This is a genomic window from Bordetella genomosp. 10, from assembly GCF_002261225.1.
Lineage (GTDB): Bacteria > Pseudomonadota > Gammaproteobacteria > Burkholderiales > Burkholderiaceae_B > Bordetella_C.
The window spans coordinates 570,551-684,514 of sequence record NZ_NEVM01000002.1 but is presented as its reverse complement, the minus strand read 5'-3'; the positions used below and the strand labels follow the sequence as shown (position 1 = coordinate 684,514).

General features: G+C 68.4%; 101 protein-coding genes and 1 pseudogene (2 of these 102 only partly in view). 59 read left to right on the top strand and 43 right to left on the bottom strand.

Annotated elements, in window-relative coordinates:
- On the top strand, window positions 1–631 hold the 3' portion of the coding sequence (locus CAL29_RS12450; RefSeq protein ID WP_256977413.1) for a siderophore-interacting protein. The gene continues 113 nt to the left of window position 1, outside the view; the window shows 631 of its 744 coding nt (coding positions 114–744); its start codon lies beyond the left edge, outside the window; its stop codon occupies window positions 629–631.
- Between the two features lie 13 nt (window positions 632–644).
- On the opposite strand, the gene CAL29_RS12445 is transcribed toward CAL29_RS12450, so the two are convergent.
- The 4 genes from CAL29_RS12445 to CAL29_RS12430 all read right to left on the bottom strand — a co-directional run bounded on the left by CAL29_RS12445 (window position 645) and on the right by CAL29_RS12430 (window position 4,696).
- Window positions 645–1,802, bottom strand: coding sequence for an alpha-hydroxy acid oxidase (locus CAL29_RS12445; RefSeq protein ID WP_094853333.1), 1,158 nt, complete (start codon window positions 1,800–1,802; stop codon window positions 645–647).
- Window positions 1,803–1,823: 21 nt separating this feature from the next.
- On the bottom strand, window positions 1,824–2,627 hold the full coding sequence (locus CAL29_RS12440; protein ID WP_179283998.1) for an alpha/beta fold hydrolase: 804 nt from the start codon (window positions 2,625–2,627) through the stop codon (window positions 1,824–1,826).
- 55 nt (window positions 2,628–2,682) lie between these two features.
- On the bottom strand, window positions 2,683–3,678 hold the full coding sequence (locus CAL29_RS12435) for a Bug family tripartite tricarboxylate transporter substrate binding protein (protein WP_094853331.1): 996 nt from the start codon (window positions 3,676–3,678) through the stop codon (window positions 2,683–2,685).
- A gap of 148 nt (window positions 3,679–3,826) precedes the next feature.
- Window positions 3,827–4,696 carry a LysR family transcriptional regulator gene (locus CAL29_RS12430; RefSeq protein WP_094853330.1) on the bottom strand — a complete coding sequence of 290 codons (870 nt, stop codon included), beginning with the start codon at window positions 4,694–4,696 and terminating at the stop codon, window positions 3,827–3,829.
- A gap of 170 nt (window positions 4,697–4,866) precedes the next feature.
- On the opposite strand from CAL29_RS12430, the gene CAL29_RS12425 reads away from it, so the two are divergent.
- On the top strand, window positions 4,867–5,814 hold the full coding sequence (locus CAL29_RS12425) for a dihydrodipicolinate synthase family protein (protein ID WP_094853329.1): 948 nt from the start codon (window positions 4,867–4,869) through the stop codon (window positions 5,812–5,814).
- A gap of 65 nt (window positions 5,815–5,879) precedes the next feature.
- On the opposite strand, the gene CAL29_RS12420 is transcribed toward CAL29_RS12425, so the two are convergent.
- Window positions 5,880–7,073 (bottom strand): MFS transporter, encoded by a 1,194-nt coding sequence (locus tag CAL29_RS12420; RefSeq protein WP_256977412.1) that lies wholly within the window; start codon window positions 7,071–7,073, stop codon window positions 5,880–5,882.
- A 211-nt stretch (window positions 7,074–7,284) separates the two neighbouring features.
- Here CAL29_RS12420 and CAL29_RS12415 point away from each other — a divergent pair, with 211 nt between their 5' ends.
- A complete protein-coding gene (locus CAL29_RS12415) occupies window positions 7,285–8,274 on the top strand; it encodes a Bug family tripartite tricarboxylate transporter substrate binding protein (protein WP_094853328.1) in 990 nt (329 codons plus the stop codon).
- Window positions 8,275–8,309: 35 nt separating this feature from the next.
- Window positions 8,310–9,689 carry an MmgE/PrpD family protein gene (locus CAL29_RS12410; RefSeq protein WP_094853327.1) on the top strand — a complete coding sequence of 460 codons (1,380 nt, stop codon included), beginning with the start codon at window positions 8,310–8,312 and terminating at the stop codon, window positions 9,687–9,689.
- A 16-nt stretch (window positions 9,690–9,705) separates the two neighbouring features.
- Here CAL29_RS12410 and CAL29_RS12405 read toward each other — a convergent pair whose 3' ends face one another.
- Window positions 9,706–10,920, bottom strand: a complete 1,215-nt coding sequence (locus CAL29_RS12405) for an MFS transporter (RefSeq protein WP_094853326.1) — start codon at window positions 10,918–10,920, stop codon at window positions 9,706–9,708.
- A 176-nt stretch (window positions 10,921–11,096) separates the two neighbouring features.
- On the opposite strand from CAL29_RS12405, the gene CAL29_RS12400 reads away from it, so the two are divergent.
- A complete protein-coding gene (locus CAL29_RS12400) occupies window positions 11,097–12,023 on the top strand; it encodes an AraC family transcriptional regulator (protein WP_094853325.1) in 927 nt (308 codons plus the stop codon).
- Here CAL29_RS12400 and CAL29_RS12395 read toward each other — a convergent pair.
- Both CAL29_RS12395 and CAL29_RS12390 read right to left on the bottom strand, forming a co-directional pair.
- Window positions 11,974–12,225, bottom strand: coding sequence for a hypothetical protein (locus tag CAL29_RS12395; RefSeq protein WP_094853324.1), 252 nt, complete (start codon window positions 12,223–12,225; stop codon window positions 11,974–11,976). The two genes, CAL29_RS12400 and CAL29_RS12395, sit on opposite strands and share 50 nt — an antisense overlap.
- A gap of 97 nt (window positions 12,226–12,322) precedes the next feature.
- Window positions 12,323–12,970: an IclR family transcriptional regulator gene (locus tag CAL29_RS12390; RefSeq protein ID WP_094853323.1), complete on the bottom strand. Its 648-nt coding sequence runs from the start codon at window positions 12,968–12,970 to the stop codon at window positions 12,323–12,325.
- A 111-nt stretch (window positions 12,971–13,081) separates the two neighbouring features.
- Here CAL29_RS12390 and CAL29_RS12385 point away from each other — a divergent pair, with 111 nt between their 5' ends.
- From CAL29_RS12385 to CAL29_RS12360, 6 genes are all read left to right on the top strand, one after another.
- Window positions 13,082–15,133, top strand: a complete 2,052-nt coding sequence (locus CAL29_RS12385) for a hydantoinase/oxoprolinase family protein (protein ID WP_094853322.1) — start codon at window positions 13,082–13,084, stop codon at window positions 15,131–15,133.
- The gene (locus CAL29_RS12380; protein WP_094853321.1) at window positions 15,130–17,136 is read left to right on the top strand and encodes a hydantoinase B/oxoprolinase family protein; all 2,007 of its coding nucleotides are present in this window, start codon (window positions 15,130–15,132) and stop codon (window positions 17,134–17,136) included. Before CAL29_RS12385 ends, CAL29_RS12380 begins: the two co-directional genes overlap by 4 nt.
- Before the next feature lie 127 nt (window positions 17,137–17,263).
- On the top strand, window positions 17,264–18,598 hold the full coding sequence (locus CAL29_RS12375) for an NAD(P)/FAD-dependent oxidoreductase (protein WP_094853320.1): 1,335 nt from the start codon (window positions 17,264–17,266) through the stop codon (window positions 18,596–18,598).
- Between the two features lie 140 nt (window positions 18,599–18,738).
- A complete protein-coding gene (locus CAL29_RS12370) occupies window positions 18,739–19,749 on the top strand; it encodes a Bug family tripartite tricarboxylate transporter substrate binding protein (protein ID WP_094853319.1) in 1,011 nt (336 codons plus the stop codon).
- A gap of 138 nt (window positions 19,750–19,887) precedes the next feature.
- Complete coding sequence (locus CAL29_RS12365; RefSeq protein ID WP_256977410.1) at window positions 19,888–20,577, top strand: GntR family transcriptional regulator; 690 nt, start codon at window positions 19,888–19,890, stop codon at window positions 20,575–20,577.
- Window positions 20,578–20,718: 141 nt separating this feature from the next.
- Window positions 20,719–21,516, top strand: a complete 798-nt coding sequence (locus tag CAL29_RS12360) for a phytanoyl-CoA dioxygenase family protein (RefSeq protein WP_094853318.1) — start codon at window positions 20,719–20,721, stop codon at window positions 21,514–21,516.
- 95 nt (window positions 21,517–21,611) lie between these two features.
- Here CAL29_RS12360 and CAL29_RS12355 read toward each other — a convergent pair whose 3' ends face one another.
- A complete protein-coding gene (locus tag CAL29_RS12355; protein WP_256977409.1) occupies window positions 21,612–22,523 on the bottom strand; it encodes an IclR family transcriptional regulator in 912 nt (303 codons plus the stop codon).
- A gap of 209 nt (window positions 22,524–22,732) precedes the next feature.
- Between CAL29_RS12355 and CAL29_RS12350 the strand changes: the two genes are divergently transcribed.
- The 8 genes from CAL29_RS12350 (at window position 22,733) to CAL29_RS12315 (ending at window position 33,055) form a co-directional block, all read left to right on the top strand.
- Window positions 22,733–23,530, top strand: a complete 798-nt coding sequence (locus CAL29_RS12350; RefSeq protein ID WP_094853317.1) for an SDR family NAD(P)-dependent oxidoreductase — start codon at window positions 22,733–22,735, stop codon at window positions 23,528–23,530.
- A gap of 42 nt (window positions 23,531–23,572) precedes the next feature.
- Complete coding sequence (locus CAL29_RS12345; protein WP_094853316.1) at window positions 23,573–24,583, top strand: TRAP transporter substrate-binding protein; 1,011 nt, start codon at window positions 23,573–23,575, stop codon at window positions 24,581–24,583.
- 33 nt (window positions 24,584–24,616) lie between these two features.
- A complete protein-coding gene (locus tag CAL29_RS12340) occupies window positions 24,617–25,777 on the top strand; it encodes an acetyl-CoA acetyltransferase (protein WP_094853315.1) in 1,161 nt (386 codons plus the stop codon).
- Window positions 25,774–27,363: an acyl-CoA synthetase gene (locus CAL29_RS12335; protein WP_094853314.1), complete on the top strand. Its 1,590-nt coding sequence runs from the start codon at window positions 25,774–25,776 to the stop codon at window positions 27,361–27,363. Before CAL29_RS12340 ends, CAL29_RS12335 begins: the two co-directional genes overlap by 4 nt.
- A complete protein-coding gene (locus CAL29_RS12330) occupies window positions 27,363–29,234 on the top strand; it encodes a TRAP transporter large permease (protein WP_094853313.1) in 1,872 nt (623 codons plus the stop codon). Before CAL29_RS12335 ends, CAL29_RS12330 begins: the two co-directional genes overlap by 1 nt.
- Window positions 29,235–29,312: 78 nt before the next feature.
- The gene (gene dld, locus CAL29_RS12325; protein WP_094853312.1) at window positions 29,313–31,124 is read left to right on the top strand and encodes a D-lactate dehydrogenase; all 1,812 of its coding nucleotides are present in this window, start codon (window positions 29,313–29,315) and stop codon (window positions 31,122–31,124) included.
- A 141-nt stretch (window positions 31,125–31,265) separates the two neighbouring features.
- On the top strand, window positions 31,266–32,087 hold the full coding sequence (locus tag CAL29_RS12320) for a sulfite exporter TauE/SafE family protein (RefSeq protein WP_094853311.1): 822 nt from the start codon (window positions 31,266–31,268) through the stop codon (window positions 32,085–32,087).
- A 122-nt stretch (window positions 32,088–32,209) separates the two neighbouring features.
- Window positions 32,210–33,055, top strand: coding sequence for a helix-turn-helix transcriptional regulator (locus CAL29_RS12315; protein WP_094853310.1), 846 nt, complete (start codon window positions 32,210–32,212; stop codon window positions 33,053–33,055).
- Here CAL29_RS12315 and CAL29_RS12310 read toward each other — a convergent pair.
- Complete coding sequence (locus CAL29_RS12310; RefSeq protein ID WP_094853309.1) at window positions 33,015–33,914, bottom strand: LysR substrate-binding domain-containing protein; 900 nt, start codon at window positions 33,912–33,914, stop codon at window positions 33,015–33,017. The two genes, CAL29_RS12315 and CAL29_RS12310, sit on opposite strands and share 41 nt — an antisense overlap.
- A 102-nt stretch (window positions 33,915–34,016) precedes the next feature.
- Between CAL29_RS12310 and CAL29_RS12305 the strand changes: the two genes are divergently transcribed.
- The 4 genes from CAL29_RS12305 to CAL29_RS12290 all read left to right on the top strand — a co-directional run bounded on the left by CAL29_RS12305 (window position 34,017) and on the right by CAL29_RS12290 (window position 40,047).
- Window positions 34,017–37,187 carry an FAD-binding and (Fe-S)-binding domain-containing protein gene (locus CAL29_RS12305; protein ID WP_256977406.1) on the top strand — a complete coding sequence of 1,057 codons (3,171 nt, stop codon included), beginning with the start codon at window positions 34,017–34,019 and terminating at the stop codon, window positions 37,185–37,187.
- A gap of 153 nt (window positions 37,188–37,340) precedes the next feature.
- Window positions 37,341–38,003 (top strand): DUF924 family protein, encoded by a 663-nt coding sequence (locus CAL29_RS12300; RefSeq protein ID WP_094853308.1) that lies wholly within the window; start codon window positions 37,341–37,343, stop codon window positions 38,001–38,003.
- 172 nt (window positions 38,004–38,175) lie between these two features.
- Entirely contained in the window at window positions 38,176–39,081 is a 906-nt protein-coding gene (locus tag CAL29_RS12295; protein WP_094853307.1) for an amidohydrolase family protein, read from the top strand.
- 87 nt (window positions 39,082–39,168) lie between these two features.
- Window positions 39,169–40,047, top strand: a complete 879-nt coding sequence (locus tag CAL29_RS12290) for an isocitrate lyase/PEP mutase family protein (protein WP_094853306.1) — start codon at window positions 39,169–39,171, stop codon at window positions 40,045–40,047.
- 22 nt (window positions 40,048–40,069) lie between these two features.
- Here CAL29_RS12290 and CAL29_RS12285 read toward each other — a convergent pair whose 3' ends face one another.
- Window positions 40,070–41,023 (bottom strand): LysR family transcriptional regulator, encoded by a 954-nt coding sequence (locus CAL29_RS12285; RefSeq protein WP_179283997.1) that lies wholly within the window; start codon window positions 41,021–41,023, stop codon window positions 40,070–40,072.
- A 7-nt stretch (window positions 41,024–41,030) separates the two neighbouring features.
- Complete coding sequence (locus tag CAL29_RS12280; protein WP_094853304.1) at window positions 41,031–41,498, bottom strand: MarR family winged helix-turn-helix transcriptional regulator; 468 nt, start codon at window positions 41,496–41,498, stop codon at window positions 41,031–41,033.
- Window positions 41,499–41,752: 254 nt separating this feature from the next.
- Between CAL29_RS12280 and CAL29_RS12275 the strand changes: the two genes are divergently transcribed.
- The 3 genes from CAL29_RS12275 to CAL29_RS12265 all read left to right on the top strand — a co-directional run bounded on the left by CAL29_RS12275 (window position 41,753) and on the right by CAL29_RS12265 (window position 44,853).
- Window positions 41,753–43,063 carry an MATE family efflux transporter gene (locus tag CAL29_RS12275; protein WP_094854041.1) on the top strand — a complete coding sequence of 437 codons (1,311 nt, stop codon included), beginning with the start codon at window positions 41,753–41,755 and terminating at the stop codon, window positions 43,061–43,063.
- An 85-nt stretch (window positions 43,064–43,148) separates the two neighbouring features.
- Window positions 43,149–43,913: an SDR family NAD(P)-dependent oxidoreductase gene (locus CAL29_RS12270; protein ID WP_094853303.1), complete on the top strand. Its 765-nt coding sequence runs from the start codon at window positions 43,149–43,151 to the stop codon at window positions 43,911–43,913.
- A 91-nt stretch (window positions 43,914–44,004) separates the two neighbouring features.
- Complete coding sequence (locus CAL29_RS12265; protein ID WP_094853302.1) at window positions 44,005–44,853, top strand: nitroreductase family protein; 849 nt, start codon at window positions 44,005–44,007, stop codon at window positions 44,851–44,853.
- A gap of 58 nt (window positions 44,854–44,911) precedes the next feature.
- On the opposite strand, the gene CAL29_RS12260 is transcribed toward CAL29_RS12265, so the two are convergent.
- Entirely contained in the window at window positions 44,912–46,126 is a 1,215-nt protein-coding gene (locus CAL29_RS12260) for an MFS transporter (RefSeq protein WP_094853301.1), read from the bottom strand.
- A gap of 128 nt (window positions 46,127–46,254) precedes the next feature.
- Window positions 46,255–47,163 carry a LysR substrate-binding domain-containing protein gene (locus tag CAL29_RS12255; RefSeq protein ID WP_094853300.1) on the bottom strand — a complete coding sequence of 303 codons (909 nt, stop codon included), beginning with the start codon at window positions 47,161–47,163 and terminating at the stop codon, window positions 46,255–46,257.
- Between the two features lie 124 nt (window positions 47,164–47,287).
- Between CAL29_RS12255 and CAL29_RS12250 the strand changes: the two genes are divergently transcribed.
- The 4 genes from CAL29_RS12250 (at window position 47,288) to CAL29_RS12235 (ending at window position 52,502) form a co-directional block, all read left to right on the top strand.
- Entirely contained in the window at window positions 47,288–48,181 is an 894-nt protein-coding gene (locus CAL29_RS12250) for an aldo/keto reductase family oxidoreductase (RefSeq protein WP_094853299.1), read from the top strand.
- Window positions 48,182–48,338: 157 nt separating this feature from the next.
- Window positions 48,339–48,863, top strand: coding sequence for a sigma-70 family RNA polymerase sigma factor (locus CAL29_RS12245; RefSeq protein ID WP_094853298.1), 525 nt, complete (start codon window positions 48,339–48,341; stop codon window positions 48,861–48,863).
- Window positions 48,864–48,865: 2 nt separating this feature from the next.
- On the top strand, window positions 48,866–49,876 hold the full coding sequence (locus tag CAL29_RS12240) for a FecR domain-containing protein (protein ID WP_094853297.1): 1,011 nt from the start codon (window positions 48,866–48,868) through the stop codon (window positions 49,874–49,876).
- A gap of 163 nt (window positions 49,877–50,039) precedes the next feature.
- Window positions 50,040–52,502: a TonB-dependent receptor gene (locus CAL29_RS12235; RefSeq protein WP_256977404.1), complete on the top strand. Its 2,463-nt coding sequence runs from the start codon at window positions 50,040–50,042 to the stop codon at window positions 52,500–52,502.
- 68 nt (window positions 52,503–52,570) lie between these two features.
- On the opposite strand, the gene CAL29_RS12230 is transcribed toward CAL29_RS12235, so the two are convergent.
- Complete coding sequence (locus CAL29_RS12230) at window positions 52,571–53,284, bottom strand: MgtC/SapB family protein (RefSeq protein ID WP_218831844.1); 714 nt, start codon at window positions 53,282–53,284, stop codon at window positions 52,571–52,573.
- Between the two features lie 223 nt (window positions 53,285–53,507).
- Here CAL29_RS12230 and CAL29_RS12225 point away from each other — a divergent pair, with 223 nt between their 5' ends.
- Window positions 53,508–54,401 (top strand): SDR family oxidoreductase, encoded by an 894-nt coding sequence (locus tag CAL29_RS12225; protein ID WP_094853296.1) that lies wholly within the window; start codon window positions 53,508–53,510, stop codon window positions 54,399–54,401.
- A gap of 39 nt (window positions 54,402–54,440) precedes the next feature.
- On the opposite strand, the gene CAL29_RS12220 is transcribed toward CAL29_RS12225, so the two are convergent.
- Window positions 54,441–55,604 carry an acyl-CoA dehydrogenase family protein gene (locus CAL29_RS12220; protein WP_094853295.1) on the bottom strand — a complete coding sequence of 388 codons (1,164 nt, stop codon included), beginning with the start codon at window positions 55,602–55,604 and terminating at the stop codon, window positions 54,441–54,443.
- 221 nt (window positions 55,605–55,825) lie between these two features.
- Entirely contained in the window at window positions 55,826–57,511 is a 1,686-nt protein-coding gene (locus tag CAL29_RS12215; RefSeq protein ID WP_094853294.1) for a thiamine pyrophosphate-binding protein, read from the bottom strand.
- Window positions 57,512–57,884: 373 nt separating this feature from the next.
- Between CAL29_RS12215 and CAL29_RS12210 the strand changes: the two genes are divergently transcribed.
- Complete coding sequence (locus CAL29_RS12210; RefSeq protein WP_256977403.1) at window positions 57,885–58,586, top strand: IclR family transcriptional regulator; 702 nt, start codon at window positions 57,885–57,887, stop codon at window positions 58,584–58,586.
- 147 nt (window positions 58,587–58,733) lie between these two features.
- Here the strand turns inward: CAL29_RS12210 and CAL29_RS12205 are convergent, their stop codons facing one another.
- The 6 genes from CAL29_RS12205 to CAL29_RS12180 form a co-directional block, all read right to left on the bottom strand.
- On the bottom strand, window positions 58,734–59,369 hold the full coding sequence (locus CAL29_RS12205; RefSeq protein WP_094854038.1) for a glutathione S-transferase: 636 nt from the start codon (window positions 59,367–59,369) through the stop codon (window positions 58,734–58,736).
- Between the two features lie 183 nt (window positions 59,370–59,552).
- A complete protein-coding gene (locus CAL29_RS12200) occupies window positions 59,553–60,800 on the bottom strand; it encodes an arabinose transporter (protein ID WP_094854037.1) in 1,248 nt (415 codons plus the stop codon).
- A 381-nt stretch (window positions 60,801–61,181) separates the two neighbouring features.
- Complete coding sequence (locus tag CAL29_RS12195) at window positions 61,182–62,030, bottom strand: DUF817 domain-containing protein (RefSeq protein ID WP_094853293.1); 849 nt, start codon at window positions 62,028–62,030, stop codon at window positions 61,182–61,184.
- An 87-nt stretch (window positions 62,031–62,117) separates the two neighbouring features.
- Entirely contained in the window at window positions 62,118–62,816 is a 699-nt protein-coding gene (locus CAL29_RS12190) for a glutamine amidotransferase (protein ID WP_094853292.1), read from the bottom strand.
- Between the two features lie 62 nt (window positions 62,817–62,878).
- The gene (pdxK, locus tag CAL29_RS12185) at window positions 62,879–63,757 is read right to left on the bottom strand and encodes a pyridoxine/pyridoxal/pyridoxamine kinase (RefSeq protein WP_094853291.1); all 879 of its coding nucleotides are present in this window, start codon (window positions 63,755–63,757) and stop codon (window positions 62,879–62,881) included.
- The gene (locus CAL29_RS12180) at window positions 63,757–64,572 is read right to left on the bottom strand and encodes a YggS family pyridoxal phosphate-dependent enzyme (protein WP_256977401.1); all 816 of its coding nucleotides are present in this window, start codon (window positions 64,570–64,572) and stop codon (window positions 63,757–63,759) included. Before CAL29_RS12180 ends, pdxK begins: the two co-directional genes overlap by 1 nt.
- 205 nt (window positions 64,573–64,777) lie before the next feature.
- Between CAL29_RS12180 and CAL29_RS12175 the strand changes: the two genes are divergently transcribed.
- Complete coding sequence (locus tag CAL29_RS12175; protein WP_094854036.1) at window positions 64,778–66,256, top strand: hypothetical protein; 1,479 nt, start codon at window positions 64,778–64,780, stop codon at window positions 66,254–66,256.
- On the opposite strand, the pseudogene CAL29_RS12170 reads toward CAL29_RS12175, so the two are convergent.
- Window positions 66,219–67,658 (bottom strand): annotated as a pseudogene (locus CAL29_RS12170) (MFS transporter); the annotation flags it as partial. The gene CAL29_RS12175 and the pseudogene CAL29_RS12170 overlap by 38 nt on opposite strands.
- 98 nt (window positions 67,659–67,756) lie before the next feature.
- On the opposite strand from CAL29_RS12170, the gene CAL29_RS12165 reads away from it, so the two are divergent.
- Together CAL29_RS12165 and tam are read left to right on the top strand one after the other, a co-directional pair.
- On the top strand, window positions 67,757–68,632 hold the full coding sequence (locus tag CAL29_RS12165) for a LysR family transcriptional regulator (protein ID WP_094853289.1): 876 nt from the start codon (window positions 67,757–67,759) through the stop codon (window positions 68,630–68,632).
- Between the two features lie 86 nt (window positions 68,633–68,718).
- Window positions 68,719–69,480 carry a trans-aconitate 2-methyltransferase gene (tam, locus tag CAL29_RS12160; RefSeq protein ID WP_094853288.1) on the top strand — a complete coding sequence of 254 codons (762 nt, stop codon included), beginning with the start codon at window positions 68,719–68,721 and terminating at the stop codon, window positions 69,478–69,480.
- Here the strand turns inward: tam and CAL29_RS12155 are convergent.
- The 6 genes from CAL29_RS12155 to CAL29_RS12130 form a co-directional block, all read right to left on the bottom strand.
- Complete coding sequence (locus CAL29_RS12155) at window positions 69,461–70,759, bottom strand: acyl-CoA thioesterase/bile acid-CoA:amino acid N-acyltransferase family protein (RefSeq protein WP_094853287.1); 1,299 nt, start codon at window positions 70,757–70,759, stop codon at window positions 69,461–69,463. The genes tam and CAL29_RS12155 overlap by 20 nt on opposite strands.
- Before the next feature lie 16 nt (window positions 70,760–70,775).
- Window positions 70,776–71,762: a Bug family tripartite tricarboxylate transporter substrate binding protein gene (locus CAL29_RS12150; RefSeq protein WP_094853286.1), complete on the bottom strand. Its 987-nt coding sequence runs from the start codon at window positions 71,760–71,762 to the stop codon at window positions 70,776–70,778.
- Window positions 71,763–71,859: 97 nt separating this feature from the next.
- Window positions 71,860–72,771, bottom strand: a complete 912-nt coding sequence (locus CAL29_RS12145; protein WP_094853285.1) for a dihydrodipicolinate synthase family protein — start codon at window positions 72,769–72,771, stop codon at window positions 71,860–71,862.
- 125 nt (window positions 72,772–72,896) lie between these two features.
- On the bottom strand, window positions 72,897–75,638 hold the full coding sequence (locus CAL29_RS12140) for an AAA domain-containing protein (protein WP_094853284.1): 2,742 nt from the start codon (window positions 75,636–75,638) through the stop codon (window positions 72,897–72,899).
- Window positions 75,639–75,743: 105 nt separating this feature from the next.
- Window positions 75,744–76,196: a DOPA 4,5-dioxygenase family protein gene (locus CAL29_RS12135; protein WP_256977400.1), complete on the bottom strand. Its 453-nt coding sequence runs from the start codon at window positions 76,194–76,196 to the stop codon at window positions 75,744–75,746.
- 89 nt (window positions 76,197–76,285) lie between these two features.
- Entirely contained in the window at window positions 76,286–77,077 is a 792-nt protein-coding gene (locus CAL29_RS12130) for an IclR family transcriptional regulator (RefSeq protein ID WP_179283996.1), read from the bottom strand.
- A 241-nt stretch (window positions 77,078–77,318) separates the two neighbouring features.
- Here CAL29_RS12130 and CAL29_RS12125 point away from each other — a divergent pair, with 241 nt between their 5' ends.
- From CAL29_RS12125 to CAL29_RS12105, 5 genes are all read left to right on the top strand, one after another.
- Window positions 77,319–78,089 (top strand): SDR family NAD(P)-dependent oxidoreductase, encoded by a 771-nt coding sequence (locus CAL29_RS12125; RefSeq protein ID WP_094853282.1) that lies wholly within the window; start codon window positions 77,319–77,321, stop codon window positions 78,087–78,089.
- A 5-nt stretch (window positions 78,090–78,094) separates the two neighbouring features.
- On the top strand, window positions 78,095–79,495 hold the full coding sequence (locus tag CAL29_RS12120; protein ID WP_094853281.1) for an MmgE/PrpD family protein: 1,401 nt from the start codon (window positions 78,095–78,097) through the stop codon (window positions 79,493–79,495).
- 51 nt (window positions 79,496–79,546) lie between these two features.
- On the top strand, window positions 79,547–80,521 hold the full coding sequence (locus CAL29_RS12115; RefSeq protein WP_094853280.1) for a Bug family tripartite tricarboxylate transporter substrate binding protein: 975 nt from the start codon (window positions 79,547–79,549) through the stop codon (window positions 80,519–80,521).
- A gap of 29 nt (window positions 80,522–80,550) precedes the next feature.
- Window positions 80,551–81,231 (top strand): DUF4286 family protein, encoded by a 681-nt coding sequence (locus tag CAL29_RS12110; protein ID WP_143277659.1) that lies wholly within the window; start codon window positions 80,551–80,553, stop codon window positions 81,229–81,231.
- Window positions 81,232–81,352: 121 nt separating this feature from the next.
- Complete coding sequence (locus tag CAL29_RS12105; protein WP_094853278.1) at window positions 81,353–82,348, top strand: Bug family tripartite tricarboxylate transporter substrate binding protein; 996 nt, start codon at window positions 81,353–81,355, stop codon at window positions 82,346–82,348.
- Between the two features lie 20 nt (window positions 82,349–82,368).
- Here the strand turns inward: CAL29_RS12105 and CAL29_RS12100 are convergent, their stop codons facing one another.
- From CAL29_RS12100 to CAL29_RS12070, 7 genes are all read right to left on the bottom strand, one after another.
- On the bottom strand, window positions 82,369–83,115 hold the full coding sequence (locus CAL29_RS12100) for a glucose 1-dehydrogenase (protein ID WP_094853277.1): 747 nt from the start codon (window positions 83,113–83,115) through the stop codon (window positions 82,369–82,371).
- Window positions 83,116–83,206: 91 nt separating this feature from the next.
- Entirely contained in the window at window positions 83,207–83,632 is a 426-nt protein-coding gene (locus tag CAL29_RS12095) for an Rrf2 family transcriptional regulator (RefSeq protein WP_094853276.1), read from the bottom strand.
- A 78-nt stretch (window positions 83,633–83,710) separates the two neighbouring features.
- Entirely contained in the window at window positions 83,711–85,582 is a 1,872-nt protein-coding gene (locus CAL29_RS12090) for a family 2A encapsulin nanocompartment cargo protein cysteine desulfurase (protein WP_094853275.1), read from the bottom strand.
- Window positions 85,583–85,590: 8 nt separating this feature from the next.
- Window positions 85,591–86,523: a family 2A encapsulin nanocompartment shell protein gene (locus tag CAL29_RS12085; protein ID WP_094853274.1), complete on the bottom strand. Its 933-nt coding sequence runs from the start codon at window positions 86,521–86,523 to the stop codon at window positions 85,591–85,593.
- Window positions 86,524–86,610: 87 nt separating this feature from the next.
- Window positions 86,611–86,844 carry a helix-turn-helix domain-containing protein gene (locus tag CAL29_RS12080; RefSeq protein ID WP_094853273.1) on the bottom strand — a complete coding sequence of 78 codons (234 nt, stop codon included), beginning with the start codon at window positions 86,842–86,844 and terminating at the stop codon, window positions 86,611–86,613.
- Window positions 86,841–87,776 carry a serine O-acetyltransferase EpsC gene (gene epsC / locus CAL29_RS12075; protein ID WP_094853272.1) on the bottom strand — a complete coding sequence of 312 codons (936 nt, stop codon included), beginning with the start codon at window positions 87,774–87,776 and terminating at the stop codon, window positions 86,841–86,843. Before epsC ends, CAL29_RS12080 begins: the two co-directional genes overlap by 4 nt.
- Before the next feature lies 1 nt (window position 87,777).
- Window positions 87,778–88,275, bottom strand: coding sequence for a rhodanese-like domain-containing protein (locus CAL29_RS12070; RefSeq protein WP_094853271.1), 498 nt, complete (start codon window positions 88,273–88,275; stop codon window positions 87,778–87,780).
- Between the two features lie 400 nt (window positions 88,276–88,675).
- On the opposite strand from CAL29_RS12070, the gene CAL29_RS12065 reads away from it, so the two are divergent.
- From CAL29_RS12065 to allE, 7 genes are all read left to right on the top strand, one after another.
- Entirely contained in the window at window positions 88,676–89,281 is a 606-nt protein-coding gene (locus CAL29_RS12065) for an HdeD family acid-resistance protein (protein ID WP_218831843.1), read from the top strand.
- 141 nt (window positions 89,282–89,422) lie between these two features.
- A complete protein-coding gene (locus tag CAL29_RS12060) occupies window positions 89,423–90,988 on the top strand; it encodes an ABC transporter substrate-binding protein (RefSeq protein ID WP_094853269.1) in 1,566 nt (521 codons plus the stop codon).
- Window positions 90,989–91,013: 25 nt separating this feature from the next.
- On the top strand, window positions 91,014–91,931 hold the full coding sequence (locus CAL29_RS12055; RefSeq protein ID WP_094853268.1) for an ABC transporter permease: 918 nt from the start codon (window positions 91,014–91,016) through the stop codon (window positions 91,929–91,931).
- Window position 91,932: 1 nt separating this feature from the next.
- Window positions 91,933–92,841: an ABC transporter permease gene (locus tag CAL29_RS12050; protein WP_094853267.1), complete on the top strand. Its 909-nt coding sequence runs from the start codon at window positions 91,933–91,935 to the stop codon at window positions 92,839–92,841.
- A gap of 2 nt (window positions 92,842–92,843) precedes the next feature.
- Window positions 92,844–94,889: a dipeptide ABC transporter ATP-binding protein gene (locus CAL29_RS12045; RefSeq protein ID WP_094853266.1), complete on the top strand. Its 2,046-nt coding sequence runs from the start codon at window positions 92,844–92,846 to the stop codon at window positions 94,887–94,889.
- 8 nt (window positions 94,890–94,897) lie between these two features.
- Window positions 94,898–95,947, top strand: a complete 1,050-nt coding sequence (gene alc / locus CAL29_RS12040) for an allantoicase (protein ID WP_094853265.1) — start codon at window positions 94,898–94,900, stop codon at window positions 95,945–95,947.
- A gap of 51 nt (window positions 95,948–95,998) precedes the next feature.
- A complete protein-coding gene (gene allE, locus CAL29_RS12035) occupies window positions 95,999–96,772 on the top strand; it encodes a (S)-ureidoglycine aminohydrolase (RefSeq protein ID WP_094853264.1) in 774 nt (257 codons plus the stop codon).
- A 9-nt stretch (window positions 96,773–96,781) separates the two neighbouring features.
- On the opposite strand, the gene CAL29_RS31305 is transcribed toward allE, so the two are convergent.
- The gene (locus tag CAL29_RS31305; protein ID WP_179283995.1) at window positions 96,782–97,579 is read right to left on the bottom strand and encodes a FadR/GntR family transcriptional regulator; all 798 of its coding nucleotides are present in this window, start codon (window positions 97,577–97,579) and stop codon (window positions 96,782–96,784) included.
- Between the two features lie 54 nt (window positions 97,580–97,633).
- On the opposite strand from CAL29_RS31305, the gene CAL29_RS12025 reads away from it, so the two are divergent.
- Window positions 97,634–98,146 carry an ureidoglycolate lyase gene (locus tag CAL29_RS12025; protein WP_094853263.1) on the top strand — a complete coding sequence of 171 codons (513 nt, stop codon included), beginning with the start codon at window positions 97,634–97,636 and terminating at the stop codon, window positions 98,144–98,146.
- A gap of 12 nt (window positions 98,147–98,158) precedes the next feature.
- Window positions 98,159–98,941: a transporter substrate-binding domain-containing protein gene (locus CAL29_RS12020; RefSeq protein ID WP_094853262.1), complete on the top strand. Its 783-nt coding sequence runs from the start codon at window positions 98,159–98,161 to the stop codon at window positions 98,939–98,941.
- A gap of 120 nt (window positions 98,942–99,061) precedes the next feature.
- Here the strand turns inward: CAL29_RS12020 and CAL29_RS12015 are convergent, their stop codons facing one another.
- Window positions 99,062–100,402 (bottom strand): type II toxin-antitoxin system HipA family toxin, encoded by a 1,341-nt coding sequence (locus CAL29_RS12015; RefSeq protein WP_094853261.1) that lies wholly within the window; start codon window positions 100,400–100,402, stop codon window positions 99,062–99,064.
- Window position 100,403: 1 nt separating this feature from the next.
- Window positions 100,404–100,664, bottom strand: coding sequence for a helix-turn-helix domain-containing protein (locus CAL29_RS12010; protein ID WP_094853260.1), 261 nt, complete (start codon window positions 100,662–100,664; stop codon window positions 100,404–100,406).
- 287 nt (window positions 100,665–100,951) lie between these two features.
- On the opposite strand from CAL29_RS12010, the gene CAL29_RS12005 reads away from it, so the two are divergent.
- Window positions 100,952–101,221 (top strand): hypothetical protein, encoded by a 270-nt coding sequence (locus CAL29_RS12005; RefSeq protein ID WP_094853259.1) that lies wholly within the window; start codon window positions 100,952–100,954, stop codon window positions 101,219–101,221.
- 24 nt (window positions 101,222–101,245) lie between these two features.
- Here CAL29_RS12005 and CAL29_RS12000 read toward each other — a convergent pair whose 3' ends face one another.
- Complete coding sequence (locus CAL29_RS12000; RefSeq protein ID WP_094853258.1) at window positions 101,246–102,211, bottom strand: Bug family tripartite tricarboxylate transporter substrate binding protein; 966 nt, start codon at window positions 102,209–102,211, stop codon at window positions 101,246–101,248.
- A gap of 67 nt (window positions 102,212–102,278) precedes the next feature.
- Window positions 102,279–103,607 (bottom strand): MmgE/PrpD family protein, encoded by a 1,329-nt coding sequence (locus tag CAL29_RS11995; protein ID WP_094853257.1) that lies wholly within the window; start codon window positions 103,605–103,607, stop codon window positions 102,279–102,281.
- A 377-nt stretch (window positions 103,608–103,984) separates the two neighbouring features.
- On the opposite strand from CAL29_RS11995, the gene CAL29_RS11990 reads away from it, so the two are divergent.
- The 9 genes from CAL29_RS11990 to CAL29_RS11950 all read left to right on the top strand — a co-directional run bounded on the left by CAL29_RS11990 (window position 103,985) and on the right by CAL29_RS11950 (window position 113,097).
- On the top strand, window positions 103,985–105,148 hold the full coding sequence (locus CAL29_RS11990) for a CaiB/BaiF CoA transferase family protein (protein WP_094853256.1): 1,164 nt from the start codon (window positions 103,985–103,987) through the stop codon (window positions 105,146–105,148).
- Window positions 105,149–105,204: 56 nt separating this feature from the next.
- Window positions 105,205–105,630, top strand: a complete 426-nt coding sequence (locus tag CAL29_RS11985; RefSeq protein ID WP_094853255.1) for a carboxymuconolactone decarboxylase family protein — start codon at window positions 105,205–105,207, stop codon at window positions 105,628–105,630.
- A gap of 90 nt (window positions 105,631–105,720) precedes the next feature.
- Window positions 105,721–106,518 carry an enoyl-CoA hydratase-related protein gene (locus tag CAL29_RS11980; RefSeq protein WP_094853254.1) on the top strand — a complete coding sequence of 266 codons (798 nt, stop codon included), beginning with the start codon at window positions 105,721–105,723 and terminating at the stop codon, window positions 106,516–106,518.
- A gap of 1 nt (window position 106,519) precedes the next feature.
- Entirely contained in the window at window positions 106,520–107,470 is a 951-nt protein-coding gene (locus CAL29_RS11975) for a hydroxymethylglutaryl-CoA lyase (protein WP_094853253.1), read from the top strand.
- Window positions 107,467–108,654 carry an acyl-CoA dehydrogenase family protein gene (locus CAL29_RS11970; RefSeq protein ID WP_256977398.1) on the top strand — a complete coding sequence of 396 codons (1,188 nt, stop codon included), beginning with the start codon at window positions 107,467–107,469 and terminating at the stop codon, window positions 108,652–108,654. Before CAL29_RS11975 ends, CAL29_RS11970 begins: the two co-directional genes overlap by 4 nt.
- A gap of 41 nt (window positions 108,655–108,695) precedes the next feature.
- Window positions 108,696–109,550 carry an alpha/beta fold hydrolase gene (locus CAL29_RS11965; protein WP_179283994.1) on the top strand — a complete coding sequence of 285 codons (855 nt, stop codon included), beginning with the start codon at window positions 108,696–108,698 and terminating at the stop codon, window positions 109,548–109,550.
- Between the two features lie 70 nt (window positions 109,551–109,620).
- On the top strand, window positions 109,621–110,751 hold the full coding sequence (locus CAL29_RS11960) for a tripartite tricarboxylate transporter substrate binding protein (RefSeq protein WP_179283993.1): 1,131 nt from the start codon (window positions 109,621–109,623) through the stop codon (window positions 110,749–110,751).
- 67 nt (window positions 110,752–110,818) lie between these two features.
- Window positions 110,819–111,604 (top strand): alpha/beta fold hydrolase, encoded by a 786-nt coding sequence (locus CAL29_RS11955; RefSeq protein ID WP_179283992.1) that lies wholly within the window; start codon window positions 110,819–110,821, stop codon window positions 111,602–111,604.
- A complete protein-coding gene (locus tag CAL29_RS11950) occupies window positions 111,601–113,097 on the top strand; it encodes an MmgE/PrpD family protein (protein ID WP_094853249.1) in 1,497 nt (498 codons plus the stop codon). The genes CAL29_RS11955 and CAL29_RS11950 overlap by 4 nt, the downstream gene beginning before the upstream one ends.
- A gap of 65 nt (window positions 113,098–113,162) precedes the next feature.
- Here CAL29_RS11950 and CAL29_RS11945 read toward each other — a convergent pair whose 3' ends face one another.
- On the bottom strand, window positions 113,163–113,964 hold the 3' portion of the coding sequence (locus CAL29_RS11945; RefSeq protein WP_179283991.1) for a LysR family transcriptional regulator. 110 nt of this gene lie beyond the right edge of the window; 802 of the gene's 912 nt are visible here — the last part of the coding sequence; its start codon lies off the right edge, out of view; the stop codon is at window positions 113,163–113,165.

The following is a 113,964-nucleotide window of genomic DNA, read 5'->3' as shown; positions in this document are numbered from 1 at the left end:
CCTTGCGGATTTCACCAGCCTGGCCCCGGACGATCACGTCAAGCTCTTCTTCACCGAAGGCGGCCAGGTCGAACGGCGCGACTACACGCCGCGCCGCCACGACGCCCAGGCGCAGACCCTGACCATCGACTTCGCCTTGCACGATGCCGGTCCCGCCACGCGCTGGGCCTTGCGCGCCAAGGTTGGGGACACCCTGGATTTCGGCGGACCGCGCGGGTCCATGGTGGTGGAATGGTCCTACGACTGGTGGCTGCTGATCGGCGACGAAACCGCCCTGCCCGCCATCGGCCGCCGCGTCGAGGAAGCGCCGGCCGGCACGCGCATCCTTACCGTGGGGATCGTGCCGGGGCCGGAGGACGAACAGCGTTTCGATACGCGCGCCGACCACAGCGCGCTATGGGTGCATCGTCCGCCCGCCCAGGCCGACGACCCGGCGCCGGTCATGCAGGCGCTGAAATCGCTGGCGCTACCCGCGGGCGAAGGCTACGTCTGGGCCGCCGCCGAAGCGGGCGTGGCCAAGGCCATCCGTGCCTACCTGCGTGAAGAGATCGATCATCCGCGCGCCTGGACCAAGCTGGTCGGCTACTGGAAGAAGGGCCAGGCGGACGCCCACGAGAAATTCGACGATTGAACCGGCGCCAAGGTCACGACGCCGGCCGTAGGCAGTCGGGCCCGATGTCGGCGACCCGTCCTACTCCCATCATTACCATATCCCGGTCCACTTCGGCGGCCAGCAGGTCGACGGCGCGTTCGACGCCGGCCCGGCCCCCCGTCGCGGCGGCATAGGCGAAGGGGCGGCCGACGAAGACGAAGGCGGCGCCCAGGGCATAGGCCTTGAGCACGTCCGTCCCCCGGCGCACGCCGCCGTCCAGCATCACGGGCAAGCCCGGACAGGCGCGCAGGATCTCGGGCAGCATGTCCAAAGGGGCGGCGGCATCGTCGAGCTGGCGCCCGCCATGGTTGGAGACGATGATGCCGTCCGCGCCGGCGTCGCGCGCCAGCACGGCGTCGCGCGGATCGAGCACGCCCTTGACGACCAGCGTATGCGGCCACGCCGCGCGGATCCGCGCCAGGTGGTCCCAGCCGTAATTGCCGCGGTCGGCGAAGCTGCGCTCGACGTTGCGCGCGATGATGGCCACGCCGCGGGTCGCATAGTTGTTCTCGAAATGCGGCATGCCGTGCCGCAGCAAGGTGCGCAGGAAGGTGCCCACCGTCCAGGCGGGATGGGCCAGGCCCTGCCACGCCAGGGCCAGCGACGGCGCCAGCGGGCTCGTGAAGCCGCTGCGCGCGTAGGCCTCCTTGTTGGGATAGGCCGGCGTATCGACGGTGACGACCAGGGTGCGGAATCCGGCTTTCAGGATGCGCGCGAGCAGCGCGTCCATCCGGGCGCGGTCGCCCGGCACATAGGCCTGGAACCAGGCGGCGGGATTGACGCGCGCCACCGTTTCCATGGGGATCAGGGACGACGCGCTCATCACCATGGGAATGCCGCGCCGGGCCGCCACCTCGGCCAGCACGCAATCGCCGCGATAGGTGTAGAGCGCGCTCAGCCCGACCGGCGCCAGGCCAAACGGCTGCGCGTAGCGCACGCCGAAGAGCGCCACCGCCGGGCTGCGCGCGGTCGCGTCCACCAGCACGCGCGTGACCAGGCGATGCTTGCGAAAGGCCGCGCGATTGCCGTCATGCGCGTGCCGGTCCTCGGCGGCGGCATGGATATAGCCGAAGATCGGCCGGGGCAGGCGGCGCCGCGCCTGCGCCTCGAAATCGTCCAGGTTCAGGCACGCGGCGAGTCGTCGGCCCATGAGCGTCCCGCTTCCCTCGCATCAAGCCAGCTTCTGCAGGAATGCCAGCGTGGCCGGCGCGCAGATATCGGGATGCGACGCCGCCGGATGGTAGCAATCCAGATCCAGCAGCAGGATTTCCGCATGCGGCATCCCCTGCTGCACGACCTCGGGGGGCACCTGCCCGGCGGCCGCGTTGGTCTGCGCCGACAGCTTGGTCATGATCACCAGGGCGGGACATGCGACGGCCGGCATGTCGTCGCCGGCCCGCGTCGTTCCCACCCAGCGCAGGTAGGCGCGCGCGGTGGTGATGGAGGTGGCGCCCATCAGGTCCGTCCACCAGTCGATGGCGCTCGGCGGCGCATCCTTGCCCAGGCGCGCCGGCATGGTCTTGCGGGCCCAGGCCCGCATGCCGTGCTCTTCCATGAAGGGCTGCCAGTCGGCCCCGCCGGGCGCGACCATGGGCGGGCACGCCAAGGTGATCGAGCGCACCAGGTCCGGGCGCGTGGCCGCCAGCCGCAGGGTGCTGATGCAGCCGCTCTTGAACCCCACGACATGCACCGGCTCCCCCGCCAACCGGCCGATCACGCGCACCATGTCGTCCACGTACAGGTCCGTGGTGAACCTGAATTCGCTGTCCACGGGCGCCGTCCTGCCGAAGCCGCGCAGGTCATAGGTCACGACGCGGTATTTGCGCGAGAGATAAGGCACCCAGGCCCGGAAGGCCTGCGTGCTTTCCGTGAAGCCGTGGACGAAGAGGACCGTCTGCGGACGCGTCCATGGGTCCGTGGCGTCGTGTATCTCGTAATAAGGCTTGAAATCGGGGTCAAGATCCAGGAATGGCATGAACGGAACTCCAAGAGTGTCGAATCGAAAATTCAGGACGCGGGGCATGAAAAAGTTATTGCGGCGTATATCCCACCGCCCCCAGCGTCCGCTTGATCATGGCGATGTCGCGCACGACCGCCTGTTGCAACTGCTCGGGCGGGCCGCCCAGCACGGGGACGCCCAGGGACTGGAACTGCGCCGCGACCTTGGGATCCTTCAAGGCCTGGTTCAAGGCGCGGTTGAGCGTATCGATGACCGGCCTGGGCGTGCCCTTCGGCGCGAACAGGCCGTTCCATCCCGTGACGTCATAACCTTTCAGCCCCGCCTGCGCGACCGTGGGGACGTCCGGCAGCATTTCCAGCCGCCCGGCCGAGGACACCGCCAAGGCCCGCACCTTGCCGCTGCGTATCTGCGGCAGCGCGGCGGGCGGCGAGGTGAAGGCCACCTGCAGATCGTTGCGCATCAGGGCCGTGAGCATTTCCGGCTCGCTCTTGTAGGGCACGGCCTCCATCTTGATGCCCGCCTGCGACGCGAACACCAGCGTGCAGATATCGCCCTGGCTGCCCGCGCCCACCGATCCGTAGTTGAGCCGGTTGCGCGATGCGCGCGCCTTCTTCAGCAGGTCGGCGACGGTATGGATATCGCTGTCCTTGTTGACCAGCAGGATCTCCGCCACCTGGCCCACCTGCCCGATCGGCGCGAAATCGGCCGCCGTGTCGTAGGGCAGGGATTTGATCGTGCTGGGATTGGCCACATGCGTCGGAAACGCGAACAGCAGGGTGTAGCCGTCCGGCGCGGACTGCGCCACCAATTGGGAACCGATGACGCCGCTGGCGCCCGCCTTGTTTTCCACGACGACGGGCTGCCCCAGCAGGCTTCCCATATGCTGGCCCACCAGGCGGGCGAGCACGTCCGTGATGCCGCCCGCCCCCGTCGGCACGATCAGCCGGATGGGATGGTCGGGATAGGCCGCATGCGCCGCGCCGCCGCATGCGGCCAGGCCGACCGCGATCGCGGCCAGCGCGCGCGATAGGTGCTTCCGTATCAGGTGCTTCCGTATCGAAGTCATCGCCTGTCTCCCGTGCTTTTTTGCAGATTCTAGGAAACGGCTTTGCGGCGAAGGGAAGATTATTTGATATTCAGGCTAAAACTTTTATGCGGAGATGGCGGCGCCGGCATGCCGCCCTGGCCGAGGCGGGGCGGCGCGGGACGATGCGTCAAACGGGCAAATGCCGCGTCTCTTCCAGCAGGGTCTTCACCATCCCCGCGCTCACGCCGTTGGCGTCCCAGAACACGCCCATCCTGCGCATCGGCGCGGCTTCCGGCAGGACCATGCGCGCCAGGCCCAGGCTTTCCAGCCATCCGGGCGACCAATCCGGCACCAGCGAAATTCCCACGCCGTCCCGCACCAGATAAGCGATGGTCACCAGCGTATCGATCTCCAATCGCTCCTGCGGCCGTATCCCGTGGCGCCGCAGATACGTCTCCACCGCCTGCCCGCCGCGCAGGGTGCGGTCGAAACGCAGGAAGGGCTGCGTCGCCAGCAGGTGATCGGGATCCGCGCCCTTCATGGACGGCGGCGCGATCAGGACCAGCCGCTCCTCCTTCAGCAGCATCCATTTGAACCCCTTGGGCGAGGCATGCACCGGTTCGGCCATGATGGCGGCGTCGATATCGCGCGAGACGACCCGGTTGTAGAGATACGTCGACGCCCCGGACTCCACGTATATCCTCAGCGTGGGATGCAGGCGGTACAGGCGCTTGAGCAATTGCGGCGTCAATTCCGCCAGGGTGGACGTCGCCACGCCCAGGCGCAGCTCGCCCAGTTGTTCGTCGTTGTTGGCGATGGCCTGTATGGACCGCGCATCCTTCAACATCGCGCGCACCCGGTCCATGATGCGCACGCCCGCCTCCGTCGGCCGCGCCACCCGGCCCGCGCGGGTCAGCAGGGACGTGCCGATCTCCTCCTCCAGCGTCCTGATGCGCGCCGCCAGCGCCGCGGGCGTCAGGTTCAGGTATCGCGCCGCCTCCGCGAAAGATCCGTGGTCACAGATGGCCACAAAACTCTGCAGGTAGCGTGTGTCCATGGCTAGTCTCGATCGTTAATATTTTTAATGTTTGAATATTAGCGGAGCGATGCCACGCCCCCGCCCGGACGCGGAATAATGGCGCGATCGCCCCGCGGCCAGGCCCGGCCAGCATCCAGGACCGCAACATCCACGAACGCAGCATTCACGACAAGACCAGGAGACCCGCAATGTCCGCAACCGCCGCCCGCGCGCTCACCGGCGTATTCTCGCCCGTCCTGACGCCTTTCGACACCCAAGGCGCGATATCCCCCCAGCGCTTCGTCAAACATTGCCGCTGGCTGGTGGACCAGGGCGTGGGCCTGTCGGTGTTCGGCACGAATTCCGAAGCCAATTCCCTGTCGGTGCGGGAAAAACAGGATTTGCTGCAGGCGCTATTGGAATCCGGCATCCCGGGCGACGTGCTGATGCCCGGCACCGGCCTGTGCAATCTGCCGGAAACCGTCGCGCTGACGTCCCATGCGGTGCAAGCCGGCTGCGCCGGCGTGCTGATGCTGCCGCCCTTCTACTACAAGGGCGTCAGCGACGAAGGCCTGTTCCGCTTTTTCTCGACCGTCATCGATCGCGTCGGCGACGACCGGCTGCGCCTGTACGTCTATCACATCCCGCCGGTCAGCCAGGTGCCGCTGTCCGCCAAGCTGATCGAGCGGCTGATCGCGCGCCATGGCCGGATCATTGCCGGCATCAAGGACAGTTCGGGCGACTGGAACAACACCCAGCTCATGCTGAAGCATTTCCAAGGCCCGGATTTCAGCGTCTTCGCCGGCAGCGAGACCTTCCTGCTGGCGAATATGCGGGGCGGCGGCGCGGGGTGCATCACGGCCACGGGCAATGTCAATCCCGGCGCCATCAACCGCCTCTACCGCACGTGGAATGAAGACGCCCGGGCGGCCGACGCGCAACAGGCCGCATTGGACAAGACCCGCGCCATCTTCCAGTCCATGCCCATCATTCCCGCGATGAAGCGGACCCTGGCCGACCATTCGGGCGACGCCGCCTGGGCGACCGTGCGGCCCCCGCTGGTGGAACTGGACGAGGCCCAGGCCGCCGCCTTGTCCTCAGCCTTGCGGGCGGACGGGTTTACCGTCCCGAATGCCAGGACGCTGGCGGTGGATTAAAGAATTGAAAGATTGAAGGCAAGGGACTGGATCCCGGCGCGGCGCGGCGCCGAACGGCAGCGGCCTCACGCCAGGCGGCAGACCCGCCGTATCCCCGCCAGCGCGATCCATCCCATCGTCAACGCCACCAGCGCCAGGGCGATGCGCAGCGACGTCGCGTGGGTGATGCCGCCGATCAGCGGCGGCCCCAGCAGCATGCCGACGTAGGCGAAACGCGCCACGCCGGCGACGCCGGCCGCCGGGCTCATGCCGGGCAGTTTCGCGCCCGCCAGGAAGAAGAAAGGCATCAGGTTGGCCACGCCCAGGCCCATCAAGGTGAAGCCCACCAGGCTGGGCGCCGGCCACGGCGCGGCGATGACCATGGTCATCCCCAGGCATCCCAGCCAGGCGCTGACGGTCATCAGGCCCTCGTCGCTGAAGCGGCGCCGCAGCAGGTCCGCGCTGAAGCGGCCCACCGCCATGCCGGTGGCGAAGGTCGCGTAGCCGTAGCCGCTTTGCGCCGTCGGCGCGCCGGCCACGTCGCGCATATAGACGGCGGCCCAGTCGTACATGGCGCCTTCGCACACCAGGCCGAGAAAGGCCACGATCCCGAGGATCCACAGCACGCGCGGAATCCCGCCGCCGGCGGCGGCCTCGCCCTGCGCCGCATGCGACTCGGCGTCGGTCAACAAATAGGACGACGCCAGCAGCGCGGCGAGCACCGTTGTCCCGGCAATCGCGAAGCCATGGACCTGCAGCGATACGCCCGCCCCCATCAGCAATCCCCCCAGCCCCGCGCCGGCCATGCCGCCCAGGCTGAACATGCCGTGCAGCGTGGACATGACGGGCTTGCCCAGCCGCGCCTCCACGGTGGCCGCCTGCACGTTCATGGCGACGTCGAAGGCCGCCATGCCCATGCCGAACAGGACGAGGATGACCAGCAGCAAGGGGAAGTACCCCGCCCACGGGATGATCACCAGCATGATCGAGTAGGCCAGGCCGCTGAGCGCCAGCACGCGCGCGCTGCCGGCCCGTCCCACCCAGCGGCCGACGCCGTTCATCGCCAGGATGGCGCCGGCCGACACGGCGAGCATCGCCAGCGACAGGACGGCATCGGAAACCTGGAAATCGGCCTTGAGCACCGGGATCCACACGCCCCAGGTGGCGAAGGTCGCGCCGTTGACGAAGAACTGGATCATGGTGGCCCAGGTCGCCCGGCGGACGGCCTGGGTGTCGGGACGCGCCGGCGGCGCGGGCAAGGCGTTTTCACTGCTTTTCATGAAATGGGAAACGGAAGCTGAGACTGCGACCTCCCGATGATGTCATAGAAGCGCGCCTCCCCCGGGCCCGCCCCTCTTTTTTGAAAATTGTATTTCGTATACGATCAGACAATTCAACAAGCATTCCCGGCTGAAGACCGCGCAAACCGGCGCAGCCGGAGAAGCACCCCCTGAAACGCTCCGCCCCCCACGGAGCCCGAGGAGACAACCCATGCACAAGCCCCATCCACCGGCGCGCAGGCTGCCGCGCGCCCTCTGCGCCCTCGCCTTGCTGGCCACCGCCCCGCTGGCCCAGGCGCAAGCCGCCTATCCGGACCACAAGGTCCGCGTCATCGCACCGCAAGGCGCGGGGGGCGGCGTCGACATCATGGCGCGCTCCCTGGCCGAGGAATTGAGCAAGCGCCTGGGACAGACCTTCTACGTGGACAACCAGGGCGGCGCCGGCGGGACGATAGGCGCCACCGACACGGCGCGCGCCAAGCCGGACGGCTATACCCTGATGGTGGCCTACGTGGCTACCCACGGCACCAACCCCGCCGTGCGCAAGACGCCCTACGACCCGGTCAAGAGCTTCACGCCCGTCGCCATGATCGGCGGCACCGCCAACGTGCTGATCGCCAGCACCGCCCTGCCGGCGAAGACGCTGCCGGAATTCGTCGCCTACGCGAAAGCGCATGGCGACACGCTGAGCTACGGCACCTCCGGCAACGGCACGCTCAACCACCTGGCGATGGAGGAATTCAAGTCCGAAGCGGGCTTCAAGGACTTGTCGGTGCCCTATAAAAGCATGGCCGAGGCGCAGACCGACATGATCGGCGGCCGCGTGCAGTCGGTGTTCCCGGGCGTCGCCGCGGGCCTGGCCGTCATCAAGTCCGGCAAGGCCCGGCCCCTGGCGGTGACGGGAGACAAGCGCAATCCCGTCATCCCGGACGTGCCCACCTTCGCCGAACAGGGCTACCCGAAGATGCAGGCCCTGACCTGGTACGGCGTGGTCGGCCCGGCCGGCATGCCCGCGGCCGTCACCGCCAAGTTGAACCAGACCGTCAACGACATCCTGAAGTCCGACGGCTTCCGGGAGCGCCTGCGCAACCTGGGCGTGGATCCCATGCCGATGACGCCGCGCCAGTTCGGCGACTACATCGCCCACGACATCGAGACGTGGAAGCGCGTGGCCCGCGAGAACCACATTTCGCTGGATTGAAGCCGTCCGTCTTTTCCCCGAGCAGGAAACCCATCATGTCCGATACGCATTCCCTACCCGCAGTCTCCATCTCGCAACGCCTCGCCCAGGGCATCGTCGACGCGCGGCCCGAGCAGTCGCCCGACGCCCGCGCCACCGGCCGCCGCATGCTGCTGGATATCGCCGGCATCGCCATCGCCGCGCGCGCCCAGCCCTATGTGCACGCCTGCCTGGAGGCCCTGGACCAGAACGGTCCCTGCACGGTCTTCGGCCACGCGCGGCGCCTGGGCGCGGAAGGCGCCGCCTTCGTCAACGGCACCGCGGCGCATGGCGAGGATTTCGACGACACCTACGAAGGCGGCCCCGTGCACGCCGGCGTGGTCATCGTGCCGGCCCTGCTGGCCACGGCCGAGCGCCACGGCCTGAGCGGCGCCGATTTCCTGCGCGGCCTGGCCGTCGGCGCGGAAGTCATGTGCCGCCTGTGCGCCGTCGCGCCGACCAAGGTCCACAAGGCGGGCTTTCATCCGACCGCGATATTCGGCGTCTTCGGCGCGGTGGCGGGCATCGGCGCGGCCCTGCGCCTGGGCGCGCAGCCGCTGACCGACGCCTTCGGCATCGCCGGCAGCCTGTCCTCCGGCATCATCGAGTATCTGGCCGACGGCTCCTGGACCAAGCGCCTGCACCCCGGCTGGGCCGCGCAATCCGGCTACCGCGCGGTGCGGCTGGCCATGGTCGGCTTCAAGGGCCCGCGCACGGTCTTCGAGGGCAGCCACGGCGTCTTCCACGGTTTCGCCAATACCCTGGACGGCGACTTCGAGGCCATGCTGGACGGCTTCGGCGAAAAATGGATCTGGCCCGGCATCGCGTTCAAGCCCTATGCCTGCGGCACCATGTGCCATCCCTACATCGATTGCGCCCGCGAATTCGGCAAGCTGGGCCTGGACCCGGCCGCCATCGCCGCCATCGAATGCGAGGCCGCCGAGGGCGTGCTGCACCGCCTGTGGGAGCCCCTGGCGCTGAAGCAGTCGCCGCCCAATGGCTATGCCGCCAAGTTCAGCGTGCCCTACGCCGTCGCGGTGGCCATCCTGCGCGGCGACGCGGGCCTGGGCGAATACGACGACGAAATCGTCAAGGATCCGGCCATCGTCGCCCTGGCGCGCAAGGTGACCTACGTGGTCGATCCCGCCAATCCCTACCCCAGGCAGTTCACTGGACACGTGAAGGTCACCCTGACCGACGGCAAGGTGCATGAATTCCGCCAGGGATATTTCAAGGGCGGCGTCGATCATCCGCTCGGCGACGACGAGCTGACGCGCAAGTTCCAGGCGAACTGCGCCTACGGCGGCCTGGCGCCCGCCGAAAGCCAGGCCCTGCTGGCGCACATCGACGCCGCCTTCGACAGCGCGAAAGTGGACTTCTCGCCGTTCGCGCGCTGACGCGGGCCGCGCCGCCTCAGGCCAGGCGCTTTTCGCCCGCCGGGACGTCGCCGATCTGGCGCGCCCGGCCGGCGAGCGCGCCGAAGGCCGCCATCGCCAGCGACAGGACCACGCCTATCGCCAGTGGAACGGTCCAGCCGCCCGCCAGGTCGTGCAGCTTGCCGGTCAAGGCCGGCCCGCAAGCGGCCAGGGTGTAGCCCACGCACTGCGCCATGCCGGACAGGGCCGCCGCCTGGCGCGCGTTCGAGGCGCGCAGGCCCATGAAGATCAGCGCCAGCAAGATGCCGCCGCCGGAGCCGAAGCCGTACAGCAAGGCCCACACGGTGGCGCCCGCGGGCACGAACAGCAGGCCCAGCAGGCCGACGCCCATCATCAACGCCATGGCGGCCGCCACGCGGGTCTGGTCCTTCATGCGGCCCACCAGCGGGGCCAGGACGATGCCGGGCACGGCGGACGCGAACTGCATGCCGCCATGCACCGCCCCCGCCTCGGCCGGTGTGTAGCCGGCATCGGCCAGGATGGCCGGCAGCCAGCTTATCAGCACGTAATAGAGCAGCGAATTGATGCCCATGAACAGCGTCACCTGCCAGGCCAGCGCCGAATGCCAGACCGGGCCGCCATGCGGCGGCGCCGCCGTGCCGCGGGCCGGCCCGGTATGCGCGCCGAGCTGGCTGGTCCAGGCCGCCACGGCGGCCAGCGGGAAGACGATGACGGCGAGCAGCGCCCCCTGCCAGCCCCAGGCCGCCGCCAACGGCACCACGCCGGCCGAGACCAGCGCGGCGATGCCGCCCATGGTCAGCGCGCACGCGCCCATGACGGCGGGCACCCGCGCCGGGAAGTCCCGCTTGACCAGGCTGGGCAGCAGCACGTTGCCCATGGCGATGCCGGAACCGCTGATCGCGGTGCCCAGGTAGAGGCACCACAGCGGGCCGGCCGAACGCACCAGCAGGCCGCCGGCCACCAGCCACATGGCCCCGAACAGGGTGCGCTCCAGGCCGTATTCGCGGGCCAGCAAGGCGGCGAACGGGGAGACGAAGCCGAAGGCCAGCAGCGGCAGCGTGGTCAGCATGCCGGCCTGGGCGGGCGACAGGGCGTAGTGGGCCTGCAGCACGCCGAGGATGGGCGCCAGGCCGGTGACGGGCGCGCGCAGATTGCTGGCGATCAGCAACAAACCAGCAATCAGGAGCGCGGGCCGGGCGAGTGAGCGATGCGAAGTATCAGGGGTTGTCATAGCGTCTACATCATTTGGGATATCACCATGCCAGGCCTCTCGGGCCGGCACGGGTAGCGCGGTCCGTAACCTTAACGCCGGCCGGCGCGTCATGAATTCAGCTAAGATGCCAAGAAATCGCTGAATCCTGCCATTGCGCCGCGTCCGCCTTTCCCCGCGGCGCGCCTTTTCCCGCCATGCCGCCACGCCCCCGGCCCGTCCCGCGTCTCGCCCTCGCCACCGCGGCGTCCTCCGAGGGCGTGCTGCTGGGGCCCCTGAAGATCTTCGAGGAAAGCCCGCGGCTGGGTCCGGTCTTCGGCGTGCGCGTGCGGGCGGCGGATCATCGCGCCGAGGTGCCGACCCATCGCCACCCGCAGGGGCAACTGGTGGTGGCCTTGCGCGGGGGCGTGGTCTGCGAAGTCCCCGACGGGGTCTGGATGGTGCCGCCGGCATGCGCGGTGTGGGTGCCCAGCGAACTCCCGCACAGCATCCGCGCCACGGCCAACGCGCGCATGGGCTACCTGTTCGTCCAACCCGGCGCCGCCGACCTGCCCGGCCATTGCTGCACCCTGGCCATTTCGCCGCTGGCGCGCGAGCTGGTGCTGCGCCTGGCGGACCTGCCTTCCGAATACGAAGCGGACAGCGCCACCGGCCGCCTGGCCGTGGTGCTGCTGGAAGAATTGGCGCGCATGCCGCGGGAACGACTGCGCCTGCCCACCTCCGCCGAACCGCGCCTGCGGCGCATCGCGAAAATGTTGTCGGAAGATCCCGCCGACCGCCGCACGCTGGCGGAGTGGGCCAAGGTGGTGGCCACCAGCGAACGGACGCTGGCCCGCCTGGTCAGGCAGGAAACCGGCCTGACCTTCGGCCGCTGGCGCCAGCAATTGCACCTGATCGTGGCCCTGCACCAGTTGTCGGCGGGCCAGTCCGTGCAGCGCGTGGCCGAAGCCCTGGGCTACGACTCGGTCACGGCGTTCATCAGCATGTTCAAGAAATCGCTGGGCAAGCCGCCCGGCAAGTATTTCGCGGGCATCGCCCGGCGCGACGACGTGGATGAGGACGAGGACGCGGCGCCTATCCCGCCTGCACCCGCACCAACTGGTCGACACGCACCACGCGGCTGACTTCCTGCACCGCCTGGGCCACGGCATCGTCCATGCTGGGGGCCTCGCGATCGAAGGCCAGCGCCACGAGGTCGCCCCGCTGCCATGCCAGCACGACGTCTTCACAGCCGTTGTATTTCAACAGGCGCAGCAACTCGTCGGTGAGGTTGTCGAGGCGTGAAGCGTCCTGCAGGTTGTAGATGAGCTTGAACTGATAAGACATGTTTTCCGGCTTCCGCGACGAGGTTAGAAAGAACCGTCCCGGCGCGTCGCGGTGGCGAGCGCGCCGACAGCTCAGTAACCCCCTGCCGGTTTACGTTTCAGACCGCACCGAGATGCATTAATCGCAGTATCCGGTCGCGCTCGTCGCGCATCATCGGCAGCAATTCGGCCTCGATGCGGGCGGCGTCGTAATCGTCGTCATTGACCGACAGGCCCAGCGACAGGGCGCGCGTCTCGCTGGTGAACAAGGGGATGCCCACGGTCGTCACGCGGCGGTCCGGATACGTGGCGACCGCCCAGCGCTCCGGCGGCAGGCCCAGCGCCGAACATAGCGCGCTGCCCGGCGGCAGCGCATTGCCGACCCGCAGGTTGACGACGAGGATCTTGCGGCGTTCCGACGCCGAACTGGCCCGCGCGATGATCACGGCCTCGTCCTTGGCCCGCTCGCCGATGTTGACCATGCCGTCGCAGCGATCGGCCAGCGCCTGCAGCGAAGACTGGATGATATCGTCGACGCCGGTGTTGGCCAGGGCCGCGAAGCCGATCTCCAGCAGTTGCGGCGTCAACGACCAGCGCGTCCCCTCCTTGCGCACGTAGCCCTCCCCCAGCAGCGTGTTCAGCAGCCGCAGCACCGTGGCGTGCGGCAGATCCACCGCTTGCGAGAGCGCCGTCAGGGATTGCCCGGGGCCGCTACGAAAAGCCCGCAAGATGGCTAGACACCTCTGGACCGACCTATTATCATTCATTTGATCACGGGGTGAAATGATTGTTCATCTAGTGAAAAATAATAGCCGACCTCGCGGTTATCCGCAAGCGGCTACTCCCTTTCGCGGTCATCAGCAGAACCGGGGGCATTCATGGGGTATAGAGTTGGCGTCGATATCGGCGGATCCTTTACCGACTTCGCCGTCTTCGACGAAGACAGCGGCGAAATCAAGAGCCTGAAAGTGTTCTCCCGCCCGGACCAGCCGGGCGAGGAAGTCATCGCCGGGGTGCGCATGCTGGGCGAGCGCTACGGCATACAGCCCGGCGAGATCAGCTACTTCACGCACGGCACCACGGTCGGCATCAATACGGTCATCCAGCGCAAGGGCCTGAAGCTGGCGCTGTTCGCCACCCGCAACTTCTGCGACGTGCTGGAGCTGGCGCGCCTGAAGACGCCCGACATGTACCACCTGCTGTCGCGCCGGCCGGCGCCGCTGATCGAGCGCAGCATGGTGTTCGGCATCGACGAGCGCATGGGGCCGGACGGCTCGGTGCGCCGGCCGCTGGACGAAGCCAGCGTCGAGCAGGCCGTGCGGGCTGCCCAGGCCGCCGGCGCCGAGGGCATCGTCGTGTCCCTGCTGCACGCCTACCGCAATCCGGCGCACGAACTGCGGATCAGGGAAATCGCCGCCGCGATCGCGCCCGGCCTGCCGGTGTCGTGCTCCAGCGAAACCTGGCCCATCATCCGCGAATACGAACGCACCATCACCGCGGTCATCGGCGGCTACGTCCAGCCGCGCGTGGCGCACTACCTGGGCTCGCTGCAGGCCGCGCTGAAGAACGCCGGCGTGCGGCCCGAGCCGCGCCTGACCAAGTCCAACGGCGGCGTCATGACGGCCGAACAGGGCAAGCGCGACTGCGTGCAGATGATCCTGTCGGGCACCGCCGCCGGCGTGATCGGCGCCGCCCACGTCGCCGCCACCGCCGGCATCCCGCGCTGCCTCAGCCTGGACATCGGCGGCACCAGCGCCGACATCGCCGTCATCATCGACGGCAAGCCCCAGTACGGCGTGGGCGAATTGATCGGCGATTTCCAGATCTACATCCCTTCGGTGTCCGTGTCGTCAGTCGGCGAAGGCGGCGGCTCCATCGCCTGGGTCGATCCGCTGGGCGTGCTCAAGGTCGGCCCGGAAAGCGCCGGCTCGCGGCCCGGACCGGCCTGCTACCGGCGCGGCGGCACCCGCGCCACCATCACCGACGCCTTCGTCTGCTGCGGCCTGGTCGGCCATTCCGACCTCGGCTACCAGGCGGTGGAAGTCGACGCGCAGGCCTCGCGCCAGGCGGTCGGCGAACTGGCCGAGCGCCTGGGCCGCGGCATCGAGGAAACCGCCGAGGCCATCATCCAGATCGCCGTGTCAGGCATGTACACGGAAGTCAGCGGCCTGGTGTCGCGCTACGGCATCGACCCGCGCGAATACGCCGTGCTCGCGTTCGGCGGCGCCGGCCCCATGCTGGGCTGCTTCCTGGCCCGCGAAATCAAGGTCAAGGAAATCGTCGTGCCCCCCTCCCCCGGCACGCTCAGCGCGCTGGGGGGCCTGATCGCCGACCTCAAGAGCGATTTCCTCAAGACCGTCTATACCGACCTGACGCCCGCCAGCCTGCCCGCCATCCGCGACGAATTCGCCGCGCTGCGGGAACGCGCCGAACGATGGCTGCTCCAGGAACAGGGCCACGCCGAACGCGCCGATCTCGTCTACTCGGCGGAGATGCGCTACCGCGGCCAGTCCTACGAAATCGACACGGAGCTGGACCCCGCCCACCTGGCGGCCGGCGACGTCGCGGCGGTGGCGCGGGCCTTCCATGCCATGCACCGCCGCCTCTACGGACACGCCGACGAACGCGCGCCGGTGCAGGTCGTCAGCCTGCGGGTGGTGATCTCCGGCAACAACGACAAGCCCCGCTTCCCGCGCCACGAAACGGTCGCCGGCACGCCGGCGCCGGAACGACGCGTGCGCGTCTGGCTGGACGGGGGTTTCCGCGACGTGGATCTCCACAGCCGCACGGCCCTGCGCGCCGGCCAGCGGTTCAGCGGCCCCGCCATCGTCACCCAGGACGATTGCACCACGGTCATCCCGGCCGATCACGTCTGCCGGGTCGACGAATACGCCAATCTGCGCATCACCGCCGAAGGAGAGCCGTCGTGAGCCATACCGTGGACAATTTCCGCCTGCAGGTGCTGGCCAACCACTGCACCGCCGCCGCCGAGGCCATGGGCTACACGCTGATGCGCACGGCCTACTCCACCTTCGTCAAGGAGACCGAGGACTTCTCCGCGCAACTGATGACGCCGTCCGGCAAGACCTTCGCATCGCCCAAGACCTTCGGGGCCACGTGGTACACGGGCCTGGACTACGGCCGCGTGATCCGGATGACGGACGACTACCGCGAAGGCGACATCTACCTGACCAACGATCCGTACAGCGGCTACGTCTCCACCCACACGCCCGACATGCACGTGTGGAAGCCGGTGTTCCGCGACGGCCGGCTGGTGTGCTTCGTCGGCACGCACATCCACAACACCGACATGGGCGGCGCGGTGCCGGCCTCGCTGTCGCGCACGCTCACCGAAGTGCACCAGGAAGGCATCCGCATCCCGCCCATGCTGCTGATGCGCGACGGCGTGATCGACGAGAAGCTGCTGCGCATCCTGGCGGTCAACGTGCGCATGCCGGACCAGAACCAGGGCGACCTGAACGCGCAGATCGCCGCGCTGAACGTCGGCGAACGCAAGGTCCATGAAATCATCGACCGCTTCGGCGTCGAGGAATTCATGCAGGGCGCCGAGGCCATACTCGACTACGCGGAACAGCAGACCCGCGCGCTGATCCGCGAGATACCCGACGGCGACTATGCGTTCTCCGAGTACGCCGACGAGGACTCGGTGGGCGGCTATCCCTGCCGCATCCACATCACGCTGCGCGTGCGCGGCGACGAGTTGACGCTGGACTTCACCGGCAGCGATCCGCAGGTGGCGTCGTCGCTGAACGTGCCGACCGGCGGCGACGGGCACCACTCGGTCATCACGGTGGGACTGATCTACGTCATGCATACGCTGGCGCCCCGCAACATGCTCAATTTCGGTTCGGTGCGGCCCTGCCATGCCGTGCTGCCCGAGGGCTCGGTGGTCAATCCGCACGCGCCGGCGGCGGTGGGCATGCGCAGCCTGATGGCCGCGGTGATCCAGGCCTGCACGTTCGGCGCCTTCAACCGCGCCCTGCCCGAGCGCCTGCCGGCCTGCCCCGCCGGCGGCTCGACGCTGCTCAACGTCAAGACCGCCACGCGCGAGGGACGCCAGGTGCTGTCCTCCATCGGCCCTTGCGGCGGCGGCGCCGGCGCGGGCCCCGAATTCGACGGCGTGGAAGGCTGCGGCGCCAACAACGCCTTCCTGAAGAACACCCCCGTGGAGATCAACGAGGCCGAAGTGCCCATCGAGATCATCCGCTACGGCCTGGTGCCCGACACCGGCGGCGCGGGCCGCCTGCGCGGCGGCAACGCGGCCACGATGGAATTCAAGCTGCTGGCGCCCAACGGCGTGGTCACGGCGCGCAACCGCAACCGCTCCGAACTGGCAGCGTGGGGCGTGCTCGGCGGCCAGGCGGGGGCCAACTCGCGCTTCATCAGGAATCCGGATTCCGAGCAGCCGGAGGAACTGCGCAACAGCGACCTGGTCAACTGCGCGCCCGGCGACGTCATCCGGCTGGAAGGTCCCGCCGGCGGCGGCTACGGCCATCCGCACGAACGCCCGGTCGAGCGCGTGGTGCAGGACGTGCGCTGCGGTTTCGTGTCGATCGAATACGCCCGCAAGGCCTATGGCGTGGCGCTGCGCGCCGACCTGACGGTCGACGAGGAAGCCACGCGGTCCCTGCGCGCCGGCGCGCAAGCGGTGGACGGGCATTTCGATTTCGGGCCGGGCCGCAGCCGCTTCGAGCGCGTCTGGACCGCCGCGCGCTACGACGCCATGACCCGCATCATGGCGGCCCTTCCCGTCAGTTGGCGGCACTTCGTCAAGCACCAGATGTTCGCCGCGCTGGCGGGCGCGGCGGCGCCGGCCGACGGCGGCGCCGCCGACATCGACCGCATCTACGCGACGCTGGCCGAGCGGTACGCCGACCTGCCCCGGCCGGCCGACATCGCGGCGCGCGCCTGAACGACCCACCCGACGCCGGGTAAATACCCATCGTCAACGCCGGCCGCGCCGCTACGATCGTCCATGGGCGCGCAACGCGCGCCCGCGACCGCGGCGGTTGCCGGCCACGGCAAGCAAGGAGCATGGCATGGTTTCGTCCGCCGGGATTTTTTCTTCGGACTTCCGCAAGCTGCCCTATTGGTGGGAAGCCTACACGCCGCCCGAGACCGGCGACGACGCGCTGCCCGCCAGCGCCGACGTCGTCATCGTCGGCGCCGGCTATACCGGCATCTGCTGCGCGCTGACGCTGCGCGAGGCGGGCATCGACGCGGTGGTGCTGGAGGCCGGGCGCCCGGGCATCGGCGCCAGCACCCGCTCCGGCGGCCAGGTCTCGGGCGGCGTCAACGTCCAGAAGAAAGCCCTGGCGGCCGTGGGCGAGAACGACGCGCAGCGCGCCGAACGCCTGTCCGCGCGGCTGCGCGACGCCGACGCGGCCATGAACCACGTCGTCGGGCTGATCGACAGGCACGGCATCCAGTGCGGCTGGCAGCCCACGGGACGCCTGACGACCATGTGGCTGCCCCAGCACTACGACGCCTGGCAAGGCCGCATGGCGCAACTGAACGCCAACACGAATTCGCGCGCGCGCATGATTCCGCGCGAAGCGCTGGCCGAGGAAATCGGCTCGTCCGTCTATCACGGCGCCGCCCTGATCGAGCGCGCCGGCCACCTGCATCCGGCGCAGCTCTATGGCGGCATGCTGGCCGCGGCGCGCGCCGCAGGCGCGAAGGTGCATGGGCAGACGCCGGTGCAGCGCATCGTCCGCGCGCCGGGCGGCTATGACGTGGCCAGCGCGCGCGGCACGGTGCGGGCGCGGCAGGTCGTGATCGCCACCAACGGCTACACCGGCCCCGGCATGGCCGGCCTGGACCGCAAGGTGGTGCCCATCGCCACCTACATGATCGCCACCGACGAACTGCCGCCGGGCCTGGCGGCGGACATCCTGCCGACCAATCGCGCGGTGTCGGAATCGCGCCGCGTGGTCAATCACTACCGGCTGTCGCCCGATGGCCGCCGCCTGCTGTTCGGCGGGCGCGCGCGCTTCACGCCGGCCAGCGAGGAAACCACCGCGCGCCTGCTGTACCGGGCCATGCTCAAGCGCTTTCCGCAACTGGCGGGCACGCGCATCACGCATAGCTGGGGCGGCAACGTCGCCATGACGCTGGATTCCATGCCGCACATCGGCGGCGCCGACGGCCTGTACTACGCCCTGGGCTGCAACGGCAGCGGCGTAGCCATGATGAGCTACCTGGGCCACAGCCTGGGACGCAAGATCGCCGCGCAATCGCGCGAACCCGTCAACGCATTCGATATGGGGGAAATACCCGGCCATCCTTTCTATTCCGGCAACACGTGGTTCCTGTTCGCCATCGGCAGTTGGTACCAGGCCCGCGACGCCTATGAACACTGGAGGGCGCGCTGAGCGGGGCGCGAGACAGAGGCAGAGGCAGCACCCCCGCACAACCAAGCTTGAAATGTCGGACCGTCCGGTGCGGACGACGGCCAGCGCGCCGGCGCCGCGAACAAGGGATCGGACGGAAACAAGATAATCAGGAGTGATCCGTGAACCATCCGCGTCGCCATGCCTTGAAAGCGCTGTCCGGCCTGTTGGGGGCCGCCGCGCTTCCGCTTTCCCTCTCCCTGCCCCGCTCCGCCCTGGCGCGCAGCGATCCCTACCCCGCCGGTCCGGTCAACGTCATCGTGCCCTACGGCGCCGGCGGCAGCACCGACATCCTCGCCCGCCTGCTGGTCGGCGACGTCAGCGACCGGCTGCACGGCAACTTCATCGTCGAGAACAAGGCGGGAGCGGCCGGCAACATCGGCACCCGCCAGGTGGCCGTGTCGCGGCCGGACGGATCGACGCTGCTCTATTCGACGGCCACGCCTTTCTGCATCAATCCCTACGTCTACAAGACGCTGCCCTTCGACCCGGACCATGACTTCGCGGCGATTTCGCGCACGGCGAAGCTGCCCCTGGTGCTGGTCGTGCCGGCCTCGCTGGGGATCGCCAACGTGCAGGACTTCATCGCCTACCTGCGCAAGGATCCGACGCAGCGCAGCTTCAGCTCCTATGGCGTGGGCGCGTCCAGCCATATCGCGGGCGCGACCTTCGCGCGGGCCATCGGCGCGCCGGGCATCCTGCACGTGCCGTACAAGGACATGACGGCCATGTCGGACCTGGCGGCGGGACGCAATACCTTCCACATCGACGCCTGGTCGGCGGTGGATCCGCTGGTGAAGTCGGGCAAGCTGGTGGCGCTGGCGGTGTCCAGCAAGGAGCCGCTGCCGTGGGCGCCGCAACTGCCCACCATCGCCAGCGTCACCCGGACGGACTACGAGATCGTGACCTGGCACGGCGTCTTCGCGCCGCGCAAGACGCCGGACAGCGTCGTCACGCTGCTGAACCAGGAATTCCAGAAGTCGATCGACAAGCCCAAGGTGCAGCAGGTCTACGCCGAACAGGGATTCCTGCTGTATCCGCCGGCCACGCCGAAGGAAGTGGCGGCCTTCGTGCAGCAGGACAAGGCGCGGTGGAAGGGATACGTGGAGGCGGCGGGGATCACGCCCTCCTGAGGCGGCGGCCCGCCGGTTCATGCGCGCGATGCCAGGGGGCGGTCTCCTGGCCTAGGGAAATCACTGAGCGCGAAAAACTGGAATTCCGAATTCCAAAACGCTATTCTGGCGGCTATGGAATTCGGAATTCAGCATTCTGTGGAAGCGCAGCCCCAGTTCATCGACCAGGTTTTCCGGTTGCTGATCGACTCGATCGTCCTGGGCGAACTGAAACCCGGGCAGCGCGTGCGGCAAGGCGAGTTGGCGGAGCGCCTGGGCGTTTCGCGCCAGCCCGTCAGCCATGCCCTGCAACTGTTGAAGCAGCAGGGGCTGGTGCGCGAGACGGGCAAGCAAGGCGTGGAGATCGCGCCCATCGACCTGCACTACATCGTCCACCTGTATCGCGCGCGCACCGCCCTGGAAGGCATGGCCGTGCTGCTGGCGACGCGCAGGATCCGGGACGGGCAGGCGTCGCCGGCACAGATCGAGGAACTCGAGATCGCGCTGGCGACCGGCAAGGAAGCGTGCGGCGCCGCCAACCCCACCTTGCCGGCGCTGGTGAAGGCCGACGCGCGCTTTCACAACGCGCTGTACCGGCTGGCCGACAACCCGGTGATCGAGCAGATGATGGCGGCGCAATGGCCACACCTGATGCGCTCGATGATGGCGACCTACCTGGGCGAAGGCGACGTTCCCACGCGCGCCTGGGAAGAACACGGCCTGATTGCGCGGGCGGTCATCGCGGGCGAAGTGGACGAAGCCCAGGATCTCATCACCCGGCACCTGGACCGCGCGGGCTCGGACGCCCAGCGCCGCCTGCCCGCGGTGCTGGACGCGCGACAGGCTTAGCAAGGCAGCACCCTGCCCCCGGGTCTCCCGGCGCCGCCGTTGCGCCGGGCCGAGGGCGCCCGGACAAAGCCCGGACAACGCCGGGACAAGGTCCGAACAAAGTCCGAACAAAACAAACCAAGACGACCAAAGGAGACACAAGTGGAACTCAACGCCGAACAACTGGCCCGCTTCGACGAACTGGGCTATATCTTCATCCCGGAATGCTTCACCCCGAAAGAGATCGAGGTGCTGCGCCAGGCCGCGGCCGACGTGCTCGGCCAGGAGCGCGAGGAGGTCTGGCGCGAAAAGAACGGCGCGCCGCGCACCGCCTTCGCCTGCCACACGTATAACGAGGCGTGCGAGCGGCTGGTGCACGATCCGCGCCTGGTCGAACCGCTGGAGCAGTTGTTCGGCGAACGGACGTACATCCACCAGTTCAAGATCAACGCCAAGGCGGCCTTCGCCGGCGACGTCTGGCAATGGCACCAGGACTTCCCCACCTGGCACAAGGACGACGGCATGCCGGAGCCGCGGGCCATGAACATCGCGATCTTCCTCGACGAAGTCATGCCCATCAACGGCCCGCTGATGATCGTGCCGCGCAGCCACAAGGCGGGCGAACTGGAATCGGCGCACGACCTGAAGACGACGTCGTATCCGCTATGGACGCCCGACAACGAAACGATCACCCGCCTGGTGGAAAAAGACGGCATCGTCGCGCCCACGGGCAAGGCCGGCGGCGTGCTCATGTTCCATGCGAACATCCTGCACGCCTCGGCCGGCAACATCACGCCCTATCCGCGGCGCATCGTGTACCTGACCCTGTCGGCGGTGTCGAACGCGCTACGCAATCCGACGCGTCCGGATTTCATCGCGCACCGGGATTTCACGCCCGTCGAGAAGGGCGCGGACGACGCGCTCTCGCGCTACGCCGACGAGCATCTGGCGACCGCGTGAGGCTTCCGGGAGCGGGTATGCCGCCAGGTGTCGTCGCGCGGAGTCCTTGAACCGACATGATGAAACGACCGGCCTGAAACGACCGGCCTGAAACTTCAGGCGCTCTTCTCGCGCGCCTGGAGTTCGGTCAAGGCCCTGCTCGCCAGCATCAGGCGGTTGCCCAGGATCGCGCTGCGGGAAGCGCCCAGCCTGGACTTGATGGCCGCGATGCTGATCGACGCCACCGGCCGCCCTTCGAAGTCATAGACCGCCACGCCCACCGCCCAGCTATCCTCCAGCACCAGCCCGGGGTTGACGCAATAGCCCCATTCGCGCGTCTCCGCGATCAGCTTGTGGATGACCGCGTCGGTGCAGCGGGGAAACCGCCGGGCCCGGATCTCGGCCGTGCGCGCGAGCGCGTCCTCGATCTCCTTGTCGGAAAGCGCCGCGAGCAAGGCCGTCGCGCCGGCGCCGACGCCCAGGAGCCAGCGGTCGCCGGGCTTGATCAACTGGTTTCGGATCGGGAAGTCGCCTTCGTCGCGGGACAGGCAGATGCTTTCGTAGCCATGCAGCACGGCAAAGAACACGGTGTCCCCGGACTCGTTGGCCAGGGCGCGCAAGGTCGGGGCCGCCAGCCGCTGCAATTCATAGCTGGCCTCGGCCGCCAGGCCGACGGCAAAGGCTTCCGGGCCGAGCCGGTAGCGTCCGGACTGGCGGTCATGCAATACGAAGCCCTCTTCGACCAGGGTCTTGGTCAAGCGGATCACGGTCGCCTTGTTGAGATCCAGGCGGCGCGTGATCTCCAGCATGCGCAAGCCGGAAGGGCCGATCTGCGTCAACAGCCGCAGGACGGCGAGGCCGCGCCTGAGGGTCTGGGCGCCGCCCGTCTGGGCGGTCTCGACTGAATGCGGTGGCGGCGTTTTCGGTGGTGGCGTTTTCTGTTGCGTCGTTTTCGGTTGCGCCTTCTGCTGTTGCGCCATCAGCTCCCCCCCGTTGCCGCAGGCCGGCAGGCATCGTTCATCGTTCATCGTGCATCGTTCATATCAAGGTTCATATTCTAAACCCGCCCTCTCCCATCGTCGCCGGGGACAGGGTCACACTGTGGACCACTTTTTCCTTAAACCCCCATAAAAGCGCGCCCGTGGTTGCGCGATTGGCCTACGATTTCACGGCCATAACATCAGGACCTGCGCCATACAGGTTCATATAGTGAATAAATCCAAACAGGAGACAAGGCATGGCAGACCGCATGAAGGACAAGGTGGTGCTCGTCACGGGCGCCGGCAGTTCCGGCCCCGGATGGGGGAACGGCAAGGCCGCCGCCGCGCTGTACGCGCGAGAAGGCGCCAGCGTGTTCGCCGTCGACTATCGCCTGGAGGCGGCCCAGGAAACGCAGAAAGTCATCGAGGGCGAAGGGGGCCGCTGCACGGCCTTCCGGGCGGACGTCTCGAACGGCGACGACGTCCAGCGCATGGTCGAGGCCTGCGTGCAGGCCTATGGCCGCGTCGACGTCCTGCACAACAACGTCGGCATCGTCGAAACGGGCGGCCCCGTCGAGACGTCCGAGGAAAGCTGGAACCGCGTCATCGCCGTCAACCAGACCAGCGTCTTCCTGACCTGCAAGCACGTCATCCCGCACATGCTGGCGCGCAAGCAGGGCGCGATCGTCAATATCGCCTCGATCGCCGCCCTGCGCTGGATCGGCTTCCCCTACCTGGCCTACAGCGCGGCCAAGGCGGCCATGGTGGCGATGACGTCGAACACCGCCGTCCAGTACGCGGCCGACGGCATCCGCGCCAACTGCGTGCTGCCCGGCCTCATGAACACGCCCCTCATCCGCGAGCCCTTGTCCAAATCCTATGGCGGCGACGTCGATTCGATGATCGAGCAGCGCGACAGGATCTCGCCCACCGGCAAGATGGGCGACGCCTGGGACACCGCCTACGCCGCCCTGTTCCTGGCGAGCGACGAGGCCCGCTACATCACCGGGACGACCTTGGTCGTCGACGGCGGATTGACCGCGCGCTGCGCCTGAACGCCATTCACCGCGCCTCATAAAACCAAAGGAGACAAACCCATGAACCTTACGCGACGCAGCATGCTGAAGGCGACGGCCGCCGCGGGCCTGGCCGGCATCGCCGGCCGAAGCGCCTACGCGCAGCCGGCCAGCTTCAATTACAAGGTGGGCACCAATGTTCCCGTGACGCATCCCATCGCCGTCCGCCTGACCGAGGCCGCGGAAAAGGTGAAGGCGGAGACGGGCGGCAAGGTCAATATCCGCGTCTTTCCCAGCGGGCAATTGGGATCCGACACGGACATGCTGAGCCAGGTGCGTTCCGGCGGCATCGAGTTGCTGACCCTGCCCGGGCTCATCCTCGCCAACCTGGTGCCGATGGCGTCGCTGAACAGCGTCGGCTTCGCGTTTCCCGACTATCCCACGGTCTGGAAAGCCATGGACGGCGACCTCGGGAAGTACATCCGTTCCTATATTTCCAAGGCCAACCTCGTCGTCTTCGACAAGGTCTGGGACAACGGCTTCCGCCAACTGACGTCGAACAAGCCCATCGGCGGTCCCGGCGACCTGGTCGACATGAAGATCCGCGTGCCGCCGGCGCCGCTGCTGGTGTCCCTCTTCAAGCAACTGAAGGCGGCGCCGACGCCGATCAATTTCAACGAACTCTATAGCTCGCTCCAGACCAAGGTGATCGAGGCGCAGGAGAACCCGCTGGCCATCATCGCCACCGGCAAGCTCTATGAAGTGCAGAAGTGCTGCGCGCTGACCAATCATGGTTGGGACGGCTATTGGCTGCTGGGCAACAAGCGCGCTTTCGAGGCGCTGCCCCCGACGCTGCGCGACAGCGTCAACCGGCACTTCAACGATGCCGCGCTGGCGCAACGCGAGGACAGCGAAAAGCTGGCGGCTTCCCTGCAGCAGGACCTGACCGCCAAGGGCCTGGCATTCAACAAGCCGGACACCGCGGCCTTCCGCGCCGCGCTACAGGAAGCCAGGTTCTACGCGGAGTGGAAAACCAAATTCGGCGGCGAAGCCTGGGGACAGCTCGAAGCCGCCGTCGGCAAGCTCGCCTGACATCCCCGCACCCCGATTCGACAAGGACCTGACATGCCCGTACCTCATATCATCGGCTGGGGCCATACGCCCTTCGGCAAACTCGACCAGATCGACCTGGAACAACTGTTCCGGGATGCGGTGCATCCCGCCCTGGAGCGCGCGGGCGTCGAAGCGTCCGACATCGACGGCATTTTCGTCGGCACCTTCAATGGCGGCTTCGTGCCGCAGGACTTCAGCGCCTCGCTCGCCGGCGTCGCCATGCCCGAATTCCGGCACACGCCCGCCGTGCGCCTGGAAAACGCCTGCGCGACGGGCTCCGCGGCCATCTGGGCGGCCCTGGACGCGCTGCAAAGCGGGCGGATCCGGCACGCGCTGGTCGTCGGCTTCGAGAAGATGAATACGCTGCCCGGCCCGCAGATCGGCGAGGTCCTGCTGAAATGCTCCTACGTGAAGGAAGAAGCCGACAAGCCGGGCGGTTTCGCCGGCGTGTTCGGCGATATCGCCGGCACCTACTTCGAGCGTTTCGGCGACCAGTCCGACGCGCTCGCCGCCATCGCGGCGAAGAACCATCGCAACGGCGTCGACAACCCCTATGCGCACATGCGGCGGGACCTGGGATTCGACTTCTGCCGCAACGCGTCCGACAAGAATCCGCCGGTCGCGGGTCCGTTGAAGCGTTCCGACTGCTCGCTGGTGTCCGACGGCGCCGCCGCGCTGGTCCTGTCGATGGAGCCGCGCCCCGGACACAGTGCCATCCGCTGGCGCGCGCGGGCGCAAGTCAACGAATTCCTGCCCCTGTCGCGCCGCGATCCCACGCGTTTCGAAGGCGCGGCGCTGGCCTGGTCGCGCGGGCTGGCGCAAGCCGGGGTCGCGCTGGACGACCTGCACGTGGTCGAGACGCACGACTGCTTCACCATCGCCGAACTGCTGGAATATGAAGCCATGGGGCTCGCGCCGCACGGCCAGGGCGCGCGGGTCATCCTCGACGGCGTCACCGCAAAGGACGGAAGACTGCCGGTCAATCCCTCGGGCGGCCTGAAGTCGCGCGGCCACCCCATCGGGGCCACGGGCGTATCGCAGCACGTGATGATGGCCATGCAGCTCGCCGGCGAGGCGGGCGCCATGCAGATTCCTCACGCGCGTCTCGGCGCGGTCTTCAACATGGGAGGCGCCGCCGTCGCGAACTACCTGAGCATCCTGGAGGCGGCATGAACGCGGCGCAGGTGATGAACCTCGGGTCGCTGCTGCGCCAAACGGCGCGGTTGTTCCCCGAACGCAGCGGCGTGATCCAGGGCGAGCAGCGATGGACGTGGCGCGAAATCGACGAACGCGTGGACGCCATGGTGGCGGCGCTGCGCGAGCTGGGCCTGTGCAAGGGCGACAGGATACTCGTGCAGTCGCGCAACAACCTGCAGTTGTTCGAGAGCTGCTGGATCGCCTTCCGCCTGGGCTGCGTCTGGGTGCCGACGAACTTTCGCCTGACGCCGCCCGAGGTCGCCTATCTGGGCGCCTCCAGCGGCGCCAAGGCCATGCTCTACGACGCGGATTTCACCGAGCACGTGGAAGCGGTGCGCGCGGCCTCGCCCGCCGTCGAGCACGTGGTGTGCATCGGCTCGCCGCGTCCGGGCGAACATGCCTACGAAGGGCTCGTCGAACGTTATCGGGGCCAGCGGCCGGTGGCCGCCACGGTCGGCTACGACGATCCGCTGTGGTTCTTCTATACCTCCGGCACCACCGGAAAACCGAAGGCCGGCATCCTGACGCATGGGCAAATGGCTTTCGTGGTGACCAACCACCTGGCCGACCTGATCCCGGGCACGAACGAGAACGACTGCTCCATCGCCGTCGCGCCGCTGTCCCATGGCGCGGGCATCCACGCGTTGCTCAACGTCGCCCGGGGCGCGGCCACGGTGTTGCTGCCCAGCGAGAAACTGGATCCGGAAGTTTTCTGGCAACTGGTGCAGACGCATCGCGTGAGCAACCTGTTCACCGTGCCCACCATCGTCAAGATGCTGGTCGAGCATCCGGCCGTCGACAAGTACGACCATGGTTCGCTGCGATACGTCATCTACGCCGGCGCGCCCATGTACCGGGCCGACCAGAAGCTCGCCTTGCGGAAGCTGGGCAAGGTGCTGGTGCAGTATTTCGGGCTGGGCGAAGTGACCGGCTGCATCACCATACTGCCGCCCGCCATGCATTCGGCCGACGACGACGATCCCGACGCCAACGTCGGTTCCTGCGGCAGGCCGCGCACCGGCATGGAAGTGGCCATCCTGGACGAGCAATTGCAGCCCGTTCCGGTGGGCACGGTGGGCGAGATCTGCTGCCGCGGGCCCGCGGTGTTCTCCGGCTATCACGACAATCCCGTGGCGACCGAGAAGGCGCTGCGCGGCGGCTGGTTCCACACGGGGGACCTGGGGCGGATGGACGAGCGCGGATTGCTCTACATCACCGGCCGGGAGTCGGACATGTACATCTCCGGCGGCTCCAACGTCTATCCGCGGGAAGTGGAAGAGATCCTGCTCATGCATCCCGGTGTCGCGGAAGTCGCCGTGCTCGGCGTGCCCGATCCGAAGTGGGGCGAGATCGGCGTCGCCGTCGTCGTGCGGCAGGACGGCGCCCCGCCCGTGAGCGATGCCGAGCTGCTGCAACACCTCGACGGCCGCTGCGCGCGCTACCGCTGGCCGCGGCAATTCTTCTTCTGGGATGCGCTGCCGAAATCCGGCTACGGCAAGGTGACGAAGAAAGACGTGAAGCGCCTGCTGCTGGAACGCGGCGACATCCGGGAGGCGGCGTGATGGACGCCGGTATCGCCGGCCGCAACCCGGCAGGCCTGGGCGCGGCGTCATGGATCGCGCCTCTCGAACGCGCGCTCGGGTTCGCCGTCGACGCGGTCGCCGCCGTGCTCGTCCTGGTGGAGATCGTCGTCCTGTTGTCGGGCGTGATCGCGCGTTTCGTATTCCATAGCCCGCTGGTCTGGTCGGACGAGCTGGCCTCCATGCTTTTCATCTGGCTCGCGATGCTGGGGTCGGTCTGCGCCCTGCGCCGGTCCGAGCACATGCGGATGACGGCCCTGGTGAACAAGCTCGGCCCGCGCGGCCAGGCCTTGCTCGACACCGTGGGTATCGCGGCCTGCCTGGCCATGCTGGCGATGGCGATATGGCCCGCGTGGGAATATGCCAGCGATGAAGCCTTCATCACCACGCCCGGCCTGGGCATCTCGAATATCTGGAAGGCGGCGGCGCTGCCGGCGGGCATCGCGCTGATGGGCCTGTTCGCCGTCTTCAGGCTGGCGCTCCGGTCCACCCTCGGAAACCAGGTCGGCGCCGTGCTCCTGGTCGGCGCGATCGCCGGCGCGTTCTGGCTGGCGCGCGCCGCGTTCGAGGACCTCGGCAACGTGAACCTGCTGATCTTCTTCTTCGGCGTCACGGCGGTATGCGTCCTCGCCGGCGTGCCCATCGGCTTTTCCTTCGGCCTGGCCACCTTCGGCTACCTGGCCCTGACGACCAGCACGCCGCTGCCGGTGCTGGTCGGGCGGATCGACGAGGGGATGTCCCACCTCATCCTCCTCGCCGTGCCCCTGTTCGTCTTCCTCGGCCTGCTGATCGAGATGACGGGCATGGCGAAGGCGATGATCGAATTCCTGGCCAGCCTGCTCGGGCACGTGCGGGGCGGCCTGTCCTACGTCCTGATCGGCGCGATGTACCTGGTGTCCGGCATCTCCGGCTCCAAGGCGGCCGACATGGCGGCCATCGCGCCGGCGCTGTTCCCGGAGATGAAGCGCAGGGGGGCGCAGGAGGGAGACCTGGTGGCGCTGCTGTCCGCCACCGGCGCCCAGACCGAGACCGTGCCGCCGAGTCTGGTGCTGATCACGGTGGGGTCGGTGACGGGCGTTTCCATCGCCGCGCTGTTCACGGGCGGCTTGCTGCCCGCCGTCGTCTTGGGCATCGTGCTGTGCGGCATGGTGTGGCGGCGGTATCGGCACGAGGACTTGAGCCACGTGCCGCGCACCCCGCGCAAGCAGGTGCTCAAGCTCTTCCTGGTCGCCTTGCCCGCCCTCGCCCTGCCCTTCATCATCCGCGCCGCCGTCGTGGAAGGCGTGGCGACCGCGACCGAGGTATCGACGCTGGGCATCGTCTACAGCGTGCTGGTCGGGCTGCTTTTCTATCGCCAATTCGCGTGGAACCAGATCGGCCGCATGCTCGTCAGCACCGCCTCGCTCTCCGGGGCCATCCTGTTCATCATCGGCACCGCCACGGCCATGGCCTGGGGGCTGACGCAATCGGGCTTCTCGCAGAGCCTGGCGACCATGATGCAGCAACTGCCCGGCGGCGCGATGGGCTTCCTGCTCGTCTCCATCGTGGCCTTCGCGATCCTGGGCGCCGTGCTCGAAGGCATCCCCGCCATCGTGCTGTTCGGACCGCTGCTGTTTCCCATCGCCCGGGAGCTGGGCATCCATGAAGTCCACTACGCCATGGTCGTCATTCTCTCCATGGGCCTGGGCCTGTTCGCGCCGCCGCTGGGCGTCGGCTACTACTCGGCCTGCGCCATCGCCCGGGTCAATCCCGACGCGGGCATCCGCCCCATCGTCGGCTATATGTTCGCGCTGCTGGTCGGCATCCTGCTGGTCGCGGCCGTGCCGTGGATTTCCCTCGGTTTTCTCCGATAATGGCACCAGTCGCGGCGCCAGCCGCATGGCAGGCCGCCGCAGACTGCCGCTATCCGGAAACAGCCTTTTGAGAATGCGATGAACAAGCCCATTGCCGCCGAGGTCGAAGCGGTCGCGTCCGCCGCGCCGCCGGCATCCCGAGACGAGCTGCTCCAGCGATTGCGCGGGATCGTGGGCCATTCCCATGTCCTGACCGATCCCATCGAAACGCGGCGCTTTCGCAAGGGCCACCGCACCGGAGAGGGCCCCGTCCTCGCCGTCGCGAGGCCCGGCACGCTATGGGAACAATGGCAGGTCCTGGAAGCGTCGGTGGCCGCCGGCTGCATCGTGATCATGCAGGCGGCCAATACCGGACTGACGGGCGGCTCGACGCCGGACGGCGACGACTACGACCGGCCGGTGGTCCTGATCAACACCATGCGGATCACGGGCATCCAGGTGATCGGCGGCGGCGCGCAGGTCGTCTGCCTGCCGGGCGCGACGCTCGACCGCCTGGAGCAGACGCTGGCGCCCCTGGGCCGCGAACCGCATTCGGTCATCGGCTCGTCCTGCATCGGTGCCTCGGTGCTGGGCGGCGTGTGCAATAACTCGGGCGGCGCCCTGGTGCGCCGCGGGCCGGCCTACACGGAACTGGCGCTGTACGCGCAGGTGGGGGCCGACGGCGCCTTGCGCCTGGTCAACCATCTCGGCATCGCGCTGGGCAATACGCCACAGGAAATACTGACCCGGCTGGAGCGCGGCCTCTATACCGAAGCGGATATCGAGAACGATGCGACGCGCGTCGCGTCCGACCCGCGCTACGTCGAGGACGTGCGCGCGGTCGATGCCGACACGCCGGCGCGCTTCAACGCGGATCCCTCGCGCCTCTTCGAGGCCGCCGGCTCGGCCGGCAAGCTCTGCCTCTTCGCAGTTCGCCTGGACACCTTTCCCAAGGAAGCCAGCACCGTTTTCTACATCGGCAGCAACGACCCGGACGACCTGACCGCGGTCCGCCGGCAGTTGCTGACCGCCCTGCCGCGCCTGCCGATCGCGGGCGAGTACATACATCGCACGGCCTACGACATCGGCGAGCGCTACGGCAAGGACACTTTCCTGCTCATCGACCGCCTCGGCACGGCCCGGGTGCCGGCGGCATTCGCGCTGAAGAGCCGGATCGACGGCTTCTTCGAGCGCTTCGGCCTGCACGGGGTGACCGACCGCGTGCTGCAAGGCCTCACGGATCTGCTGCCCAGGCACTTGCCCGCGCGCATGCGGCAATGGCGCGACCGGTACGAGCACCATCTGCTGGTGCGGGTGTCCAACGACACGGTGGACGCCACGCGCGGCATTCTCGACGCCTGCTTCTCGAACAGCGACAGCGGCGCGTACTTCGAATGCGATGCGGAAGAAGGCAGGAAAGCCTTCCTGCACCGCTTCGCGGTCGCCGGCGCGGCGATTCGCTACCGCGCGGTGCATCGCCGCGACGTGGAGGACATCGTCGCCCTGGACGTGGCCCTCAGGCGCAATGACCGCGCATGGGTCGAGGAACTGCCGCCCGAAATCGAGTCGGACATCGTCCACAAGCTCTACTACGGCCATTTCTTCTGCCACGTCTTTCATCAGGACTACATCGTCAGGAAAGGGGTCGATCCCATCGCCATCGAGCACCGGATGTGGGAAGGCCTCGATGCGCGCCGCGCCGAATATCCGGCGGAACACAATGTCGGCCATCTTTATGTGGCCAAACCCGCATTGGCCGATTTCTACCGCAAGCTGGATCCGACCAATTCGTTCAATCCGGGCATCGGCCAGACTTCCCGCATGCTGGGATGGGGATCGTGCTGCGACGGCAAGCCCGCGTGGCCGGCCGCTTACGGTTCCACGGAAGGCGCCGACGAGCAGGCGTCCTGAGGAACAGACGTCCTGAGGAATGGGCATCCGGACCAGTAGGCAACTGGACGAACAGGCGCCCTGACGGGCAGACATCCCCATCACGCACAAAATCCGCCTAATGAATTAAAATAATATGCTTATTTCATTAGGTAATTTAGTGTGTTCACCGCTACCTTACTCGGTCTGGCCATCGGCGCCCTGCTCGGATTGACCGGCGCGGGCGGGGGCATTCTTGCCGTTCCGGCCCTTATGCTGGGGCTGCACCTGGGATTGGCCGAGGCCGCGCCGGTGGCGCTGATCGCGGTGGGCTCCGCCGCCGCGCTGGGCGCCGTGCAAGGCCTGCGCCATGGACTGGTGCGCTACAAGGCGGCGACCTTGATGGCCGTGGCGGGCGGGGTGACGGCCCCGGCCGGGCTGCTCTTGGCGCGGCACTTGCCCGCCGCATGGCTGAGCGTGGGCTTCGCGGCGGTGATGCTGGTCATCGCGACCCGCATGGCCCGGCAGGCGCGCAGGATTTCCGCAAGGACGCCGTCAGCGGGCGGCGAGGTTCATGAGGCCGGCGTCCGCGACAAACCCTGCCGCCTTTCCCCGGCCACCGGCAAGTTCATCTGGACCCGCCGCGCCGCCCTGACCCTGGGGTCCATCGGCGCGGTTTCCGGCGTCTGCACCGGCTTGCTGGGCGTGGGCGGCGGCTTTATCATCGTGCCCGCCCTCACCCGCTTCAGCGATGCGCGCATGCACAGCATCGTGTCCACGTCCCTGATGGTCATCGCGCTGGTGTCGGCCGTCACCGTGGCATCGGCCGCGGCGCACGGCCTGGCCTTGACCTCGCTGCAATGGACCTTCGTCGGCGCGGCCATCGCCGGCATGGCGGTGGGCCGCAACTTCGCGGCGCGGGTGCCGCAGGCGGCGCTGCTGCGCGTCTTCGCCCTCGTCTGCGTCGTGGTGGCCGGCGTACTCGTATGGCGCGCGCGGGTGTGACCCGGTAATCGTGCCAGCCCATCCCAAAGGCGTATCCTTCCTCGCGGAGACGGTCGCGCAGCGGTAGAGAGCACACCCATGCACGCGCCAGTCCCTCCCAAGCGCGACAGGAAGGTACGCCCATGAACGATCCCGCCAGTCCGCCCAATCTGCTGGGCGCCTATCTCAAGCACCGGCGTTCCCGGCTCGATCCCGCCGCCTTCGGGCTGCCGGCCGGGCGCCGCCGCACGCCCGGCCTGCGGCGCGAGGAAGTCGCCTTGCGCGCCAACATCAGCCCGACCTGGTACACCTGGCTGGAACAAGGCCGCGGCGGCGCGCCCTCGGCCGAGGTCCTGGACCGCATCGCCGGCGCGCTGATGCTGACGGACGTCGAGCGCGAACACCTGTTCCTGCTGGCCCTGGGCCGGCCGCCCGAAGTGCGCTACCGCCAGGACGCGGGCATCACGCCGCGCCTGCAACGCGTGCTCGACGCGCTGGACCCCAGCCCCGCCCTGGTCCACACGGCCACCTGGCACATCGTCGGCTGGAACCGCGCGGCGACGGTATTGCTGACCGACTACGCGGCCCTGCCGCCGGAAGAACGCAACGTCCTGCGCTTCATCTTCCTCAATCCCGCGGTGCGCGCCGCGCAGGAGGATTGGGAAAGCGTGGCGCGCTTCGTCGTCGGCGTCTTCCGCGCGACGACGGCCCGCGCCGGCGCCGCGCTGGAAGTGCAGCCCCTGGTCGAGGAGCTCAGCCGCCTCAGCCCGGAATTCGCCCGCCTGTGGCGCGACAACGACGTCAGCCCGCAAGGCGGCGGCGTGAAACGCCTGCGCCATCCCGTGCTGGGCCCGCTCTCGCTGGAATACTCGACCTTCGCGGTCGACGGCCGGCCGGACCTCAACATGACCGTGTACAACCCGGCCACGCCGGCCGACGCCGAGCGGGTCAAGGCCTTGCTGCGGGCGTCCCCAGCAGCCAGTCCCTGAAGGCCGCCAACGGCGCGTACGACGACTTGTGCGCCGGATAGGCGAATTGATAATGCTTGCCGCTGGCGTAGCGATAGCCGATGGGCGCGGCCAACTGGCCGGACGCCAGCTCCTCCTCGACGAGGAAATCCGGTACCAATCCCACCCCTATGCCCGTGGCCACCGCCTGGATCAGGTGGGACGTCACCTCGAAGGTCGGGCCGAAGCATAGCTGGCGTGGCGCCCCGCCCTGCGCGTCGAACCATTCCGACCAGATGTTGGCCCGGCTGGCGACCCGCAGCAGCAGCACGTCGCGCAGATCGTCCGGCCCCGCGACGGGATGCTTTTCCAGCAAGGCGGGGCTGGCGACCAGCACCATCCGTTCTTCCAGCAGCCGATGCGAGACCAGCCCCGGCGCCGGCCCTTCGGCCACCCGGATCACCGCGTCCATGCCCGCCGCCTCCAGGTCGAAATCGCCGATGCGCGAATGCAGGTGCACCAGCACCTTGGGATGCCCGGCATAGAAGGCGTGCAGGCGCGGCATCAGCCACCTGGCGCCGAAGGTCGGCAGCAAGGCCAGGTCGATGCTGCCGCCGCCGGCCTGCATGGCCGTCACCTGCAAGGTGGCGTTGCGGATGCGGCCGATGGCCATGCCCACCTCGCGCATGTAGATGCGGCCCGCGTCGGTCAAGGCGATGGCGCGCCCCTTGCGCTCGAACAACTGGATCCGCAGCAGGTCCTGCAGCGCCTGCACCTGGCGGCTGACCGCGCTCTGCGTCAGGGACAGCTCGGCGGCGGCCTTGGTATAGCTGAGGTGCCGGGCCGAGGACTCGAACGCCAGCAACAGGGACATGGAGGGTGTCAGCGTTCGGGGATTCATTCAGGAAACTCATGCCTGGGCGGAGAAAAATCCATTTTATCCGCTGGCAGGTGTGCTTTTAGACTTCATAAATCGAATTATTTTCTTCCAAGACCCCAGACCATGGCCGCCCTGCCCCGCATGATTCCCCGCCTCGACCGCGCGCCCCTCGCCGACGACCGCCATGCCGACTTCGCGGCGGCGCTGCGGCTGCATGGTTTCGAGGGCGAGATCGAGGACAACTACGCCACGCGCACGGTCATGGCGACCGACAACTCGATCTACCAGGTGCTGCCGCAACTGGCGGTGTTCCCGCGCTCGACGCTGGACGTCGCGCGGGTGGCGAAACTGCTGGCGAACCCGCGTTTCGCCGGGATCAAGGCCTATCCGCGCGGCGGCGGCACCGGCACCAACGGGCAGTCCCTGGGCGACGGGATGGTGGTCGATCTCTCGCGCCACATGAACCGCATACTCGAAATCAATGTCGAGGAACGATGGGCGCGGGTGCAGGCCGGCGTCGTCAAGGACCAGTTGGAAGCCGCCGTGCGGGCGCACGGGCTGTTCTTCGCGCCGGAGCTGTCGACCTCCAACCGCGCGACGATAGGCGGCATGGTCAGCACCGACGCCAGCGGCCAGGGGTCCTGTCGGTATGGAAAGACGCGGGATCACGTGCTCGAGCTGACCACCGTGCTGCTGGACGGCGAGACGTGGCATTCGCGCCCGCTGGACGAATCCGAGCTTCGGGAGATCAGCGGACGGGCCGATCTGGCCGGCGCGGCGCACCGCTGCATCGACGCGATCCACCGCGAGGATGCGGCGCGCATCGCGGCCCATTTCCCGCCGCTGAACCGCTGCCTGACGGGCTACGACCTGGCGCACATCCGCGACGGCGACGGCCGCTTCAATCTCAACAACATCCTGTGCGGCTCCGAGGGAACGCTGGGATTCCTGGTCGAGGCCAAGGTCAACCTGCTGCCGATTCCCCGGCATGCCGCGCTGGTCGTCGTCAGCTACGGCTCGTTCGATGCGGCCTTGCGCGATTCGCCGCGCCTGCTGGCCCTGGACGCCGCCTCCATCGAGGCCATCGATCCGACCGTCATCCGCCTGGCCCGCGAGGACAATGCCTGGCCGGCCATCGCCCGCTACTTCCCGCCGGCGACGGCGCATTTCGATGGCGTGAACCTGGTGGAATTCACCGGCGACGATCCGGCGGCCCTGCAAGCCGCGCTGCGGCGCGCCGTCGCCATGCTGGAGGAAGGCGGCGGCGCGCGCGGCGTGCTGAGCCACGCCATCGTCGAAGGACATGCGGCCGTCGAGCAGGTCTGGTCCATGCGCAAGCGGGCGGTGGGGCTGCTGGGACGGATGAAGGGAGACCGGCGGCCGATTCCCTTCGTGGAGGACACCGCCGTTCCGCCCGAACACCTGGCCGACTACATCGCCGAATTCCGCCGGCTGCTCGACAGCCATGGGCTGGTCTACGGGATGTTCGGCCATGCCGATGCCGGCGTGCTGCACGTGCGGCCGGCCATCGATATGAAGGACCCGGAACAGGAGCCCCTGATACGCGCCGTGACGGACGGCGTCGCGGCCCTGACGCGGAAGTACGGCGGCGTGTTGTGGGGCGAGCATGGCAAGGGGATGCGGTCCGAGTACTCGCCCGAATTCTTCGGGCCGCTGTACCCGCGCCTGCAGGAGATCAAGGCGGCGTTCGATCCGCGCCAGCAACTGAATCCCGGCAAGATCGCCACGCTGGCCGGCACGGCGCTGCTGCGCATCGACGCCGTGCCGACACGCGGCCAGCATGACCGCGTCATTCCCATCGCGGTACGGAGTGCCTTCGAGGATGCCCTGCATTGCAACGGCAACGGCGCCTGTTTCAACTTCGACCCCGACGACGCGATGTGCCCGTCGTGGAAGGCGACGCGCGACCGGCGCTATTCGCCCAAGGGACGGGCGGGCCTGCTGCGGGAATGGCTGCGGCTGGTCACGCTTTCGGGGCAGGCGGCGGTGCTCGACGCGCCCGCCGGCGAAACGCGGGGCGCGATGGCGGCGCCGGCCGCATCGTGGACCTCGCTGCCGCGGCGCTGGCGCAACCGGCGCGCCGCGGCGCGCGGGGAATACGACTTCTCGCACGAGGTGAAGGACGCGATGGATACCTGCCTGGCGTGCAAGTCCTGCGCGGGGCAGTGTCCCGTGAAGGTGGACGTGCCTGCATTCCGGGCCCGCTTCCTGGCGCTGTACCACACGCGTTATGCGCGGCCGGCCAAGGACTGGTTGCTGTGCGCGCTGGAGCCCATGCTGCCCTGGATGGCGAAGATGCCGCGGCTGGCCAATCGCGTGCTGCGCGCGGCGTTGACGCAAAAGGCGCTGCGCGGGTTGAACCTGGTGGCGATTCCGGCGCTGAGCACGCTGGACGCGGGCGCCGCATTGCGGACGGCGGGCCATGCGCTGGCGTCGGCCGAGGCCGTGCGGGCGGCCCGGCAACGCGGGGAGAAACCCGTCATCGTCGTGCAGGATGCGTTCACCACGCACTTCGAGGCGCAACTGGTGCTGGACACCTTCGAGCTGCTGCGCAAGCTGGGATTCCGGCCTTTGCTGGCGCCCTACCATCCCAACGGGAAACCGCTGCACGTGCATGGCTTCCTGGCGCGCTTCGGCAGCGTCGCGCGGCGCAACGCGGCACGGTTGCGGGACCTGGCCGGGACGGGAGCGGATCTCGTCGGGATCGATCCGGCGATGACGCTGGTCTATCGGAGCGAGTACCGGGACGTGCCTGAAGCCGGCGACCTTCCCAAGGTGTGGCTGCTACAGGAATGGCTGGCCCGCGAGTTCGAAGCCGCGCCGCCGCGGGTATCGTCGTCTGCATCGTCTGCGGCGTCTTCGGCGTTTACGTCGCCTGCGCCGTCGGCATCGTCGGTTGCCGCGGGCGCCGACGACGCAACCGCGGAAACGGAAACGACGCAGGATACGTCCTATTTCCTGCTGCCCCACTGCACCGAAAAGACCAATGTGCCGGACGCCATGACGCAATGGCGCAAGGTGTTCGAGGCCTTGGGATTGACGCTGAAGGTGTTGCCCAGCGGCTGCTGCGGAATGTCGGGCACCTTCGGGCATGAGGCCCGCAACCGGGCGACGTCGGAGACGATCTACCGGCAAAGCTGGGCGGACAGCGTTGCGCGGCACGGCGCCGGCGGCAGGTTGATGGCGACGGGCTATTCCTGCCGCAGCCAGGTGAAGCTGATGGAAGGGGAAGCCCTGCCGCATCCGGTGTCGGTGTTGCTGGGCAGATTGTGAAGCCTGGCCGCGTGGGCGGTGACATTGACGGCATGTGGCGCGGCCGCGGTAGCGGCGTATGGCATGGCCGCACGAACCGGGAATCGGGCGCGACGCGGCCCAGGCGCCACGCGGTAGACTGTCCACCACCTTGGCCATCGCCTCGCCGCCGCTATGAGCACCCCATCCGGTACGCCTGACCCCGCCGCCAACACGAACGCGACGCCCGGTACGCCCGACACCGCCGCCGACGCGAGCGCAACGCCCGGTGCGCCCGACGCCGCCGCCAACGCGGGCGCAACGCCCCCCGAGGCCGCCGACATCGTGGACTTCTGGCGGCGCGGCCGGCATTACTGGTTCAGAAAGGACGCGGACTTCGACCGCCGTTTCCACGACCGCTACATCGCGCTGCACCTGGCCGCCGCGCGCCGCGAACTCGACGACTGGAACCGGACGCCGGCCGGCGCGCTGGCCCTGCTCGTCCTGCTGGATCAATTCCCCCGCAACGCCTTCCGCGGCACCGCGCACATGTACGCCACCGATCCCCTGGCCCGCCACTACGCCCGCGCGGCGCTGGCCCAAGGGCATCCGGAACGCGTGGACCCGCGCCTGCGCATGTTCTTCTACCTGCCATTCGAGCATTCCGAAGACCCGGCGGACCAGGACCTGTCGGTCGCCCTCCACGCCGGCCTGCCGGCGGAGGACCGCGTCTACGCCGACCGCCATCGCGACATCATCCGCCGCTTCGGCCGCTTCCCGCACCGCAACCCGATACTGATGCGGGAAACGACCGCGGAGGAACAAGCCTTCCTCGACGCCGGCGGCTTCGCGGGATAAGGCCGGTCGGGCACATTGGAATTTCCTATGTATTTTCCGAAGAACTACCAATTGGACAAATGACCCGCCGGTCCTTACAGTCTGTCCTCGATAGCGCCCGCCGCCGCGCCGGCGCCCTCTCCCGCAACACCGCCGCCCCGCCCCGGCATACGACAACGAAGAGTCTGGCTCCATGCAAAGCAACACCCCGGCCCCCACCGCGACGCCGCGCCCCCTGGCCGGCGCCGTACAGCGCGTCGATTGCCATGCCCACGTCATGGTCCGCGACGCCAGGCTGGCCGAAGGGCGGCACTCGGAGCCCCGGCAGGACGTCAGCGCCGAGGACTTCCTCGCCGTGCTGGACAGGCACGGCATCTCGCACGGCGTGCTGACGCAACCCAGCTTCTACGGCGCCGACAACACGCTGCTGCTGCAGGCCCTGAAACGCCATCCCGGCCGCCTGCGCGGCACCGCGATCGTGGCGCCGGACATTGCCGACGAAGACCTCGACGCGCTCCACCGCGCCGGCGTGCGCGGCCTGCGCCTGAACTGGCTGCGGCGCGACACCCTGCCCGACGCGGCCGGCAAGGACTACCAGCGCCTGTTCGCCCGCGCCCGCGAGCATCGCCTCCACATCGAGCTGTACGTGGAAGGCCGCAAGATGGCCGGCATCCTGCCCCTGATCCGACGCGGCGGCGCGGCGGTCGTCGTCGACCACTTCGGCTCGCCCGAGCCGGACAGCGGCATCGCCTGCGCGGGATTCCAGGAAGTGCTCAAGGGCGTGCGCGCCGGCGACACCTGGGTCAAGCTGTCCGCGCCCTACCGCCTCGGAGGACGCGCGCCCCAGCCCTATGCGCGCGCGCTGCTGGACGCGGGCGGGCCGGAGCAACTGCTGTGGGGCAGCGACTGGCCCTGGGTCTCGCACGAGAACTCACAGCGCTACGAACAATGCCTCGCGGATTTCGAACGGTGGGTCCCGGACGCCGGGCAGCGCGCCGTCATCTGGCGCGACACGCCGCGCCGGCTGTTCGGCTTCCAGGACGGCGCGGCCCCGGAACCGGCCATGCAACACCCCGCCGACGCCGCGCTCTGCGACTGATGCCGCGCCGCCTCGAACTTCGACCTGCCCCATTCAATCCACATCCTTCAACCCGCATAGAACGACCCCCATCTAAAGGAGAACACCATGTCCGATTCCGTCAAACGCCGCGCCGATTTCCGCGCGCTGGTCGAGCGCCGCCAGGGCCTGCTGATGCCCGGCGCCTTCAACGCGCTGAGCGCCCGCGTGGCCGCCGACGCCGGCTTCCAGTCGCTGTACCTCAGCGGCGCCGGCGTCACCAATATGTACCTGGGCGTGCCCGACCTCGGCTTCATCGGCCTGACCGACATGGCCGACCACACCGCCCGCGTGCGCGACGCGGTCGACCTGCCCCTGCTGATCGACGCCGACACCGGCTACGGCAACGCCGTCAACGTGGCCTTCGCGGTGCGCGCGTTCGAGCGCGCGGGCGCCGACGCCATCCAGTTGGAAGACCAGGTCAGCCCCAAGAAATGCGGCCACTTCAACGGCAAGGCCGTGATCGAGACCTCGGAGATGGTCGGCAAGATCCGCGCCGCCGCCGACGCCCGCCACGACCCCAACCTGCTGATCGTGGCGCGCACCGACGCCTGCGCCGTGCACGGTTTCGAGGCCACCGTCGAGCGCGCGCACGCCTTCGCCGAGGCCGGCGCCGACGTGCTGTTCGTGGAAGCCGTCACCACGCTGGAGGAAGTCGAAAAGCTGCCCAAGCTGCTGCCGCGCCCCCTGCTGATGAACATCGTCATCGGCGGCAAGACGCCGGCCCTGTCGCGCGACCGCCTGGGCGAACTGGGCTACGGCATCGTGCTGTACGCCAACGCCGCCCTGCAAGGCGCGGTGCTGGGCATGCAGAAGGCCTTCGGCGCGCTGTCGAAGACCGGCATGCTGGAGGAAGACCCGAACCTGGTCGTCCCCTTCAACGAACGCCAGCGCCTGGTGGACAAGCCCTACTACGACAAGCTGGAAAAGCAGTACGCCGCGTCCTGAGCATCACCCTGAACCGGCGCGCCTATGAAGCCGCGGGCGCGCCGGCCGGGGCCGCGGCCACCGGCGTGATCGGCGTCACGTAGGGCCCGGCGTTGGCGACGACGTCGCGCGCGATGTCGATGATGACCCGGGCCGCCCGCCCGCGCGCCTTGGCGCGATGCGCCGCGTAGATCACCAGCGGCGTCAGCGCGGGCACGGTCTTGTGCCGCACGATGCCGCCCAGGGACAGGTCCTGCTCCACCAGGCATACCGGCAGCACGCTGGCCGCCACCCCCAGGCGCACCAGCCGCACCAGCGTCGCCATGTCGTTGCAGATGTCCAGCGTCGGCAGCGGCACCTTGGCGCGCGCGAACCACTCGCCGATGATGATGTGGAAAGGCGACGCCGGCGGCATCGTCACGATGCGGCGCTCGCGCAGGTCGCTCGCCCGCAAGGTGCGCGCCGCGCCGGACGGCGCCGGCCGCGAGAACCACGCGATCTCGCACAGCGCCAGCGGTTCCACGACATGCAGCGGGTCGGAAGGCGCGTCGACCAGGAAAGCGATGTCGAGCTTCTGCGCGTCCAGTTGCTGGCGCAACGCGGCGCTGTTGGTGATGGTCAGCTCCACGCGCAGCGTGGGATGGCGCCGCTCCAGCTCGGCCAGCAAGGCCGGCAGGCAGCTCAAGGCGAAGGTGTTCGACGACCCCAGGCGCAAGGACCCCGTGAGCGGATCGCCGCTGCTCAGGCGCCGCTCCATCTCCTGCAGCACGTCGAAGCCGCGCTGCACGTACTGCTGGGCGATCTGGCCGGCCTCGGACAGGCGCACGCCGCCCTTGCCGCGCACGAACAGCGTGCATCCCAAGGCGGACTCCAGGTCGCGTATGCGCAAGGATATCGAGGGTTGCGTGATGCCCAGGCGCTCGGCCGCGATGCGGAAGGAGCCACATTCGGCGATGGCCAGGAAGGCCTCCATCTGCGCCATCGTGTAATGCTTCATCGCTGCGTCATGCCCGGTTGAACGCCTCGGCGAATTCGTCCGAGAAGATGTCCGCCAGCGACTGGCGCAAGGCCGCCGCGCGTTCGGCGCCATAGACCGCCTCGAAACGGCCCTGCGCCTTGCGCCACAGCAGGTTGGACTCGGCCAGCTTGGCCTTGCCGCGCGGCGTCAGCGCGACGCGGCGGCTGCGGCCGTCGCGTTCGTCGCGCTTCTGGACCAGGTAGCCGTCGCGCTCCAGCGGCTTCAGGCTGCGCGCCAGCGCGGACAGGTCCAGCACCATGGCATGAGCCAGTTCCGACGGCGTGGGCTCGTTGCCCCGGTCGATGTGCAGGAGCACGGAGCGCTGGACGATGGTCAGGCCGCACGGCGCCAGCACCGCGTCGTAAAGCTGGGTGAGCCGGCGCGTGGCCTTGCGCAGCGCGGCGCCGTTGCAGACGAGAGGGTCCTTGATGCGCGATACGGGCGGCCGAGGCATGTCGATCTCCAGGGAAGCGTCTACTTTAACGCACCTTGACGATTACTGGCATATGCAAGTACATTTGCCGAAATACTTGCATATGCCAGTAATCATATGCCAGCTCATATGCCCGCATATGCCAGTAATGTTCGCCGGTGAGCAGAATACGCCGGCAAGCGATGCGCCAGTCCGTCAACGAGGCCTCCATGCCGTCTTCCTCCGCCCCCGCCCTTCCCGCCACGCCCGCGCTCGCCAATGCGCGCCTGCGCGGCATGCTGGAGGCGCCGATCGCCTCGACGCTGGCCCGCATGGGCTGGCCCAACCTGCTGATGATGCTGGCGCAGTCTTCCACGGGCCTGGTGGAGATGTGGTTCCTCGCCAAGCTGGGCACCGACGCGCTGGCTGGCGTCGCGGTCGTGATTCCCATTCTGATGCTGATGCAGAACATGTCGCAAGGCGCCATGGGCGGCGGCATCTCCTCGGCCATCTCGCGCGCGCTCGGCGCCGGCGACGGCGCCCTGGCCGATTCGCAGGCGCGCCATGCCGTGGTGCTGAACGCGCTGGTGGGCATCGCCTTCACCGTGGTGTTCCTGTCGCTGGACGGCATGCTGTTCCAGCGCCTGGGCGCCACCGGCCCCGCGCTGGAATACGCCAGGACGTACGGGCGCGTCTTCTTCGCCGGCCTGCCCCTGATGTGGACCATGAACGCGCTGGCCAGCGTGGTGCGCGGCACGGGCAACATGCTGGTGCCCGGCGCGGTCATCTGCGGCGGCGCATTCCTGCTGATTCCGGCGGCCGGCGCGCTGATCTTCGGCGTCGGCCCCCTGCCCGCGCTGGGCGTGGCCGGCGGCGCCTGGGCCCTGGTGGCCTACTACGGCGCGGGCACGCTGGTGCTGGGCTGGTACTGCGCCAGCGGCCGCAACCTGGCGCGCCTGCGCCGCGGGCCGCTGCACTGGGCGCCCATGCGCAACATCCTGGCGGTCGGCGGCATCGCCTGCCTGAATCCGGTGCTGACCAACGGCCTCATCGCCATCACCACCGCCATCGTCAGCGCCTTTGCCGGCACGCAGGCGCTGGCCGGCTATGCGACGGCGGCGCGCCTGGAGTACCTGGTCATCCCCATCGCCTTCGGCCTGGGCGCGCCCATGGTGGCGCTGGTCGGCGCCAACCTGGGCGCGGGCCAGCCCGAACGGGCGCGCCGCATCGCGCTGACCGGCGGCGCGATGGCGTTCACGCTGGCCGAGATCGTCGGCCTGCTCGCGGCGATCTGGCCCGAGGCCTGGCTGCGCCTGTTCGGCGCCGACCCGCTGATGCTGGAAACCGGCGCGCGCTACCTGCGCATCGTCGGCCCCTGCTTCGGATTCTTCGCGCTGGGCTTTTCCCTGTACTTCGCGTCCCAGGGCGCGCGGCGGCTGAAATGGCCCTTGCTGGCGGGCGCGTTGCGGCTGGCGCTCTTCGCCGGCGCCGGCGGCGCCGCGCTGTTCCTCACCGGTTCGCTGACGGCCTTCTTCGCCGCCGGCGCCATCGCCATGGCGGTGTATGGCCTGTGCATTTTCCAGTCGGTCCGGGCCTGGCGGGGCTGAGCGCAAGCGGTTGCCGCGCCGGACCCAGCCAGGGACCTGCTACGCTCCCGCTCATCTCCCTTACCTTATCGAGGAAGCGCCAGCCATGACCCTGCACACCCAGCCCAGCACCGCCGATCGTCCCGTCGCGCTCGTCACGGGGTCGACGTCCGGCATCGGCGCCGCCATCGCGCGGCGGCTTGCCGCCGAGGGCTATGCGCTGGTGCTCCACTCGCGCGGCTCGGTCGACGCCGGCACGGCGCTGGCGCAGGAGCTGGGCCACGCGGTCTACGTCCAGGCCGACCTGGCGGACGACGACCAGCGCGCCCGGCTGGTGCGCGAAAGCGTGGCCGCCTGGGGCCGGCTCGACGTGCTGGTCAACAACGCCGGCATCAGCCGCGTCATCCCGCATGGCGACCTGGCGGCCGCGACGCCGGCGGTGTGGCATGAGCTTTACGAGGTGAACGTCGTCGCCCCCTTCCGGCTGGTGACCGAGGCGGAGTCCGCCTTGCGCGCCGCCGCGGGCCGGGGCCGTCCGGCCTGCGTGGTGAACATCAGTTCGCACGCGGGCGTGCGGCCCAAGGGCGCTTCCATCCCCTACGCCGCCACCAAGGCGGCCTTGAACCACGTGACGCGCCTGCTGGCGCTGACGCTGGCGCCCGACATCCGGGTCAACGCCGTCGCGCCGGGCCTGGTCGATACGCCGCTGACGGCCGACTGGACCGAGGCGCAGCGCTTGTGGAAGGAACGCTCGCCCATGCGGCGCGCGGCCCGACCCGAGGACATCGCGCAGACGGTGGCGATGCTGGCCGCGTCGGATTACCTGACCGGCGAAGTGCTGCTGTCGGACGGCGGCCTGAACCTGCTCTGAACGCCTGGAATCGACGAATGCTAATACCCCCGTTCCATAAGCGCCGCCCCTAGAATACGGACTCCCATCACGACCTATCGCGAATGACGAGATGACCGTTTCGAAGCCAGCCGCCACCCCCTCCCCCGCCGTCAGGGCGCTGCTGGCCGACCGCTACGGCGCCGAAGCCGGCGGCGCCTATCCGGTCATCGACAATCCGACCATACGCCTGGCGCTGGGCCACCGCTCCGTGCGGGCCTTCGCGCCGACGCCGTTGGCTCCCGAGGTGCTGCCCACGCTGGTCGCGGCGGCGCAATCGGCATCGACATCCTCCAATCTGCAAGTGTGGAGCGTGATCGCGGTCCGGGATCCTGTCCACAAGGCGCGTCTGGCCGTCGGCACGCGCAACGAGGGCTTTGTGCGCCAGGCGCCCCTGTTCCTCGTCTGGCTGGCCGATTTCGCCCACGCCCGCCAGGTATCCGGGCAGCGCGGGACGGAGATCGACGGCGGCGATTTCGTCGAATCCATCGTCCTGGCGTCGGTGGAAGCAGGCCTGGCGGCGCAGAACGCCGTGCTGGCCGCGGAGTCGCTGGGGCTGGGCGCGGTGTATGTCGGCGCGATACGCAGCCACGTCCGGACGCTGGCGGCCGATCTCAAGCTGCCGCCGCATGTATTCCCCGTGTTCGGCACCGCCGTCGGCCATGTCGACGAAGCCGTCCCACATCACGTCAAGCCCCGCCTGCCCCAGGCCGCCGTGCTGCATCATGAGCATTACGATGGCGGCGGACAGCTCGATGCCGTGGAAATCTACGATCGCGCCCTGGATGCGTTCTGGAAAAAGCAGTCGATCGAACATCCTTCGTGGACCGATCACATCCTCAATCGCCTTAAGGCCAATCCGGCCGATCAACGCTACGACCTGCGCGCCATCCTGAACGAATTGGGTTTCCTGTTGCGTTGACCGGCCGGGCGGACGGGACGCCGCGCCACGGCGCATGCGTCCCGGAGCCGCCTGCCCGTCAGCGCCCCCGGCCGCGCATGTCCGCCAACGCCCAGGCATGGATGCCCAGGCCGGCGAGCGCCAGCAGGCTGCCCACCCATCCCGTCGACGACCAGCCCAGGCCCGCGTCGATGGCCAGGCCGCCCAGCCAGGCGCCCAGGGCATTGGCGATGTTGAAGGCCGAATGGTTCAAGGCGGCGGCCAGCGTCTGCGCGTCGCCGGCGACGTCCATCAGGCGCGTCTGCAAGGTCGCCGCCAGCGCCACCACCGTGCCGATGAGGAGCACGTTCAGCGGCCCCAGGAAGGGGCTGTGGGCGGACACGTAGAACGCGCCCATCACCACCGCCGCCCAGATCAGCACGTAGCGGATGGTCCGCTCCATGTTCCGGTCCGCGAAGCGCGAGCCCATCAGGTTGCCGGTCACCATGCCCAGGCCGAACAGCGCCAGCACCACCGGCACCACGGCCTCGGGCATGTGCGCCAGCTCCGTCATCGTGGGCTTGATGTAGCTGAAGACCGTGAAGATGCCGCCCGAGCCGATGGCGCCGATGCCCAGCGTCAGCACCACCTGCTTGTTGCGCAGGGCGCCCAGTTCGCGCAAGGGGCTGGCGCGCTTGTCGCCCGGCGCATAAGGCACCCAGCGCCACACCGAATAGGCCGTCAGCAAGCCGATGGCGCCGACGATGGCGAAGGCCGAGCGCCAACCCAGCATCTGCCCGATCGCGGCCGCGATGGGGACGCCCACCAGGGTCGCGATGGTCAGGCCGAGCAGCACCATGGCCACCGCCTGCGCGCGCCGGTGCGGCGGCACCAGCCCGGCCGCGACCAGGGCCGCGACGCCGAAATACGTGCCGTGCGGAAAACCGGTCGCGAAACGCGCCAGCGCCATGGAGCCGAAACCGGGCGCCATCGCGCTGAGGAAATTGCCCAGCGCGAAGACCAGCATCAGGCCGATCAGGAACGTGCGGCGCGCCCACCGCGCGCCCAGCACCGCCAGCAGGGGCGCGCCGATCACCACGCCCAGGGCGTAGATGCTGATGAGATGGCCGGCCTGCGGAATGGTGATCTCCAGGTCGCGCGCCGCGTCCGGCAGCAGACCCATGATGACGAATTCGCCGGTGCCGATGCCGAAGCCGCCGACGCCCAGGGCGAACAGCGCGCGGCGGGTTTCGGCGGGAGAAAGCGCAATGGAAGCAGGGGCGCGGCCGTCGGCCACGCCAGGAGAGATGGACATAGGGATGTGAATCGAGAACGGCGGAGGTGAACGACGTCGTTCGCCGGGTCCCCGCGACGGACGCATGCGGCAACGACAGGACGCTATGGTAACTCCGGAAGATGACAGCCGCCCGGGGCCGCCGGCGGCTATGCCGCGTCGTTGGCCGCCTTGACGAAATCGACGAAGGCCTTCAGGGGCGCGGGCATGAAGCGCCGGCCGGAGTAGTACAGAAAAGGCCCCCGAAACGCCAGCCACCAGGGTTCGAGGACGGGCGCCAGCGCCCCGCTGTCCAGGTGCGGCCGCAGCCATTGCTCGAACAGATAAACGATGCCGCTGCCGCCGACGGCCGCGTCGACGGCGAGGTCGATGCCGCCGCCGATCAAAACCACCAGCGGTCCGGCCGCGTCGATGCGCACGGTCTCGCCGTCGCGCTCGAACTCCCAGGCCGCCATGTTGCCGCTGGGAAAACGGCCGCGCAGGCAGGCATGGTTCATCAGATCGCGCGGATGCGCCGGGCTGCCGCGCCGGGCGAGATAGGCGGGCGCGGCAGCCGCGGCCATGCGTTGCCGGCGCGGTCCGATCGGCACGGCGATCATGTCCTGCTCCAGCCGCTCGCCGTAGCGTATGCCCGCGTCGCAGCCCTGCGCCAGGATGTCGACGAAGCTTTCCTCGGCCACCACGTCGAGCCGGATGTCTGGATAAGCGGCCAGGAAAGGCGAAACGATGGCGGGCAGCACCAGCCGCGCCACGCTGACCGGCACGTTCAGCCGCAGCGTCCCGGCCGGCCGGTCGCGAAAGCCGTTGACCGCGTCCAGCGCGGACTGCATTTCGGCGAGGGCGGGCTCCAGCCGCGTCAGCAGTTCCCGGCCCGCTTCCGTCAGCGACACGCTGCGGGTGGTCCGGTGCAGCAGCCGCACCCCCATCTGCGCCTCCAGGCGGCGTATCGCGTCGCTCAGGCGGGACGCGCTGGTGTCGTGCGCCCGCGCGGCGTCGCGAAAACCACCGGCACCCGCCACGGCGGCGAAGGCGCTGAGATCGTTGAGGTCGGTCTTCACTGTTCTATTTTCCGTACAGCCCATACGAATTGTACGGGATTATCAACGGCCGCCAGACTGTTTATCTTGTCCGCAGACGTGGCGTCTTTCCGGCGTCCCGGGTTCATCCTCAAGGAGCTTCCCTATGTCCCGAAACGAATATCCCCGCCGTTTCCCGCTGGCCGGCCGCGACGTGAACCGCCTCGGCTACGGCGCGATGCAACTGGCCGGCCCCGGCGTCTTCGGTCCGCCCAAGGACAAACAAGCCGCCCTGGCGGTGCTGCGCGCGGCCGTCGAGGCCGGCGTCGACCACATCGACACCAGCGATTTCTACGGTCCGCACATCACCAACCAGTTGATCCGCGAGGCCCTGGCGCCCTACCCCGGCCACCTGCGCATCGTCACCAAGATCGGCGCGCGCCGCGGCGACGACGCGTCATGGCAGCCGGCCTTCTCGGCCGAGGCGCTGACCGCCGCGGTCCACGACAACCTGCGCAACCTGGGCGTGGACGCGCTGGAGGTGGTCAACCTGCGCCTGATGTTCGATGTGCACGGGCCGGCCGAAGGCTCGATCGAGGCGCCGCTGTCGGTCCTGGCCGAATTGCAGCAGAAAGGCCTGGTCCGCCACATCGGCCTGAGCAACGCCACCGCGCGCCAGATCGAGCAAGGACGCGGCATCTGCGAAATCGTCTGCGTGCAGAACCAATACAACCTGGCGCATCGCGGCGACGACGCCCTGATCGACGCGCTGGCGCGCGACGGCGTGGCCTACGTGCCCTTCTTCCCGCTCGGCGGCTTCAGCCCGCTGCAGTCAGGCATCCTGTCCCGCGTGGCCACGCGGCTGGACGCCACGCCCATGCAGATCGCGTTGGCGTGGCTGCTGCGGCGCTCACCCAACATCCTGCTGATTCCCGGCACCTCGTCCGTCGCGCACCTGCGGGAGAACCTGGCCAGCGGCGACATCGACCTGCCGGACGACGCGATGGCGGAGCTGGAGGGGATCGCGCAGGAAGCCGGGGATGACCGGCCCGAGGCTTGACGGCCCGAAGATGCATGGCCGGAAGATGCACGGCCCGAAAAAGGATGGACCGAAAATGGATGGCCGGCATTGCGCGACACGGAGGACTTCAGCTATAAACGATAACCATTCCTATCTATTCTGAATTGGGCGCGTCCGCCGCGCCCGGATCCGTCCGATGTCCGCCGCCGTTCCTCCCGCGCAGCAAGACCTGCGCGCCCTCTACAGCGATCACCACGGCTGGCTGCTGGGGTGGCTGCGCCGCCGGCTGGGCAACGCCGCCGATGCCGCCGACCTGGCGCACGACGCCTTTCTGCGCCTGATCGTCAGGCCGGCGCCGGACGGCTTTGCCAGCGCCGGCGCCGCGCGCGCCTATCTGCGCACCATGGCCCAAGGGCTGTGCACGGATCTCTGGCGCCGCCGGGAAGTGGAGCACGCCTGGCTGGAAAGCCTGGCGGCCCAGCCCGCTTCCCATACGCCCTCGCCGGAGCACCGCGCGCTGGTCATCGAGACCTTGATGGAGGTCGGCGAGTTGCTGGGCCGCCTGCCGGAAAAGGTGCGCGCCGCCTTCATCCAGGCCCAGATACACGGGCTGTCCACCCGCGAGATCGCCAGCCACATGGGCGTGTCGCCGCGCATGGTGCAGAAGTACCTGGCCCAGGCCATGCTGCATCTGGCGTCGATCGATGCCGGCCTGGGCTAGCCATGGCGACGACGCCCCGGCCGGCGCTGGCCGAAGGTCCCACGGTGCAGGCGGACTATGAAAGCCTGAAGGCGGCGGCCGAATGGTATGCGGCCTTGCAGGACGCCGACGCCGGTCCGCGGCAGCGCGACGCCTGGCAGCGCTGGCTGGACGAGCGGCCGGAACACCGCCAGGCCTGGTCGCATGTCGAGGCGGTCAGCCGGCGCTTCGCGCCCTTGCGCGCCGACGGCGAGCGCGATGCCGCCGAAAAAGCGGCGCGGGTGGCCTCCCGCCCCTCGACGTCCCGCCGGGAAGCGGCCCGCCGCGTCCTTGCGCTGGGCGGCCTGGGCGTTCTCGGCTTGCTGGCTTGGCGGCTCACTCCCCTGCCCGCCATCGTCACGGCCTGGCGCGCCGACTACGCCACCGGCATCGGGGAACAGCGCGAGATCGTGCTGGCCGACGGCACCCGCGTCTGGCTCAACACCCGCAGCGCCATCGACGTCGACTTCGACGGCGAGCGCCGGCTGCTGACGCTGGCCATGGGCGAAATCCTTATCGACACCGCCAAGGATGCGCAACATCGCCCCTTCTTCGTCGATACCCGGTTCGGGCGGCTGCAGGCCCTGGGCACCCGCTTCACGGTGCGGCAGGCCGACGACGACGCCTTGCTGGCCGTCTATGAAGGCCAGGTCCGCATCCGCGACCTGGCCGGCCACGACGCGCTGGTCGCGGCCGGGGAACAAAGGCGTTTCGACGCCGGCGGCATCGCGTCGGCGGCCGCGGCCGATCCGGCGCGCGAGGCCTGGTCGCGCGGGGTGGTCCTGGCGGAGAACCTGCCCCTTGCCGAACTCGTCGCCGAGCTGGGGCGTTATCACGCGGGCCACATCGGCGTCGACCCGCGTATCGCGGAACTCCGCGTGGTCGGCCGCTATCCGGCCGCCGACGTCGATCGCACCCTGGCCATGATCGAGCGGGACCTGCCGGTGCGCGTCGAACGGACGCTGCCCTGGTGGGTGACGCTCGAACCCAGGTAACCGGTTCGCTTTTCCGCGCCTCGTCCGATTAACAGGGAAAGAGGACGCCGCGGACCGAAGACGCGCCGTTCGGCCACGCCGACCACGGTGTGCCGGCCGGCGCCGCCCCTGCGCATGCGGTGGACCTCTCCTTGCCTCCCTCCCTTCCAAGGAAAGCCGTTCCATGCGTCGCCCGCCACGCCGTGCCTATCCGGCAATGCCCGCCTTCACGTTTCCCCGCTCCCACGCCTTGACCCGCGCGCTGCCGCATGCCGTGCTCGGCATGGCCGTGATGGCCGGCCTGGCAGCCGCCCCCCTCGCCGCCCACGCGGAAACCGCCGCGCCTGCCGCGGCCGCCCCCTTCTTCGATGTCCCGGCCGGTCCCTTGGCCGGCGCCTTGAGCCGCTTTGCCGACCAGGCCAACATCCTGCTCAGCGTGCCCGCCGACATGGCGGCCGGCAAGACCAGCCCCGGCGTGCACGGCGCCCAGACCGTGGAGCAGGCCTTTCGCGCGCTGCTGGGCGGGACGGGGCTGGAGCCCGTGCGCCAGGCCGACGGCAGTTACTCGCTGCGGCGCGCGCCGGCGGCGGCCGACACCACGCTGCCCACCGTCTCGGTCAGCGGCGCCGCCGTCCCGGCGACCACCGCTCCGTATGCCGGGGGCCAGGTGGCGCGCGGCGCGCGCATAGGCATGCTCGGCGACAAGGGCATCATGGACACGCCCTTCAACGTGACCAGCTACACCGCGCAGACGATCGCCAACCAGCAGGCCACCAGCCTGGCGGACGTGCTGAACAACGATCCGTCGGTGCGCAGCACATGGCCCCAGGGCAGCTATACCGATCTTTTCTATATCCGCGGCTTCCCCGTCTCCTCCAGCGACGTCTCACTGGACGGCCTGTACGGCGTGCTGCCCTACCAACTGGTGAATCCGGATTTCGCCGAACGCGTGGAGATCCTGAAAGGGCCGTCCGCCCTGCTCAACGGCATACCGCCCACCGGCGCCATCGGCGGCGCCATCAATATCTCGCCCAAGCGCGCGACCGACGAGCCCATCGCCTCCGTGACGGCCAGCTATGCCTCGAACACCCAGTTCGGCACCCACGTCGATCTCGGGCGCCGCTTCGGCGACGACAATCGCTGGGGCCTGCGCTTCAACGGCACCATGCGCGGCGGCGATACGGCCATCGACCACCAGCACCAGAGCCTGGGCGACGCCGTCCTGGGCCTGGACTACCGGGGCGATCGCCTGCGCGTCTCGGCCGACCTCGGCTACCAGCGCGAGCATGCCGACGCCCCCACGCAACCCGTCTACCTCGCCGCCGGCGTGAAAGTGCCGTCCGCGCCCAAGGGGTCGAGCAATATCGCGGCCCCGTGGAGCGCCTGGCGCAGCGAAGACACCTTCGGCGCCCTGCGCGCCGAATACGACGTCACGCCCGACCTGACGGTCTTCGCCGCCGCGGGTTCGCGCGAAAACCGGTCCTCGACGCTGGCGACGCAGCCCACCATCACCTCGTCCGACGGCGCGATGACCAATACCCCTTATCAATTCCCCGGCAAGTTCAAGACCCGCACCGCGCAGGCCGGCGTGCGCGGCAGCCTGGACACGGGCTTCGTCCACCACGACTACACCGTGAGCGCGTCCACCCTGCGCCAGCAGGCCTACAGCTCGCTGTTCCTCGCCTCGTCCTCCATCGCCACCGATCTCTACGATCCCGATTGGGGCGGCGAACCCGCCTTTCCCGGCCTTTCCAGCCAGCGGCCGCGCGTGTCCCGCACCACGCTGTCCGGCGTGGCGGCGGCGGACACCCTGTCCGTGCTGGACGAGCGGATCCAGTTGACGGTGGGCGTGCGCAAGCAATGGATCGCGACGCGCTCGTACGACCGCGCGACGCAGGCGGTCACCGCGAAGTACGACCAGGACGCGTATTCGCCGGCCTTCGGCCTGGTGGTCAAGCCCATCGACAACGTTTCCCTGTACGCGAACTACATACAGGGCCTGCAGGCCGGATCGACCGCGCCCGGGACCGCGGCCAATGCCGGCGCGGTCTTCCCGCCCTACAAGTCCAGGCAATACGAGGCGGGCGTGAAGGTCGACTTCGGCAAGTTCACCGCTACCGTCAGCGCCTTCCAGATCACCCAGCCCAGCGCCATTACCGACCCGTCCACCCTCGTCTATAGCGTCGATGGCCGGCAGCGCAACCGCGGCCTGGAGTTCAATACCTTCGGCGAAATCGCGTCCGGCGTGCGGGTATTGGGCGGCCTGACGCTGATGGACGCCAAGCTCACCCGCACCGCGTCCGACGCCACGCAGGGCAAGAAGGCGATGGGCGTGCCGGACGTGCAGCTCAATCTCGGCGGGGAATGGGACTTGCCCTTCATCCCGGGCCTGGCGCTGTCGGCGCGCGCGATCTATACCTCCTCGCAATACGCCGACAATACGAACACGCAGAAGCTGCCGGACTGGACGCGCTTCGATGTCGGCGCGCGCTATACGTTCACGCGCAGCAACGGCAAGCCCGTCATCCTGCGCGCGAACGTCCTGAACGTCACCAACCGGAACTACTGGGCCGGGACGTCGGCCACCTACGGCCTGGTGCGGGGCGCGCCGCGCACGGTCATGCTGTCGGCCCAGTTCGGTTTCTGACGCGGACCGCGGCGCGGCCGGCCTGGCGCCGCGGAGGTCGCCGTGACGCGTTGCATCCGGCGCCCTGCCTAGCGCACTTCCTCGCTGGTCAGGTCGAAGGTCTTGACGTCGTAGTGCGAGCGGAGCAGTTTCAGCCATTCGATGGACATGTCCTGCCGCTGCCGCTGGCGCCAGCAGATGCGGAAGTCGTATTCGACGTCGGCGGCGCCGGCGATGCGTTGCTGGCGGTCGAAATGGGCTTGGCCGTCTCGTTGCCGCACCAGCCGCGGGAAACGCTGCAGGACATCGTCTTCGCCTCTGGCGACGAGCGTCACGCGCGCCCAGCGCTCGTGCGGGATGGACAGGTCGACGCGCTTCAGCATCCACAGGGTCAGCACCGCCAGCACCGTCGCGCATATGCCCAGGAGCCACTGGCCGCCGCCGAAGCACAGGCCGATGACGGTGACCACCCACAGCGTGGCGGCCGTGGTGACGCCGGTCACCAGGTCGCCTTTCCTCAGGATCGCGCCGCCGCCGATGAAGCCGACACCGGTGAGGATGCCCAGCGGCAGGCGCATCAGGTCCATGACGGCGAAGGAGGACGGCGTCTTGCCGGACAAGGGCAGCAATATATTGGCCTGCAGCATGGCCACGGCGGCGGTCAGGCAGACGAGCATGGTGGTGCGCAGGCCGGCGGCGTGGCCGCGCGCCTCGCGATTGAAGCCGATCACCGCGCCCGCCAGCATGGTCAGCAGCAGGCGCAGGGCGATGTCGGGCCAGGTGGGCGTAAGAGGCATGTTCATGGAGGCACCGTCCGCGGATGGGCTGAGGGACCCCGGACGCCGGCGCCCGGGGCGCGGATCCCCAGCAATCGCCATTCCCTGCGGCGGCGCCGTGGCAGGACGGCGCGGGCAAGGGCCGCCGCGCTCATCCTGTTAGCGTTTATACCCCTATAACGTCACTACTTTTTCCGGCGCACATTTGGGCCGACAGTAACGCCGTCCGCATCGAACCAGGAGAACGACCATGCGTGTCTTCGTTACCGGCGCCACCGGCTTCATCGGCTCGGCCGTCGTCAAGGAACTCATCGGCAACGGCCACGACGTGCTGGGGCTGACGCGATCCGATGCCGGCGCCCGGGCGCTCGCCGCCGCGGGGGCCCAGGCGCATCGCGGCGACCTCGAGGACCTGGACAGCCTGCGCGCCGGCGCCGCCGGGGCCGACGGCGTCATCCACTGCGCCTTCGACCACGATTTCTCGAACTTCGTGGCCAATTGCGAAAAAGACCAGCGCGCCATCGAGGCCCTGGGCAGCGCGCTGCGCGGCTCGGACCGCCCCCTCGTCATCACCTCCGGCACCGCCATGGGCAATCCCGCGCCCGGCCAGCCCGCGACGGAAGACGTCTTCGATGCCGGGCATGCGAACCCGCGCAGGCTGTCGGAACTGGCCGGCGCGGCGCTGGCCGCGGACGGGGTCAACGTCGCGGTCATGCGCCTGCCCCAGGTCCACGACCCGGTCAAGCAGGGCCTGATCACCTATGCCGTGGGCATCGCCCGGGAAAAAGGCGTCTCCGCGTACGTCGGCGCGGGCCTGAACCGCTACCCCGCCGCGCACGTGCTGGACGTCGCGCGCCTCTACCGGCTCGCGGTCGAAAAGGGCCAGCCGGGCGCCCGCTATCACGCCGTCGCCGAGGAAGGCGTGTCCTTCCGCGAGATCGCCGAGGTCATCGGGCGCGTGCTGAAGCTGCCCACCGTCTCGATCGCGCCGGAGGCGGCGCAGGCGCATTTCGGCTGGATGGCGATGTTCGCCGGCCTGGACATGCCGGCCTCCAGCGCCAGGACGCAGGCGGCGCTGGGCTGGCGTCCGACCGGCCCCAAGCTGCTCGCCGACCTCGCGCAATTGCGCCTGGAAGCGGCCTGAGGCGTTGCCGCGGCGCGGGGGCCGGGGTCGGATCTGGAGCTAGTACGACTTCGGCAGGCCCAGCGCCTTTTCCGCAATGAAGCTCATGATCATCTGCGGGCTCACCGGCGCCAGGCGCGGAATCCACGCCTCGCGCAGATAGCGCTCGACGTGGTATTCCTTCGCGTAGCCCATGCCGCCATGCGTGAAGATGGCGTTCTCGCACGCCGTGTAGCAGGCCTCCGCGCCCAGGAACTTGGCGCTGTTGGCCTCCGCGCCGCAAGGCTCCTTCTGGTCGTACAGCCAGGCCGCCTTCTGCACCATGAGGTGCGCGGCTTCCAGCTCCATCCACGAGCGCGCCAGCGGATGCTGGATCCCCTGGTTCTTGCCGATCGGGCGGTCGAACACCTCGCGCTCGTTGGCGTACTTGGCGGCGCGGCGCAAGGCCGCCCGGCCCAGGCCGACGGCCTCCGAGGCGATGAGAATGCGCTCCGGGTTCAGGCCGTGCAGGATATAGCTGAAGCCCTTGCCCTCCTCGCCGATGCGGTCCTCGACCGGAATGCGCAGGTTGTCGATGAACAACTGGTTCGAATCCACGCACTTGCGGCCCATCTTCTCTATCTCGTGGACCTCGACGGCGCTGCGGTCCAGGTCGGTGTAGAACAGGCTCAGCCCTTCGCTGCCCTTGCATTCCTCGACGGGCTTGGTGCGCGCCAGCAGCAGGATCTTGTTGGCCACCTGCGCGGTCGAGATCCACACCTTCTGCCCCGTGACGACGTAGTGGTCGCCGTTGCGCACGGCGCGGGTCTTCAGCTTCAGGGTGTTCAGGCCGGTATTCGGCTCGGTGACGCCGAAGCAGGCCTTGTCCTTGCCCGCGATCAGCGGCGGCAGCCACCGCTGCTTCTGCGCTTCGTTCCCGAAGACGACCACCGGGTGCAGGCCGAAGATGTTCATGTGCACCGCCGAGGCGCCGGACAGGCCGGCGCCGGTCGCGGCGATGGTGTGCATCATCAAGGCCGCCTCGGTGATGCCCAGCCCCGCGCCGCCGTATTCCTGCGGCATGGCGATGCCCAGCCAGCCGGCCTGGGCCAGTGCCTGGTGGAATTCGACGGGAAAGCCGCCTTCCTTGTCCCTCTTGAACCAGTAGTCGTCGTCGAAGGGCTCGCACAAGCGTTCGATGGCTGCCTTGATCTGCTCTTGGTCGTCGCTCAGACGGAAATCCATTGCTGCATCCTGCTGATTTGAGTGTTGAAAAAAATGCCCCCACGCCGCGCGGCTGCGCCGCTTGCTGCCCCCCGAGGGGGCGCTTTTCATCTTGGGAGCGGCCCGGCGATGAAAAATGCCCCCACGCCGCGCGGCTGCGCCGCTTGCTACCCCCCGAAGGGGGCGCTTTTCATCTTGAGAGCGGCCCGGCGATGAAAAAATCCGCGCCCGCGGGGGCCGGTTCAATGGCGAACGATTCTCCGCGCCTTGGCGGCGTCGATCATCGCCGAATAGGGGTAATAAGGTGGAAACGGCCCGATGGCGTGCATATCGACTTCCACCAGCGTCGGGCCCCGGGTGCCTATCGCCTGCCGCGCCGTGGCGCCGAAATCCTCCGCGCGGCTCACGCGCCAGGCGGGGATGCCGGCGAGTCCGGCCAGCTTCAGCAGGTCCGGCGCGAGCAGGGTGCTGTGCGCGTAGCGGCCCTCGCACATCGCGTCCTGCATGTGCTTGATGACGCCGTAGCCGCCGTCGTTCATGACGATGATCACGATATCGGCCGACTCCTGCACGGCCGTCCACAGTTCGGTCATGTTGAAGAAGAAGCCGCCGTCTCCCGTCAGCGCCACCACCTTGCGGCCCTTCTCGCCGATGGCCGCGCCGATGCCCAGTTGCAGCCCCTGCCCGATGCCGGCGCCGACGGGATAGATGTTCTGCCGCTGGTCGTGCAGCGGAAAAAGACGGTGCCCCCAGGTGCTGTTGCTCAGCGTGATGTCGCGCGCGAACACGGCGTCGGCGGGCATGGCGGCGCGTAGCTGGGCCGCGAAGCCGGCATAGGGCCCCAGGGTCTGCTTGAAGTCCTCGATGGCGCGCGGCTTGGCGTCGCGCACGGCCCGGGTGAAGGCGGGATCGACCTGCGGGGGCTGTTCGCGCAGGCGGTCGAGCAACCGCCGCAAGGTCACGGCCGCGGCGCCGTGCACGAAAAGCTCGCACGGATAGCCGCGCGCCTGCGCCGCGGGGTCGGCGTCTATCCTGGCGCGATGGGCGGGCAGCTTCAGCTTGTGATCCAGCGTCTCGTGTCCCCGCAGCCGCGACCCGACGACCAGCAGCAGGTCGGCCTGTTCGTACAGCGCCTCGACGGCGGGACTGCCCGGCCCGTTCATCCCGCCCAGGTTGGCGGGATGATCGTCGCTGACCGCGCCGTGCCCGTTCCAGCTCGTGACCATCCCCATGCCCATGTCGAGCAGCGCGGCCAGTTCCTTGCCGGCGTCGCGGGCGCCGCCGCCGGCCCAGATCATGGGACGGCGCGCGGCGCGGAGGGCGCGCGCCAGGCGGTCCACGTCGTCTTCGGCGGGTTGCGCGACGGGCGCCGCCGGCGCCCGCCAGGCCCGCGCGTCCGCCGGCCGATCGACCGGGCTGCGCTGGATATCGATGGGAATCTCGACGCTGACCGGACCGGCCGGCGCGGTCAGCGCCTCCGTCCATGCCTGCTTGAGGACGTCCAGCGCCTCATCGGCGGCATGCACCCGATAGGCCTTCTTGCTGACGGCGCCGAGCATGCCCAGTTGATCCGGGACGTCATGCACCGCCCCGGTGTCGCGGCCGATGTGCGCGGTGGCGCTCTGCCCCGTGATGTGCAGCAGGGGCGTGCCGGCGAATCTTGCCTCGACCAGGCCGGGCACGGCATTCGACGCCCCGGGCCCGGTGCTGCTGATGACCACCCCGACCTTGCCGCCGGCCCGCGCCAGCCCGTCGGCCATATGCGCGGCGCCGGTCTCGCCGCGCGTCATCACCATGCGGATCGTCTTGTTCAGCGTCAGGCCGTCCATGATGGGGATGTTGTGGACGGAGATGATGCCGAAAACGGTGTCGACACCGTTATGCGCAAGAAAGTCCGCCACCAGATGGCCAACCAGGTATTTCGACATCCGACCGCTCCCTCAGTATCAGTATTGGCGCAGGTTGGCGCGTTCGGCGTCGCGGCAGCGGCCACCTTCTCGAGCCACCCATGCATTGCCGTCTCCTCGATATGATTTTTCCCGGCCGCGCTCTCCGGCGTGGTGCCCGGCTTGTCGTCCCGCTTCGGGCGCGAAAAAATATATCACACGAAATTCTCTAATATGAATAATTATTCATGAGGGTGAATTTCTATAAACTTGTGTCCGGGCTGCGGTGGCTGCCGGCAAGGCTGATATGCTGGCCGCCCGCCGGTGCCGTGTCCCGAAATACGAATTGCGGGACGCCCTGTCGAAGCCGGCGCGCGCCGGCGCTGTTTGCTGTCCTAATTTTCAGGATCGGATCATGTCGGAAGTGAAACTCGTCGCCCGCACCCTCGATCTGTTCGAGTGCTACGCGCGCCAGGGCGAGGCCTTGTCCCTGACGGAGCTCTCACAGGCGCTCGGCGCGCCCATGTCCAGCACCCTGGCGCTGGTCCGCACCCTGGTGGCGCGCGGCTACCTGTACCAGACGCGCAAGCGCACCTATTACCCGACGAAGAAGCTGATGGGCATCTGCTCGGCCATCGATACGCAGGATCCCGTCCTCGACATCCTGCGGCCCTACCTGGCGCGGCTGCGGGATGAAAGCGGTGAAACCGCGGTATTGGGAACGCGCGAGGAATCGCAGGTCATCTACCTGGACTGCGCGCACTCGCTCCAGGCCATCCGCTACACGGCCCAGGCCGGCGAGGCCCGCGCCCTGCATTCGAACTCCCTGGGCAAGGCCTTGCTGTCCGCCCTGGGCGAGGAGGAATTGGAGAGCGTCCTGGACAAGCTGGAAATGAAGGCCCTCACCGACAAGACGCTGACCGGCAAGAAAGCCCTGCTCAAGGACCTGGCGCTGTCGCGCGAGCGCGGCTGGGCGGCGAATATCGCGGAGAGCGTCGCCGACCTGGCGGCCATCGCCGCGCCCCCTTTTCCATGGGCGGAAAGGGCTATGCCCTGTCCATCGTGGGGCCGATCGCCCGCATGCAGGCGTCCTGGGACCGGCACGTGGCCGTCCTGACCCGCGTGGTGCGGGAGCTGGCGCGGCGCCAGGCCATCGAGGATATCTGATCTCCGGGGCAGGCGCCGCCGCGCGCGGACGACTCGGCCCCGGACTTAGCGGGGCCGAAGGCGTACGGAAAACCCAGGATGAGACTCCAGGCGGAACTCAGGACGTATAGGGCGCGGCCTTGAACGGTTCCTGCGCTTCCGCCAGCGCCGACCAGGCGGCCTGCAGCGGATAGTCCGCGGGGTCGATCAGTCCCGGCAGCATCCGCTGGGTGAAGTGCCAGGCCACGGCGACGCTGACGCCGTCCAGCTCCACGGGCGCCACGCCCGCCTTCTTCGCCCAGACCAGGGGCGAGTCGCGCAAATCGCCCTCGATCTCGTCGAAGGCCGCCCTCAACTGGCTCTCGACCCGGTCTATCCAGGGCTGGTGCCGCTTATCCTCGGGGCGCAGATTGTTCTCGTAGGCGATCTGCACCGCCTTCTCGCAGGCCACCAGGGCCAGGCCGGTCAAGCGCAGGACGGGCAGCCGGGACTCCGGATCCTCGGGGACCAGCCGCCGCGCCTCGGGAACCAGCGTCTCCAGGTATTGCAGGATCAGCGACGAATCCGTCAGCACCTGCCCGTCCCCGGTCACCAGCGTGGGGGCCTTCACCACCGGGTTGATGGCCTTGAAGGCGTCGTACCCGCGAAATACCGAAATCGCACGGTGGACATAGGGCAGTCCCATGATCTGCATGGAAATGGCGACCCGCCTGACGTAGGGCGAGTCCAGCATACCTATCAGTTCGAATTTCATCGCGTGCGTATGCTCCATAAGAATCCGCCTCGCCGTGCTCCCCCATGGGAAGGAAAGCGAGGCCCCCGGCGGGGCGACGTCCCAGATATTCGCACAAAATCCGATATGCGCATCCTGCATCCGGGACGGCCGTGCCTGGCGGGCGCGAGCCCGTTTCAGTCCGGGCCGATCGGTCCGGCCAGATCAGGCATGGCGCGCTTCCCGCACTTTCGCCGTCAACAAGGACAAGGCGGCCAGGAAGGACAGGCCGACCGCGGCGGCCGACGCCAGGTAGACCGTGCCGATGCCGTAGGCGCCCGCCAGCGCGCCGGCCAGCGGACTGGTGACGCCCAGGGAGATGTCCAGGAACGCCACGTAGGCGCCCATGGCCAGGCCGCGGGTCTGCGGCGGCGCGCGGCGCACCGCCTCGACGCCGAAGCCGGGAAAGGCCAGCGAATAGCCGAACCCCGTCAACGCCGCGCCCAGATAGGCGACGGCGGACGTATCGGCGCCCCAGATCGCCAGTTGGCCGACGGCTTCGATGAGCACGCACACCAACGCCACGCGCGCCCCGCCGATCTTGTCGGGCAGGTGCCCGAAGAAGATGCGCGCGCCGATGAAGGCCACGCCGAAGGTCGTGAAGGCCAGCGAGGCGTCGCCCCATTCGCGGGCGGCGAACAGGAGCGAGATGAAGGCGGTGATGACGCCGAAGCCCACGCTGGACAAGGCCAGGCCCACGCCGGGCTGCCACACGGCGCCCAGCACCTTGTAGAACGGCATGCGCCGGTGGGAGGTGGGCGCGACGGCCCTGGCCGGCACGATGACGGCCAGGGCCAGCAGCGGAATGAGCACCGTGCCGGCGCCGATGCCGGCGAAGCCGCAATAACCGTTCGTGGCCACGCCCAGCGGCGCGCCCAGGGCGAAGGCGCCATACATAGCGATGCCGTTCCAGGCCATGACCTTGCCGGCGTTTTGAGGTCCCACCAGGCCGATGCCCCAGCCCATCGCGCCGGTGACGATGAGGCTTTCGCCGAGCGCGAGCAGCATGCGGCCCGCCACCAGTATCCACACGGACAACGCCGGCTGCGCCACGAAGGCGAGCGAGACCAGATAGGCCAGGCCGGAGGCGGATGCCGTCAGCAGCCCGGTGGCGACGGCCCGCTTGGCGCCGCGCATGTCGGCGAAATTGCCGGCCCAGGAGCGCGACAGCAGCGCCGCGGCGAATTGCGCGCCGACCACCAGGCCGACGACCAGCGTCCCCATGCCCAGCGTCTCGTGCAGGTGCAAGGGCAATACCGGCAGTTGCATGCCGATGGTGAGGAAGCCGATGAAGACGGCCAGGGTAATGGGCAGGAGCGTCAGGGCCACGCCGGCGCCGGCAGGCGCGTGCGCGGCGCGCGCCGCGGCATGCCGCGCGGTATGCGGCGAGTCTTGCGAGGGTTTGCGGATCATGTCGTCGGAAATGCGAAAAGGAAGGAGGAAAAGCCCGGGCGCGCCCGGACGGCGATCCGCCGCCATGGCGCCCTCCCCGCTCGCGAGCCCGGGGATTTGCGCCAAATGCGACGAATTCGTCGTAAAAAATAATACGAATAATTCGTCGCATTTCCTATTCGCATTGGCGGATGCTGCTTGCGCCGCCGCCCATTCACGGCTTTTCCCCGGGAAAAAGCCGCCCGAAGACGCCCGCGCCCAAGTGGATCGCGGGCATGGACCGGAACGCTACTCAGGTTTCAGGACGGGCGGATGCCGCTTCCCCCTTCCCCCGTCCCATATTTTCGAAACGCCCCGGCGCCGTCACGGATCACCGCGCCCCGGACACCGGCCGGGAAAATCTCAATCGCGCGCCACGTGCACGTGGGACTTGATGTGCTTGAGATTGATCACGATGGTGAAGGTCATGATGACCAGCAGCGACCATGAGCTCCATTTGCCCAGGTGGACGGCCGACCAGGCGCCCAGTTGGTTCGGATAGGCCCACAGCTTGAAGAAGGTGCTGATGTTCTCCGCCAGCCAGAGGAAGAAGCCGATCAGGACGAAGGCCGCCAGCAAAGGCATGCGGCGTTGCGCGTGCAGCGGCCGGAAAATCACCGTGGTCCGGGCATACAGGCCCACGGCGCAGGCGGTGATGAACCAGCGGTAGTCGCCGATGTAGTGATGCGTGAAGAAGTTGACGTAGATCGCGATGGCGATCAGCCAGGACATCCAGAACGGCGGATGATGCCGGATGCGCAAATCGAACAAGCGCCAGGCCTGGATGATGTAGCTGCCCACCGCCGCGTACATGAAGCCCGAGAACAGCGGCACGCCGAACAGTTTGGTGTAGGCGAAATCCGGATAGCTCCACGACGGCACGCCGCGCGAGGTCTTGAAAACCTCCAGCACGAAACCCACCACGTGGAACAGGCAGATGGCCTTCAGTTCGTCGACGGTCTCCAGGCGCGCCCACAGCATCCAGGCCTGGATGGCCAGGGCATAGATAAGCAGCAGGTCGTAGCGGGGGATGCCCAGTGCGCCGCCGCGCGGCATCAGGAAGACGCCGGCGAAGAACAGGCCCGCGAACAGGCAGGCGCGGGCCTCCTTGACGCCGAAGTAGAGAAACTCCACCGATACCCGCCGCCAGGCCGCGCCCAGGGGCGGCGCGGCGGGCTGCGTCAACACGCGGTCCAGGGATTGCAGGCTCATTTCTTGTTATTGGGATCTTGTTATTGGGATCTTGTTATTCGAACAGTCGCATGCCGGCCGTCGCGGCCGCCGTGATGCCAGGAAGGCCTACCCCAGGCGCGCCAGCCACGCGGCCAGCACGCCGCGCGCGGCGTCGGCGAGCGCCGGGCCGTATTTCGCCGCGTCGGCGCGGATCGTCCGCGGATCGATCCCGCGCGCGGCCAATTCGTGCGCATGCCCGATCAGCCAGCGTTCGATCTGCCGGTCGTCGGCTTCCAGGTGGAATTGCAATCCCAGGATATGCGGACCGATGGCGAACGCCTGGTTCGGAAATCCCGGCGTCTGGGCCAGGCGCGTCGCGCCGTTGGGAATGCCGAACTGGTCTCCGTGCCAATGCAGCACCGGCGTCGCGCCCAGGCCGCCGAGCACGGAGCGCTGGCCGTCCTCGGTGAGTTCCAGCGGGGCGTAGCCGATCTCCGCGCGCCCCGTGGCGCTCACCTCGGCGCCCAGCGCGCCGGCCATCAATTGCGCGCCCAGGCAGATGCCCAGGGTCGGCTTGTACTGCCGCAGGCGCGCGGCGATGGCCTCCCGTTCGGCCTGCAGGAAGGGATACCGGTCCGTCTCGTACACGCCTATCGGTCCGCCCAGGACGATCACCAGGTCCGGCCGGGTCAGCGTATCCACGTCCAGCGCGTCCACGCCCGCTTCGAGATAGCGCACGGCGTAGCCGCGCTCGGCCAGCAACGGCCCGAAAACCCCCAGGTCCTCGAAGGCGACGTGGCGTATGGCCAAGGCCGTTTTACTCATACCGTTTCACTCATGAGTTGCACTCCATTCAAATCCGTAAATCCGTAAATCCCTAAATCCGTTCACGCTGCCGCCGCGGCGCCGGCTGCGCGCGGCAGCAGCAGTTCGGCGCTGCGCGCCTCGAACGTCAGCCGCAATGCCGACACCACCTGCCCGCACGCGGCGCCGACCGCCTCGAACACGGTCGCGCCGGTCGCCAGGCGCCCCGCCACCACCGCGCTGAACAGGTCGCCCGTTCCCTTGGGCGTGGCGTCGACGCGGGGATGGTCGAAGATTTCGTGCCGGTCGCGCGTCACCACGACGACGCGCATCGCGCCGGCCGCCCAGGTATCGGGCGCGGCGCTGGTCACCGTCACCCACTGCGTGCGGCCGACCAGCAAGGTCCGGGCGGCGGCGACGACGCCTTCGATGTCCCGCGCCGGCAGGCCCGTCAGGCGCTCCAGCTCGAAGCCGTTGGGCGTCATCCCGTCCGCCAGCGACAACAGGTGCCGCCGATAGGCGTCGACCATGTCGGGGCTGACGTACTCCCCGCTGTCATAGTCCCCGATCACCGGATCGATCACCACGCGCACGTCCGGCCTGGCCTCGACGACCTTGGCGATCCAGGCGCCCAGCGCCCGCGCCTGGCCGGCGCTGCCCAGGTATCCCGCCAGGATGGCCTTGAGATGGCCCAGCGCGTCGCGCGCGAAGAGATCGCGCAGATAGCCTTCGAACCATTCCAGGGGAATCGGCCCGCCGTGGATGGTCGGATAGTGGGGCGTGTTGCTGAACGCCACGGTCGGCACCGCGGCCGCGGTCAGCCCCAGCGCGTCGAGCGCCGGCAGCGCCACGTTGTTGCCCACGCGGCCGTAGACGACCTGCGACTGCACCGACACCACGTCGATGGGCAAGGGCAACAGCGGCGTCGACGCCGCGCCCACGGTGGGATCGAAGGTATGCATCAGCGCGCCTCCCCTGCTCCACCCGCCGGCCAGTAATAGGCATCGGGCGTGGCGCGCGCGCCGAAAATCGCCTGGCCGACGCGCACCACCGTGGCGCCTTCCTCGATGGCGATTTCATAGTCGCCGGACATGCCCATCGACAGCTCGTCCAGCGAGATGCCGTCCGGCGCCTCCTGGCGCAGCCGGTCGCGCAGCTCGCGCAGGCGCACGAAGCATTGCCGCACCCGCGCGGCGTCGGCCGACAGCATCGCCAGCGTCATGAAGCCGCGCACCCGCAGCGCGGAGAACGCCGGCAAGGCGCGCAGGAAGGCGGCCACCTCGCCGGGCGGCAAGCCGTACTTGCTGTCTTCCATCGAGGTGTTGACCTGCACGAACACGTCCAGCGAGCGGCCTTCGGCCTGCAGGCGCCGCTCCAGCGCCTCCGCCAGGCGCAGGCTGTCCAGCGCCTGGAATTCGGCGGCGAAGCGCGCCACCAGCTTGGCCTTGTTGGTTTGCAGGTGGCCAATCACCGACCAGCGCAGATCGGCCAGGTCCCCCATGGCCTCCCATTTGCCGTAGGCCTCCTGCGGCTTGTTCTCGCCGAACTGGCGGCAGCCGGCCGCATAGGCCAGCCGCAGGATCGCTTCGGGCTTGGTCTTGCTGACGGGAAGCAGGCGCACGCCCGCGGCATCCCGGCCCACGCGCTCGCACGCCGCGACGATGCGCGCCTGCACCGCCGCGAGATTGCGGCGGAAGTCCTCCACCGATTCGGCCTGCGGCCAGTGGCCATGCAGGTCGTGCGAAGTGGAGGTGTCCAATGGAGTGCCGGAGTTCACGGGTCGCGCCTCGATGCTTGAATGCCGGTGGCGCGCGGAAAGCGCCGGCGCCACGGGCATAAATGTATCACCCGCGATGTGCCCCCCATGCGCGGGCCTGCCGGGCCGGGTCGCGGCCGGCTTTGTATACTCCGGCGACACCATGCCGCGCGCCGGCGCCTGCCGGCCATCCGCTGACCTGGTGCATCGCAAACGCGACGTGTCCATGCCCCAAGACGACCGCACGCCCCGCTCCGACGCCCTCGACGACATGCTGCAAGCGGTCGTCCGGCGCTACCGCATCCCGGCGGATCCGTCGGCGTCGCCAGCTTCGACGACTCTGGCGACCCCTAAGCTCCCAACGACCCCGGCGGCAACGACGGCCCCAGTCATCGCCGCCGCGCCGCGCGAGGACAATCCCGCCGACGTGCTGGCGCGGGTCATCGAACAGGCGCGCGTGGCCACGGCGCGGGAGCGTGAACCGTACACGAGCGTCAAGGACGCATTCATCGACGCGCTCGCGCGGCTGGTGCAGGACGCGATGCGTCCGGCCGGCGGCGACTTCGCCTTCCAGGCCATGGTGCTGCGGCACCGCGCGCCGCGGGTGCGCGAATACGCTTCCCTCTCCGCCCATGCCGAGCGGGACCGGCGCCAGGTCCGCTCGGCCGTGAACGCCGTCGCCCATCCCGGCAAGCAACGCGGCCTGCCGCCGGGCGTGCTGCGCGAGACCCTGGCGCAGTTGCAGGCCCACGCCGCGGCCGCGGCCTGGCCCGCCCTGGCCGACGCCGCGCGGCGCGCCCTGCTCATCCCGGAGATCGCCGCCGACCCGCCCCTGGCGAGCGGCCTGCTGAAACTATCGGACGACGCCGCCCTGGAAAGACTGCAACGCCTGGCCGGCCTGGCGGAGGACGCCGGGGTCCGCCAGTACGAAGCCCTGTGGGACAGGCGCGGCCCGCGCTCCGGCAGCGCGCAGGCCGCCGCGCTGGGCCGCACCACGCAGCAGCGCGGCGCCGCCGTCGAAGCCCTGGCGGCCGAAGCGCTGCAAGCCTGGGCGCGGCGGCTGGGCGAGGCGGCGGGCGATCCCGCGGCCTACCGCGTCGTCACCTCCATGCGCGTGCCGGCGGCGATCGCGGGCAAGGCCGAACGCGCCAAGACGGAATGGGACGTGGTCCTGCTGCGGCGCGCCGCCATCCCGCGCGAGGCCCACGATGCCAAGGAAACCTGGGACGTCTGCCTGGTGGCCGAGGTCAAGTCGTCGGTGGACGCGGCCACCACCGACTATCCGCGCCTGTCGCGCGGCCTGCGGCTGCTCAAGGAGGCCGACGCCGGCGCTTGCTACGCCTTCGCCTGCAACCAGGGCACGGTGGCATTGCGCGGCGCCTCCCTGCAAGCGCTGCCCGCGGAAGGCGACGGCCTGGCCGGCGCGGTGCTCTATTGCTGCGACGCCCCGGCCGACGAAGCGCCGCGCCTGCTCAATGCCGCCAGCCGGATGCAGCTCCTGTCGGCGCCGGAAAGCCTGGCCTACGCGGCGCGGCTGGCGGAAAACGCGCCGGCCGATCGGTCGACGCTGGAACCGGTCTGGCGCAAGCTGCTGTCGTCGCCGCAATGGCGCCCCGTCCTGCAACAGTACGCCACGCTGCATCAGGTGCGCGAGCTGATGGTCCACGTCGCGGACCTGGCGTCGTGCGCCGGGACGGGACACTAGCCCGACCCCTCGCCGCATGCACGCCCCGCCGCATGCGCCGCCCCGTCTCCTCCTTCACGCCCAGCCACCACATGACGCCGGCCGCCAGGAGCAGCACGGCCGCGAGGCCGGCGGACCAGCGCATCCCCGCCATGAAGGCCGCCGGCGCGGTATCGCGCACCAGGTAGCCGAAGACCGCCACGCCCAGCAGGCCGCCCACCTGCCGCGCCGTGTTGAGCACGCCGGACGCAATGCCCGCGCGCGAAGCCGCCACCGACGACAGCGTGATGTTGGTCATGGTCGGCACCGTCAACGCGGTGCCCGTGGCGGCCAGCAGCATGGGCAGCGCCAGCCAGCCGTAGGCGCCCTCGATGCGGACCGGCAGCAGAAGCAGATAGCCGGAGGCAGCGACGAACAAGCCCAGCGCCATCAACCATCGCGCGCCGATCCGCGCGATCAGCCGGCTCGCCGCCAGGTTGGCCGCCAGCAGCACCACCGTCATCGGCAGGAAGGCCAACCCCGTGCGCGCCGGCGACAGCCCCTGCTCGACCTGGAAGAACAGGCTGAAGACGAAGATCAGCCCGTAGTAGGCGAAGTTGACGACGACGCCGGACAGGGACGCCATCGTGAAGGCCGCCGTCCGGAACAGCGCCAGGGGCAGCATCGGCGACCGGCTGCGCGCTTCGATGTGGAGGAATCCCGCGGCGGCCGCCACGAACAGCAGCAAGCCGCCCGTCACCCACGGACTCGACCATCCGAGCCGGCCGACCTCCATCAGCGCCACGGTCAGCGCGGTCAGCGCCAGGATCGCCGTGGCCTGCCCCGGCCAGTCCAGACCACGCGCATGCCCCGGCGGGTCGGCGGCGACGTATTTGAGGGTCAGCCAGCCGCCCAGCACGCCGATGGGCAGGTTGACGGCGAAGATGCCGCGCCAGCCCCAATGGGCGACCAGCAGCCCGCCCACCACGGGCCCGGCCGCCAGCGCCAGGCTGGCGATGCCGCCCCACCAGCCCAGGGCGCGGCTGCGCCGCAGCTTGTCGGGAAAGGCGCGCTGCAACAGGGACAGCGAGTTGGGCACCAGCAGCGAGGCGCCTATGCCTTGCACGATGCGCGACGCCACCAGCATGGCGAGACCGGTGGAGAGACCGCAAGCCGCCGAGGCCAGGGTGAACAGCCAGAAACCGCACAGAAAGATCCGCCGCGCGCCGAAGCGGTCGCCCAGCGCGCCGCTGGTCAACAGCAGCGCGGCGAAGGCCAGCGTATAGGCGTTGACCACCCATTGCAGGCCGGCGACGTCGGTGGCGAACTCCTGCCGCAAGGCATCCAGCGCCACATTGACGACGCTCACGTCCAGCAGCACGACGACGAAGCCGAGCGCGGTCGCGGCCAGGGTGCCGCGCGGTGAAGAAACGGGAGAAGACATGATCGAAGCCTGGTAATCCGGAAGCGGACGATGCTACGCATGGCCCCTATCCGCGTAAATTCCCTAAAATCGCACGTCAACCTGGAGAAAACGCACAGATGTTCGATTGGGAAAACTTGCGGCATTTCCTCGCGGTGGGCCGGGCCGGCACCTTGTCCGGCGCGGCGCGCGCCCTGGGCGTGGACCACGCCACGGTCAGCCGCCGGCTGGCCGCGCTGGAAAACGAAGTGCAGGCGCCGCTGGTCGAGCGCCTGCCGCGGGCCTGCCGGCTGACGTCCACCGGCATGCAGGTCTTCGAACAGGCCAAGGCCATGGAGACGGCGGCGTTCGCCATTGAAAGGCATGCGCGCGCCGGCCAGACCGCCCTGAAGGGCCGGGTCTCGCTGAGCGCGCCGCCCGCGCTCGCCACGCATTTCCTGGCCGCGCGCATGGCGGATTTCCAGGCGGCCTATCCGGGCATCCAGCTTGCCGTATCGTCCGAGGCCAGGCAGGTGTCGCTGGCCAGCGGCGAAGCCGACGTGGCGATACGGATGGTCCGGCCCAAGGGAGCCAGCAACGTCGCCCGGCGCATCGGCCGCCTGCCCTTCGCGCTGTACGCCAGCCGCCGCTATCCCGACCTGCGCGATCCGTCGCGCTGGGCCTTCATCGGCTATGAGCCGCAGCGTGGCCGCCTGCCCCTGGCGCAATGGATAAACGCCTCCGCCGGCCAACGCGCCATCCGTTGCCAGTTCAGCAGCACCAGCGACCATCTGATGGCCGCCCTATCAGGCTGCGGCGTGGCCGCCCTGCCCTGTTTCCTGGGGGACGCCGACCGGACGCTGGTCCGGCTGGAAAGCCCGGCCGGGCCCTTCTGCCCGGAGCTGTGGCTCGTCACCCATCGGGACCTGAAGCGCGCGAAGATCGTGCGGGCCGTCATCGACTACTGGAGCGAAACCTTCCTGAACGATCCGCAACTGGGGTTGCCGGCGCGATAGACCGCGCCGCATGCGAGCATTTGTAAGCCCCGATAGCGTAATCTTCTCCGGTCCACTTTCCGCAGATCGACAAAAGGGAGACCGCCATGACCTGGTCCGCGCAGCAGTATTCGCGCTTCGAAGCCGAACGCACCCGTCCCGTCCGCGACCTGGTCGCGGCGATTCCCAACGAGGACGTGAAGACCGCCGTCGACCTGGGCTGCGGCCCGGGCAACTCGACCGAAGTCCTCGCGCAGCGTTATCCGCAAGCCCGCGTCACGGGCCTGGACAGCGACCAGGACATGATCGCCGCGGCGCGCAAGCGGTCGCCGCAAACCACGTTCGAGCTGGCCGACATCGCGCAGTGGACGCCCGGCGCCGGCTGCGACGTGATCCTGGCCAACGCCTCGCTGCAATGGCTGCCGGACCACCAGACGCTGTATCCGCGCCTGGTCGGCTGCCTGGCGCCGAACGGCACCCTGGCCATCCAGACGCCGGACAACCTGCAGGAGCCCGCCCATGTGCTGGCCCAGGAAGTCGCGGCCGATCCCCGCTGGGGCGGCAAGATCGCGCAAGTGCGCCAGCACAATCGCCACGCCCCGCAGTGGTACTACGGCCTGCTGCAACCCCTGTGCCAGCACATCGACGTATGGCGCACGACGTATTTCCATCCGCTGGAAAACGCCCAGGCCGTCGTCGAATGGTTCAAGGGATCGGCGCTGCGCCCCTTCCTGGCCAAGCTGGACGACGAGGAAAAAACCGTGTTCCTGCAGATGTACAAGGCGCGCATCGAGCAGGCCTACCCCGCCCTGCCCAGCGGCACGGTGTTGCTGCCCTTCCCGCGGCTGTTCATCCTGGCGACGCGCTGAGGGCCGCCCGCCCGAGGAAATCCAGCACCGCCCGGTAGGATTGCGCGTTGCCCGCGGCATTGGCGGACGCGGTTCCTCCCGCGTCCAGCAGCAGCCCCGACATGGCGTGGGGCTTGTTGATGAGCGTGCCCGGCAGCCAGGGATAGTGCACGTGATGGCCGGCGCCGGCGCAGACATGATGCTCGACCGGCAGGCCGGCCGCCCGGCGCGCCCGCGCCACGATCTCCGAATAGGCGGTGCTGGGCCAGAAACCGTCGTCGGACGCGCTCACCAGCAGCATCGGGCCGGGAAATCGCTCGACGGGGATACGCGCCCGCGCGAAGGCCGCGCTGTCGCGCGTGGCGCTGAGGAAAGCCAGCGTCTGCCGGTAAGGCGGCGGCGTGGCGTACGCGGCCTCCCAGTCGGCCGTGGCATTGTCCTGCCACAAGTGGGGCAAGGGCTTGCCGCCCAGGGTCCAGGCCTGCGCGTCGCGGCCGGTGCCCGGCGCGCCGGCGCTCACCACCCCATGCGTGACGGGCGACGGCACGTAGGCCACCACCGCGCTGACCAGCGCCGGATAATGCGCCGCCAGGAGCAGCGACATCTCCCCGCCCCGGCTGATGCCGGACACCGCCACGAAACCGTTTTTCGGCTTGAGCGTGCGCCGCGCCCACAGCAAGGCCTGCTCGAAGTATTCGAGCGGCATGTCATTGAGATACTTGGGGCGTCCCGGGTAATTGAACACGCCCAGCGCCAGGCACTGGTAGCCGCGCGCCGCGAACAGCGCCGCGCGCGGCGCGTTCACGCCCCCGGACGAGCCGTTCATGTAGATCACCAGGGGATGCGGCCCCGGACCGGGCGGCGTGTACAGCTCGCCCGACAGGGACATGCCTTCCACTTCGGCGCGCACCGGTTCGTGCGTCACCCCCGCCGCGAGAAATTCCTGGACCAGGACGGCGTCGGCCGACACGTCGCCGCCGGCGGCATGGATCTCGATGGTCAGCGCGTCCGCGCGGTCCGGCGGAAACACCACCCGTTCCATCTCCTGGCAACGCATGGACCAGACGATGCCCATGGCGGACGGTTCCGAGTAGTCGCCCGACACCGGGCTGTCGCGGCCCAGGTCCAGGCATCCGTCATGGCCCGCCAGGAAGACCGCTTCCGACGCCCACAGGGCGCCGCACATGCGCATGCGCACCGTGACGGTGACGAAGGCGTAGGGCGCGAAGCCCTCCAGCCGGATGTCGCGCTCGACGTCGATGAGGGCGCGTTCCGGCGTGACGATGATGCGAGAGGTCATGAGCCCGTCCGCCCCTTCAACTGTTCAGCTCGGTCTTGGGCACCTTGTTGTCGCGGATGACCTTGGCCCACAGCGCGTTCTCCTCGGCGAGGATCTTGTCCATCTGGGCCGAGGAGGCGAATTCGATCGCCACGCCCTGGTCGGCGAACTGCTTGATGAAGCCCGGGTCCTCGGTGCCCTTCTTCACGGCGGCTTCAAGCACCTTGACCACGTCGGCCGGCATGCCGGCGGGGCCCGAAATCATCATGCGGGTGTAAAGCTCCATGTTCGAGACGCCGGCCTCGGCCATGGTTGGCACGTCGGGCAGGCTGGACAGGCGCTTGTCCGCCGTCACCGCCAGGGCCTTGAGCTTGCCGGACTTGATGTGGCCCAGCGCCGAGGTCGGGAAGTCGAAGGTGCTCATGACCGTGCCGCCCATCATGTCGATCAGCGCCGGGCCGCTGCCCTTGTAGGGCACACCCTGGAACTCGGTGCCGGTCTGCGACTGGAAATGCAGCATCGCCAGGTGGTTGATGACGCCGATCCCCGCATGCGCGCAGGTGATGTCGCCCGGCTTCTTCCTGGCCAGCGCGACGAACTCGGCCACGCTGTTCACGCCCAGGGCGGGATTGACGATGAGCACCATGGGCGACTTTCCCATGGAGCCCAGTTGCTTGAAGTCGGACTGCTTGTACGGCAGGTTGGTGTACAGCAGCGGGTTGAGGATCATGCCGTTGGTGCCGGCGAACCCCAGGGTATAGCCGTCCGGCCTGGCGCGCGCCACGGCCACGGTGGCGATGATGGCCTGGCCGCCGGGACGGTTCTCGACCACCACGTTGCCGTTCATGGCCGGCCCCATGCGCTCGGCCAGCGCCCGCGCGGCGATATCGGTCAGGCCGCCCGGCGCGAAGCCGACCAGCAGCCTGATGGGATGGTCGGGAAACTTGTCCGCGGCCCGGGCCGTACGGATCGCGCAGGGCAAGGCGGCCAGCGCCCCCAGCAGGTGACGGCGAGTCAAAGACATCCAGCACTCCATGAGCGGCAGGGAAAGCCGTATGGTCGTGCAAGCGAACCCGGGAAACCATCTAGGAGTTTCCCTTGGCCGCCCGGGCCGGTGCGGCTCAGTCGCGCCAGCCGGCCAGCAGCTTGTCCAGGGCCTGCGCCGATGCCTCCGCCAGGGGCCATGCCGCCGGCGGGCGCGGCGCGCCGCAGTCCTGGCCCAGCCATTGCAGGGCCGCCTTCACCACGCTGACGTTGCAGCCATTCTGTTCCTCCGCCCGCAAGGACTCGAAGGCGCGCATCTGCTCGATCAGCGCGCGGGCGCGCGGATAATCGGCCGCCTCCAGCGCCTGGTGTATCGCCACCGAGTGGGAAGGCTTGACGTTGATGAGACCCGAGGTGAAGCCGCGCGCGCCCATGGCGTACAGCGGCGGCGCCCAGATCTCGGCCAGGCCGCACACCCAGGCCAGGTCCAGGTCCGCGCAGCGCCGCATGGCCTCGCCCATCAGCAGCGGCGTGGGCGAGGCCCACTTGATGCCGACCACGCCGGGCAGGCGGCACAAGGCCTCGATGGCCGCCAGGCCGATGCCCTCATTGCGCAGATACAGCACGATGGGCAGGCCGCCGCTGGCGTCGCTGACCCGCTTGACGTACTCGACCACGCCGCGCGGCGCGACGAAGGGATCCGGCAGTTGATGCACCATCAGGCCGCTGACGCCGGCGCGCGCCGACTCGCGCGCCAGGCGGCAAGCCTGGCCGACGTCGCGCCCCACGCCGCCCAGCACCGGCGCCCGGCCGCCCACCTGCTCGGTGGCCGCATGCGCCATGGCCACCGCTTCCTCCGGCGACAGGCCGTAGAACTCGCTGGTATTGCCGTTCACGACCAGGCAGTGCACGCCGGCGTCCACGGCGCGATCGACGATGGGAACGAGTCTTTGCGGCGCGATCTGGTCCTGCCCGTCGAAGGGCGTGACCAGGATGCCGGAAATGCCGTTCAGCGCGGCGCGCAACTGGGAAGAAGTGAAGGCTGCCATGAAAAATGTCTCCAGGATATATAGGTAGCGGCAGGTAGCGGCTTTCCCGAAGATAGCATTCGGACGGGCAAAAGCAAGATGCGGGCGAGCCGGCACAAGGCAGACCTTGCCGCCCGTCCCAGGATTCAGGAACCGCGCGCGGCGGCGGCGGCGGCGTCGTCATGGCCCCAACGCGCCAGGAAGGCCGAGACCTTCTCCTCGACATAGGCCTCGGCCGTCGACAGGCGCAGCAAGCCGATGCCGCTTTTTTCCAGGATGCTGTCCTTCAGCGCATCGCGTTCGGCCTGGGCCGCCGTCGCGTGGGACCGGCCGTCCACCTCGATCACCCCCGCCGGCGTCTTCCCCACGCGGAAATAAAGCACGAAGTCGCAGGTGGCGCCCTGTCCCATGAATTCCCGTTCCCGCGCCGTCAACGCCTCGTTGGCCGATGAAGCGATCTGGCTCAGCCTGACCTGGGTATGGAAAGTCATCGTCCGGTAGGCGTCCCCGGACAAGGCATCCCGCAATATCCTCGCCACGATCTGCTCGGACTTGTAGCGCGAGTCGCCGGGCCGCAGCCTGGCATTGAGCCGTTCCAGGGAGCGGTCGTATTCCTTGTAGAGCAGGTCGAAGGCCGAGACCACGGGCGCCCGCCGGACCTGCTTTTCGTCGGCGTAGTATTCGATGTGGCGCACCAAGGCCGCGATATGTCCATTGTTCTGCGCGAAGACCTCGTCGCCCGTGACCAGCGTGAATTTGTGCTTGGCCCGCGACACCGCCACGTTCACCAGGTGCGGATCGTCGACGAAACGCAGGCTGCGCGGCGTGGCGCGCGCTTTGTCCAGCACGGTGGAAAACACGATCTCGTCGCATTCCATGCCCTGGAACTTGTGCGTGGTCTTCTTCTCGAAGTCCCGCGGCAGGTGCGCCCGCGAAAGATCGACCTGGGCGTTGTAGGGTGCGATGAAGCCGCGGCTGCGTTCCCCCTCCTGCTCGACGAGGCTGTCGTCCTTGAGCGTTTCCAGGAAGGATTCCAATTCCCGCCGGTTAGTGTTGCCCCGCGCGTGATTTCCCTTCGCGGTGACGAGCAGGCTCAATGGCTGCTCCCCGGCATCCCGCGTCATCACGACCAGCGCGTTGTCATAGAACTGCTGGTTGCAGAACTGGATGATGCGGGGATGGCAGCGGTAATGTTCTTTCAGCAGGGTCGCCGGCAGCGCGCTCTTGAAGACATGCGCGCACGAGTCGAGCAGGCTGTACCGGTCGCAATCGTAGAATTCGGCGGGCGCCGCCACGCCCAGATTCGCCGGAATATGGGGTAACTGCTTCCTGTCGCCCACGATCACGGCATTCCTGGCGCAGGCCAGCGCCAGCACGCCCGGCACGATGTCCTGCAACGAGGCCTCGTCGATGATGACGTAGTCCAGCAGCGCGCCGTTGCCGATGGAATTGACGATGGAATGCGTGCTGCTGCCGATGATGGGATAGCGCCGCGCGAAGGCGTCGAAATTCCTGCGGTATCCATTCTCGTCGAACGTTTCCGTGTCCGATACGCGGCCATGGAGATACTGCTTCAGATACGCCATCGATCCCGCCGTCAGCGCCTCCAGCAAGGCCTGGAAGTTGCCGCGCTCCAGCGTCTGCCGGCACGCGGCCAGTTCGGCCTTCTTGTCCCGCAGCGCCTTCTCGTAGAAATGCAGTTGCAGGGCATGCACCATGGACTTGCGGCTTTCGCCGTCGGCAAACGGTTGCGTGCGCAGGATCCTGAAATTGAGCAGCAGCGCCACCCTGTCCTTCAGGCGGATGCGTTTCCCGGCAAGATGGTCCAGATACGCCATCAGGTCCGTGACCTGGGTCGGGGAGAGCCTGTACCGCTCCAGCGCGACGGGCGCGGCCGGCATATTGTCGCGTTGCCACTGCCGCAGGTATTGCCACTCTATGGTCAATTCATCGACTTCGGCCTGCAGCCGCGCCGCTTCGTTCTGGGCATGAAGCAGTTGCTTGAGCTGCGCCGCCGTGGCGTCGAGATGCGGCAACCCGGGCGCGGGCGCCGGCGTCTCCGAGGGCACGGCGGGCAGGTCCGCGAAGAACTTCCTCTTGTTTTCCGCGTTTCCGAGCCTGGCGGCGAGATAGCCCAACCCCGCCTTGTCCAGCTTCTGGTATACGTTTTCGACCGCCGAGTTGTTGTTGGAAACGATGGCGACCGTCTTTCCACGCAGCACGATATTGGCGACGATATTCAGGATCGTCTGCGTTTTCCCTGTGCCCGGGGGACCTTCGATCAGGCTGATTTGCGACGCGAAAGCCCTTTCCACCGCCTGTAGCTGGCTCTCGTTGACGCCGAACGGGAAGACCAGCGCGCCGTCTCGTTCCCGCCGCGCGCATTCCGCCATGCAATAGGCGTGCAAGGCGGTTTCCGGATGGTGCGTCACCTTCGCCATCTGGCTCAGCACGGCCTCGGCGCCGAGCCTGCCCTGCTCGCCCGATTCCCCGCGCTGGACCGCCTGTTCGAGCCGGGCGCGCGCCACCGAGACGAAATAGCCAAACAGATTACCGGCCGGGACCGCCGATTCCCGCGTAAAGACGAGGTCCGCGGCGTTCTTTACGTATTGCCTGGGATTGCCGCGGTACTGAACGACGGCATATTTCCCGTCGTAGATCACCGCGCTGTCGGCGGCGCTGTAGACGGCGCGTCCCTTCTCCGCGAACAGCACGTTCCGCAATTCCTCGGCGGGCGCGACGCTGCATTCGCTCAACGGGCGCGTAAAGGATTTTCCCGACCGGAATTCGCAGGTCAGCATCAACGCGTCCCGCTTCGCATCCCACCATATCCGCCAGTCGCTGGTTTGATGCGTCTTGTCCTGCCCATTCATGAAAATGGAAACCATACAGCCCTCATGCGGCACGCGCCCGGCGCGGAAACTTCAAGCGGCCGCCATTCTAATGCCGCATGGCCCGGCGCGCGGCAGTCTCGCGAAGGTCCCGCGGAAGACTCAAGGCGCGATCGCGGGCTGCGTGTTGGGCTCGATGGCCGGTTCCGGCCCCTCGGTATCGGGAAGACGCTGCGGATTCAAAACGGCCAGCATCTCTCCCATCCAGAGCGCATGGTCGACGTGATCGGCCCTGGGGTGCCCCGTGTTGGGATGAACGAGCACGGACAGGCCGCGGCGATTGAGCATGAGCCAGGGCACGAAACGCGCGAATTCGCCGACCGCGAAGGCCACCTGGTACATCGGCCGCGCATGCGGGCCGACCAGCGTGTCGTGCCAGCGGCCGAGCAGGACGGAAAAACGTTGCGAGATTTCCTCCCGCAGTGTTTCGGCGGCCTGGCGCTGCGCCGGCCCGTCGAAATAGATATGCGCGTGATAGCTCCGTATCGTGTCGAGCGCGCGCACCGCGCGATCCTGCTCCGAGGCCGCGGGCATCCCCGCCGAGGTCTTGTCCATGGAATCTCCCTGCTTCCGATACCCAGAAAATAGCGCAAACGAGGCCGTGAAGACCAGCGGACGCCGTTGCAGGCCGACAAGAAGCCGCGCTACGCCTTGCGATAACCCAACTGCGCCGACAACGCTCCCGCCGCCTCGCGCAGCGCGCCGATGATCCCTTCCGCGTCCGACTGCTCCCAGCGGAAGGTCGGGATCAGAAAGCCCAGGCTGCCCAGCACCTGTCCCTCGGCATCGAAGAACGGCGCCCCCACGCCGACGGTATTCGGCGTGCGGTGCGAGTACGTCACCGCATGGCCGTCGCGGCGGATGCGCGCCAGCGCCGCGTTGATTTCCGTGGCGTCGGGCGTCAGGCCCTGGACCGGCGAGGGGCCGCTCGCATCGATGGCGGCCTGGATTTCCTCCGCGCTCAGGTGCGCGAGGATGACCCGCGCCGTGGCGCCCCAGACCAGCGGCTCCAGCACGTTCAAGCCGATGTTGTAGCGCATGGGATCGTCGGGCGAGCCGCTGGCGGCGTGGAACATCTTCAGGTGCCGGCGCTCCAGCAGCGTCAACAGCGAGGTCTCGTGAAAGCGCTCCGACAAGGCCCGCAGATAGGGCTCGGCCAGCCGGCGATAAGGCATGTGCCCGCCCAGCTTGGCCGCCATGCGATAGATCTCCAGCCCCGGGCCGAAACCGCCGGCCTCATGGCCCGCGTAATCGTTGTCGCGCAGCGTGGCCAGCAGGCGATGCACGCTGCTGCGCGGCAGGTTCAGGCGCTGCGCCAGGGCCTGCGCCGATTCGCCGGGATAGTCCACCAGGCATTGCAGCAGCAGCAGGATGCGCTTCACCGTGCTGGTTTCCTTGCCTTCCGTGCCCGCCGCCTCGCCCGCCGTCTGTTTCATCGCGCTCCGATCCTGCCAGTTTTCGATTCGCCCGAGATTGTAAAAGCCGCGCCGCGACGGGCCGTGTCGTTGACAAAACCGCGCCGTTCGCCTGAGAATTATCATCAATCGGACATGTGTCTCATTCAGTGAGACATTACAAGAATAGCAGCGACCGCCCCGTCAGGCAACGCTCCCGGCGTCACCGGCCCTTCCCCGGCCGGCGCCGACTTCCCCAGGTAGAGAGACAGGTAGAGACGACATGGAACTGAATTTCGAAGGACGCACCGCCCTGGTCACGGGCGCCAGCCAAGGCATAGGCCGCACCACCGCCCGCATGCTGGCGCTCTCCGGCGCCACCGTGGTCGCCGTCGCGCGCCGCGTCGAGCTGGTGGAACAGAGCGCGGCGGAAATCGCCGGGCAGGTCGCCAGCCAAGGCAAGGGGGGCAGGATCATCGCCCTGCAGGCGGACTTCTACGACGAGGACGCGCCCGAGCGCGTGGCGGCCGAAGCCCAGCGCCTGCTGGGCCGCGTCGACATCCTGATGAACGCCGCCGGCGCCAGCCGCCCGGTGCCTTTCGACGCCACCCGCGAGCAATGGCACGAAGGCATGCTGCTGAATTTCTTCCGCATCCGCGAATTGACCCACGCCGTCGTTCCCGGCATGCGCCGGCACGGCTGGGGCCGCATCGTCACCTTCACGGGCACGTCCGAGCCGCGCATGCTGAACGCGGCCTTCACCGCCAAGGCCGCCGTCCACGTCTGGTCCAAGGGACTGTCGCGCGAGATCGCGCCGGACGGCGTCACCATCAACTGCCTGCAACCGGGCCGCATCCGCAGCGAACAGATTTCCAAGCGCTATCCCACGCCCGAAAGCGAGCGCGAATACGCGCAGGCGGAAATTCCCGTGGGCCGTTTCGGCGAACCCGAGGAAATCGCCGCCGTCGCCCTGTTCCTGGCTTCGGCGCAAGCCAGCTACGTCACGGGCACCGTCATCCCCGTGGACGGCGGCTCCAGCCGCTTCGCGTTCTGACCGCCATGGCCGCGCCGTCCACCCCCGCCGCGCCGACCGTATTGCGGCAACTGGCCGAGTTCGTGCATCGGGTCAGCTACGAACAACTGCCGCCCGAGGTCGTCGCCTACGCCAAGCGCCTGATCCTGGACACGCTGGGCTGCGCCTTCGGCGCCATGGACAGCGACGTGGCCGACGCACTGCGCCGCTATGCCGGCGACAGCGGCGGCGCGCCGCAGGCCACGCTGATCGGCAGCGGCGCCAAGACCTCGGCGGCGCTGGCCACGCTGGTCAACGGCGGGCTGCTGCGCTACCTGGACTGCAACGACTACTACTTCGGCCGCGACCCGGCGCACCCCAGCGGTAACCTGGCGGCGGCGCTGGCCATGGCCGAACGCGAGCGCCGCGGCGGCAAGGCGCTGATCGCGGCGCTGGTGGCCGCCTATGAAGTGCACCTGCGGCTGGCCGACCATGCCGGCGAGCCCTCGCTGTGGAAGCGCGGCTGGCATCACGGCACCAATGCGCAGTTCTCCAGCGCCGCGCTGGCCGCGCGGCTGGCCGGCCTGGACCCGCTGCGCACCGCCCATGCCATGGCCATCGCCGGCAGCCATCAGAACACCCTGGCGCAGTTGCAGAGCGGCGCGATCTCCATGATCAAGGCGACCGCCGAAGCCTGGGTCGCCAAGGCCGGCGTCGAGGCCGCGCTGCTGGCCGGCCATGGCATGACGGGGCCGCTGGCGCTGATGGAAGGCCAGAACGGCTGGGCCGACACGGTGGCCGGCCAAGTCGACGTCGCCGCCCTGACCGCCCCGCTGGACGGCCGCTATCGCCTGCTGGAAACCAGCATCAAGCCCTATCCCGTGGTCGCCACGGCGTCGGCGCCGGTGCGCGCCGCCATCGACCTGCACCGGCAAGGCCTGCCGGCCGCGGACGCCATCGCGCGCATCGAGGTGCGCCTGCCCAGCTTCGCGCTGCGCACGCCCTCGGCCCATCCCGACCGCCGCCATCCCGCCGGCATCGAAAGTGCGCAGCACAGCTTCTATTTCTGCGCCGCCGTGGCGCTGCGCGACGGCGCCTGCGGCGAGGCCCAGTTCCGCGCCGAGGCGCTGGACGATCCCGGCCTGCAGGCGCTGCTGGCCAAGGTGGACCTTCAGGAAGACGCGGAACTGGACGCGCTGTGGCCGCAAGCCGCGGGCGGCGGCATCGTGCTGCACCTGAACGACGGCACCACCCGGCAACGCATGTGCCCCTACCCCCCGGGACACCCCCGGCTGCCCCTGAGCGACGAAGAACTCGCCGCGAAGTTCGTGGGCCACGCCGAGCCCGTGCTGGGATGCAAGCGGGCGCACGCGCTGCGCGATGCGGTGATGCGGCTGGACGAGTACACGGACCTGCGCGAATTCACGCCGCTGCTGGCGCGCGGTTGAATGCCCGCCGGCACACGAATACGGCGCCATCGCCCTCCCCTGGAAACCGATATGAACGTCACCGTCCTCAAACGCGCCGCGTCGCTGGCGGCCATGCTGCTCTTTCCGCTGGCCGCCGCCGCGCAGTCCTATCCCGACAAGCCGATTCACCTGATCGTGCCCTTCCCGCCCGGCGGCGTGGCCGACATCATCGCCCGCCCCATCGCGGAAAAACTGGCGGTCTCGCTGGGCCAGCCGGTCATCGTCGAAAACCGCGGCGGCGCCACCGGCACCATCGGCGCCGCCTTCGTCGCGCATTCGACGCCGGACGGATACACCCTGCTGCTGGGCACCACCAACGAAATCGCGATGAGTCCCACGCTGTACGGCACCTTGCCGTACGACCCGACCAAGGACTTCGCGCCGGTGTCCATCGTCGCCCGCTTTCCCAACGTGCTCGTCGTGGGCGCCAGCCTGAAGGCGGCCAAGGTGGCGGACCTGACGGCGCAGGCCAAGGCCAGGCCCGGCAGCCTGACCTTCGCCTCCTCGGGCCAGGGCAGCACCAATCACCTGACGGCCGAGCTGTACCAGACCGAGGCCGGCGTGCGGGTCACGCATATTCCCTACAAGGGCGGCGGCCCGGCGCTGGTCGATCTCACGGGCGGCCATGTGGACGCCATGTTCGCCACCCTGCCCTCGGCCGTCACACTGATCAAGGCCGGCAAGCTGCATGCCCTGGCCGTCACCGGCGAGCAGCGTTCACCCGCCTTGCCGGACGTGCCCACGATGCGGGAATCCGGCCTGCCCGGCGTGGTGGTCACCACCTGGAACGGCGTCATCGCGCCCGCCGGCACGCCGCCTGCCGTCGTCGACAAACTGGCGCAGGCCTTGAAGCAGGCGGTGGCGGACCCGGACATCCAGCAGAAGTTCGCCGCCGTCGGCGCCGAAACCTCGTACACGCCGCCGCAGGCCTTCGCCGGCATCATCCGGGACGACTACGCGCGTTGGTCCGCGGTGATCAGGAAGGCCGGCATCAAGGTGGACTGACGCGCACCGCCACACGACAAGGAAAGACGATGGCAGCAATGATGGGAACCGGCGCGCTCGCGCTATGGATCGACGTCGATCCCGCCCTGGACCGGGAAACGGACGCCTGGTACATCGAGGAACACATGCCCGAGCGCATCGACATCGGCGGTTATCGACGCGCGCGCCGCTTCGAGGCGCTGGAGGGCGCGCCGCGCTACCTGACGGTGTTCGAGGCGGACACGCCCGATGCGCTGGCCAGCCCGGGCTATCTGGCCCTGGTCGGCAAGATCAGCGACCAGTCCAGGCGCATCCGCGCCGGCTTTTCCAACGTCGCGCGCAATACCTTCCAGGTGCGCGCCACCCATGGCCGCGGCCTGGGCGCAGTGATGGCCAGCCTGCGGCTGCGACGGGAGACGCCGGACGCGGCCGCCGCGCATGCCTGGCTGGAAGAACGCCTGCGCGCCGCCATGAAACGGCATGCCATCGTGGGCGCCCATAGCCTGGAAGCCGAACCCGGCGTGCGCGCCCGCATGGACGCCGTGCGCGTCACCGGCCAGGCGGACGCCCAGGTTGAACATGCGGTTTTCATCGAGGCGTCACGGGCCGACGACCTGCGCGCCTTGCGCGCGGACCTGTTCGCGCCGGAGGCGCTGGCGGACGGCGGCTGGAAGGAAGACGCCTATGGTGTCTACGCGTTGTTGTATGAAGTATCCGAACCGGGACGCTGAACCGCGGACCGGATGAAGCAGCGTCGAGCAGCACGAACACGACCGGCGCGATAGCGGCGGCGAGAAAAAACGACCAGGACGGCACAACGACCGTTCCTGGCGAAACCGACTGGAGACACGCATGAAACACGCCGCTACCCTGCCCGCCGCGAAAGCGCGCGCCGCCCGCTGCCTCGCCGCGCTGGGCCTGCTGCTCGGCATGCAGGCCGGCCACGCGGCCGGCTATCCCGACCATGCCATCACCTGGGTCGTGCCCTATCCGCCCGGCGGCTCCACCGACGTGATCGCGCGCAATCTGGCGCAGGCCATGGGACCGATCCTGGGCCAGTCCATCGTCGTGGAAAACAAGGCCGGCGCCGGCGGCCAGACGGCCATGACCTACGTGGCGCGCGCCGCGCCGGACGGCTACACCCTGCTGGTCAGCGATGCCAGCGTGGCGACCGCGCCCAGCCTCTATCCGAGCATGCCCTTCGATCCGGCCAAGGACCTCCAGGCCGTCGCGCTGTTCGTCACCGTCCCGCACCTGCTGGTGGTCAATCCCGCGCTGAAGGCGAACTCCCTGAAAGACCTGATCGCGCTGACCGAAAAGGAGCCGGGCAAGATCAACTTCAGCTCCGGCGGCGTGGGCTCGCCGCTACATCTGGCGGGCGAAGCGCTGCGCCTGGAGACGGGGCTGAAGTGGACGCACATTCCCTACAAGGGCGCGGGCCCCGCCCTGATGGCGGTGGTCAGCGGCGAAGCGCAGGTCGCCACGCCCTCGCTGCCGGCGGCGCTGCCGCAGGTGCAGGCCGGCAAGCTGCGCGCGCTGGCCGTCACCAGCCCGCGGCGCATCGCCCTGCTGCCCGACGTGCCGACAGCCGCCGAACTCGGCTATCCCAAGGCCACCGTGTTCGGCTGGGTCGGCCTGCATGCCCCGGCCGGCACGCCGGCCCCGGTCATCCAGGCCCTGAACGCGGCCGCCGCCAAGGCGCTGAAGGATCCCGGCCTGATGGAGCGCCTGAAGAGCCAGGGCGCCGAAAACGCCTATAGCGACAGCGCCGGCTACGGCAAGCTCGTCGCCGAGGAAGCCGCGCGCTGGAAACGCGTCGTGCAGGAGGCCGGCATCAAGCCGGAATAGTCCGGCATCGCCGCGGCAACTTAATGCAGCCCGCCCGTGGCGTGCAGATTATCGGCGGTCACCCAGCGCGCATCGTCCGAGGCCAGGAAAGCCGCGACGTCGGCGATGTCCTGGGGGTTGCCGCCGCGGCCCAGGGGCGTCTGGGCGACCATCTGGCTTTCCATCTCCGACCCGGTGATGCCGCTGCTGTGCGTCCCCTCGGTTTCGGTATAGCCGGGGCTCAGGGAATTCACGCGGATCTTGCGCGGCCCGAGTTCCTTGGCCAGCACGCCCGTGATCGCCTCGACGGCGCCCTTGGTGGCGCTGTAGACCGCCGTGCCGGGCGGCAACAGGGACGTGATGCCGGAGCTGATATTGATGATGCTGGCGCCTTCGCCCATATGCTTGACCGCCGCCTTGGTCGTCAACAAGAGGCCGAGCACATTGGTATTGAAGTGGCGATGGAACTCCGCCTCGCTGACTTCCTCGATCGGCTGGAATCCATAGACCCCCGAGTTGTTGACCAGGATATCCAGGCGGCCGAAGGCGTCGATGGCCGACTGCACCAGCCGGACGGTGTCCGCTTCCTTCGCGACATCGCCGCCGGCCGCGATCGCGCGGCCCCCGGCCTGCTCGATCTCGGCGACGACGGCCTCGGCGCCCGCCTTGCTGCTCGAATACCCCACGACCACCGCGGCCCCATGGGCGGCGAGCGTCTTGGCGATGGCGGCGCCGATACCCTTGGATGCGCCCGTGACCAGGGCGACTTTACCTTTCAGTTTGCTCATGTCTTGCTTCCTGTAAGCATCGCAGTACGCGATGGATTTTTAAATGTGATAATTAAAATCACAATAAAGGCCAAAAAAATAGCCGAAAACGCTACCCGGCGGCCTGGATGGTCGCGACGACGTCCGCCAGCGTTTGCCTGGCCAGCCGCTGCTCGAAGCCTTCCTGCGCCTCGCGCAGCACTTTCTCCATGCAGAACTTTATGTTCCTGCTGACCTGGCAATTCTCGGCGACCGTATACGAATGCACGGCAAAGGCCTCCGGCGCCGCGCTTGCGCGATAGATATCGAGCAAGGTAATTTGCGCCGGCGGCCTTGCCAGCGTACAGGCGCCGTTCTTTCCCCGCGTCGTGACGACCAGGCCGGCTTTCGCCAACTTGGAAATCACGCGGCGGACGAAACTGGGGTCGGCGTTCACGCTTTCGGCAAGCGCCGACGAACGCACCGGCTCACCACCGAGCACACCCAGCGCCGCCATGACATGCGAGGCGACGGAGAATTGAACGTTCGTCTGCGACATGAATGTGATTATAAGAATCACAATTTAAAAAGCAAGCGGCATTCGACGATGCGGCCCGGCGCCCCCGGGCCGGCGCCGTCACGCCGTACGGCGGGCCGAGGACAGCCGCTGGACCACCGCCAGCAGCCGGTCGATTTCCTCGTAGGTGTTATAGAACGCCAGGGACGGGCGCACGGTCGTCTCCAAGCCGTAACGGCGCAATATGGGTTGCGCGCAATGGTGGCCGGTGCGCACGGCGATGCCCTCTTCGTTCAGGGCCTGGCCCACTTCCTCCGTGGTGTACCCGGCGAGCACGAAGGACATGACGCTGGCCTTCTCCCGCGCGGTGCCGACCAGCCTCACGCCCTCGATCGCGCCCAATCCCGCCATTCCGTAGACCAGCAGGTCATGTTCGTAGCGGCCGATATTCTCGATGCCCAGGCGCATGACGTAGTCCAGCGCCGCGCCCAGGCCGACGGCGTCGGCGATATTGCCGGTGCCCGCCTCGAACTTGTTGGGAATGGGCTGATAGACGGTCTTCTCGAAGGTGACGTCGGCGATCATGTTGCCCCCGCCCTGCCAAGGCGGCATGTCCTCCAGGACTTCGCGCTTGCCCCACACCGCACCGATTCCGGTCGGCCCGAAAATCTTGTGGCCGGAGAACACGAAGAAGTCCGCATCCAGTTCCTGCACGTCGACGCGCATGTGCGACACCGATTGCGCGCCGTCGACCAGCACGCGCGCCCCCGCCCGGTGCGCCATCTCGACGATCGCCTTCACCGGCGTGACCGTCCCCAGCGCGTTGGACACCTGCGTGATCGCGACGATGCGGGTGCGGCTGCAGAGCAGTTTCCGGTACTCGTCCAGCAGGACCTGTCCGGAATCGTCCACCGGAATGACGCGCAGTCGGGCGCCCTTGGCCGAGGCCAGTTGCTGCCAGGGCACGATGTTGGCGTGATGTTCCAGGTGCGAAACGATGATCTCGTCGCCCTCGCCCACGTGCTGCGCGCCCCAGCTCTTGGCCACCAGGTTGATGGCCTCGGTGGTGCCGCGCACGAAGATCACTTCGTTGACGTCGGGCGCGTTGATGAAACGCCGCACCGTTTCCCGCGCGCCCTCGTAGGCGTCCGTGGCGCGCGCGGCCAGCGCATGCGCGGCGCGGTGGATGTTGGAGTTCTCATGCGCGTAGAAGTACGCCAGCCGGTCGATCACGCTCTGTGGCTTGTGCGTCGTCGCCGCGTTGTCGAACCAGACCAGTTGGCGGCCGTTGACCCGTTCCTGCAAGACCGGGAAGTCGCGCCGCACCGCATGGACGTCGAACGGCGCGGCGGCTCGGGCCGCCCCGCCTTGCCCGGCCGCGCCGTGGCGCGCCGGATCGCGCGCGCCCGGCGTCTCCGGCGTGACGTAGCCATCGGGCAGTTGCACCGCATCCACGAAGTAATAACGGGGCTCCGCGGAAGGCGCGGCTTGCAGGAAATAATAGGGCGCGACGGACGCGGCGCCCGCCGGCGCGGCGATCGGCGCGACCGGCGTGACGCCGGTGACGGCCGCCCCCACCCTCGGCTCATAGGCGGGAAGCTCCGAATACACGCGGTCCGGCACACCCGAGCCGGTCGGCGCATGCGGCGCCAGCGCCGGCGCGCGATGCGCCAGCGACGGGAGCTGCGCGGGCGAAGCCGGCGCCAGGTTCACGCCCGGCGCGTAGCCGGGAGGAACGGGCGTGCCCGGCACGCCGGGTCCCAGGCCGGCGGGACTGGCCAGCGGCGAGGCGGGCGGCGCGACATTCAACGGCGCCTGCACGCCGGCGGGCACGGTCGACGGCGCCGGCAAGTCCGGCTGGCGTCCCGGCAGCGCCGAGAAGAAGGCATTGGCCAGCCTGGCCAGCTCGCCCGCATCGATGGGCGCCTCGGGCGCGGCCGGCGCGCTGCCCGCCAGCGCGGCGAAACGTGGGGAAGAATCGGGATGACTCATCGCGCGGCCTACTTGTAGGTATCGGGATAGTCGTGGTACTTGTCGATTTCGACGTCGTCCAGCACCGCCAGCGCGTCGGTGGTCAGCACGGCCAGCGAGCAGTACAGCGATATGAGATAGGACGCGATGGCATGGTTGTTGATGCCCATGAAACGCACCGACAAACCGGGACTCTGCTCGCCCGGCAAGCCCGGCTGGTAAAGACCCACCACGCCCTGGCGCTTGTCGCCCACGCGCAGCAGCAGGATCTTGCTCTTGCCGTTGGCCACGGGCACCTTGTTCGACGGAATCAGCGGAATGCCGCGCCAGGTGACGAACTGCGATCCGAACAGACTGATCGTCGGTGGCGGCGTGCCGCGCCGCGTCGCCTCGCGGCCGAAGGCGGCGATCGCGCGCGGATGGGCGAGGAAGAAGGCAGGCTCTTTCCAGACCTTGGTCAGCAGCTCGTCGAGGTCGTCCGGCGTCGGCGCCCCGGTGAGCGGGAAAATGCGCTGGTCTTCGGAAACCTGGGACAGCAGCCCATAGTCCGGATTGTTGATCAGTTCGCTTTCCTGGTTTTCCTTGATGGTTTCGATCGTCAGCCGCAATTGCTCCTTGATCTGGTCATGCGGGCTGCTGTAAAGGTCCGAGATCCGCGTATGCACATCCAGGACCGTGCTGACGGCATTCAGGAAATATTCGCGCGGCTGCTCTTCGTACTCGACGAAGGTGCGCGGGAGCTGGTTCTCCGTTTCGCGCACGGTGCACGTGACCTTGATGTTCTCCGGATTCCTGACCTTGTTCAACCGGTAGATGCCGGCCTCGACCGGCACCCACTGCAACAGATGCGTGAGCCATCGCGGGCTGATGGTCTCAAGCTGCGGAACGGTCTTGGTGGCATTGGCTAACTGCCTCGCGCCGTTGTCGCCCAGGGCAACGGTCCCGCCAACGGTGGCACTCATATGGCTCTCCGAAATAAACAAACAATGAGGAAAAATATGAGGCGTAGTCTGGCGGCCCGCCCGGCCGGCGACAACAGGCTATAGCCATCAATCGGCGGGGACGTCGCCGCATTGAGCGAGCAGCGTGGCCAGATCCACGTTCAGCGCGCGCGCCAGCTTGTTCGCCGTCACGATCGACGCCACCGCATTGGCGCGTTCGATCTCGCCGATATAGGACCGGTCGAGCGCCGACCGTTCGGCCAATTGCTCCTGTGACCAGCCCTGGGTGCGGCGCAGGGTGCGCACCGTGCGTCCGAAGATCCGCAGAAACTCCTGGCTCATTGCACCGTCTCTCGCGCCGCGTCCGGGATCGGCGCCGGCCGCGCCGTGCTGCGAGGCCCCGCCTGCGTGACGGAAGTCCCCGGCGGCACGTCCTCGGTAATCCAGACATTGCCGCCGATAACGGCCCCGCGTCCAAGCGTGATCCGGCCCAGTATGGTCGCGCCGGCGTAGATCACCACGTCGTCCTCGACCACGGGGTGACGGTCCAGCCCTTTCTCCAGCTTGCCCTCGGCATCCTTCACGAAGCGCTTGGCGCCCAGCGTGACGGCCTGATATATCCGCACCCGCCTGCCTATCCGCGCCGTCTCGCCGATGACGACGCCCGTGCCATGGTCGATGAAACACCCGGGGCCGATCCGGGCGCCCGGATGGATGTCGATACCCGTATCGCCGTGCGAGATCTCGGCCGCGATGCGCGCCAGCAGGGTCAAGCCCAGCCGGTGAAGCTCATGCGCGAGCCGGTGATGGATCAAGGCATGAATGCCCGGGTAGCACAGCAGGACCTCGTCGACGTTGCGCGCCGCGGGGTCGCCCTGGAAGGCGGCCAGCACGTCCTCGTCCAGGATGCGGCGCACCTGCGGCAGGGCCGCCGCGAATTGCCGCATGGCCTCGGCGGCGCGCCGCGCCGCCCCGCCCTCCTGCTCATCGAACCCGTTGCGCCGGAACTCCAGCGTGGCCTGGTCCAGCAGGATCTGCAGCGCGGCATCCAGGGTGTAGCCGACGTAGAAGTTCTCGCTCTCGTGGCGCATGTCCGCCGGTCCGAGCCGCATGGGAAACAGCGCGCGCTTGAGCTTCTCGAAGGCATCGGCCAGGACCTCGCGCGAGGGAAACTCGCGCTCGCCCGGATCTCGCGTCCGCTGCTGCGCGGTACGCCATGCGGCGCGGATGCCGTCCAGTTCGCGCACCACGTCCGCCAGGTCGAAGGTCGCCATATCAATCCTGGATCCAGGGCAGGCCACGGAAACGCCAGCCGTTGCTGAATCCGCGGCGCTGCCGCTCGTCGATCTCGCCCTCGAACCCCTCCAGGACGTTGAACACATACGCGAAGCCGGCCTTGGCCGCCGCTTCGGCGGCGGCGGCGGACCGTTTGCCGCTGCGGCACAACAGCACCGCCACCGCTTGCTTTCCTCCCGCCGAGGCCAGCTTGGATTCGAGCTCGCGGACGAAGCGCGGATTACGCGTCAACTGGGTGCCTGTCGCCCATGCGACGTGCACGCTGCCGGGGATGTAGCCGACGAACTTGCGCTCTTCCTCCGAACGCACGTCCACGAGGACCGCGTCGCCCGCTTGCGCCAGGGCCCAGGCGTCCTCGGGAGTGACGCTGCCGGCGTAGGCAAGCTCGCTGTCGCGCGCCTTGGCCAGCGCCGACGCCAGGGGCGCGGCGAGAACGCGATCGGAGGTGGTGGCTTCTTCCAGGGTGTCGTAGCTCATGTCGGTGAATTCCGTAGGAGTAATGCGGCAACGGCGCGGAACCCACAATCTAGGCCCTAATGGAACGGATACAAATGAATTAAAAGTCGGTAAAAAAGAACCCAGGGTTCTATGGCTGTCTTGGCAACGGGACCTGGAAGACGGCATGAAGCGATGCGCCGCCCGCTGCGCGCGGTGCGATCGGGGACCGCGGCCGCGACGACATATGCCGCCGGGGAAAACACATCCCGGACGGGGCCATTCTTCGCTTTTGCGCTATCCTTGCACCTGTGTAACACCCTATCGTGGCAGCGATGCGACGTGCAGGGTCCGCGCTTCCCGGCACCGTCCGGCCAGCGTCGGCCGGGGTCTCCGCACGCAGACGGTCCATGGGCTTGAGCGAAACGATGAGGAGATTATCTTGAACGACACGGACGAAAAACTGACCGCCTTCGATCTCGGCGGCGCCATCGCGCCGCTGCGCGCCAAATGGGGCTGGATCGTCGGGCTGGGCGTCATCTTCCTGGTTACGGGCTTCATCGCCTTGGGCAGCGTGGTGATGGCCACCGTCGCCAGCGTTTATATGGTCGGCATCATGATGCTGATCTCCGGCGTCGCCGAAGTCATCCACGCATTCCAGATCAAGTCCTGGAGCAAATGTCTGCTTTGGGCGCTGCTGGGCGTCCTCTACATCGTCGCCGGCTTCGTCACCTTCCAGAATCCGCTGCTGGCCGCGACCCTGTTCACGCTGGTTCTCGGCGCGGTGCTGGTCGTGTCGGGCATCATGCGCATCGTGCTTGCCGTCAACATGCAATCGGGGGCGCCCCGCGGGTGGATCATCCTGTCGGGCTGCATCACCCTCATTCTCGGCCTGCTGATCCTGTCGCACTGGCCCACGTCCAGCCTCTACATACTCGGCACGCTGCTCGCCATCGACCTCATCTTCGCCGGCATAGGATGGATAGGACTGGGCTTCAGCCTGCGCGGCAACGGCGCGGGCAGCCAGGTCGGCGCGCCCCGGCGCTAGACAGGCCCTTGCCGGCGCGAGGAGCGCGTTTTCCCCTAGTGCGAAAGCCTTGACACCCTTTGCTGCGACGCAGTAGATTTCCCCAAAACGCGCAACTGGTCGGGCCAGTCAGACCAGTTGCAGACTCAAGGGGAATGAACGATGAAGTTGCTTTGCCTGCGAGGCCTTTGCATGGGCCTCCTGTCGGCGGCGTTCGCGCTGGCCACGCCGGCCGCGCTCGCCAGCCGCGCCGACGACACATTGGTCGCGGTGGTCGCCCGCGAAATCCTGGTGCTGGACAATTTCAACTCCACCTCCCGGGAAAACGAGATCATCAGCCTGCTGGTCGACGATGCGCTGTTCTATATCGATCCCGCGACGCAAAAAGCCCAGCCTCTGGTTGCGCGGTCTTATCGTTATCTCGACCCGACCACCCTCGAAGTCACCCTGCGCGACGACGTGCAATTCCATGACGGCAGCAAACTGGGCGTCGACGACGTTGTCTATACGTTCAAGACCATCATCGATCCCGACAACAAGGCGCAAAAAGCCGGCACCTTCCGGCGCTGGCTTGCCGGCGTCGAACCGGGCGCAACGCCCGGCACCGTGGTTTTTCATTTGAAGGAACCGAATCCGCTGGTCCTGGACTTCCTGGCGACAGGCGGACGCGTGGTGAAGAAAGGCACCTATGACCGCGGCGACGGCACAGGCGGCCTGGACGTCGAGGCGCAATCCGGAAAGCTGATAGGCACGGGCCCCTACAAGGTCGTGTCCTTCCTGCCCGGCCGGGATCTCGTGCTCGAAAAATATGCGGGATACCGCGGCGACTCGCCCAAGGCCAATGCGGCCATTTCGAAGATCGTTTTCCGCGTCATCCCGGACTACGCCACCCAGGCGGCCGAAATCATATCGGGCGGCGCCCAGTGGGCCTACAACGTGCCCACGGATATCGCCGAATCGATGGCAGGCTCCGGCCAGGCCGTTTTCCAATCGTCGCCCTCCATGCGCATCGGCTTCATCGTCCTCGACGCCGCCGGCCGCACGGGCGCGGACAATCCGTTTACCAAGCTCCAGGTGCGGCAGGCGCTGAACTATGCGGTCGACCGCGCCGCGATCGCCAAATCGCTGCTGCGCGGCAGCGCCGCGCCGGCGGACACGCCCTGCCTGCCCGTGCAGTTCGCCTGCGCCCAGGACGTGCCGAAGTACGCTTACGACCCCGCGCGGGCCAAACGCCTGCTGGCCGAAGCCGGCTATCCGAACGGCATCTCCTTCGACCTGTGGGCGTCGCGCGAACAGGACTCGCTGGAAGCGGTGGTCGCCATGTGGCGCAAGGCCGGCATCAACGCCAACCTGCGCATGGTCAAGCAGCCGGCGCTCGTCAAGGCGCGCGACGACAACCAATTGCCGGCCTATTTCGAGAACAACGGCTCGGTCGGCATCGCCGATATCGGCGCGCTGTTGCCCAACCTGCTGGGCCGGAATTCGCCCAGCGATTTTCACCATGACCCGCAACTGTACGACGCCCTCGCCGCCTTGATGTCGACCACCGATGCGCAGGCCCGGCTCAAGGCCGGCAAGCAGGCCGTGACGAGACTGGCCGAACAGGCCTACTGGGTGCCGCTGTACGAGTTCACGCAGAACTTCCTGCTCTCGCCCGACCTCGACTATCCCCAGGCCGCGGACGGCATGCAGCGCCTGTACCTGGCCAAGTGGAAACCCGCCCGCTAGTTCCGCGCAACCGAACGGATCCAACGTGCTCAAATTTCTCTTTCAACGCGTGCTGCTGGCGCTGGCGGTCGCCCTGACGGCGTCCATCGTCACATTCGTCCTGCTCAACTTCGCCGTCGATCCGGCGGCGGCCATCGTCGGCGATACGGACGACCCCCACGTCATCGCCCAGGTGCGCGCCGACCTGGGCCTGGACCGCTCCGTCCCGGACCGCTACCTGACCTGGCTGGGCAACGTATTGACCGGCGACCTGGGCCGCAGCTATGTCATGAAGCAGCCCGTCATGGAGATCATCGAGCAGCATGCGCCGGTCACCCTGCGGCTGGCGTTCTTCGGCATCCTGGTCACCATGGCTATCGGCATTCCCCTCGGAACGATCGCGGGGCTGCGTCCGGGCACCGCCACGGACCGGGCGGTCCAGGCCGTGGCCGCGGCGCTCCAGGCGACGCCCTCCTTCTGGATCGGCCTGCTTTCCATTCTTCTCTTCGCGGTGCGCCTGGGCTGGCTGCCCGTTTCCGGCGACGCATCCTGGCGCAACTACGTGCTGCCCTCCTTCATCCTGGGCGCCGGCGCCGCGCCCAACGTCATACGGCTGACCCGCTCGGGAATGATGGAAGTCATGGGCGCCGACTACATCCGTACCGCCCGCGCCAAGGGCTACCGCGGATGGGCGCTGCTGCGCCGCCACGCATTGCGCAACGCGCTGCTGCCGGTGGTCAGCGTATTGGCCATCGAACTGGGCAACAAATTGGGCGGCTCCGTGGTGGTCGAAGTCGTGTTCGCCATGAACGGACTGGGTCGCCTGGCGCTCAACGCCGTGCTGACGGGCGACATTCCCACCCTGCAAATGCTCGTCCTGTTCTTCGCCGTGCTGTTTGTCCTGATGACGCTGCTGGCGGACGTATTGAACGCATGGCTCGACCCGCGCATCAGGCTCACTTGACATGACACCCACCACCACCACCTCACCAGATGCCGCCCTTGCCCTCCGGTTCGACGAGACGCGCAACGGGACGGCGGCGCGCCTGCTGCGCCACCGCAATGTGCGCATCGGCGGCGTCCTCGTGCTCATCTACATCCTGGTCGCCTCGTTCGGCCCCCTGATATGGCGCCTGGACCCTTATGCCCAGGACCTGCTTCAGCGATTGAAGCCGCCGATGTGGAACCCGCTCGGCATGGCGGCGCATCCGTTGGGAACGGATGCCCTGGGGCGCGATATCCTCGCGCGCCTGCTCGAAGGCGCGCGCGTGTCGCTGACGATAGGCTTCGGCGCGGCCACGATAGGCGCGATGGTCGGCGTCACCCTGGGGGCCGTCGCGGGCTACTTCGGCAAGATGACCGATCACGTGGTGATGTTCGGCCTGACCTGCAAGCTTGCGCTGCCCACGCTGCTGCTGGCGATGACGTTGATCTACTTCATCAAGCCGTCCTTGATGACGGTGGTATGCGTGATCGGCCTGCTGCATTGGAGCCTGTTCCTGGTCGTCACGCGCAGCGCGACGCAGCGCATCCGCGAGTTCGACTACGTCAAGGCCTCGCGCCTGGCCGGCGCTTCCGTACGCCAGATCATTTCCTGGGACATCCTTCCCAATATCGCGGGCCCCTTGCTCGTGGTGTTCACCTCCGAGATCGCCGTCTCCATTCTGGCCGAGGCAGCGCTCTCCTTCCTCGGCGTGGGCGTGCCCTCGCCGATTCCATCGTGGGGGCTGATGATTGCCGAGGGCAAGCAGGTGATGTTCATGCGTCCCTGGACCGTCGGCGCGCCGGGACTCGCGCTGTTCCTGCTGGTTGTCGGCGTGAACCTGCTGGGCGACGGCCTGCGCGATGCGTTCAGCCCCCAGACGAGGCACTGACCATGCTGCTTGAAGTCGAGAACCTCGCCATCAGGCTCGCGCTGGACAGCGGCGCCACCCTCCATGCCGTGCGCCACGTCGGATTCACCATCGACAAGGGCGAATGCCTGGCGTTGGTGGGCGAATCGGGATCGGGAAAATCGCTTACCGCGCTGGCGATACCCGGACTGCTCCCCAGGAACGCCTCCCGCAGCGCCGACACGTTGCGCTTGAACGGAACGGACCTGGCATGCCTTTCGCAGTCCACCCTCGCCCGGCGCATACGGGGGCGCAGCATCGGCTACGTTTTCCAGGAGCCGATGACGGCGCTGAACCCCGTCTACTCCATCGGCAGGCAGTTGATCGAAACGATGCTCCACCACGGCGCCGCGACGCCCACGCAAGCGCATGCGCGCGCGATTGTCCTGCTCGACCGCGTCGGCATCGCCGCTGCCGAACGCCGCCTGGCGTCCTATCCGCACGAGTTCTCGGGCGGCCAACGGCAGCGCATCATGATCGCGATGGCCCTGATGAACAGCCCCGAACTGCTCATCGCCGACGAACCGACCACCGCGCTGGACGTCACGATCCAGGGACAGATTCTCGACCTGCTCGATGGCCTGCGCCGCGAATTGGGCATGGGCATGCTGCTCATCTCCCATAACCTCGCCTCGGTGGCGGGGTTCGCCGACCGCGTCGCGGTCATGTATGCGGGAGAGATCGTCGAACAGGCTCCGGCGGCGACGCTGTTCGAGGATGCCCGGCACCCGTATACGCAGGGCCTGCTGCGCGCCTTGATCGACCGCGACACGCATGCGGCGGGCGCATTGCTGCCCACGCTGCCCGGAACCGTGCAGTCTTTCTACGGCGATCCCACCGCCTGCATTTTCGCCGGCCGATGTTTCCACGCAACGGATCGGTGCCTGGCGACGCCACCGAAACTTGGGCCCGTGGCCGCTGCCCACGAGGCGGCCTGCCACTTTGCGGATTCGCTCACCTTGCCGCCGCGCGTGGACTCGATGCCGTTGCCGCGGCCGCCCTTCGGCGACGTCGTGCTCGAAGCACGCGATGTTTCCAAGGTCTACCGGGTGCGCGCCGGCCTCTTCAAGCCGGACGGCGCGCTGCGCGCCGTCAACGATGTCTCTATAAAGGTGCCCAAGGGCGTCACCCTGGCCATCGTCGGCGAATCGGGCTGCGGAAAATCGACGCTTGCCCGTATCCTGCTCGGCCTGGAAGCGGCCGACGGCGGCGCCGTGTTGCTGAAGGGCAAGACGATCGACAGTTATACGCCGGCCGCCCGCGCTTCGCTGGTGCAAGCCGTTTTCCAGGATCCCTATTCGTCGCTCAATCCGGTTCGATCGGTCAGCGACCTGGTGATGCGCCCGCTGGACCTCGCGCGCGCGGGAACCCCCGCCTCGCGCCGCGCGCGCGTCGCTTCATTGCTGGAAAAAGTGGGGCTTCCGGCCCGCCTGCACCATGTCCCGCCCGGCCAGTTGTCCGGCGGCCAGCGCCAGCGAGTCGCCATCGCGCGCGCCTTGGCGACCGAGCCGGAAATCATCGTATGCGACGAGCCCACGTCGGCGCTCGATGTCTCGGTGCAGGCACAGATCCTCAACGTGCTGATCGAACTGCGGCGCGAATTTCAACTGAGCCTGGTCTTTATCAGCCATGACCTGGCCGTGGTGGGCCATCTGGCCGACGACATCGCCGTCATGTACCTGGGCGAGATCGTGGAATACGGCCGCGCCCGCGACATCATCGAACGGCCGCTGCATCCGTACACGCGAGCGTTGCTGGAAAGCGCGCCCCGGCTCGCCGGCGGCACGGCCCGGGACCCTTCCCGCGAGCGCCGGCCCGCGGCGCCGCCCGTCGGCGCGCCCAGCCCGCTCGGCATCCGCGAAGGCTGTGCGTTCGGCCCTCGCTGTCCCCATCATGCCGATATCTGTGAAAGTCCCACATACCTGCTTGTCCAGCCGGACAAGCGATCGGTGCGTTGTCATCGCGTGGGGGCCATCGCGCCTTCCGCGCCGGCGCGCCGGACTGTCCATGAAATAGCGATCGAACCTTGACGGAGAACATGGTGGCATCAGGAAGCAACGACAAGATCCTCATCCGCGAACGCGCCGGCGTTCCCCAGGCCTACGCGGCCTATGAACAGACCCATGTGAACCTGGCCGACGAGCGGCTGGGCGCCAAGGTGGTTGCGGCGTCGGACGAATGGTATGCCCCCGCCCAGCGCCTTCTGGATCCGGCCCAGCCCAATTATTACTACCATGATGACGAAGGCATGCGCTACGTCGACGGATGGGAGACGTCGCGGCGCCGGGCGGCGGGACACGAATGGTGCGTGATCGGCCTGGGACGCCCGGGCGAACTGGCGGCCGTCGGCATCGACACGCGGTTCTTCACCGGCAATTACCCGCTTGCCGTCTCGATCGAAGGCTGCGCCCTGGATGGCGGTGCGCCGCTGGAAGAAGCGGTTTGGCGGCCGCTGCTCCCGATCACCCCGGCAGCCGGCGATACGCCCGCGCTCCATCCCCTGGAGCGCACCGGGCGCATCACCCACATCCGTTTGAATATGCACCCCGACGGGGGCATGGCGCGGCTGCGCGTATTCGGCAAAATCGACGGAGACGGCACCCTGGCCCAAGGCGAGCTGGCCGATCTGGCGGCGCTGGAGAACGGCGCCTGCGTCCTGGGATGCAGCGACTCGCATTTCGGCTCGGTCAACGCATTGATCGCCCCCGGCCCCTCGGTGGCCTGGGGCAAGGGCTGGGAAAGCAGGCGCAAGCGCACGCCGGGACACGACTGGGCCGTCATCGCGCTTGCCACCCCCGGCAGGATCGAGCAGGCGCTGGTCGACACGAAGTACTACACCGGCAACTTTCCAGCGGGATTTTCGCTTCAGGGCGCATGCGCCGCGGATGTCCCGCCCGCGTTGATCCTCAACGAAGCCATGCATTGGCCGGAACTATTGGACCGCCAGGCATTGCAAGGCGGAAGCGAGCACCTCGTCCCGCTTCCGGCACATGCGCAACGCATCGTCACGCACGTGCGGTTGAACATATATCCCGACGGCGGGGTCACGCGCCTGCGCCTGTTCGGACGGCCCGCCCGCGGCGCATGACGCCCGCTCGCATTCCATGAAACTCGATTGATCCCTGAAAGAAGGTAGAAGATGGCGAAGAAACAGATATTGGCGCCCGGCGTATTCGCTCACAGCCGCGCCGCGTTGACGACGCATTACGCGGTCATGCCGCCGGAGGGCATCCTCGAAAGCAGGATACCCGGCATCGAAGGCGCCACGATACGCATCCAGGCCGCGCCGGCGCTGGGCGCGGAATTCGCGCAGCTCTTGATGGACATCCAACCAGGCGGCGGCATGACCCATCCGCGCAACGACGGCATGCAGGCCTTCTTCTACGTCGTGTCGGGCGCCGTACAACTGGAAATGGCGGGCCAGTCCCACACCCTGGCGTCGGGCGGCTTCGCTTACGCGCCCGCGCACACGGCGGTACGGCTGTTCAACGCGTCGGCGGAACCGGCGCGCGTATGCTGGATCAAGAAACCCTACGAACCCGTCGAAGGCCTGGCGCCGCCCGACCCGCTCGTCGGGAACCAGGACAGCGTCGAAAAAGTGAACAAGCATACGCGGGGGCGGACGTGGCAGCACCTGTTGCCCGACACCGATCCCGCCTTCGATTTCGCCGTGAACATTCTTCGCTTCGCGCCGGGCAACTACTTTCCCATGGTCGAGACGCACATCATGGAGCACGGCCTGTACATGCTGGAGGGACAGGGCATGTATCTGCTGCAGAACGACTGGCACGAATGCTGGGCGGAGGACTTCATCTACATGGCGCCGTTCTGCCCGCAATTCTTCTACGCGACGGGGTGGGGAGAAGCGTCCTACCTGCTCTACAAGAACGTCAATCGCGACGTGACGTTCTGACGTTCGCGGTCACGGCAAAAGATGGACATGCTCCGGCAACTGGACCTGGACGCGCTTGGCGCTGCGCAGGATGTGGTTGCGCATGGCGCGTTGGGCGGCATTGGGGTCGCGCGTCGCCAGCGCGTCGACGATCTGCTCGTGTTCGCGGATGCGGCTGCTCAGGAATGCCGTGTCCAGGATATGCGGCGCGCTCATCTGCTCCTCGGAATAGATGGGCGCGAGCAAGGAGCGCACCAGCTTGTTCTGGCAGCTCATCGAAATGATGGAATGGAATTCGAAATCCAGTTGGTTCAGCCGCGCCACGTCGTGCGACGCGACCGTATCGCCCATGGCGGCCACCAGTTCGCGCAGCTTGCGCAGGGTCGGCTCGGTCATGTAGACGGCCGCCAAGGCGGCAGCCCAGCCTTCCATCAGCAAACGCGCTTCGTAGAGTTCGGCGGGCGTGTGGTCGATTTCGTGGACGCGCGCGTTGCGCGTGGCCCCGACGTCGTCATCGATCGCGGAGACAAACACGCCGCGCCCCGGCTCGACGCGAACCAGGCCCATGCCTTCGAGGGACGAGATCGCTTCCCGCAAGGACGAACGGCTGACGCCCAGGGAATCCGCCAATTCGCGCTGCGACGGGATGCGCGTGCCTTCGGCCCAGGCGCCCTCGGCGATCAGGTTCTGCATGCGCTCCAGCGCGTGCTGCGTGACGGGCGTGCGCAAGGGGACGGACGGCACCCGCCGGCGAGCCGGCACGGCGCGCGCGGGATCGACCGCCACCGCCGCCGGTTCACCTAGGGGTTTATGCGAAGTCGATTTCATCCTCTGCTTTCCTGGCCCAGTCATACAGGTATGACAATTATATTGGAGTAATGCATGAAGAATCTCTTGAAGCTGGACGTCCTCACCAAGGAGGCCTTCGCGCCTTACGGAGACGTCATCGAATGCCGCGAAGGAGAGTTCCACCATATCAACAACGGCATGGTGGAGCGATACCATGACCTGGCATCGGTGCAGGCCGGCGCGCCCGAGGGAAGAATCGGCATCAGCCTGATGCGCGCGACGCCCTACCGCTTGCCGCACGAGGTCGATTTCCTGGAACGCCATCCGCTATCCAGCCAGGCTTTCATGCCCACCTCTGCCACCCGCTTCATCATTGTCGTGGCGCCGCGCGGGCCCACGGTCGCCCTGGCCGACGTGCGGGGCTTCATCAGCCAGCCCGGGCAAGGCGTCAACTATGCGCCGGGCGTCTGGCACCACGTCCTTTTTGCGACCGAAGCCTGCGATTTCATCGTCGTCGATCGCGTCGGCGGCGGACCCAACTGCGACAAGTTCAATTTCGATGCCGGCGATCGGCCGGTCATCGCCGACGCCCCTTTCGTCCACTAGAGGACCTCGCTCATGAAACGAAGAAACGCCATTCTCTCCGCCCTCGCCCTGGTCCTGCTGGCGGCGAGCCAGGCTGCCTACGCCGACCGGCTGCAGAACATCATCGATTCGGGCAAGCTCACGGTGGCCGTGGTCCAGGACTATCCGCCGTATGGTTCGGTGGGGGCGGACCTCCAGCCCATCGGCTATGACATCGACACCGCCGGGCTCATCGCGCGCAAGCTGGGTGTGAAACTGGTCCTGGTAAGCGTGACGAGCACGAACCGGATCCCTTACATCATATCGGGCAAGGTCGACATGGTCATCGCGAACCTGGGAAAGACGGCGGAGCGTGAGAAGGTGATCTCCTTCTCGCATGCCTATGCGCCCTACTACAACGGCGTGTTCGGACCGCCCCAGGACAAGGTCGAGCGCATGGCCGACCTGGCGGGAAAGACGATAGGCGTCACCCGCGGGTCGATCGAGGACCTGGAGCTTACCCAGGGCGCGCCGGCCTCCACGACGATCAAGCGTTTCGAGGACAGCAACAGCACCATGTCGGCGTTCCTGTCGGGACAAGTGGACCTGGTCGCGACCGGCAACGCCGTGGCGGCCACCGTGCTGAGCAAGAACCCGCCGCGCAGGCCCGAAACCAAATTCCTGATCAAGAGCTCGCCTTGCGCCATCGGCATTAACAAGGACGAGAAGCCGCTCCTGGCCAAGGTCAACGACATCATCGACCAGGCCAAGGCCGACGGCGAACTCTCGGCCATTTCAAAGAAGTGGCTCCGCATCGATCTTCCGAAAGACCTGTGACGGGCGGGAGGGATGACCGATGAGGGCCTTGCCTGTCGACCGGGAGACACCGCGGGCGATTCGGCATGCAATACGGCAGCGCGGCAAAGCGACGATGCGGCAAGGCCATGAATCTCGCCGTCACGGCGCCATGCCCTCGAGTGTTCTCGCGGCGTGCCGCAGCCCACCCAGGATGGCATCGGCGACGCGCGGCGAAAAATCCTTCGGCAGGTCCGCTTGCGCTTCGGCAATGGCTGCCGGCGTGCGGGCGAGGAGTTCTTCGATGATCGGCTCGGCGGTCGGGGCATAGCCGACTTTCCGCGCGGTGCTGTTGAAATGCCTGCGTTGAATGCCGTGCATTTCATAGTGCCGGTTCTTGCCGAGCAAGGCCATTGCCAGTTTGATTTCCTGCGCGGACCATTGCCTGGGGCCGTCGCCCAGGACCGGATAGGCCGACATCACGTCGTACAGCCGGGTCAACCGGAAGCGGCCGCGCGGCAGAAGCTGGATGCTGAAATTCTTGGCGTGGCCGTCGGGCGCCCGTAGCAACCAGAACAGGACTTGCGCGGCCATCAGCGTTTTCATGTCCGCCTCGGCGTCGACCGATTGCCGCAGCGTGGCGAACAAAGCCTTCAGCCCCGGGCCGCCTTCGTTTTCGTATTTGCGCAACGGCGAACAGCCCTCGACCTGGCAGAAATCTTCCTGCGGCAGACGCATGAGCCATTGCCCGTCGGGGGCGAGACGCCGGTCGAAGCGCTCCACCACGAGGACGCGCTGCTGCCCGAAGGTTGCGATACGCGCCTCGGCGACGTTCAATCCATAGGCCTTCAGCAGTCTCAGGCACAGCCACTCGTTGTCGACGGACGTGGTGAAGTCCGCCTGGCGCCCGCCCATCAAGCCTAATGGAAGCTTGAAGATATGGCTCGTGGGCGTGACGCCGCGCGGCGCCAGCCACTGTCCGTCCCACCACAGAAAGGCTGTCTTTTCTTGCGCGCCGGCCAGGGAAATGCGGAAGTCCGCATCCGGGTCCCGGCCGGCGGCGAAGGCTTGCGGCGAAACGGTTTCGATCAAGTGCCGTTCGATGTCCTCTTCGGACAGCGGCTTGCCCTCGATGCGATCGAAGTCCGCCGGTATCTCGTCTTCACCCAGGATCTGCACGGCGCCCACGCACTCCCGTCCGATGGCCTTGAGCAGATCGAAGGGATCGGTCGATCCCGTCCTGAAGCGCTCCGCCCCGCGGCGGCGAATGGCGTCGCTGTCCGGCAGCAGGTTGTCGAAGAAGTTGGCGACCCTCTCTCCCTTGATCGGCAGGTTCTGCATGGAGAAAGGCAGCGACAGTGAAAGCGGCCGGCCGATGTCGGCTTCCACCCAATCCGGGTCGTAGCGCAATTCCGGCTCCCCACGCACGGGGATCGTCCATCGCCCGACGCGGACGCCGTTGGTCCAGATGGACAGGCTGCGGCTGTGCGATCTGCGGCCCATGTCACCAGTCCGTTCGCGCGCTTGGCGACGAGGCGGCATCCCCGCGAGGACCGACGGTCAATTCCAGCCCCAAGGCCGCGCACCAGCTCAACAATTGCGCCACGCTCAGCTCCTGGGCGTGCAATTCCAGATGCGAAACCCTCGATTGGCTCAGGCCCATGCGTCCGGCCAGCGCGGACTGGGTCAGCCCTTGCGCCTTGCGGGCGGACTGTAGGACCACCCCCAGTTGGGCAGGGGTCGACAGGATAAAAGGCGGCGGCATAGGAAAAATACCTGTATTTCAGTTAAACGCAGGATAGCTGAAAATCAGATATTCGTAAAATATTTGATTTTCAGATAATACGCCAGGGCAACAAGCCTGAGATCCACCGCCGCACGGACCGGCCATACCGGACAGTACAAGTACACTCCAGCGCTGGATATGGGAAGGATGGAGGCACCGAGCTCGAGCAGCGCCAGGCCGGCTACCGCAGCGATGCGCGCACGGGACAAGCCGCTCCGGGCTGGGACCGAAGCCGCTACGCGATCGCGGATTGGGCGGCCAACCCGGTGTCCATAAGCCATGACGGCGGCCTCGCCTGTTCCATGCATGGCCAGGGCGCCTGGCGCTACAACGTCGTCGCCCCCGACCTCGGCGCCTTCCTGGCGGCGCTGGCGCGCTGGATCGACTATTACCGCGGCGAGCGATCGGGCCGGATACTCGACGCCGATTTCGAGGTGGCGCCGGGTATCGCGGACGAGGTCCTGCACAAAGTGTGCGGCGGGCTGCCCGAAACCGAAGCGAGGAATCTCGCGGATTTCTTGCTGGGAACCGTCTGACGCCGGCTCACCGCCCCACTGCCCTTACTGCGCCACGATGCCGGCGTCCTTGATGGTCTTGGCCCATTTCCCGATTTCGCTGTGGATCAGGTCGCCCAATTGCGGGCCCGACAAAGCCAGGGGGTAGATGCCCTGGGTATCCAGGCTATGGACCACCGCCGGATCCTTGATGGCTTCTGCAAAGGCCTGGCCCAGCTTCTTCACCACGTCCGGCGGCACGCCCGCGGGCGCGGCCACGCCCATCCAGATCGACGATTCGAAGCCGGGATAGGTTTCCTCGACGGCGGGCACGTCGGGCAGTTGCGGAATCCGGCCCTTGCCCGTGACCGCCAGCGCCCGCAACTCGCCCTTCTGTATCAGGCCGATGGAAGTCGCGTAGGCGTCGACCTTGACGTCCACGCGGCCCGCGATCAGGTCCGTCTTGGTCGGCCCCGCGCCCTTGTACGGCACGTGCACCATGGACAAGCCGCCCACCTCGGACAGCAGCGCCATGGTCAGGTGCGGGAAGGTGCCCACGCCGGCGGTCGCGTAGCTGACCTTGCCGGGATGCGCCTTGGTATAGGCGATGAACTCGGCGAAGGTCTTGTGCGGCTTGGAAGGGCTGGCGACCAGCAGGCCGGGATGCCAGGCCAGGCCCGAGATCGGCACGAAGGCTTTCTCCGTGTCGTAAGGCAGTTGCCTGATCAGTGAAGGATTGGAGGCGTGCGACGGCTGCACCAGCAGCAGCGTATAGCCGTCGGGGGCCGCCTGCGCCGCGGTGGTCGATCCCACGATGGCGCCGCCGCCGCCCTGGTTGTAGATGACGATGGGCTGGCCGAGGATTTTCTGCGCGCGCTCGCAGACGATGCGCGCCGCCACGTCGGTGCTGCCGCCCGGCGGGAACGGCACGATGAAGCGGATGGGATGGTCGGGATAAGCGGCATGCGCCGGCAAGGCGCCGCCGCACGCAACGGCCACGCAGGCCGTGGCGAGGGCTGACAGCAGTTTCATGGTCGTCTCCTGCCTATGTATGTTTTTCTTCCGCGCCGCGATGGGCGCGCGGGCCCCGCGCGATGCGTCAGCCGGGATCCAGGCGCAGCAGTTCGGTCAGTTCGCCGACGTGCCGGGCGCGGTCCAGTTGCATGACCGCCTCCGCCACGCGGTCGGTGGAAGGGCCGAACACCGGCCCGGCCAGGCGGCGGAATTTCTCCACGATCTTGCCGGTGGCGGGCCGCAGCATTTCCATCTGCAGCGCGCTCGCCTCATGGACCTCGCCGTCGCAGGCGACGCGCACCGTCACGCGCTCCTTGTCCGCGGACGGCGGCAGCAGTTCGACCTTGGCGGCCAGCGCGAGCACCTCGGCGTCGGTGGTGCGCGCGTAGAAATCGTGTTCGTCGATGGGCTTGCCCAGCAATGCCGCCGTCGTGCAGAAACTGGCGCTGGTGCGCGCCTGCAGCGCATTGGCATAGGGCGCGACGTTCTGGAAACCCGGGTTCTCGAAGGTATCCTTGGGCGCCAGGATGGAGACGCGCGAGATGCGCGCCGGATCCAGCCGGTGGCGCTTCGCCAGGTCGAGCGCCAGGTACATCGGCGTCTGCACGAAGATGCACACCGGATATTCCTTGTAGATCGTGTCCTCGATCAGCAGATGCTTGCCCAGGCCGCGCGTGGCCTCGGCCGCATGCCCGGCATCGCCGCCGCCGAAGGCGCGCAGGAAGCCGGACTTGCCCTCGAAGACCAGCGGCGATGCCGTGCCGCCCAATTGCGCCAGGCGCGCCGCGCTGACGCCGCTGCGCGCGGCCCAGCCGACATTGAACTTGACCTCCATGGTGCCGGACAGGAAACCCTCGCCGAAGCCCGAGGCAAACATGGCCGCGTAGCCCAGCGCGTTCATCAATCCGGCCTGGTCCAGCTTCAACAGCTTGCCGGCCGCCGCCGCCGCGCCCACCGCCCCGGCCACGCCGGTGGCGCGGAACCGGGGCAGCATGCCGGGCGCGGCCAGGTAGGCGCGGCCGACCAGTTCATAACCCGCGATCACGCTCGCCAGGAAATCCGCGCCGGAAGCGCCCTGCTCCTCGGCCACGGCCAACGCGGCCGGCACCACGACCGCGGACGGATGCGACTTCTCCAGGAAATCGTCCAGCGAACTGCCGTTCACCAGCGTGGCGTTGACCAGGGCGGCGTCGATCGCCGGCACGCCGGCGCGGCTGCCGATCACAGTCGCGTTGCCGCGATTGCCCTGGACGAAAGCCGCGGCCAGGGCGGGCACCGGCAGGCCGCGCGCCGTCAGGGCCGTGGCGATGGCGTCCAGGACGCGCGACTTGGCCAGTTCGACGATGTCCGGCCGCAGGCCCGCTGTCGTGGTGGCCTGGATGAATGCTGCCAACTGCTCGCTGACGGTGGACATGTGTCGGGTCTCCTGTCATTGCGCCAGTCCCCTTGGGGCGCCGCCGTTGTTATTCCTATCCTGACGCGGCCCGGTCCCCTGGCTGCCGTGTGCCGGCGGGAGGGGGCGGGTCACGGCGGCATACTGCGGCGCGCCGGCGAACTTCTCAAGCGAAACATCCGATTGGCCCCCCATGCCATTTTGGAAAGGCCCGCATGCGGCGGCGCGTCAAACCAAACCAAACGCGCGATGCCGCGGGCGCACGCGGCCACGACAGCGCCACGTTCCAAAAAGTGGGCAGGGGTCAGTCGGATGTTTCGCTTGACCCCCTATTCAGGGCGATTGCCTAATGTCCCCACCGTCCTTCCCATCGTGATGGCTGCCGGAGCGCTACGCCGATGTCTTCATCCCTGCCGCTTGAAGGAATTACCGTCGTCGAACTCGGGCACAGCGTGGCCGCGCCCTACGCGGGCCAGATACTCGGCGACCTGGGCGCGCGCGTCGTCAAGATCGAACGGCCCGGCAAGGGCGACGACGCCCGTTCCTGGGGCCCGCCCTTCGTCGGCGGCGTATCGGCCTGCTTCCTGAGCCTGAACCGCAACAAGCACTCCGTCGCGCTGGACCTGAAGGACCCGGCGGCGCGCGCCGGACTGCGCGACTTCGTCAGGCGCGAGGCCGACGTCGTCCTGCAGAACCTGCGCCCCGGCGCCGTCGCGGCATACGCGCTGGACGGCGCCACCCTGCGCGCCGACAACGAACGGCTGATCTACTGCAATATGGGCGCCTTCGGCGCCGCCGGCCCGTTGGCGCAACGTCCCGGCTACGACCCCTTGATGCAGGCCGCCGGCGGCATCATGGGAATCACCGGCGAGCCGGGCCGGCCGCCGGTGCGCGTGGGCGTATCGCTGGTGGACATGGGCACCGCCATGTGGGCGGTGATCGGCATCCTGTCGGCCCTGCGCGCGCGCGCCGCCGGCGGCGCCGGCTGCGTGGTGGACGTGTCGCTGTACGAAACCGCGCTCGGATTGATGAGCGTGCACATCGCCAACTTCTCGGCCTCCGGCGAAGTCCCGCTGCCGTACGGCTCCGGCGCGCCCATCACCGCCCCCTACCAGGCCTTCAAGGCGCGCGACGGCTACCTGGTGATCGCGGCCGGCAATACCGGCCAATTCCACAAGCTGTGCGACGTGCTGCATTGCCCCGAATGGCGCGCGGACCCGCGCTACGAAACCAACGAGGGCCGGCTGCGCCACAAGGCCGCCCTGGCGCGGGACATCGAAGCCAGGCTGGCGCTGGAAGACGTGGAAACCTGGGTAGCGGCGCTGGAGCGCGCGGGCGTGCCGTGCGCCCCCATCCGCGACGTGCGCCAGGTGTCGCGCGACCCGCAGACCCGGGCCCTGGGCATCCTGCGCGACGGCGACGGGCGGCTGCCGGCCATGGTCGGCCTGCCGCTGAGCTTCGACGCGCGGCGCCCCGGCCTGCGGCATGGGCCGCCCGCGCTGGGATCGCATACGCTGGAGGAACTGGCGGAAACCGGCGGGGAACGAGCCGCCCGCGAATAAGCCGCCCGCAATCGCGCCGCGCAATCCCCGGCGCCTCATCCACGACAAGGAACCCCATGGAAAACGACAAGACCCTGGCGGAAAAGCAGGCCTACCTGGACAAGCTGGTGCGGGACCGCGGCTACGTGCTGGATTATCACAAGATCCTGGTCAAGCATGACTTCGAGGCCATGACCGCCATCAACCGTCTCCTGGAGACCGTCTACCTGAAGGATCGCCTGCTGGACCGGCGCACCAAGGAATTGCTGTCCATCTTCGGCCTGATCCTGGGACGCGCCGCGCGCGGCCAGATCCAGAGCCACATGCAAGTGGCGGTGGACCTGGGCGCGACGGCCGGCGAATTGCTGGAACTGGTGGAACTGGTGCTGCCCATGGCGGGCTTCGCCACCTTCCAGATCGGCTTCGCCGCCTGGTGCGACTTCTTCCAGGTGGACGGCCTCGAACCCACGGTGGCGCGTTTCGAGGGCGGCCGTCCGGCCTAGGACGCATCGACGCGAAAGGAATATCCGCATGCCCGCGCACCGGCCCCGCGCCGGGCCGGCCCAGGAAAAAGACACATAGGAAGACGACACATGGAATTCCCGGACTACGCCACCCTCGCCTGCGCCATGGCGCGGCCCCACGTCCTGCAGGCCACGCTGAACCGGCCCGAGGTCATGAACGCCTTGAACACGCAGATGGGCCATGACCTGCTGGACCTGTGGACGCGGCTGACCGAGGACCCGGGCGACGTGCGCTGCGTCGTGCTGACGGGCGCCGGCGAACGCGCGTTCTGCGCGGGCGGCGACCTGAAGGAGCGCAACGGCATGAGCGACGACCAATGGCGCCGCCAGCACGAGCTGTTCGAACGGGCCTACGCGCGCCTGATCGACCTGCCCGTGCCCGTGATCGCTGCGGTGAACGGCGCCGCCTACGCCGGCGGCTTCGAACTGGCGCTGGCCTGCGACTTCATCCATGCCGCCGAGACCGCCCGCTTCGCCCTGACCGAGGCCACGCTGGGCATCATGCCCGGTTGCGGCGGCACGCAGAACCTGCCGCGCGCCATCGGCGAGCGGCGCGCCCGGGAAATGATAATGACCGGCCGGCCCTGCACCGCGCGGCAGGCGTATGAATGGGGCGCGGTGAATTGCCTGGTCGAACCCGGCCGGCTGCTCGAGGAAGCGCTGGACACCGCCGCGACCATTGCGGGCAACGCGCCGCTGTCGGTGCGGCAGGTCAAGAAATCCATACGCTACGGCATGCAGATGGAGTTGCAGACGGCCTTGCGCTTCGAGGTCGAAGCCTACAACCACCTGATCCATACCGCCGATCGCGCCGAAGGCGTCCTCGCCTTCAACGAAAAGCGCAAGCCGCGGTTCCAGGGACATTGACATGCAAAATTTCGCCTCCCCTCCCCAGCGGGACGTCGCCCTGCGCGAAGTCGGCCTGCGCGACGGCCTGCAGATCCACCCGACCTTCATGCCCACCCAGGCCAAGCTGGCCTGGATACGCGCCGAAGCGGCCGCCGGCATGCCCGAGATCGAAGTCACCTCCTATGTGCCGCCCAAGCTGATCCCGCAGTTCGCCGACGCCGAGGAGGTAAGCCGGCTGGCGCTGCGGGTGCCCGGGCTGACCGTGGCCGCGCTGATTCCCAACGCGCGCGGCGCCCAGCGCGGCATCGAGCTGGGCGTGCACAAGCTGAACTTCGTCATGTCGGTCAGCCGCACCCACAACCTGAAGAACGTGCGCCGCGAGCGCGAGGATTCCGTGGCGGACTTCCGCGCCATCCGCGCGCTGTGCGACGCCCTGCCGCCCGAGCGCCGGCCGGTGCTGGGCGGCGGCCTGTCCACCGCGCTGGGCTGCTCCTACGAAGGCCGCATTCCCGCCGCCGACGTCGTGCGCTACGCCGCCCAACTGGCCGAAGCGGGCGCCGACGAGATCGTGGTGGCAGATACGGTGGGCTATTCCGGCCCCGCGCAGGTGCGCGAGGTCTTCCGCCTGGTCATGGCCGAAGTGGCGCCGCTGCCCGTGGCGGCGCACTTTCACGACACGCGCGGACTGGGCATCGCCAATGCGCTGGCGGCGCTGGACTGCGGCGTGCGGGCCTTCGACGCGTCCCTGGCCGGCATGGGCGGCTGTCCTTTCGCGCCCGGCGCCACCGGCAACATCGTCATGGACGACCTGTGCTTCCTGATGGCGTCCATGGGCCTGCGCACCGGCGTCGACCTGGAACGACTGCTGGCCGTGCGCGACATCGTGCGCGCGGCCTTGCCCGACATCGACATGTACGGCGGCGTGGCGCGCGCGGGCCTGCCGCGCCTGGATACGGGAGTCTTGCGATGAACGAGCAGATGGACGACGAGCTGGCCGTGGCCGTCACGCGCGACTGGCCGGAGATCCGCGACAACGTGCGCCGCATATGCGCCGGCTTCGGCGGTGAATACTGGCGCGGGCTGGAAGCCCAGGAAGCCTATCCCACTGAGTTCGTGCGCGCCCTGACCGAGGCCGGCTACCTGGGCGCATTGATACCCGAGGCCTATGGCGGCGTCGGCCTGCCGCTGCGGGCGGCTTCCGCCATCCTGGAGGAAATCCATGCCGCCGGCTGCAACGCGGGCGCCTGCCATGCGCAGATGTACATCATGGGCACGCTGCTGCGGCATGGCTCCGAAGCACAGAAGCAACGCTACCTGCCCGGCATCGCCGACGGCACCCTGCGGCTGCAGGCCTTCGGCGTGACCGAACCGACCTCGGGCACCGACACCACCCGCATCAAGACCCGCGCCGAACGCCAGGGCGACCACTACGTGGTGAACGGACAGAAGGTGTGGACCTCGCGCGCCCTGCACTCGGACCTGATGCTGCTGCTGGCCCGCACCACGCCGCTGGAACAGGTGCAGAAGAAGACCGACGGCATTTCCGTCTTCCTGGTGGACATGCGCGGCGCGCTGGGCCGCGGCCTGGAAATCCGGCCGCTGAAGGCCATGATCAACCACAACACCACCGAGGTGTTCTTCGACAACCTGCGCATCCCGGCGGAGAACCTCATCGGCGAGGAAGGCCGCGGCTTCCGCTACATCCTGGACGGCATGAACGCCGAGCGCACGCTGGTCGCCAGCGAATCCCTGGGCGACGCGCGCTGGTTCATCCGCAAGGCGAGTGAATACGCCTGCGAGCGCGTGGTCTTCGACCGGCCGATCGGCAAGAACCAGGGCATCCAGTTTCCCATCGCGCGCGCCTATGCCCGCACCGAGGCGGCCGACCTGATGATCCGCAAGGCGGCGGCGCTGTTCCAGGCCGGCCGCCCCTGCGGGGACGCCGCCAACATGGCCAAGCTGTTGGCCTCGGAAGCGGCCTGGGAGGCCGCCGAGGCCTGCCTGCAGACCTACGGCGGCTTCGGCTACGCGCGCGAGTACGACGTCGAGCGCAAATGGCGCGAGGCGCGCTTGACGCAGATCGCCCCGGTATCCACCAACATGATCCTGGCCTACCTGGGCGAACACGTCCTGGGCATGCCGCGTTCGTATTGACGCCGGACGCACGGCATCCCCTCCCCCTTCGGAGACCGGCAATGAAAAGAGGCTACGCCGATACACCCCACGGACAGATCCACTACGCGGTCGCGGGACAAGGCGCGCCGGTGGTGCTGATCGCCCCGTCCAAGCGCTCCTCGCGCGTGCATGCGGACCTGATACCGCTGCTGGCGCGGCGCTACCGCGTGCTGGCGCCGGACAACTACGGCTACGGCAATTCCGATCCCCTGCCGCCGGAGGCCACCATCGACATGCTGGCCGAGGGCGTCATGGCCAGCCTGGACGCCATCGGCGAGAAACGCGCGCACTTCTACGGCCTGCACACCGGCAACAAGATCGCCGCCGCCATCGCCGCGCGCTGGCCCGACCGCGTCGGCAAGCTGGTGCTGGCCGGACACAGCCACAGCCTCATTCCCGACCAGGCGCGCCGCAACGCGGTCATCGGCGACCTGGTCAAGGACTTCCTGAAAGCCGATACGGCCGGCGAAGGCCCGCTGCGCGAACTCAAGGCCTGGGCCGCGCTGTTCCGCCGCATCGACGCGGTGTGGTGGGACGACGCGCTGTTCGCCGGCGGCGACACGGCCGCGCGCATCGCCCTGGCCAAGCGCGTCGTCCTGGACTACCTGCAATCGGCCGACAGCACCGTCGGCCTGTACCAGGCGAATTTCAACTACGACCTGGGCGACGCCATGACGCGCATCAAGGCGCCCACCCTGATCCTGGAGATCGCCACGCCGGCCGAGGACCGCGACTACGGCCGCCAGGCCGAGCACGTGCAGCGGCTGATCCCGGGCGCCTACGTCGCCACCCTGCACGAGGCCGAGGGCCATACCCACACCCTGGAAGGCCGGGCCGCCGACGTGGCGCGCATCCTGGGCGAATTCTTCGCGTAGGCGCCGCGGCGCGCCGGCCGCTTCCGCCGCCGGGGCGATGCCGTCAGCCGCCGGGCTTGAGGAGACAACGATGAAAACCACGCTGAAAAATACCCTCGCCGCCATGGGCCATGCCGCCAGGCGGGCCATCCGGCCTCGGCCGGCCGTGCGCCGCGCGGCCTGCGCGGCCGGCTTGTGCGCCCGTTTGCGTGCCCGTTTGCGCGACGGTTTGCGTGCCCGTTTGCACGCCGGCGGCGCGGCCGCCTGTCTGGCCGCGCTCGCCCTGGTCCTAGCCGCGCCCGCGCGGGCCGAGTCCGCCCAGGACTATCCGTCCCGGCCGATCAGGATGATCGTCGCCTATGGCGCCGGCGGCGCCAACGACATCATCGCGCGCATCGTCGCCAAGGAACTGAACGAGGTGCTGAAGCAGTCCGTGGTGGTGATCAACGTCCCGGGCGCGGGCGGCACCATCGGCGCCGGCGAAGCAGCGCGGGCCGCCCCGGACGGCTATACCCTGCTGATGGCGGCCGGCGCCCATGCGCTGGCGCCCAGCCTGTACAAGAAGCTGACCTACGACATCGTCAAGGACTTCGCGCCGGTCGGGCTGGCGGGACGCGGCAGCTACGTGGTTTCCCTGAACAACGAAGTGCCGGCCAGGACGCCGGCCGAGCTGATCGCCTATGCGAAGAAACCGGGCGTCAACCTGCGCTTCGCCTCCTCCGGCGTGGGAGCGCCGCCGCACCTGGCGGGCGTGCTGTTCCAGGCGCGGACCGGCGCCACGCTGACCCACGTGCCCTACAAGTCCGAGCCGGAATCGCTGAACGACCTGCTGGCCGGCCGCGTGGAGATGGGCTTCATCACCGTATCCAACGCCCTGCCGCTGATCCGCGCGGGCCGCATGCATGGCGTGGCGGTCACCTCGGCCACCCGGTCGTCGGTGCTGCCGGACATGCCGACGCTGGCGGAATCCGGCCTGCCGGGCTTCGACATCAGCACCTGGTGGGGCATACTGGCGCCGGCCGGCACGCCACCGGCCATCGTCGACAAGCTGCATGCGGCGCTGGCCAAGGTCGTCGCCGAACCGCGCTACAAATCCCTGTTGGCGGCGCAAGGCATGGACGTCGCCAGCAGCCCCGACCCGCGCAGCTTCGCCGGTTTCATCAAGGCCGAGAAAGACCGCTATGCCGGCATCGCCAAGGCGGCGGGCATCCAGCCGGAGTGACGCGCGCCGGTCTCGACGGCACTGCCGCCTCTATCGCCCCTATCGCCCCCTATCGCGGGAGAGAAGCATGAATCTGCTCGTAGACGGCCATTCCATTGCCTATTCCGACGACGGGCAAGGCACGCCCCTGGTCCTGCTGCATGCCTTCGCGGCCGACCGCACGCTGTGGCAACCGCAGATACAGGCCTTGAGCCCGCGTTGGCGCGTCATCGCGGTGGACTTGCGCGGCTTCGGCGCGTCCGGCCGCACCAACGGCGCCGCCGTGGACGTCGACCGCTATGCCGACGACGTCGCCGCGCTGCTGCGGCAGGCCGGGATCGGCCAGGCGGTGGTCGGCGGCATATCGCTGGGCGGCTACGTGTCGCTGGCGCTGGCGCAGCGGCACCCCGGCTTGCTGCGCGGCCTGCTGCTGGCCAACACGCGCGCGGGCGCCGACAGCGACGCCGCCCGCGCCGCGCGCCGCGAGCTGGCCGAGGCGCTGCGCCGGCAAGGCAGCGCAGCGGCGGCCGCCTTCTACGGCGACAAGCTGTTCGGTCCCACCATGGCCGAGCCGGCCCGGCAGGCGATACGCGCGATGCTGCTGCGCCAACACCCGCAGGCCATGATTTCCGCGCTGCTGGGCATGGCCCAGCGTCCCGACCGCAGCGGCTTCCTGGGCCGCATCGACATCCCGACGCTGATCGTCAGCGGCACCGCCGACGTCCTGATCCCCTCCACGGAAAGCCAGTTCATGCACGAGCGCATACGCGGCAGCGTCTTCGTCGACATTCCCCAGGCCGGGCACCTGTCCAACTTCGACAAGCCCCAGGCCTTCAACGAAGCGGTGCAAGCATTCATGGAGAAACTGGCATGACGCGGGACAGCACGACCATCGCCCCTCTTTCGGCCCGTTCTTCGGCCCATTCTTCGGCCCACGGTTCAGCCCATCTTTCGGCCTTGTACACGGCCCTGCGCGGCCGCGATTTCCCGCCGGCCACCCGCGCCGCGGCGAAGTCCGCCATCCTGGACGGCGTGGGCTGCATCCTGGCGGGCGTGCCCACCGGCACGGCGGGCATCGTCCGCGCGACGCTCGCCGAATTCGGCGGCCGGCCGCAGGCCAGCATACTGGGCACGCGCGAGCGGGCCTCCATCGCCGGCGCCGCCATGGCCAACGGCGTGGCCGGCCACGTCATCGACTACGACGACACCAATGCATCCATGATTGGCCATCCCAGCACCGTGCTGGCGCCCGTCATCCTGGCGCTGGGCGAAGCGGGAGGCCGCACCGGCGACGACGTGGTGCGCGCCTATATCGTCGGCTTCGAAATCGAAACCCGCCTGGGACGCTGGATGAATCCCGGGCATTACGGCGCGGGCTGGCATGCCACGTCCAGCCTGGGCATATTCGGCGCCGCGGCGGCCGCCTGCCATCTGCTGGACCTGGATGCCGGGCAATTCGCCCATGCCGTGGGCATCGCCGCGTCGGCTTCCTCGGGCCTGCGGCGCAATTTCGGTTCCATGACCAAGTCCTTCCATGCCGGGCACGCGGCCGAACGCGGCATCTGGGCGGCCGTGCTCGCCGGCAAGGGCTTTACCGCCTCGCCCGATCCGTTCTCCGGCGACGAAGGCTTCCTGGCGATGTACCGCGCGTCGACGTCCGGACCGGCAGCGCCGGAGGCCGTGGACACGGTGAACGGGAAAGCGGCGCGGGGGGAAGCGGCCCAAGAAGCAACCAGCGGCGAAGCGGCCGCCCTGGACGCGGACGGCCCGCTCGAACTGGACACCGTCGGCATAGGCGTCAAGCCCTATCCCTGCTGCGGCGCGGGCCTGACCGTCATCGACGCCATGCTGGATCTTTGCGCATCGCACCGCCTTGCCGCGTCGCAGGTGGTTCGCATCGACTGCGCGGTCAGCGCGTTCGCGCGGCGCATCATGCCCTTCGATGGCGCGGATGACGAGTTGCAAGCCAAATACTGCCTACCGTACTGCCTGGCCGTCGCCCTGCTGGATGGACGCGCCGGCCTGCGCCAGTTCGACGCGCCGCGCGTGCGGGAGGGCGACGTCCAGCGCATGATGGAACGGGTCCGCCTGGCGTTCTCCGATACCCTGGCCACCGGCAACGGCCGCTTCGGCGTGGATTTGCGCGTCTCCCTGTCCGATGGCCGCGTGTTGCGGCAGGAAGTGGAAACGCCGCGCGGCCACCCTGCCCGGCCCTTGTCGGCGGAAGAATTGGCCCGCAAGTTCATCGAGTGCGCCGAGACCGTGCTGGACACGACGGCCGCGCGCCAGGCCTTGGCGCGCCTACAGACGCTGGACGATCTGCCGAACCTGTCGCCCCTGCTGGAGACCTTGCGGCCGGCGGACTGAGCAGGACAGGGAAATCGCCTGCGTCCTGTCCCCTGCCTTCCACCGGTGGCCGCCCTGTCCGCCGCTCAGGGCAGCAATACGCTGCGGCGCTCGAAGTTGGCCTCCTCGATGGCCAGCGGCTTGATCGCGCGCAGCAGCCAGCGCGTGTCTTCCTTGCGGCTGTGCAAAAAATACGGCAGCTTCGGGCACGCCGGCATCGGGTCCTCGCAGCGCAGTTCCACCAGTTGGCCGCGCGCCACCAGCGGCCGCACGAACCCCGCCGCCAGCAGGCACAGCCCCAGCCCGGCCACCGTCAATGCGGCCACCGCGCTCATGCTGCTGGTCGTGATGACGCGCTGGAATTTCAGCCCGTGCGTTAGCGCCCAATTGTCCAGCGCCATGGTCAAGCCGGACTCCTGCGACATGGCGATCACCGGATGCCGCTCCAGCATTTCGCGGGTCAGCACCGTATCGTCGCCCACCAGCTCGGGCGCCGCCGTCCAGATCAATTCGACCTCGCGCAGGGGCTCGGCGACGACGCTGGCGTTCTTCGACGGCGCCGGCATGATGGCGAAGTCCAGCTCCCCCTGCGCCACCTTGGCCATCAGGGTCTTCGCCAGCCCGACATAGGGCTCCAGCACGACGGCCGGATAGTCCCTGCGCACCCGCGCCACCAGCGCCGGCAGGCAGGTGTGGATGACGAACTCGCCGATGCCGAAGCGGCAGACCCCGCGCAAGGCCGTGGTCGTATGCATGCTGGCGCGGATATCGTCCTGCAACGCCAGCATCCGGGCGGCCAGGTCGAACAAACGCATGCCCGAATCGGTCACCTTCGCGCGCGGTCCGGAGCGGTCGAACAGCGATTCGCCCAGGTCGGATTCCAGTTCC

Excerpts from the sequence above, each read along its gene's own strand:
- CAL29_RS12445 (WP_094853333.1), bottom strand. The coding sequence starts at position 1,802 with ATGGGCCGACGACTCGCCGCGTGCCTGAACCTGGACGATTTCGAGGCG.
- CAL29_RS12440 (WP_179283998.1), bottom strand. The coding sequence starts at position 2,627 with ATGCCATTCCTGGATCTTGACCCCGATTTCAAGCCTTATTACGAGATA.
- CAL29_RS12435 (WP_094853331.1), bottom strand. The coding sequence starts at position 3,678 with ATGACTTCGATACGGAAGCACCTGATACGGAAGCACCTATCGCGCGCG.
- CAL29_RS12430 (WP_094853330.1), bottom strand. The coding sequence starts at position 4,696 with ATGGACACACGCTACCTGCAGAGTTTTGTGGCCATCTGTGACCACGGA.
- CAL29_RS12425 (WP_094853329.1), top strand. The coding sequence starts at position 4,867 with ATGTCCGCAACCGCCGCCCGCGCGCTCACCGGCGTATTCTCGCCCGTC.
- CAL29_RS12420 (WP_256977412.1), bottom strand. The coding sequence starts at position 7,073 with ATGAAAAGCAGTGAAAACGCCTTGCCCGCGCCGCCGGCGCGTCCCGAC.
- CAL29_RS12415 (WP_094853328.1), top strand. The coding sequence starts at position 7,285 with ATGCACAAGCCCCATCCACCGGCGCGCAGGCTGCCGCGCGCCCTCTGC.
- CAL29_RS12410 (WP_094853327.1), top strand. The coding sequence starts at position 8,310 with ATGTCCGATACGCATTCCCTACCCGCAGTCTCCATCTCGCAACGCCTC.
- CAL29_RS12405 (WP_094853326.1), bottom strand. The coding sequence starts at position 10,920 with ATGACAACCCCTGATACTTCGCATCGCTCACTCGCCCGGCCCGCGCTC.
- CAL29_RS12400 (WP_094853325.1), top strand. The coding sequence starts at position 11,097 with ATGCCGCCACGCCCCCGGCCCGTCCCGCGTCTCGCCCTCGCCACCGCG.
- CAL29_RS12395 (WP_094853324.1), bottom strand. The coding sequence starts at position 12,225 with ATGTCTTATCAGTTCAAGCTCATCTACAACCTGCAGGACGCTTCACGC.
- CAL29_RS12390 (WP_094853323.1), bottom strand. The coding sequence starts at position 12,970 with ATGAATGATAATAGGTCGGTCCAGAGGTGTCTAGCCATCTTGCGGGCT.
- CAL29_RS12385 (WP_094853322.1), top strand. The coding sequence starts at position 13,082 with ATGGGGTATAGAGTTGGCGTCGATATCGGCGGATCCTTTACCGACTTC.
- CAL29_RS12375 (WP_094853320.1), top strand. The coding sequence starts at position 17,264 with ATGGTTTCGTCCGCCGGGATTTTTTCTTCGGACTTCCGCAAGCTGCCC.
- CAL29_RS12355 (WP_256977409.1), bottom strand. The coding sequence starts at position 22,523 with ATGAACGATGAACGATGCCTGCCGGCCTGCGGCAACGGGGGGGAGCTG.
- CAL29_RS12350 (WP_094853317.1), top strand. The coding sequence starts at position 22,733 with ATGGCAGACCGCATGAAGGACAAGGTGGTGCTCGTCACGGGCGCCGGC.
- CAL29_RS12345 (WP_094853316.1), top strand. The coding sequence starts at position 23,573 with ATGAACCTTACGCGACGCAGCATGCTGAAGGCGACGGCCGCCGCGGGC.
- CAL29_RS12340 (WP_094853315.1), top strand. The coding sequence starts at position 24,617 with ATGCCCGTACCTCATATCATCGGCTGGGGCCATACGCCCTTCGGCAAA.
- CAL29_RS12335 (WP_094853314.1), top strand. The coding sequence starts at position 25,774 with ATGAACGCGGCGCAGGTGATGAACCTCGGGTCGCTGCTGCGCCAAACG.
- CAL29_RS12330 (WP_094853313.1), top strand. The coding sequence starts at position 27,363 with ATGGACGCCGGTATCGCCGGCCGCAACCCGGCAGGCCTGGGCGCGGCG.
- dld (WP_094853312.1), top strand. The coding sequence starts at position 29,313 with ATGAACAAGCCCATTGCCGCCGAGGTCGAAGCGGTCGCGTCCGCCGCG.
- CAL29_RS12315 (WP_094853310.1), top strand. The coding sequence starts at position 32,210 with ATGAACGATCCCGCCAGTCCGCCCAATCTGCTGGGCGCCTATCTCAAG.
- CAL29_RS12310 (WP_094853309.1), bottom strand. The coding sequence starts at position 33,914 with ATGAATCCCCGAACGCTGACACCCTCCATGTCCCTGTTGCTGGCGTTC.
- CAL29_RS12305 (WP_256977406.1), top strand. The coding sequence starts at position 34,017 with ATGGCCGCCCTGCCCCGCATGATTCCCCGCCTCGACCGCGCGCCCCTC.
- CAL29_RS12300 (WP_094853308.1), top strand. The coding sequence starts at position 37,341 with ATGAGCACCCCATCCGGTACGCCTGACCCCGCCGCCAACACGAACGCG.
- CAL29_RS12295 (WP_094853307.1), top strand. The coding sequence starts at position 38,176 with ATGCAAAGCAACACCCCGGCCCCCACCGCGACGCCGCGCCCCCTGGCC.
- CAL29_RS12290 (WP_094853306.1), top strand. The coding sequence starts at position 39,169 with ATGTCCGATTCCGTCAAACGCCGCGCCGATTTCCGCGCGCTGGTCGAG.
- CAL29_RS12285 (WP_179283997.1), bottom strand. The coding sequence starts at position 41,023 with ATGAAGCATTACACGATGGCGCAGATGGAGGCCTTCCTGGCCATCGCC.
- CAL29_RS12280 (WP_094853304.1), bottom strand. The coding sequence starts at position 41,498 with ATGCCTCGGCCGCCCGTATCGCGCATCAAGGACCCTCTCGTCTGCAAC.
- CAL29_RS12275 (WP_094854041.1), top strand. The coding sequence starts at position 41,753 with ATGCTGGAGGCGCCGATCGCCTCGACGCTGGCCCGCATGGGCTGGCCC.
- CAL29_RS12270 (WP_094853303.1), top strand. The coding sequence starts at position 43,149 with ATGACCCTGCACACCCAGCCCAGCACCGCCGATCGTCCCGTCGCGCTC.
- CAL29_RS12265 (WP_094853302.1), top strand. The coding sequence starts at position 44,005 with ATGACCGTTTCGAAGCCAGCCGCCACCCCCTCCCCCGCCGTCAGGGCG.
- CAL29_RS12260 (WP_094853301.1), bottom strand. The coding sequence starts at position 46,126 with ATGTCCATCTCTCCTGGCGTGGCCGACGGCCGCGCCCCTGCTTCCATT.
- CAL29_RS12250 (WP_094853299.1), top strand. The coding sequence starts at position 47,288 with ATGTCCCGAAACGAATATCCCCGCCGTTTCCCGCTGGCCGGCCGCGAC.
- CAL29_RS12245 (WP_094853298.1), top strand. The coding sequence starts at position 48,339 with ATGTCCGCCGCCGTTCCTCCCGCGCAGCAAGACCTGCGCGCCCTCTAC.
- CAL29_RS12240 (WP_094853297.1), top strand. The coding sequence starts at position 48,866 with ATGGCGACGACGCCCCGGCCGGCGCTGGCCGAAGGTCCCACGGTGCAG.
- CAL29_RS12235 (WP_256977404.1), top strand. The coding sequence starts at position 50,040 with ATGCGTCGCCCGCCACGCCGTGCCTATCCGGCAATGCCCGCCTTCACG.
- CAL29_RS12230 (WP_218831844.1), bottom strand. The coding sequence starts at position 53,284 with ATGAACATGCCTCTTACGCCCACCTGGCCCGACATCGCCCTGCGCCTG.
- CAL29_RS12225 (WP_094853296.1), top strand. The coding sequence starts at position 53,508 with ATGCGTGTCTTCGTTACCGGCGCCACCGGCTTCATCGGCTCGGCCGTC.
- CAL29_RS12220 (WP_094853295.1), bottom strand. The coding sequence starts at position 55,604 with ATGGATTTCCGTCTGAGCGACGACCAAGAGCAGATCAAGGCAGCCATC.
- CAL29_RS12215 (WP_094853294.1), bottom strand. The coding sequence starts at position 57,511 with ATGTCGAAATACCTGGTTGGCCATCTGGTGGCGGACTTTCTTGCGCAT.
- CAL29_RS12210 (WP_256977403.1), top strand. The coding sequence starts at position 57,885 with ATGTCGGAAGTGAAACTCGTCGCCCGCACCCTCGATCTGTTCGAGTGC.
- CAL29_RS12205 (WP_094854038.1), bottom strand. The coding sequence starts at position 59,369 with ATGAAATTCGAACTGATAGGTATGCTGGACTCGCCCTACGTCAGGCGG.
- CAL29_RS12200 (WP_094854037.1), bottom strand. The coding sequence starts at position 60,800 with ATGATCCGCAAACCCTCGCAAGACTCGCCGCATACCGCGCGGCATGCC.
- CAL29_RS12195 (WP_094853293.1), bottom strand. The coding sequence starts at position 62,030 with ATGAGCCTGCAATCCCTGGACCGCGTGTTGACGCAGCCCGCCGCGCCG.
- CAL29_RS12190 (WP_094853292.1), bottom strand. The coding sequence starts at position 62,816 with ATGAGTAAAACGGCCTTGGCCATACGCCACGTCGCCTTCGAGGACCTG.
- pdxK (WP_094853291.1), bottom strand. The coding sequence starts at position 63,757 with ATGCATACCTTCGATCCCACCGTGGGCGCGGCGTCGACGCCGCTGTTG.
- CAL29_RS12175 (WP_094854036.1), top strand. The coding sequence starts at position 64,778 with ATGCCCCAAGACGACCGCACGCCCCGCTCCGACGCCCTCGACGACATG.
- CAL29_RS12165 (WP_094853289.1), top strand. The coding sequence starts at position 67,757 with ATGTTCGATTGGGAAAACTTGCGGCATTTCCTCGCGGTGGGCCGGGCC.
- tam (WP_094853288.1), top strand. The coding sequence starts at position 68,719 with ATGACCTGGTCCGCGCAGCAGTATTCGCGCTTCGAAGCCGAACGCACC.
- CAL29_RS12155 (WP_094853287.1), bottom strand. The coding sequence starts at position 70,759 with ATGACCTCTCGCATCATCGTCACGCCGGAACGCGCCCTCATCGACGTC.
- CAL29_RS12150 (WP_094853286.1), bottom strand. The coding sequence starts at position 71,762 with ATGTCTTTGACTCGCCGTCACCTGCTGGGGGCGCTGGCCGCCTTGCCC.
- CAL29_RS12145 (WP_094853285.1), bottom strand. The coding sequence starts at position 72,771 with ATGGCAGCCTTCACTTCTTCCCAGTTGCGCGCCGCGCTGAACGGCATT.
- CAL29_RS12140 (WP_094853284.1), bottom strand. The coding sequence starts at position 75,638 with ATGGTTTCCATTTTCATGAATGGGCAGGACAAGACGCATCAAACCAGC.
- CAL29_RS12135 (WP_256977400.1), bottom strand. The coding sequence starts at position 76,196 with ATGGACAAGACCTCGGCGGGGATGCCCGCGGCCTCGGAGCAGGATCGC.
- CAL29_RS12130 (WP_179283996.1), bottom strand. The coding sequence starts at position 77,077 with ATGAAACAGACGGCGGGCGAGGCGGCGGGCACGGAAGGCAAGGAAACC.
- CAL29_RS12125 (WP_094853282.1), top strand. The coding sequence starts at position 77,319 with ATGGAACTGAATTTCGAAGGACGCACCGCCCTGGTCACGGGCGCCAGC.
- CAL29_RS12120 (WP_094853281.1), top strand. The coding sequence starts at position 78,095 with ATGGCCGCGCCGTCCACCCCCGCCGCGCCGACCGTATTGCGGCAACTG.
- CAL29_RS12115 (WP_094853280.1), top strand. The coding sequence starts at position 79,547 with ATGAACGTCACCGTCCTCAAACGCGCCGCGTCGCTGGCGGCCATGCTG.
- CAL29_RS12110 (WP_143277659.1), top strand. The coding sequence starts at position 80,551 with ATGGCAGCAATGATGGGAACCGGCGCGCTCGCGCTATGGATCGACGTC.
- CAL29_RS12105 (WP_094853278.1), top strand. The coding sequence starts at position 81,353 with ATGAAACACGCCGCTACCCTGCCCGCCGCGAAAGCGCGCGCCGCCCGC.
- CAL29_RS12100 (WP_094853277.1), bottom strand. The coding sequence starts at position 83,115 with ATGAGCAAACTGAAAGGTAAAGTCGCCCTGGTCACGGGCGCATCCAAG.
- CAL29_RS12095 (WP_094853276.1), bottom strand. The coding sequence starts at position 83,632 with ATGTCGCAGACGAACGTTCAATTCTCCGTCGCCTCGCATGTCATGGCG.
- CAL29_RS12090 (WP_094853275.1), bottom strand. The coding sequence starts at position 85,582 with ATGAGTCATCCCGATTCTTCCCCACGTTTCGCCGCGCTGGCGGGCAGC.
- CAL29_RS12085 (WP_094853274.1), bottom strand. The coding sequence starts at position 86,523 with ATGAGTGCCACCGTTGGCGGGACCGTTGCCCTGGGCGACAACGGCGCG.
- CAL29_RS12080 (WP_094853273.1), bottom strand. The coding sequence starts at position 86,844 with ATGAGCCAGGAGTTTCTGCGGATCTTCGGACGCACGGTGCGCACCCTG.
- epsC (WP_094853272.1), bottom strand. The coding sequence starts at position 87,776 with ATGGCGACCTTCGACCTGGCGGACGTGGTGCGCGAACTGGACGGCATC.
- CAL29_RS12070 (WP_094853271.1), bottom strand. The coding sequence starts at position 88,275 with ATGAGCTACGACACCCTGGAAGAAGCCACCACCTCCGATCGCGTTCTC.
- CAL29_RS12060 (WP_094853269.1), top strand. The coding sequence starts at position 89,423 with ATGAAGTTGCTTTGCCTGCGAGGCCTTTGCATGGGCCTCCTGTCGGCG.
- CAL29_RS12050 (WP_094853267.1), top strand. The coding sequence starts at position 91,933 with ATGACACCCACCACCACCACCTCACCAGATGCCGCCCTTGCCCTCCGG.
- CAL29_RS12045 (WP_094853266.1), top strand. The coding sequence starts at position 92,844 with ATGCTGCTTGAAGTCGAGAACCTCGCCATCAGGCTCGCGCTGGACAGC.
- alc (WP_094853265.1), top strand. The coding sequence starts at position 94,898 with ATGGTGGCATCAGGAAGCAACGACAAGATCCTCATCCGCGAACGCGCC.
- allE (WP_094853264.1), top strand. The coding sequence starts at position 95,999 with ATGGCGAAGAAACAGATATTGGCGCCCGGCGTATTCGCTCACAGCCGC.
- CAL29_RS31305 (WP_179283995.1), bottom strand. The coding sequence starts at position 97,579 with ATGAAATCGACTTCGCATAAACCCCTAGGTGAACCGGCGGCGGTGGCG.
- CAL29_RS12025 (WP_094853263.1), top strand. The coding sequence starts at position 97,634 with ATGAAGAATCTCTTGAAGCTGGACGTCCTCACCAAGGAGGCCTTCGCG.
- CAL29_RS12020 (WP_094853262.1), top strand. The coding sequence starts at position 98,159 with ATGAAACGAAGAAACGCCATTCTCTCCGCCCTCGCCCTGGTCCTGCTG.
- CAL29_RS12015 (WP_094853261.1), bottom strand. The coding sequence starts at position 100,402 with ATGGGCCGCAGATCGCACAGCCGCAGCCTGTCCATCTGGACCAACGGC.
- CAL29_RS12010 (WP_094853260.1), bottom strand. The coding sequence starts at position 100,664 with ATGCCGCCGCCTTTTATCCTGTCGACCCCTGCCCAACTGGGGGTGGTC.
- CAL29_RS12000 (WP_094853258.1), bottom strand. The coding sequence starts at position 102,211 with ATGAAACTGCTGTCAGCCCTCGCCACGGCCTGCGTGGCCGTTGCGTGC.
- CAL29_RS11995 (WP_094853257.1), bottom strand. The coding sequence starts at position 103,607 with ATGTCCACCGTCAGCGAGCAGTTGGCAGCATTCATCCAGGCCACCACG.
- CAL29_RS11990 (WP_094853256.1), top strand. The coding sequence starts at position 103,985 with ATGTCTTCATCCCTGCCGCTTGAAGGAATTACCGTCGTCGAACTCGGG.
- CAL29_RS11985 (WP_094853255.1), top strand. The coding sequence starts at position 105,205 with ATGGAAAACGACAAGACCCTGGCGGAAAAGCAGGCCTACCTGGACAAG.
- CAL29_RS11980 (WP_094853254.1), top strand. The coding sequence starts at position 105,721 with ATGGAATTCCCGGACTACGCCACCCTCGCCTGCGCCATGGCGCGGCCC.
- CAL29_RS11975 (WP_094853253.1), top strand. The coding sequence starts at position 106,520 with ATGCAAAATTTCGCCTCCCCTCCCCAGCGGGACGTCGCCCTGCGCGAA.
- CAL29_RS11970 (WP_256977398.1), top strand. The coding sequence starts at position 107,467 with ATGAACGAGCAGATGGACGACGAGCTGGCCGTGGCCGTCACGCGCGAC.
- CAL29_RS11965 (WP_179283994.1), top strand. The coding sequence starts at position 108,696 with ATGAAAAGAGGCTACGCCGATACACCCCACGGACAGATCCACTACGCG.
- CAL29_RS11960 (WP_179283993.1), top strand. The coding sequence starts at position 109,621 with ATGAAAACCACGCTGAAAAATACCCTCGCCGCCATGGGCCATGCCGCC.
- CAL29_RS11955 (WP_179283992.1), top strand. The coding sequence starts at position 110,819 with ATGAATCTGCTCGTAGACGGCCATTCCATTGCCTATTCCGACGACGGG.
- CAL29_RS11950 (WP_094853249.1), top strand. The coding sequence starts at position 111,601 with ATGACGCGGGACAGCACGACCATCGCCCCTCTTTCGGCCCGTTCTTCG.